We start from the raw sequence: 113534 nt of genomic DNA on the forward strand, positions 1-113534 counted from the left end.
GGGGGGGGGGGGGGCGGGTGGGGGCCCGACTATCTTTTTGTTTTTTCATTACCCTACATGGGCGCGGGGGGGGGGGCGGCCCCCCCCCCCCCGCGGGGGGGGGGGGGGGGGGCCGGGCGGGGGCCCCCCCCCCCGGACCGGTCGGTGTGCACCCTGGTGGTCGGACGGATTCCCGTCAGACCTCCTCGGTGCCACCGCTCTCCTCGTCGTCTGTCTTCTCTTCCTTGGCCGCCGCGGGCGTGGCGCCCGGCTGCGGCTCGGCGACGGCCACCCGCGCGGGGCGGATGGTGCGCTCGCCGATGCGATACCCCGGCTGGAGGATCGCCACGCAGGTCGTCTCGGTGACGTCCGGCGCGTAGCTGTGCATCAGGGCCTCGTGGATCGTCGGGTCGAAGGGCTCGCCCTCCTTGCCGAACTGCTGGAGGCCCAGCTTCGCGACGACCGTCTCCAGCGATTCGGCGACCGACTTGAAGCCGCCCACCAGCTCGCCGTGCTCCCTGGCGCGGCCGACGTCGTCGAGCACGGGCAGGAGCTCGGACAGGAGGTTCGCGACGGCGATCTCCTTGACCGTGACCCGGTCCCGCTCCACGCGGCGGCGGTAGTTCTGGTACTCGGCCTGGAGCCGCTGGAGGTCCGCGGTGCGCTCGGTGAGCGCCGTACGGACCTGGTCCAGCTGAGCGGTCAGGCCGGCGGTCTGGTCGGTGTCCCCGGCCGGGGCCGCCGCCTCCTCCTCGGAGGGGTCGGCGGCCTTCGGCTCGGCGTCATCAGGGGTGGCGCCGGAGGGGACGTCGGGCTTCTCCTCGAAGCCCGGAGTCTCCTCGGTCACGCCGCACCGCCCTTGGTGTCCTTCTCGTCGTCCACGATCTCGGCGTCGACGACATCGTCATCGGCCTTGCCCTGGGCGTCGCCCGGGGCCTCGGCGCCGGGCGCCGCACCCTCGGCCTGGGCGTTGGCGTACATCGCCTGGCCCAGCTTCTGGGAGACGGCGGCGACCTTCTCGGTGGCCGTACGAATCTCGGCGGTGTCCTCGCCCTTGAGCTTCTCCTTCAGCTCGCCGACAGCGGTCTCCACCTCCGTCTTGACGTCCGCGGGGACCTTGTCCTCGTTGTCCTTGAGGAACTTCTCCGTCTGGTAGACGAGCTGCTCGCCCTGGTTGCGCGACTCGGCGGCCTCGCGGCGGGCGTGGTCCTCCTCCGCGTACTTCTCGGCCTCTTCGCGCATCCGGTTGACCTCGTCCTTCGGCAGCGAGGAGCCGCCGGTGACGGTCATCTTCTGCTCCTTGCCGGTGCCGAGGTCCTTGGCGGCGACGTGCATGATGCCGTTGGCGTCGATGTCGAAGGCGACCTCGATCTGCGGCACACCGCGCGGGGCCGGCGGCAGACCGGTCAGCTCGAACATCCCGAGCTTCTTGTTGTACGCCGCGATCTCGCGCTCGCCCTGGTAGACCTGGATCTGGACGGACGGCTGGTTGTCCTCGGCCGTCGTGAAGATCTCGGAACGCTTGGTCGGGATCGTGGTGTTGCGCTCGATGAGCTTGGTCATGATCCCTCCCTTGGTCTCGATGCCGAGGGACAGCGGGGTGACGTCGAGGAGCAGGACGTCCTTGACCTCGCCCTTGAGGACACCGGCCTGGAGCGAGGCGCCGATGGCGACGACCTCGTCCGGGTTCACACCCTTGTTGGCGTCCTGGCCACCGGTCAGCTCCTTGACGAGCTCGGCGACGGCCGGCATACGGGTGGAGCCACCGACGAGAACGACGTGGTCGATCTCGGAGAGCTGGATGCCCGCGTCCTTGATGACGTTGTGGAACGGGGTCTTGCAGCGGTCCAGGAGGTCCGAGGTGAGCTGCTGGAACTGCGAGCGCGTGAGCTTCTCGTCCAGGTGCAGCGGGCCCTCGGCGGACGCCGTGATGTAGGGCAGGTTGATCGTGGTCTCGGTCGAGGACGAGAGCTCGATCTTCGCCTTCTCCGCGGCCTCGCGGAGACGCTGGAGAGCCATCTTGTCCTTGGACAGGTCCACGCCGTGCCCGTTGGCGAACTGCTTCACCAGGTAGTCGACGACGCGCTGGTCCCAGTCGTCACCACCGAGGTGGTTGTCACCGTTGGTGGCCTTCACCTCGACGACGCCGTCACCGATCTCCAGGAGCGACACGTCGAAGGTGCCGCCACCGAGGTCGAAGACGAGGATCGTCTGGTCGTCCTTGTCCAGGCCGTACGCCAGGGCGGCGGCGGTCGGCTCGTTGACGATGCGCAGGACGTTGAGGCCCGCGATCTCACCGGCCTCCTTGGTCGCCTGACGCTCGGAGTCGTTGAAGTACGCCGGGACGGTGATGACCGCGTCGGCCACCTTCTCGCCCAGGTAGGACTCGGCGTCGCGCTTCAGCTTCTGCAGGATGAAGGCGCTCATCTGCTGCGGGTTGAAGCCCTTGCCGTCGATCTCGATCTTCCAGTCAGTGCCCATGTGGCGCTTGACGGAGCGGATGGTCCTGTCGACGTTGGTGACCGCCTGACGCTTGGCCACCTCGCCGACCAGCACCTCGCCGTTCTTGGCGAAGGCGACGACGGACGGCGTGGTCCTGGCGCCTTCGGCGTTGGTGATGACGGTGGGCTCGCCGCCTTCGAGAACGCTGACGACGGAGTTAGTCGTGCCCAGGTCGATGCCGACCGCACGTGCCATTTCAATTCCTCCAACTGACTACTTGAGTGGATCTGACTCAAGGATGCACGACACCGGTCCCGGAGTCAACAGACCTGAGTCGACCCCACTCAACTTAGGTGCCGGTACGCGTCACCATCGCGCCGCTCCCCCGACCCACCATCCCACCGTGGGATCGTTCTGTCACAAAATGCCGCGAGACGGTCGCAAACGCCATCGATCGGCTGGCACAGGCACTCCATCAGGCACTCCATCAGGCACTCATCAGGCACTCCATCGGACTCCGAACCCCGGGCGGGCGCGATGCGGAACGCGAGACAGCGGCGCGTGCGACAGAAGAACCAGAGGAAGAGGCAGCGGCAGAGGCGGTCGGGAGAGCAGGCACAGCAGGCACAGCACGCACAGCAGGCGCAACAGGGCCGGCAGGGTCGGAGGGAACAGCCCCAGCCCCGCCCCGAAGCCATGCCCGGCCCCGGGACGCCCCCGCCACCCCCACCGCCCGCGCCCTCGATCCCGTACGCGTACGCCACCGAGCCCCCCGCCCCCCGAAAGCGCCCCCACCCCGCCCCCGGCACCGCCCGAGGCCACTTCCCCTCCCGCCCCGCCGCACACCTCGCCGGCCTCACCGACCGGGTCGGCCACCTCGCGGACCGCCTCACCCTTCGCGCGTCACCTAAAAGGGTGCTGGACCTGACCCTCGGCACCGCCCTCCTGATCACGGCCGCCCCCGCCATCACCCTCGGGGCCCTGGCCCTCGCCCTCCGCCGGGGCCCCGGCAACGTATGGGAGCGGACTCCCCGTACGGGCCTGGGCGGCCGGGTCTTCACGCTGCGCACCCTGCGCACCCGCCGGCTCCGGCTCGACCTGCTCTCCCGGCTCCCCCAGGTCGTCCGGGGCGACCTCTCCCTCGTAGGACCGGCCCCCCTGGCACCGGGCGACCCTCGCGCGGCGTGGCCGGGGGCCCGGCAGTGGCGGCACGAGCTGCGGCCGGGACTGACCGGACTGGCGCAGGTGCGCGCCCGCTCCGGCCTGCCGTGGGACGACCCCGCCCTGCTGGACCAGCACTACGCAGAGCACCATGGAGTGGTACGCGACCTGGCGATCCTGGCGGAAGCCGTACGCAACCCCCTGCGGACGGCGCTCCGGAAGGCCCGCCTCATCACGGCACAACCAAGGCACACCTGAGCGACACAGATCACCGCCCGCCCGGCTACAGCCGGGTGGACTAAGTGGATAGTGTCAGCACAGACTAATTAAGTTACTGCTTAGTAGTAGTGGGCAGTCGTAACTGGATCCCGCTCTCGCAGGCCCGAGGAGCCCCGAAATGCAACTCGCCGCGATCATCGTGTCGCTGGTGCTGACGGTCGTCGGCGTTGCGCTCATCACCCGAGCCGTCGCGCAGATCTACCGCTTCGTCCGTCTCGGACAGCCGGTACCAGCAGGCAGCCGCACCGACGACCCCAAGGCCCGCACGATCACGCTGGTCAAGGAGTTCCTCGGCCACACCCGGATGAACCGGTGGGGCATCGTCGGCTTCGCGCACTGGTTCGTCGCGATCGGCTTCCTGACGCTGCCGCCGACGCTGCTCCAGGCGTACGGACAGCTCTTCCAGGCCGACTGGGTGCTGCCGTTCATCGGCACGTTCCTGCCGTTCGAGATGTACATCGAGTTCATCGGCCTGATGACGGTCGTCGGCATCGTCGCGCTGATGGTGATCCGGCTGCTGAACCTGCCGTCCCGGGCCGGCCGCAAGTCGCGCTTCGCCGGCTCGAAGGCCTGGCAGGCGTACTTCGTCGAGTACATCATCCTGATCATCGGCCTCGCGATCCTCACGCTGCGCGGCCTTGAGGGCGCGATCCACCACGTCGACAGCTACGGCGCCGCGTACTTCGTGTCGTACCCGCTGGTCCTCGCCTTCAAGGGCCTGAGCATCAGCACGCTCCAGACGCTCATCTACTTCACCGCGATGATCAAGATCGGCACCTCGCTGATCTGGATGATCACGGTCTCGCTCAACACCAACATGGGTGTCGCCTGGCACCGCTTCCTCGGCTTCCCGAACATCTGGTTCAAGCGGAACGCCGACGGCGACGTCGCGCTCGGCGCACTCCAGCCAATGACGACCGGCGGCAAGGAGATCGACTGGGAGGACCCGGCCGAGGACGCCGTCTTCGGTGTCTCCCAGGTCGAGCAGTTCTCCTGGAAGGGCATCCTCGACTTCTCCACCTGCACCGAGTGCGGCCGCTGCCAGTCGCAGTGCCCCGCCTGGAACACCGGCAAGCCGCTCTCCCCGAAGCTCCTGATCATGTCGCTGCGCGACCACGCGCACGCCAAGGCGCCCTACCTGCTCGCCGGCGGCGGCAAGGACATGGAGGGCAACGAGAAGGCCACCGAGGAGCAGCTCAAGGACGTCCCCGCGGCCGCCCTCGCCGAGGCCGAGCGCCCGCTGATCGGCACCGCCGAGGAGAACGGCGTCATCGACCCGGACGTCCTGTGGTCCTGCACCACCTGCGGCGCCTGCGTCGAGCAGTGCCCGGTCGACATCGAGCACATCGACCACATCGTCGACATGCGCCGCTACCAGGTGATGATCGAGTCCGCGTTCCCGTCCGAGGCGGGCACGATGCTCAAGAACCTGGAGAAGAAGGGCAACCCCTGGGGGCTGGCCAAGAAGGCGCGCGTGGAGTGGACCAAGGAGGTCGACTTCGAGGTCCCGATCGTGGGCAAGGACGTCGAGGATCTCACCGAGGTCGACTACCTGTACTGGGTCGGCTGCGCCGGCGCCCTGGAGGACCGGGCCAAGAAGACCACCAAGGCCTTCGCGGAGCTGCTGCACATCGCGGGCGTCAAGTTCGCGATCATGGGCGGCGACGAGAAGTGCACGGGTGACTCCGCCCGCCGCCTGGGCAACGAGCCGCTGTTCCAGCAGCTCGGCCAGGAGAACGTCGCGATGCTGAACATGGCGTTTGGCGAGGACTCCGCCGAAGGTGAAGAAGGTGACGGGACGACGAAGAAGCCCAAGTCGTCGAAGAAGATCGTCGCGACCTGCCCGCACTGCTTCAACACGATCGCCAACGAGTACCCGCAGCTCGGCGGCGAGTACGAGGTCATCCACCACACGCAGCTTCTCCAGCACCTCATCGACGAGGGCAAGCTGATCCCGGTGACCCCGGTCGAGGGCCTGATCACGTACCACGACCCGTGCTACCTGGGCCGCCACAACAAGATCTACACCCCGCCGCGCGAGATCATCGCGAAGGTCCCGGGCCTGCGGAACGAGGAGATGCACCGCCACAAGGAACGCGGCTTCTGCTGCGGCGCCGGTGGTGCCCGGATGTGGATGGAGGAGCGGATCGGCAAGCGCGTCAACAACGAGCGCGTCGACGAGGCCCTCGCCCTCAACCCGGACATCGTCTCCACCGCCTGCCCGTTCTGCCTCGTCATGCTGACCGACTCGGTCAACGGCAAGAAGAACGACGGCCAGGCCAAGGAGTCCATCCAGGTCGTGGACGTCTCGCAGCTCCTCCTGGAGTCGGTGAAGACGCCCGTCGACCCGACCGGCGACCCGGAGCAGGTGGACGCACCGGAGCCGGAACCGGCAAAGTGACGTAACGCATCGGCGTGATGAGCGGCCGGACCTGCCTCGGGGGCAGGACCGGCCGCTTTTCCGTACCCGAGTTCTCCGTACCCGAGGCCGGCCGCCGTGTGTGAGCCCCGACATGTACGCGCGGACGTATCTGGAGCATCATGTGCCCCGGAGAACACGCCCGCACCGGCGACCGGCCGACCCCCACCACGTACGACGAACAACGAGCGACGAGCGACGAGCGACGAGCGACGAGCGACGAGCGACGAGCGACGAACGAGGGCCCGTGCGCACACGCATCACGCACCCGAAGGCAACAGCAGCAGCGGCAACGACCACCACCAAGGCCGCGGCCGCCCTCGCCGCAGGCTGCGTGGGTCTGCTGCTGGTGCTCACGGGCTGCGACAGCTCCTCGGCCGCCGACCCGTCCCCCTCCGCCGCCGACGCGAAGAACGGCGACAGCGCACCGGTCCCCGCCCTCCCCGTCCCGCGCGGCGAGGGCAGCCGTGTCCCGTACGACTTCAACGGCGACGGCCGCCCGGACCTGGTCATCAACGACCTGGTGAAGGCCCCCGAGGACCTGCACGGCGACGACGCGGGCATAGGCATCGTGTACGGCACCGAGGACAGCCCCCTGGACCCGGCCGCCCGCCAGTTGCTGAACGCCAGCGCCAACGCGGCGAAGTCCGGCGACACCGTGCCCGCCGCGTTCGACGCGGAGGCCGCCTGCGACCTGGACCGGGACGGCTTCACGGACCTGACCGTCTCCACCGACCCCCCGTACAACGGCGTCGGCGCCCCGCCCGTCCCCCTCCAGATCCTGTTCGGCGCGCCGGAGGGCCTGACCGGCAAGGCGGTCACGGTACGGATCCCGGCGCAGGCGCGGTACGGCAAGGAGTGGCCCGAGCACCCGCTCTGCGGCGACTTCGACGGCGACGGCAGCACCGACCTCGCGGTCACCGCGAGCGACGGCCGGATCTCCTTCCTGCGCGGCCCCTTCACCCGCGCCGGGGCCCCGGCCGGCGCGGAACTGCTGCCGGACGGCACCCCGTACCTCTACGCCCCCGAGCCGAAGGCCGACACCGACGGCGACGGCTACGACGACCTCGTCGCCACCGCACGCCCGCGCACGCCCGGCAAGGCGGCCAAGGGCACCCTGCTGCTGGGCTCCGCGGACGGCCCGGCACACCCGGGCGGCGCGTACACCTTCCCGGCGGAGAAGCTCCCCGAGGCCCCCCTGCGCACCAAGGGCAACAAGAGCACCGAGAGCACGAAGGACACCACCCGCACCACTCTCCTCTCGCACGGCGACTTCGACGGCGACAAGAAGGCGGACACGGTGGTACGGAGGACGTACCACCGTGGCGAACGCGAGGACCTGGTGGCGCTGTACGCGGCGGGGAACACGGACGACCCGGTCCTGACGTTCTCCACGGCCCTGTTCCTCCCCTGAACCCGGAGGAACTCCCCCTAGGGGATGTCACAGCTCGGCCGCAATGGCGCACGGGTTCCCCCGGCCCCGCTCCCCGACAGCGGGGACCAGGTACGTTCGATGGGTGGCTGGATTCAGGATCGGACGCGGCCGGGACAACCGCACCCCGCAACAACCGCAGCAGCAGCGGCAGCAGCCGTACGGAGGGCAAGCACCACAGCCGCCGTACGGAGGTCAGCCGTGGCCGACGGCAGGAGGCGCGGCGCCCCCGCAGTACGGAGGAGCGCCGCAGGGCACCCCGTACAACAACGGCGGCGGCTACGCGGGCAACGGACACGACGGCAGACACGGCGGGCACCACGGCGGCCCCGGCCAGGGCCCCAACGGGACGCGCGGCGGCCACGGCGAGCCGGAGTACTTCGGCGACCCGTACGCCGGCGACCCCGCCCCCCACGACCCGTACGCCAACAACCCGGGTCACACGCAGGCGTTCAGCATCGACGAGTCCCCGTACGGCGACGGCGACACCTACCGCGCCGGCTCCGCCCCCGCCCAGCCCGCCGGCCCGCGCCTGCCGTGGAAGGCGCTGCTGACCGGCATCGTGACGCGCCCAGGACCGACGTTCTGGCAGATGCGGGACTACGCGGTCTGGGGCCCGGCGCTGATCGTCACGTTCCTCTACGGCCTGCTCGCCCTGTTCGGCTTCGACCAGGCCCGCGAAGAAGCGATCAACGCGACGATCTCGACGGCCATCCCGTACGTCCTCTTCACCGGCGTCGGCTTCGTCATCGGCGGCCTGGTCCTCGGCGCGGTGACCAACGCCCTGGCCCGCCAGCTCGGCGGCACGGGTTCGTGGCAGCCGACGGTGGGCCTGTCGATGCTGATCATGTCGATCACGGACGCCCCGCGCCTGGTCTTCGCCCTCTTCCTGGGCGGCGAGAACTCCCTGGTCCAGATCGTGGGCTGGCTGACCTGGCTGGCGGCCGGCGCGCTGTTCACGTCGATGGTGAGCAAGTCGCACGACCTGCCGTGGCCGAAGGCGCTGGGAGCGTCGGCGATCCAGCTTCTGGCGCTGCTGTCGATCATCAAGCTGGGCACGATCTGAGGCTGGGACGGCCGTGAGAAGGCCCCCGGGCGCGTACTGCGCTCCGGGGGCCTTCTCACGTACGTACTACGTACGTAGAGGGATCACGCGTCGAGAACCTGCCCGTCCCGCCGCACGACGGGCTTCTCGACACTCCACGGGAAGTTGATCCATTGATCGGTCTTCTTCCACACGTACTCGCACTTCACGAGGGAGTGGGACTTCTCGTAGATGACGGCGCTGCGGACCTCGGCGACGTGGTCGACGCAGAAGTCATGGACGAGCTTGAGGGTCTTGCCCGTATCGGCGACATCATCGGCGATCAGAACCTTCTTGTCGGAGAAGTCGATCGCGTTGGGGACGGGCGCCAGCATGACGGGCATCTCCAGGGTGGTCCCGACCCCGGTATAGAACTCCACATTGACCAGATGGATGTTCTTGCAGTCGAGGGCGTAAGCGAGCCCGCCCGCGACGAACACCCCACCCCGCGCGATGCTCAGCACGACATCGGGCTCGTACCCGTCGTCGGCGACGGCCTGGGCCAGCTCGCGCACGGCGCGCCCGAAGCCCTCGTAGGTAAGGTTTTCCCGCACGTCACTGGCCACGATTGATCACACCTGAGTCCGATGGAAGTTCTGGAACGACCGTGAGGCCGTGGGCCCCCGCTGCCCCTGGTACCGCGACTCGTACCGCTCGGAGCCGTAGGGGAACTCGGCGGACGAGGTCAGCTTGAACAGGCACAGCTGCCCGATCTTCATGCCCGGCCAGAGCTTTATGGGGAGGGTCGCGAGGTTCGACAGCTCCAGGGTCACGTGCCCGGAGAACCCGGGGTCGATGAACCCGGCCGTCGAGTGCGTCACCAGACCGAGCCGCCCGAGCGAACTCTTCCCCTCCAGCCGCGAGGCCAGGTCGTCGGGGAGCGAGATCACCTCGTACGTGGACGCCAGCACGAACTCCCCGGGGTGCAGGATGAACGCCTCATCGCCCTCCGGCTCGACGGTCCGCGTCAGGTCGGGCTGTTCGACGGCGGGGTCGATGTGCGGGTACCGGTGGTTCTCGAACACCCGGAAGTAGCGGTCCAGCCGCACGTCGATGCTCGACGGCTGCACCATCGAAGGGTCGTACGGATCGATACGGACTCGCCCGGCGTCGATCTCGGCCCGGATGTCCTTGTCTGAGAGAAGCACGCCCCGAGGATACGCAGAAGGCACGACCCCACCCCAACCGGACCGGCGGCCCGTGCCTTCCGCCCTCGCTTCCTTACCGCTTCTCGAACCCCACAGGAACGGCCTGCCGCAACCGGGCGCACCGGGGGCAGCGGATCAACCGCCCCGGCCCGATCCGGTCGGCCCCGAGCTGCTGCATCGGGAACGACGAGGTAGCGAAAACGTGCCCTTCGGCACAGCGGACGACGGTGCGCTCCATCGACTCCATCAAGTCCCTTCCCCAACCGCATATGGACGAGACCGCCACATTAGGGGATGAACAGGACGCCACCACAACCGGCACTCCGCCCCCGCACGCTACGCCCCCAACTACCGCCCACCACAACCGCGTCCACCCCACCTGCGGCCCGGCCCCCGACGCAGTCAGGCCCCACGGCTCATCCACCGGGGGCCTGACATGGGGTACAGTGTGTGACGATGCAGCGCCGATCATCGGCACGCTTCGCGGGTGTAGTTTAATGGTAGAACATGAGCTTCCCAAGCTCAGAGCGCGAGTTCGATTCTCGTCACCCGCTCTTCCACGAACCCCCAGGTCATCGGCCTGGGGGTTCGTCGTTGTCTAGACCTCCCTAAGCGCCTTGCACCACCTACGCACCACCTGACCCCTTTTCGCGCTCCTCGCGCGCCTTGTCGCGGGCCTTGCGCACGATCCGGTCCAGCCCGCCCGCCACCTCCTTCTGACGCTCGTGGTCGGAGTGCTGATAGATCAGGGCGGCCTTCTCCGTCGACTGGCCGGCGCGCACCATCGTGTCCTTGAGTGTCGCGCCCGATCGGGTGGAGAGGGTGTGTCCGGTGTGCCGGAGGTCGTAGAAGCGGAAGTTCTCCGGGAGCCCGACCGTGGTCCGCGCCTTGCGCCACTTCCGCCCGAAGGTGGAGCGGCGGAACGGCTTGCCCTTCTCCCCGACGAACAGGAGTCCTTCCGCTCCCTTCTCCGCGTACCAGTCCATGTGGCGCTGAAGGTCTTTCCGCAGGAACTCCGGCAGGACAACCACGCGCTTCCCGGCCTCCGACTTCGTCGGCCCCTCGGCACGCTTGCCCGTCGCCAGCTCCGGGGCGGCCTTGCGAACGACGATGGTGACGTTGTCCACGTCCACGTCCTTCCGTCGCAGCTCCGCCTGTTCCTCCGGCCTCATGGGGCCGTAGGCACCGAGGTAGACCATCAAGCGCCACCGGATGCCGATGGCGTCCGCGAGTGCGTCGACCTGGGCGACGGTCGCCACCTGGCCCGACTGCGAGACCTCTTTTCCGGCACCGCGAATGCGGCAGGGGTTCCGGCGGATCAGTTCGTCGTCGGTCGCGGTCCCCAGGATGGCTTTCAGCAGCCGGTAGGACTTCGCGACGGTCGTAGCGCCCGTGGCGGTCAGGCGCTCCGCCCGCCACTCCCGTACGCGCGGCGGGGTGATCTCGTCCAGGTCGAACCCACCGAACGCAGGGACCAGATGGAGCCTGAGCAGCCGGTTGTACAGCTCCTCTGTGAGGGGCGCGACGCCCCGTTCCACCACCCACTTCGTCGCGTATTCCTCGAAGTTCACCGCGCCGGCGTCCGGGTCTCGCCACGCGTCGCGGGTCATGTCCGCTTCGACCTGCGAGAGCCAGACCTCGGCATCGGTCTTCGTCTCGAACGTCTCCGGTGCCCGGCGGCGCTCCCCGGCGGGGTCCAGATAGGAGGCGGTCCAGCGTCCGGACCGGTACTGCCTGACTGCGCCGAAGCGACGCATCGTCATCGTCTTGGCGCTCTTCTTGCGCTTGGCCATCAAGCGGCCCTCCTCATGCGGCGACGGGGCCGGATCGGTTCAACGGTGTTGGTGGCAAGGAACTCTTCGACGGCGCTCGCCGGGAAGCGCACATGGGTACCGACCTTCAGGTACCGGATGCGTCGCTCCGCTACGAGGCGGCGCGGAAACCGCTCGGTGGTCCCCAGCAGCTTGGCGAGAGCCTTGACGTTCAGGTAGGTCTCCTCCAACGGCGAACGTCTGGCGGGGGTGGGCACGGCGGTAAGCCTGCGGCTGGCGTGAGCAAGGTTGCCCATCGGGCGTGACTCCTTGGCGGTGAGGCACCGGGGGCTTCCCGCCCCCTTCTGGAGAATCCGCAACGTCCGCCACGCCGCCACATCGCAGGTCAGGGGCCTGTGTTTGTGGCGGATGGCGGTCGTGTGGCGGATAGGTGCCGCCACACGCGGTCGTGTGACGGCACCTGGTGGCGCTGGGGGTCAGCCCGCGACCGGGAGGAGCGGTGTGGCGGTTTCCGCAGGCGTGTGGCGGATGGGTGTGGCGGTATCCGCCACGGATTCACCCCCGCTGACCTGCGGTGTGGCGGACGTGGCGGACGTTGCGGATTCCTCAGGGGGCGGGGGGCAGTACCGCGTCCAGGCGTCCGTGAGGTCTTCCGCGTAATAGCCCTTAGGGGTGCCGGCGGGGGTGCGGATGCCACGCGGCTTGATGGGCTTGATAGCCGGGGTGACGTACTGCCCCAGCAGCTTGGCGAGCGTCCGGGAGTTCAGCGGCTTGTCGTCCAGGTCACCCCAGGGGGCGTCGTCCATGCGGAGCAGGATTTCGAGGATGACGGCCGTGGGCACGCGGTCCGCACCGCAGAACACCGTGTCGCGCAGGTCGGTCAGCAGCCGGACACCCAATGACGCTTCGTCGTTGTCCTGACCAGCGTTGATCAGGTCCAGGCACGCGGCCCGGGCCCGTGCGGGCCAGGTTCCGCCGGCCGCGTCCGCGACGGCGAGCAGCGGCTCCCACACGTCGGCGGGCCGGTCGGTGACCCCTTCGGGCATCTCAGGCCACGCGTTGGCGACCTGGTCGCGGACGGTGTCGGCCCACTTCGCGATCCGGTCGCGCAGGGCGTGGCCTTGCTTCTCGTGGACGCGCTGACGGTAGGACTCGACCTTCTCGTTGGGGGCCCGCTTCCGCATCCGGATGATGACCGACCGCGTCAGCACCGTGTCGGGGAGGGAACCGAGCCCCGCCATGGCGACCGCGCAGTACGAGCCGAACACCTGGGCGTTCTGGTTGGAGCCGTCCCCGACGCACCGCAGGGCCCCGCCGATACGCCGGTATCCGGCGTTCAGGAACCCGCGCAGCGCCTCGTCCGCCCCGGCCTTGGGCCCGAAGATGGTGTCGACCTCGTCGAACAGGACGGTGGGCAGTCCCTCGGCGGAGTCGACCAGCCGGTACAGAGCGTTCGCGGACGCGGACACCGTGCTCATGGGCCGGGGGGTGAGGAGTTCCACGATCTCCAGCGCCCGCGACTTCCCCGACCCCGGTTCCGGGGAGAGGAACGCAATGCGCGGGGTGGTCTCGAAGCAGTCGATCAGGTGGGCGTGCGCGTCCCACAGGGCGACCGCGACGTAGGCGGACTCGGTGGGGAACACGTTGAACCGGCGGTGGAACGCCTCCAGTTCATCGAGCAGGGCAGCACCGTCGATGGGTGCCTTGGTCTGCTGGTCGGGGTTCATGCGGCGTTCCTCCGGTGCTGCTCGGTGTGCGGGCAGTGGTCGACGCGGGCGCGGGTGGTGAGGTCGGTGACGCGGTCTCGGCCCCGGGCGCGTTCGTGGTGGCCGCAGGCGCAGAGCCAGTCGGCGGCGGGGATCTGGTTGCGGCCGAGCCCGCGCACCGCGAGACCGGGGCGGATGCCGGTCACCGTGACCGTGCGCGGGTCAGGGAGAACAGCAACGCGGATGGCCTGACGGCCGACGACCTTCGGCACGCCACCACCGGCCGGTCCTGCGGCCCGGTTGGCGACCTGCGGGCTGTTCGGGGTGACAGGCAGGCTCTTAAGGCGAGGGTTCGGGGCGGTGGTCATGCCGGCCGCCCGGGGTTGTTGGCGATGGACCAGTTCAGAGCGCTGGTCACGGCGGCGCGGCACTCGTTCTCGCGGAGTCCGGCCGCCAATCCCGCCGAATTAAGAGCCTGCTCCACCTCACTGCGGGCGAGGTCGCCGGACGGGATGAACCGCCCCAACGCCCGTGCGGCCCTCACCAGCGTCCAGTTCCGCACACCCTCCCCAGCCCCGGCCACGGCCGCCGTTTCGGCCCTGAGAGCCGCTGCGGCGTACCTGGAGGCCCGAACCGGCACAGGTGCAGCCGTCAATGCCCGGGGGGCCTGACGGAGCGTCAGGAGGGCGTGCAGCCATTCCGGGAGCGGTACAGGCTCGGTGGGGTCAACCACCTCGTACGCACCGTGCGCGAGGACGCTCCCGGCCGCGACGACGTAGCCGCCGTGGGCGCGGGTGTCGATGTGCTTGCCGAGCCTGCCCGCGCTGTTGCCGAGCCGGACCCCGTCCGGGGCGGTGAAGTACAGGTGGTGTCCACCGGACGCGGTCCGGGTCCGGTAGGTGGCGGGGACGGTCTGCCCGGCGCGCTCGCAGAGCGCTTGCAGGGAAGTCACGCCGTCAGGCGTCCCTTTCGGGTCCTTCGCCTTGACCGGGTCCAGGTCCACCACGACCAACCCGGACGGGCCCGTGGCCAGACCGACGTTGAACGCCCCCGCCGACCACGCCTTGCGGATGCGGTCGCGGTCGGTGGTGGCCCGCTGCTCCCACTTCCGGTGCCCGCTCGCGCAGTCGCCGATGCCGGGGCAGGCGGTCTCGCCGTGGAGGGCGGGCCGCTTGTCGCGGGGGCGGAGCGGGAAGACGTGCCACCCGCGCTCGGCCGCGTCCAGCGCGCCGTTCAGGAGACGGCCGTTCACGCGGCCACCCCCACCGGACGGACAGCGGTGAGCAGGGCGCGGCCGATGTGCTCGGAGAACGCCGGGGGGATGGCCTCGGTCAGTTCCTCGCGCACGTCGGTCCACGTGATGCCCATGGCGGTCTGCATCTCCGGGACGGTGGCCTTACCGCCGCCAGCGCCGTACGGGGCGACGTAGGGGCCGTCCCGGTAGACGCCGTGCCGGTAGCCGCGCACGTACCCCCTGTGCTTCGGGTGCACCGGCTGCGGCATGGTCCAGCCGCCCAGTTCGAAGTTGCGATGCCGTAGGACACCGAGTCTGAACATCTCCCCGCACAGCCACACGTCCCGCCGCACGGGCGCTTTGCCGGTGGGTTGCTCGATGACGTACGGGAGGCCGGTGGCGTCCAGCAGGGTGCGCAGTTCGGGGATGAGCTGGACGTGGTCACGTCCCCAGCCGCGCGACTTGTTGGTGCCGATGGTGAGCGCGCATCCGGCCTGGCACGGCGGGGAGGTGTGCACGGCCGCGAACCGGCCGATCTCCCCCGACGCGATCAGGGCGGCGAGGTAGTCGAGAGCATCCGCCCGGACGAACGTGAACGGATAGTTGGGGCGGTCGATGATGTCGACGCCGATGACGTCGAACCCGGCGCGGTGGTAGCCGGTTCCGGCGCCGCCGGCGCAGCAGAACAGGTCCAGTAAGAGCGGCCGGTGGCCGCGCTCTCGCCGGATGGGGGTGGGTTGGGTCATGCTGGGTGTCTCCAGTTCTGTGAGGTTCTGGCAGACGAGAGCGGCCCCACGACTTTGGCGAGACGAGGGGGCCGCTTTCGGCGTGCCGGGTAGTATCCGGAATCCCTGCCGCTGGTGCGGCAGGGAGGCTTGGGCACCCCCTGTCGGGGTGCGTGTGGAGGGGGTTTCGGGGGTCTGACCTGCGGTGCCTCCCTGACTCCCTGGCAGATCATTTGCGCTGGTCAGGGCCAGGGAGGCGGGTCAGGGAGGGGACCAGGGACTTCTCCCTGCCTCCCTGACCCGGCGGGGGGCGCCTCCCTGCTACTCGGCAGCCGAAGCGGAACCCTCGATGTCCCGGTTGGCGAGGTGGCGGGCGAGCCGCTCGCGGCCGATGACCATGCGGCCGTCGGACTTGTAGGGCTCGGCCCCGGTGCCGTCCAGGACCCGCTTCAGGTCCAGGTGCGACCACTTCCCGTACGCGTCCTCGTTGAGTGCCGCGAGGCGCTTGAGGACGTCCTGGGTGAGGACGCGAGAGGTGTCTCCGAGGACGGTCATGATGTCCGCGAGCGGGTCACGCTCCTCGCCGTGGTCGATGGCGGTCAGGGTGGTGACCCCGTCCCGCAGAGCCTTGGCCCGGTCCGCGACCACGGCGGCATCGTCGGTGCTGATGTAGTGCGTGCGCACCGTGATCGCGGCCTGCCCGGCGGGAATCTTGATTCCGTCCGAGGCGACCACGACGGTCCCCTTGTCCAGCCCCGGGCGCAGCAGGTTCGGGGCGGCCCCGCCGTCGACCGCCTTGTCCCCCAGCGCCATGCGGGCCTGCGACTCGGTGCCGAGCGCGAGGGAGGCGCGGGTGTGGGCGCCTTCGCGGACGAGCTTGGGGAGGTTCTGGTCGGTGGGGTCCTGGGTGCCCTGGTAGAGCAGCACGTCCACGGCCCGGCCCTGGTTGTGGATCTTCCGGGCGGCCATGAAGTAGCGGGCAGTGGCCTTGGACCCGCCGTAGGGGCGCTTCTCGCTGTCCACGAGCGGGCACATGAACGCGACCTGCGCTTCGTCCACGACCAGGATCAACGGCGTGAACACCGTGCCCGGTGGGGCCTGGATACGCCGCTCCATCTCCGCGACGCCGCCTTCGAGCATCTCGGTCGCTTCGATGACGTGGTCATCGGTCGGCCCCTGGATCAGCACGGTGGCCAGGCCGTCGAACATGCCCCAGTCGCCCACGCCCTTGAGGTCCGCGATCCGGAACTCCACCCGGGCGTCCAGGGCAAGCCAGAGGGCCAGGGCGCGCAGGGCGGCGGTCTTGCCCTGGTTGGACAGGCCCGTGATCAGGAAATGCCGCTGGTAGAGGCTGATCAGGGCGCCGTCCCCGCGCAGGTCCTGGCCCCAGGGGGCCCGACCCTTGGCGTAGTCGGCGGTGAGGGTGGTGTCGGTCAGGAGCGGGGACGGGCCGATCGGCTCATCCAAGGCGCCGCTGTCCGCGATCCAGAGTCGGACGGTGCGGGCGGCCTGCGGGATCGTGATGAACACCTCGTGTTCGTGGCGGGCCAGGTTCTCCGCCAACTTCCGTCGGCGCCCCTGTACTTCGTTGGTGGCGACGCCGGAGGGGAGGGTGACGTCGACTTCGACACCGCACCCGGCGATGCGGATGGGGCCGAGCATCGCGGCCCCGGCGTCGCCCATCTCCTTCACGGCCTTGCGCAGCGGGGCGATGCACAGGTCCCGGAGGGCGGTGACGACGACGGACGGGGTGATCGGTGCCCCCGCGTCCGTCGACCGGGCGGGCAGTACCCACTGCGGTGCCGCCTGCTGGTGACGGCCCACCCCCCATAGGGCCAGTAAGGCGGCCCACGGTCCCAGGGTGACCAGCGGTCCCCAGACGACCGTGATGACGACGACGATCCAGCGGACCAGTTCGATCAGGGCCAGGGTGGGGGTGGCGAGGTCAGCAAAGTTCTTGTTGGCGATGGCGAGGAAGATGCCGAGCACCAGCAGCCCACCGGCCGTAAGTCCGGCTGCTGCGGCGGCGCCCTTGGCGGCCTTGACCGGGGCGGAGAGCAGGTCCATGCGGCGCTGGTGGCGGGCGGCGCGGAAGCGGGAGAGGCGCTCTTCCCACTCGGTGGCGAGGTCGAGGTTCCCCGCGGCTTCCGCCGCCCGCAGCATCCGCTCGTACCGGGAGGCGGTACGGCCCTCCCAGGCGCGGCGGGCGACGATCCGGCCGCCGCCGACCACGTACATGCCGTGCCGGACGGTGAACCGGGCGGTGGAACGGGTCCGGTCGTGCGTGGCAATCCGGCGCGCGGCGCGGCCGGTGCGGACGATCCGCGACGCACGCAACGTGGCCTGGGTCTGCGGGGTGGTCGGGACGGTGGCCGGGTCTTTGGCCAGGCTGACCGGTTCGGCCGGCGGGGTGGGGCGGTGGTCGTCGAGGTGGTGCACGGTCCCCATTCCGGGGTCCGCGATGGCGGGTTCGGTCATGATGAACGTGCCTCTCCGGCTCGTTGCTGCTGGGTTGGGGTGAAGGAGGGGGTGGCCGGTTTCCTTGGCCGGGTCCGGCCGCCCCCGCTCAGCTCCGCTCGGCCCGCTGGACGGCCCGCTCCGCGAGGCGGACGCGCTGCTCGGCCTGCTTACGGGCCTCGCGGGCGGTCGCCTTGTCGGCGCGCGGGGCGGTGCGCTCAACGGCCTTGGCGGCGGCCAGGTCCTGGCGTGCGTCGGCCTGGACCTTGTGCAGGGCGGCCAGCTCCAGGGCGCCGCGTTCGGCGGCGGCCTGGTCGATGCGCTCGATCCGGCGGCGGATGTCCGGGTCCAGGCAATCCGCCAGGGACTGCTTGAAGCCCTTGCGGAACAGCTTGCCGCGCTCGCGGGACTCGGCTCGGGTGTAGCTGTGCACGGTGACCTCCCGTGGTGGGGCCGGACTGTCCGGCTCCCCAACCACCCCCGAGCCGTGCTGGTTTCGGGGATGGCGGGCAGCCGTCAGGCGAGCCGCAGTTCGTGGGAGTGGCACAGGACGGGTCCGATCAGCAGCCCGACCCGGTGCACGGTCCACCGGCCGTTCGTGAGCGGCCCCGGGGGAACCTCATCGACGATCCGGCCGGTACGGCCGACCGCACGCGAGTCGTCCTCACACGCAACGATCAGTACCTCTTGACCTGCCTGGAACATGCAGCATCCCTCCTTCTCAGCGGCGTTTGCGGCCGGTCGGGGTGGTCTTGCCGCCGACCGACTTCACGACGGTGACGACGCCCCAAGCGCAGACGGCGGCGACCAGGGCGAGCAGGGCGAGGTTCGCGGCGATCGCGGTGAGCACCCCGACCAGGAGGGGGCCGAAGTAGACGCCGGCGGCCACCATCCCGGCGCCCATGCCGGAGCCGAGCGCGAGACGCTGCACCGTCCGGTCCGGCGGGGCCTGGTGGACGTGGACGACCTGCGGCACGGCCGTGGACTGCTGGTAGGTGGTGGGGAGGTGGTCGGTGTAGGCGGGGGTGCCGTCCGGGAGCTGCACGACGGCAGGCGGACGGGGGGCGGGCAGGTGGGATTCCACGCGGGTCCTTCCCTAGGCGGGCTAGTGCGGGAGTGCCCCGGGCCGGAGTCGAACCGGCTGACCACCCCCGCGTTCGTCGGGTGGCCGGGGCGGTGCTGCGTCAGGCGTTCGTCGGCTGCGAGGTGCGGGCCTCGGTGGCCTCGGAGGTTGCGGCGGATACGGCGAGCTGGGCGAGGAGCTCGGCCTTGCGGAAGTCGTAGGGGGTGATGGCCTGGTAGCGGTCTCGGTCCTTGGCAAGGAGGCGTTCGGCGGCGGCGCGGTACTCGGCGGCGTTCATCAGGCGGTGTCCTTCCGGGTGGGCGGGGTGTCGTGGCAGGTGACGCACATGCCGAGCGAACGCGGGATGCAATACCCGGCGTCCGTACGGCAGTTGGGGCAGGTGCGGCGGGCGAGCATCGCCGCAGCCAGAGCAGCGGAGCGGCCCGGCGTCATGGGCCGGACGGGCTTGGCGTGCTCGATGCGGTAGAGGTAGGCGACCAGCGGGGCCTTACGGCGGCGGGGCCGGTGGACCTCGGCCACGACGTCCTGACCACCCGGCCGCAGCCCCAGCGCGCGGAGCTGGCGGCGGGTGGCCAGACCATCGGGGGCGAGGCGCCACCGGTAGACGTCGGCCATCAGGCGGCCACGACGCGCTTCCACGCGCCCCGGAGCCGGACCTCGGATGCGGAGTGGCCGGCGGCCCGGAAGCGGGTGGACATCTCGCGGTAGGAGAGGGCCGGGGTCTGGCTGTGCCGGATCTCATCCACCAACCGGTCCAGCTCCGCATCCGTGAGCGCGGGCGCACTCTCCAGCGCGGGCACGGGGTGGGTGGGGCCCCAGACGGGGAGTTCCCAGGTGGGTGTGACGCCGGGTGTGACGCGGGTCGTCACGCTGGTCAGGGCCCTGCCGGTGTCCTTCCCGGACCGGGTGCTCTCCAGCGTCGACCAGGCGCGGGCGAGGGTGGTGGCGGTCTGTGCCTGGACGCGTGCGACGCGCGCCCCGGCCTGCGTCACAGCAGCCAGCCGCGTCTCCTCCGTGCCCGCCTCGGCCCGCAGCCGGGCGCGGGCCACGGCGGCTTCGTCGCGTGCTTCCTGCTGGATGCCCTGGATCGCCTCCAGCGCGGACCCGGTCAGCGCGGTCCGCTCCCACATTCCGTGGACCAGCCACAGGGCCTTCGCGGCCAGGGGCAGCCAGGCGACGGCCAACCATGCTCCGGCGCTGGTGTAGGCGGTGGCGGCGTGGGCGACCAGGACGCCGGTGGCGACCAAGCCGAAGAACCAGCCCACGGCGGTGACGGGGGTGGAGTGGTCGCCCTGTGCGGCGAGGCGGCGTTCGTAGGCGAGGGTGGCAAGCCACCCTCCATCGATCCCCAGCCCTACCACCAGGGCGATCGGCCAGGGCATCGCCGTGCCGAGCCACATCACGACCACGGCCAGCGTGAGGACCATGGACACCGCCGTCATCGCGACGGCCGGCAGAACCGTCCTCGCGGCCGGGGCACTCATGCCGCACCGCCGGAGACCGTGAGGGTGGCGGCGCGGTTGGCGAGGTCCCGGCGGGCGGCCAGCACCCGGCGCCGGGCCCGGCGGATGCGCTGCTGGTCCAGCTCGGTCGGGGTGCGGTCGATGGTCATGATCTGCGCGTCCAGCAGGTCGACGTCCGCCAGAATCAGCGGCATCTCCGTCTCGATCGCGTCCAGCTCGGCGTTCGGCGGCTCACCGTCGAACGGGGCGGCCGTAACAACGGCCTGAAGTGCTGCGATGCTCTTCATGAGTCGTGTTCTCCCTAGCAGGATGTGCGGCTCGAACAGCGGCCCCGGTGTTCCTGCACCGGGGCCGCGCTGCGTCGTGAACGGGTTGGAGTGTCAGGCGGCGGCGCGGACGAGGTCGTCGGCGGCCTCGATCGCGGACCGGCGGTAGAAGTCGAGAAGCTCCCGGTTCTCCGCACCCCGCAGCGCGTACGTCGCATCGGCCGCAGCATGGGCAGCCACAGCGAGGTCGGGGGCCAGGATCGCCAGCGTGGTCAGCGGGGCGGTCAGGGCGGAGCGGGTGTTGTGACTGGCCGCACGGGCGGCCTGGTAGTCGGCCTCGGCCGCGCCGGAGAGTCGTAAGTCCTCGCGGACCCACATCGCCCGGCGGTGGTCGGCCAGCGCCGCCACCAGGGCGGTGACGGCCGCGATCCGGTCCCGCCGCTCCTCACGCCGGCGGACATCCGCACGGTCCGTACGGGCGGTGCGCTGCTGGAGCACGTAGGCGGTCACCGACCCCAGCAGGGTTCCCAGTACCGCGATCACGCTTCCCCACATCGTGGGCCCCTCTCGTTGGATGAAACCGGGTGTCCGGCTCCCCTCAGCCCCGCCCGTACGACACCGCCACAAGGGCGAGCCGGACGGGCGGGGGAGGCAACCGGCCGCAGCGCGAACTGCGGAAGGTGTGGCGCCATCTCTCTGCCTGGCGCTCAGCAGGGCAGCTCACTGCGGGTGGCACCGTGGCGTTCTCCAGGGCCGCAGGATCGTGCGTACCGCGCCGACGCGCCGTACCACTGCCGACGGCTCACCCGGCCGTCACGGGAGCAAGGGCTCTCACCTCACTTCAGTTCACTGTTCAGTTCTCAAAGACCGGACGCTTCCTTCAGGCCCGTTTCACGGAGCCCTCCGGACGTTCTTGCAGCTCAAACCACGGGTTGCTCGCCCCGAAGGTGTTGCCTAGGGGGGGTTGCCCAACCGCTTGATAGGTACCGTAGGCAAACCAGAAGCCCTGCGCAACCCCCTCTCGCGGTACAGTTTGAAAGCCCCCCTAGGCGAGGAGTGGAGAACCGTGGACGAGGACATGACGCGGGTCACTGAGATTGCGCAGCCCGTAGAGCGAGCTAAGGCCGCAATCGGCCTGATGGGGACCTATCAGTCGTGGGTCCTGGAGCTGTCCCGAGTGAGGCGCGAAGCCATCGAAGAGGCTCAAGCGGCCGGCATGACGCAAGCAGAGATCGCGAAAGAGCTGGGCGTGTCCCGAGGCCGAGTGGGACAGCTAGCGTCCGCCGGCCCCCCGCCGGAACGCGCCTTCTTTGGCACAGACCGGGTGACAATCTCTTTGGGAGGTAAGTACGAGGCTGGCAAGGGGCCCGATCAGAAGCCGAGCGAGGTTGTCACCAGGGAAGACCTCAACAACTTCGAGCATCTCCGAGGGATGCTCGCCGGCATGAAGCTGGATGCCGGGTACGAGGTGATCCCGCCTTCCGGCATCGTGAACTTGAATCGCGAGAACCACATCGTCGTCTGCGGGCCACGACTGTCCCCCATCGTCGCCCAGGTGCTAGAGGGGGATGACAACCTGCGCTTCGAGAAGGACACGGCCTGGCACCTGGTCGACCGGAAGGCAGGCACCGAGTACCGGTCGCCAATGGACGAGGACGGCTCAGCAGGCGACTTCGGATACCTGGGTCGGCTTCCTCGTCTCGATGGGCGGGGCACCTTCCTGTACATCGCAGGTGTCCATGCCATTGGGGCCAACGGGGTCGTCCACTACCTGCAACACAACCTGGCTGAGCTGTACCGAGAGGTTCGTACTCGCCGATTTTCGACCTTGATCTCTTGCCGCTACGACCCCAAGACCCTTGAGGTGCTCGAAAGCCGCAGGGTCACTCCGCTGTACCGACACGAGAGCTGAGCATGCGCGTATCCATTGACACACTCCCGGGCGGAGCCAACCCGAATGAAGATTGGGTGGCAGGCACACCTTCGCTGGCGATCGTCCTTGACGGGTTGAGTACCGCTGGTCTCAGCACGGGTTGCAGCCACGGAGTCCCGTGGTACGTCGCGCATCTCGGGGGGCAGTTGCTCGCGTCTCTCGCGGAACCGGACCAGTCGCTCTCCGACGGCCTGGCTGAGGCCCTAGAACGGGTCGCCCACCTCCACCCTAGGTGCGACCTCAAGAACCCGGGTACCCCGTCTGCCACCGTGGCCGTTCTACGCCGCCGGTATGAAGTGCTCGATCACCTAGTGCTAGCTGACTCTCCCATCGTGCTCGCAACGAGTGGAGACTTCACGGTGCTAACTGATCTACGCGTCGACTCCGTACTACCGGAGATGCGAGCCGAAGTAGAGCAGCACGAGACCCACACACCGGGGCACCGGGAGGCGCTGCAACGATTCGTCCTCGCCCAGCGGCAGGTCCGGAACACTACCGACGGCTACTGGGTGGCCGCCGGGGACTCACGAGCGGCAGCGCACGCCCAGACAGGGAGCACCCCGCTCAAGGAGATCCGCGATGCAGCGGTCATGTCGGACGGGGTGTCACGACTCGTCACGGAGTACCAGACAGCGAGCTGGGACGACGTCTTCACCACCCTCAGAACCAAGGGTCCTCGCCGCCTGATCCAGGACGTGCGGGAGACAGAGGCGACAGACCCCACCGGGCGGCGGTGGCCTCGGTACAAGTCGGGGGATGATGCCGCTGTGGCTTACTGCCAGTGGTGAAGAGGCTGTCGCAGTCTTAGTTGACTGACGCTTCCCGCAACCTCTGCGGGTAGACCGACCACCGGTGCTGCCCGCGCCCATCGCAGGTCAGACGCAGGCGGAGCCAGCCATCTGCAAGCCTGCTGGTGGCTAGCTCCGCGCTCTGCGGCTCGGTTTAGGGGCGGTGGGCAGGCGTTACAACTTTCTCTACCTCGTCAAGGGCTAACTAGCCTGCTATCTACAAGCCTCTCCCACGCGCTAGCAATATGCGCTTCAGTGAAGAGAAACTTTTTTCGCCTGCTCCACTCGTGAACGATCTTTGCCACTTCGCTTGGGCCGTCTGAAGCAGATAGCCCTCCAGATTTCGCTGCCCAGTGCACTGTAGCCAAGAGTTCCAACCCGTAAGCAGATTGAAAACCTTCTGTGACGTCGGTTACGAACTCACACCTGCTTCGCGTCTCCGGCGATGAAGCGAGAATCTTTTCCGCTTCATCCCTCGCTCCAGAAACTAGCTCAAGTGGGTCCAGCGCAAGGACGGAAGCCGTTCGGTCTCCGTATCCACGCAAGTAGTGACCTTCAATCGCCTGAAGAACGTGGTTAAGGTTCTCGGCATATGGCCCGTAATTCCCCTTAGAGTAGGCCAAGCGGAGAGATTCTCCAGATTCCTGCAATAGGTACATCAGCTTTTGAATCTCAAGCAGTGATGCACCATTAGGAGCCTCAGGGTCCTCAAACGTACGAGCTTCAACATAGCGCCCCACTAGGCCTAGCAGCGCAGCTCTGCCATGAGACATGTTGGGCTTCTTGGTTCCCACTCGCATGGCGCCGGCCTCCGGGGCACCCTGAGGGGGATAGAGCAGCACCCGTACGCCCTCAAGGTCGCTCAAGTGTCTATAGATCAGCGACCGAACCTCGTCCCACTGCAGCCCACCATTGCCGCACCCGAGGGCGGGGATGGCAATAGAAGTGATGTGGTAGTCACTGATTATCGACACTAGGGACTTAAGGCCGGATTCAATGTCCTGCAACCTGGAACGCGAGCGCCAGTGACCCTTGGTGGGAAAGTTGACGATATACCTTTGATCCCCAAGCCTATGCGAATCGTAGATCAGAATATCACCGAGGACGAGTTCTTTTCGATCACACGCCGCCTTATAGGCTTTGAAGTTTTCCGGGAAGGCCTGCTTAAATTGCAGCGCGACCCCCTTCCCCATGACACCTACAGTGTTAACCGTATTGACAAGTGCATCTACTTCGGCGTCGAGTAGGTTGCCGTGAGTCTCTTCAATCATGGGGACACCTCCCTGTTCGCTCGCGTATTTCACTTTCGATGCACCCTAATAATACCACTCACGCCGAACTCGCACCTCCATTGGATGCGAATGCTGAGTCAAAATATGCCGAACGCTTGCGGCCACTTCCTCATTCATGACAGCAATCCCAAGCATTGCCGAAAGCGGAGCCGTCTCGTGCATTAGGAATTCTGCCATCCTCCTCCTCTTCCTGTCGGGATCTTCCGCCGTGTCCCTCCAGATTCGAGCCTCCATGACAGCCCAATCCACCTGATCAAGCTGCGCGAGGTCGTCATAATAAGTTGTAATCCGACTAGCACAGTTGCCGTCAGTAAAGAGAAATGGAATTCCTTGAACAGCCATCTTCTGGGCGGTGGAAACCAGATAGATCAGGGGCCCCTGGCCCTCCTGGTACTCCGGAACGCGTCCACTGTTAATGCAAAGCATCATAGGGGAGCGTGGGGCGAAGTAAAAGGGCACGTAGTCGGCAGGAACTCCGCCTGGAGGTTTAGGGACGAGAAGTCCTCTCCTGCGCGACTTAACTCCCCGATCGCCAACCTCGACCCGCATCAGATTGCGCGTTTGACTATCAGCAAAGAGCGCTTTGGACTGAATTATGTTCGGGAGGTTATTAATGTGCGTGAAGTGATAGATAATCCGATCTGGCAAGACGGCATCCCTCCCAGCCACCCAGTACCCCATGGTCACGCAGTGCCTCGCCATGGGGGAGGAACCTGCATCGACACTCTCTCACGGGGCACTGACAACGACGCTTCAAGCGCGGGAGATTCAGACTTCGACGATGTTGGGCCCAGACAGCCCTCGTCGCAGGTTTCGCACTGCAGGTGGTGCCCACGTTGATCAGCAGGAGGCGTGCAGCGCGCGCCTCGCGCTCGGGGTCGTACAGTTTGCGGCTGGTCGGGGTCGTTCGGTCGCGGGCACGCACCACCTATGCACCACCTATGGTGGTCAGCCACGGTCAATCAGGGGTACGTGCACGGGCAGCAAGCGTTGCCACCGTAGGTCCATTTTTGCAGGTCAGAGTAGAGCTATGGGGCCGAGGAGCCCAGATTCCCAAGCTCAGAGCGCGAGTTCGATTCTCGTCACCCGCTCCACGACTGAGGCCCAGGTCATCGACCCGGGCCTTGTTTGTTGTCTGGACCACTTCAGGCGTCGCGTGCCCGTTCCGTGCCCGATCGCTGCTTGGCCTGCTCCTCCTGTGCCCGGAGCCGTGCGGCGCGCACGTGAGCGTCGATGCCGTCGGCCACCTCCTTCTGCCGCTCGGTGTCGGAGTGCTGGTAGATCAGCGCGGCCCGCTCGGTGGACTGGCCGGCGCGCACCATCGTGTCCTTGAGGGTCGCCCCGGAGCGGGTCGAGAGGGTGTGCCCGGTGTGCCGGAGGTCGTAGAAGCGGAAATTCTCCGGCAGGCCGACCTTGGCCCGAGCCTTGCGCCACTTCCGGCCGAAGGTGGAGCGGCGGAACGGCTTGCCCCTCTCCCCCACGAACAGCAGCCCGTCCGGCGTCTTCTCGGCGTACCAGTCGAGGTGGCGCTCCAGATCGGTCGCCATGAACGCCGGTAGCACGAGGAACCGTCGACCGGCCGCCGACTTCGTGTCCCCGGGAGCGCGACGGCCCGTGGTCAGCTCAGGTTCAGCCGTACGGACCCAGACCCCGACGTTCTGCAGGTCCACGTCCGGGCGACGCATCGCCGCCTGTTCCTCGGGCCGGGCCGGTCCGTACGCGGCGATGTAGACCATCAGCCGCCACCGCGTGCCCATCGCGTCGGCCAGGGCATCGACCTGCGGGACGGTGGCCGTGGGGCGTTCCTCCGCCGACTCCTTGCCCGCGCCCTTGATCCGGCACGGGTTGCGGCGGATGAGCTCGTCGTCCACGGCGGTCTCCATGATCGCCTTGAGGAGCCGGTACGACTTGGCCACCGTTGTCGGTGCTTCCGTCGCTTTCAGCCTCTCGGTGCGCCATGTCCGGACGGAGGGCGGCGTGATCTTGTCGAGGTCGACCCCGTCGAAGGTCGGCAGGAGGTGCAGCCGGAGCAGGCGGCGGTACAGCTCGTCCGTCGTCGCGGCGAGGTCACGCTCCTCCACCCACCGGAGGGCGTACTCACCGAAGTTCACCTTGCCGGCGTCAGGGTCGCGCCAGTCCCCTGACCGAACCTCACTCTGCCGGTCGGCAAGCCAGTCATCAGCGTCCCGCTTGGTCCGGAACGTCTCGGGCGCCGGGCGGTCGATGCCGTCCGGGCCCAGGTAGCGAGCCTGATACCGACCCGAGGGGAGCTTGCGCACGCGGCCGAACTGCCGCTTCTTGCCCGCCATTAGGCGACACCCCGCAGACGACGCGCGGGCGTGACCGTGTGGGCGGCCACGAACGCCTCCACCACGTGCTCCGCGATCCGGACGTGTCGGCCCACCTTCACGTACTCAATGCGCCTTTCCGCGATCAAACGGCGCGGGAACCGAGCGGTCGTGCCCAGCAGTTCAGCAACCTGCTCAACGGTCAGCAGCCTGTTCGTCATGATCAGCATTCCCCTGCCTCTTCGAGTTCGGCGCGGTGTTCGCGGGCGGTTTCGCGGTTGTGCTGGAGGTCGCGGTGGATGTTGGCGGCGAGCCAGGATTCGCCGGGGGTGTGGCCGTTGCCGGCGTAGGTCCAGTGCGCGAGCGTGAGCGTGGTGGCCTCCGGGTGGTCGTCGGGGTCGGGGAGGCCGAGGGCTGTGCGTTGTTCGGCGGCGCGGTAGTCGGCGCGGACCTGCCGGAGGGCCCCGAGGGTGGTGGAGTAGGCGCGGGACTTGGTGGAGAAGTGGCCCCGGAAGCCGAGCATGTGGGCCCAGTCGCGCAGCTTGCGTTCCGGGTAGGCGTGGTGCAGGTCCAGGCACGCTTCGATCAGCCGGCGCGGGTGCTCGGGCACGTCGAGGAGCACGAGCGCTTCCTTGTTGCCGACCCGGTGGTCGACGGTGCCCGTGGTCTCGGCGGCTTTGGTGGCGTATTTGGCGACGTAGGAGGCGACGGCCTGTTCGGTGAGGTCTTCGCCGTTGCCGAACGCGCCGATGGGCTGCACGTCGAGCTGCGTGCCCCACCGCAACGTCCAGCCGTCGTTGACCCCGGCTTCCGGGTTGGCCGGCACGTCGACTTCGACGCGGGCGGCGGCGGCGCGGATCGCGTCGTCCAGGAGGTCGAGGGTGGCCCAGGCCGGGGGCGGTGTGTCCGGGCCGTCGGGTCCGTCGAAGCGGATGACCGCGTGGAAGTGGACGGCCCCGCGCTTTTGGTACTCCGCGACCTTCCCGAAGGACACCTTGGACTGTTCGCGGGCGGCCTTCTGGGTGAGTCCGGCCCGGCGGGCAATTTCGCGGCGGAGGTAGATCGTGAAGTAGCGCCAGAGGTCGGATGCGTGGTTGTTCCACAGCACCGCCCCCGCGTAGTCGTACGTCTCCGGATCGAGCGGCGTACCCAGCTCCGGTGCGTCCTCCGGGTGCTGGGTGCCGCAGCGGCAGGTGCGGTTGCCGGGCCGGTTGTGGACCGGGCCGAACGACGGGGCCGTCAGCGTCGCGAAGACCCGGGGGTGGTCCCGGATCGTGGTCGGGGTGCCCTTCTCCGGATCGCCGGTGAGGCCGGCGCGGATGAGGTGGTAGGTGTCGCCGGCGTAGGTCCAGGCGCAGGCGGGGCAGCGGGAAGCGCGGCGGTTGCCGCAGGCGATCCGTAACCGGCCGCCGGGCTCGGTGTCGGTCGAGTAGTGGTGCAGCAGGGTGCCGGTGGCCCGGTCGATGGTCTTGGTGGCGCCGGTGAGGTGGATGGGTTGGGAGCAGCCGCCGGTGCGGCGGAGTTGTTCGGAGAGGCGGTCGAAGCCGGGAGACCCGACCACCCGGAGCAGATCGCCCAGGGTGGTCGGGTCCAGGCCCGCCGTGGTGGCGGTGTCGCTCACACCAACACCTCCTGCCGTGCGGTGGAGAAGGCGGTGCCGATCCAGCGGGTGTAGGCGGGCGGGATCGCCTCGGTCAGTTCCTCGTGGACATCGGTCCAGGTGATGCCCATGGCCTGCTGCATCTCCGGGACGGTGGCTTTGCCGCCGCCCTCCCCGTACGCGGCGACGTAAGGCCCGTCCCGGTAGATGCCGTGGCGGTAGCCGCGTACGTAGCCCCGGTGCCGGCGGTGGACGGGGGTGAGGGTGTTCCAGCGGCCCAGCTCGAAGTTCCGGTGCCGGATCACCCCCAGGCCGAACATCTCGCCGCACAGGGAGATGTCCTTGCGGATGGCGGCGCGGCCGTTGGGCTGCTCGATCACGTACGGCAGGCCGGTTCGTTCCAGCAGTTGGCGGGTGGGAGCCACCAGATCGCGGTGGTCACCGCCCCAGCCCTGGGAGGTGTTCGTACCGATGGTGAGGGCGCAGCCGGCCTGGCAGGGCGGCGAGGCGTGCACCAGCGTGTACCGGTCGATGTCACCCGTGGTCGTGAGGCGGTCGAGGTATTCCAGGGCGTCGCCCCGGTGGTAGGCGAAGGGGTAGTTGGGGCGGTCGGCGATGTCGCAGCCGTCGACCTGGAATCCGGCGAGGTGGTAGCCCCAACCGGCCCCGCCGGCGCAGGAGAAGAGATCCAGGACGCGGCGCATCGCGGTCACCATCCCATCCGGTCGTGAGCGGCACCGTGATTCGCCGTGTAGCCCTCGACCAGGGCCTTGACCTGGCTATCCCCGGTGGCGGTGGCCGCGGCTCCGCAGTGGCAGACGGCCGAGCCGGTGGCGGGGGCGGTCGGGGACGGCTTGCTGACGTGGAGACCGGGGCGGTCCGGGGTGGGGGTCAGGTCGGCCATGGCGCTAAGGCCCCGATCCGGGTGTGGGCGCGGGTGGGGGTGGTGTGGCCGGTGCCATGGCAGGCGGGGCAGTTCGCGGTGATGGTCTGGTGCTGCCCGTCGGGGGTGGTCTGACCGGTGGTGATGGTGACGGTGGGGAAGCCGTCGCAGTGGCCGCAGATCGGTCGGGGCGGGGTGTGCTGGGGCATGATGGGATCTCCCTTTCGGGTCCGTTGGATCTGGAAGTGGGTTGGGCGCCCGGGGCGGCGGAAACTTGGCGGTTGAGGCCGCCCCGGGGGCCGGTTAGCGGTTGTTCGGGCGGTTGAGCAGCGAGCGCAGGACCACGGCGCACACGGCGACCGAGGCGGCGGTGATCGCGGTGGCCAGGAGCATCGAGACGAGGACCGTGCCGATGATCAGGACCATGGCGGTCCCGCCGGCGGCGGCCACGAGGAGCGAGCCCGGGGTGAGCTGAACGGCCGGCCGGGCGAGCGGAGCCACGGGAGCCGGTGCCGGAGGGGTGGTGTGGCAGGTGCAGGCCGGGGGGTGCACGAGGCCGGTGAGCGGCGGGACCAACGAAGTCCTCGGGGTGGGTGCGGTGTCCGGGGGCGGGATCTTCGGCGTGAACACGGGTGGGGCCTCCTGTCAGGGGTTGCAGCGGTGGGTGCGGGCGGCGAGTTCGGCGGCGGCGCGGCCGTGGTAGTCGGCGGAGAAGTCGCAGCGGGGTGCGGTGCAGGCGGCGACGTGCTTGGTGCGACCCCGGCCGTCGTAGTAGGTGCCGACCTGAACGGGGCCGAAGCGGGCCACGTTCGTGAAGCGGTTCGGGCGCGGCATGACGTGAACCTCCTTGTGGGTTAGGTGAGTTGTGCGGTGATGGCGTCGGCGAGGGGTGCGGGGACGCCGAGGCGGGCGCGCAGGGTGGCCGCGTCGATCCGGGCACCGGTCGCGGTCTGGTGGGCGTCGGCCAGCTTCCGGGCGTGGTCGAGCAGCGCCGGCGGAACAGTCGCCGGGGCGGGAGCCGGAACAGGCAGTGGGGCGGGGTCGGCGGACGGTGCCGGCGGAAGTTCCGGAGCCGCTTCGGGAGCCCGTTCCACCGTCACGTCCGGGACCGGCTCAGCGGCCGGAGCAGCCAGCGGTGCGGCAGCCGGGACGGGGTCCGGTTCGGCGGGCGCGGTGGTGGGGGCGTGGACGAGGAGGGTGCCGCCGAGGAAGGCGAGGACGGGCCAGCCGGCGACGAGGATGCGCAGCCAGGCCGGAACGTTGTCCAGGTCGAGGAGTCCGGCGGTGGCGACGTTCGCACCGAGGGACGCGGCCAGGGCGATGACGAACCAGGCCCAGGCGGCGCGGTTGTCGGCGGTGGTGCGCATGCGCCGCCAGGCCGCGACCAGGAGCAGGTCGACGCTGACGGGGTAGGCCCAGGCTTTCCAACCGTCCTGCCCAGCCGCTTCGGCCAGGTCGTGCAGGTGCGCGAAGGACAGGGCACCGGCGATCACGGCCTGGATGAGTACAGCGTCGATACGAATGCGGGACACGGGGTTCACCTCCTTTCCGGGGCAGGGAGTGCGCCGGGCTAGGCGGTGCGGGAGATGACGACGACGGTGGCGTCGTCCCGGTAGCCGTCCTGGTCGGGCCGAGCGGCGGCGACCAGGGCGTCGGCAAGGGACTGGGGGTCCTGCGCGTGCTCGCGGACGAGTGCCACCATGTCGTCCAGGGGCATCTGGTCGTGGACGCCGTCGCTGGTGAGGATGAGGAGCTGGTCGAGGACGCCGGCGGTGTAGACGGTGCCGATGCTGGCCCGCGCCAGGCTCGTACGGAGCCAGTTGTCGTGCTCCCGGGCGATCTCCAACGAGACGCCGTTCGCGCGGAGTTGGGCTCCGACGGTGTGGTCGTCGGTGTAGAGCTCCAGTCGTGTGCCGTCCCAGCCGTAGGCGCGGGCATCGCCGGTCCAGTTGACGACGGCGACCTCGTCGTCGGGGCGTACCCGGGCGGTGACCGCGACCGCGTCGGCTTCCTCACCGTCGGCGCCCTCGTCCGCGATCAGCTCGGAGGCGGTCAGGAGCCCGGCGAGCGGACCCCGGCGCGCGGAGATGCGAGCGGCGGTCTCGGCCAGGAGAGGCGCGGTGCGCGAGGTGTGGGGGCCGTGGCCGATGCCGTCGATGACGGCGGCGCCGACCGTGCCGTCGAACAGGACGTAGACCTTGGCGGCATCGGCGTTGTCGGCCGCCGTTCCCTCACGGGTGGCGATTCCGGTGCGGATCATGAGTGCTCCTTCTGTCGTGGGCTGGAGAAGTGGTTGGTGCGGTGTGTCAGGCGTCGGGGCTGGTGCCGGTGCCGAGGCAGTTGAGGCAGATGCCGTCCTGCTGGCCGACCGGGCGGCGCTTGCGGCCGACGCGGACCGTGGCGGCGACCATCCCGGACCCGTCACACGGCGAGCACACGGCCGGAGCGGTCGGGGCGGGATCCTTCGGGGGCTTGGTGGTCCGTCGAGGTGCCATGGCGGGGGTTCCTTCCGGTTCCGGGCATGGGCGGGGTAAGGACCTGGCGCGAGGCAGTTACGCCAACTGGACTTGCAGGGAGGGGTGTTAGCCGGTTGCCGGGCGGGGCTTGAGGAGCGACGGGCCCGGGGCCGGGGCGGCGGAGACGGCCGGCCGGAAGGGTGCCAGAGCGGCAAGGTGCGGGGTGAGGTGCGCGAACTCGTGGCAGATAGCCACGGCTTGGGCGGGGGTCATGGCGGGGGTCCGGATGCGGGACCAGCCGCCGGAGGAGTCTCCGGCCACCGCGACACCGGGACGGTCCGGGGGGATGGTGGTGGCGGCGAAGACCGCTTCGGGGGCGATGTCCCCGAGGGCCATTTCGGCGGTCTGCTTGTCGTTGACCCGGTGCACCACACGCCCGGTGAGCTGGGCACGAAGGGCGGTGGCTCCCTTGCCGAGGTCGGACCCGAAGCGTTGCCCGCACACTTCCAGGAAGATCCCGACCGCGCGGGCCATCTGCGCGAGCCGGATCATCCGCATCACCATCCGGTCCCGCCGCTCCTCGTCCTTCTTCGCGGCGACGAGGAACAGCTCCGCGACCTCGTCGACCAGGACGACCAGCGGCACCAGGCGCAGCTTCGCCGGCAGGCCCCACATGTCCGGGACACCATGCGAGCTGAGGAGGTCGAAGCGCTCCTCCATCTCACCCACGAGGGCTTCCAGCAGGCCGTCCGCCTCGTCCGGGGTGATGGCCAGGGCGGAGAGGCGGGGTGCGTAGCCGCGCTGTTCGACACCCCGCTTGCAGTCGATCCCGACCAGGCCGACCGGGAGCTTCGCCAGGCCGGAGATGAGGTTGCGCTGATACATCGACTTGCCCGACTGGTTCGCACCGACCGTCAGGGCGTGCGGGACCTTCTGATAGTCCCGGACGAACGCCGTACCGTCCTCCCGCAGCGCGACGGGGACCACGAGCGGGCCGGCGGTCGTGTTGCGCGGGAGTCGGCGGGGCATCTTCACGCGGCGCAGGACGTCATAGCCGGTCATCCGCAGTTCCACGAACCCCGGCTTCACCTCCACCACGTGCACCGAGTGGACGCCCCTGGCATGGCGGAGCCGTTCCGAGGCGGCGGACACGTCGGCAGGCTCCAGACCGGCCGGGAGACGAAGCGTCGCCCTCATGCCGGTGGTGGAGTAGCGGACCCGGCGGACCTGCGGGGGAACCGGCTGAACTTCCTGGCGGGCCACGTTGCGGACCATGAACGCCCGCAGGCGGGACGGCTGGACCGTCAGCCCGCACACATCCATCGTCGCCCGATACGTCACCGAGAACCGGACCCGGGCGACCGGGGCACCGACCAGCGATCAGAACACCCGAGGAGACCGGGCCTTCGCGTAACCGAGACCGCCGGCGGCCGATAAGGCCCCCGCAACCTCGATCACCGTGGACAGGTCCGACATGATCAGGCCCCCAGCGGGGTCACAGCGACCGCGCGGAAGCTGATCCCGTGCCGGGTCTGGCCGTTGAACGTGTTCTCCCAGTCGCGGGCCTTGAGGCCGACCACCGTGACCGGGGTGCCAGGGGCCAGGCTCTCCGGGACGCCCGTGTTCGGCACGGTCACCTGGTAGAGGTTGCCCTCACCCTCGTCCGCGACCAGCAGACCCACCGTCGCGAGCGGGGCACCGGTCTCGCGGTCGATCGCGATCTCACCGGTCTGCTTGCTCACGAGCTTCGGCGTCGGAGGCGTCGCGACGAACACGACAGCGGTCGAAACATCGATCTTGAAGGACGGCATGACTTCTCCTATAGAAGAGAGGATCTCCGTCACTCATGTACATGAGTGATAGGTAGAAGAGTGCAGGAGTCCTGTACATGAGTCAACCCGCCATGAGAAAGAATCTTGTGGCGGGCTGCGGTGTTGGTGCCCCGTCAGTCTCCTGCGGGAAAGCGGTAGTCCAATACGAACTGGTCAGCGGCCATGATCGTGTCGCACACCTCGACAACGCGGCCAGACTTCGTTTCCGCACTTCGTACGAGATGAATGACGGGAGACCCTGGGCTCAGAGCAAGGGCGGACGCCTCCGGCTTGGATGCGAGTCGCGCCCGCACCGTCTCGGTGAACTCCGAGAGGGTGTGCCCACGATCTTCAAGCCGGGCGTAGATCCCTCCGCCGCCGGGGTTCTCGGCGAACATCTCAGGGATGTCCTTCACCACGTCCCAGGGAAGATACGAGGTGGCTTCCTCGGTCGGGACACCGTCCCGGAAATACCGGCGCTTGCGCGCGAGTACCTGAGTGCCGGCCGGGATGCCCAGCCGTTCCGCGATCTCCTGCGGTGCTTCAACCGGGCCGATGAAGAGGACGTTCACGGACGGCTTGCCGCCAGATTGCTCGGTCTCCGCGATGTAGGCCGCCTTGCCTGCCTTCCGGTGAGACCGGCGGAAGCGATCCGAAGACTTGCGCTGCACCGGAGGGCGAGACCGGACGAACGAGCCCCGCCCGTGATGCGTTTCGATCAGCTGAGTCGTACGCAGTTCAGCGACTGCCTTGCGTACGGTCCCCGAGGCCACGCCGTAGCGGCCCATGAGTTCCGTCTCGCTTGGCACAGCGGCCCCAGCAGCCAGAGCCCCCGACCGGATTTGCGCCGCCAGGTCGTCTGCGATCTGGAGATACTTCGCCTTGGCCGAAGAGGCCACTTCACTACTCGCCATAGTCCTTCTCAGTCTCCTATTCTCATGTACATGAGTAACAGTCGCCCCGAGACCCCGTCAACGCCACTCCACTCCGTGTCCGTAGCCGGGGTGGTGATCCGCGAGGACGGGCGAGTCCTCACGATCAGGCGAGCCGACAACGGAACGTGGGAACCGCCGGGGGGCGTGCTCGAACTGTCCGAGGCCCCGGAGGACGGGGTGCGCCGCGAGGTATACGAGGAGACCGGGATCAAGGTCCAGGTCGACAGACTGACCGGCGTCTACAAGAACACGGCCCGGGGCATCGTCGCTCTTGTCTTCCGGTGCCACGCTGAGGGCGGCCAGGAGCAGCTTTCGGAGGAGTCCACTGCGGTCGAGTGGCTGACCCCGGACGAGGTGACCAGTCGTATGGCTGAGGTCTACGCAGTCCGCGTCACCGATGCACTGCTGAACGATGCGCCCCACGTCCGAGCACACGATGGCAGGAAGCTCGCCAACCGCTGAAAACCGTCAGAGAGCGCCAGACCAGGAACGTTGGTCACGCGCCACGGCGTATACGGCTTCCACCTGCTCAGGCAGCAGGGCTCCGGCCAGGGGTGCCAGGCTGGCCAGGGCTCGTTCGTTGAGGGCTCTTACGTCGCGCAGGGAGGGCACCACGGTCAGGTCGGCCGGACGAACGAAGACGAGCACGGGGTTGACTGCGACAGGGAAGCCGCATCCTCGTTCGAGTACGTCCCTCACGATCTCAGCCTCGCGCCGACTGTTCCGGAGGTACGGGCGCCCTTTCCCGTGGTTGATGCGGACTGCGTGGTCGCCAACCCAGACCGACTTGTTGCGACGGCCCCCCGTGTTGATCGAGAAGACACCACCGGGCCCTACCAGCAGGTGATCGATATCCCAGGTCGGAGACAGCGGTACGGAGTGGAGTGCACGCCAGTTGTGGCGGGACAGCCGCGCCAGCTCTCGACTGACGACGCGTTCACCTCGAAGTCCGGCTCTCCAGGGATCGGCCTCAGTCGGGCGGCGCAGAATCCATGAGAGGTAGCGCTCTACCAGGCTCGGCGAGACTTCCTTGATCTTTTCCCGCAGTGCGTCACCGGGCCGTCTCAAGGCCAGGTCGTATTCGGGTGGAGGGGGGAGCGGCGTCGATGCGACTGCAACGGGCGTGGTCGTCGCACGGGCCATGTAGGGGGTAAGGGCGTTCAGGATTGGCAGGCGTAACGCCTCGTCCTTGATCTCGATATGCCCAGTTTGTCGATCGAACCATGCCACGGCTGTTCCATCGGGTGTGTTCACGTAGAGCCGGTCCAGGCCATGGCGCTTCCAACTAGATACCCGCAACTCAGCCATGCCCGCCCCCAGCAGCCGCTTGCCCCGTAGCCACCATCGGACCAGGAGCGGACCTTACGCCACAAGACCGCCTGTCTCGGTGGCCCAACGAGCTGTTACAGGTTTCTCTACCTCATCAAGGCGCCCGGCTGCGCTCCGCTCCGCCGGGCGCGCTTCCCGGCTCTGGCTGCGCCCGCGCTCCTGCCTTCGGCCCGCTCGGCGCTGCCGCCGCCGACGCGCGCCCGCAACTGGATAGGCCCGTGGGGCATGAGACGAGAACCAAGCCGCGGCTTCAAGACGATGCCTCCGGCGGGGGCGCTCAGACTCCGGGATGGACGGGGCACCGTTCGCGAGTGCCGGCCGGAGCGGGGCGAGCGTCGTGGGGCTCCCATCCCGACCACCTTCGCCCCAGGCAGAGCCGAGCAGTCGCGGCCCAGGGCGTCAAGGTCGTTCGTACAGTGGCGCGCTCCACCTTGACGCCCTGAACCACAACCGCTCCACGGTGTGTGGGTCGAAGGCGGACGGGATGGAAGCCGGGGTAGGTGGGGGCGAACGGTTACAGGCAGACGTAGTTGCACAGCACGCTAACGGCCCCCGAACATCGCCCGCCCTGGGCACAAGCTCCGCCGCAGGAGTCTTGAATCACCCAGGTTCGCAAGACAAGGCGTGGCATGATCGTGTATGAGCAGTCAGCTAGCATGGCAAGGTTTCCGACACGCGCATGGGGATGAATCATGACAAACGGCGATTTGCTGATCACGCCAGACGAACAAGCTGCGGCGGAACAGCAGATCGTCGAACAGTCCAAGCGCATCGACTTCTACATCACCGAGTACACCGTAGAGATTCTCGCTAGCAAGATGCGCGCCGGAGAGTACATCGTCCCCCGCTACCAGCGCGCCTTCACCTGGGAGGCCGAGCGCAAGTCGAAGTTCATCGAGTCGGTAATCATGGGGCTTCCCATTCCTTTCGTTTTCTTTTGGGAGATGCCCGATGGAAAGCTAGAAGTAGTGGACGGCTCTCAGCGGTTGCGGACCCTCGAAGAGTTCATTCTTGGAGACTTCCGCCTCGGAGACCTCGATCAGCTGTCCTACATCTCCGGCTTCAAGTTCGCCGATCTCCCTGAATCTCGTCAGCGAAAGATCAAAAATAAATCCATCCGCGGAATCGTATTGAACGAATACGCCGACGAGTCCGCCCGTCTGGACATGTTTGAACGAATCAACACCGGAAGCAAGATTGCCAATAAAGCCGAAATCCGTCGCGGCGCGCTCGCTGGCCCGTTCCTTGATCTCGTAATTGAACTTGCTGATGACCCATTGTTTAGGGAACTCGCACCCATCAGCGACAAGCTCAAGGACGAGCGCGGGTACGACGAACTCGTAACCAGGTTTTTCGCCTATGGTGACGGCCTGCAGGAGTACAAGGACCGCCCCGCAGACTTCATCTTCCAGTATGCAAAGAAAATGAACCGCGCATTCGCAACGGACGCTAGCTTGGCCATCTCTTACACCAGGCGCTTCCGTGAAACTATGCAATTCATTGATAGGGTTTTCCCTCACGGATTCAGGAAGACACCCAGCGGCAAGGCAACACCTCGAGCCCGTTACGAATCCATTGCGCTCGGATCTTACCAGGCACTGCACGATCGACCTGAGATTCGGGACTTTAGCCGGGAGCGCTTTAACGTCCTGGAATGGACTCAGGGCGATGAATTTATGGAGAAGACCGGTTCCGATGGAGCCAATGCGCGCGCCCGCCTTGAAGGGCGTATCGAATTCGTGCGAGCACGTTTGGTTAGCGCATGAGCACTTCGGATCTCATCCCGTTCTTCGAGGAACGCTCTAGTGAAGTAGAGAGCTACATCGACTTTCTAGAAAAGATCGAAGAGGCAACCCGACAGGGTGTACCTCGCATCGCCAATTCGGACTACCCGATTACAGCGAAGCAGCAAAAGATTCTCTACTCCAGCGTCTACCTACAGCTGTATAATCTCGTGGAAGCCACCATGTCGAGATGCATTTCGGAAATAACAGAGGCGGCAGCTAATTCCGGACAATGGCAGCCCCATGAGCTGAACGAAGCCCTCTTGCGAGAATGGGTACGGGCGATGGCTCGCACCCATTCAGACATGTCCGCAGAGAGCCGCCTTAAGCACGCCCTGGAAATGAGCGCTCACATCGTCCAGAAGATACCGGTATTGCCCTTCAAGATTGACGTGGGCGGCGGGGGCAACTGGGACGATGAGGTAATCTACAAGATGGCCGAACGCCTGGGGTGCACCTTGACCCTCACGCCTCCGACCCAAACCGGTGTCAAGCGCAAGAAGCGGGATGGGCTCGGGCCCCTGCAGCTCGTGAAGAACCGCAGGAACGGGCTGGCTCACGGGTCCATTTCCTTCGTCGACTGCGCTGACGGAGTGCTGGTGAGTGAGCTTCGCGAGATGTCGCAGAGCGTGGAGGCTTACCTACGTGAAGTGATTTCGTGTTTTGCAAGCTACGTTGATTCACACTACTTTCTCCGGCCCGACAGTAGGCCAAGCGGTGATACGACATGAGTAACGAGAATCCCCCCGAGATCTCTGCGGTTGACCTCTTCTGCGGCGTGGGAGGCCTTACCCACGGCCTTGTCCAAAGTGGCATCAATGTCACTGCCGGCGTCGACCTGGATCCGCACTGTCGTTTCCCCTTTGAGGCCAATAACTCTGCGCCTTTTCTTGAGCGGGACGTGAAGGACCTGACAACCGATGAACTGAAACCCTTTCTTTTCAGCGGTAAGTATTCCCTGCTCGCGGGGTGCGCGCCATGCCAGCCGTTCTCGACTTACAGCCAGAGCGGGCGCAGCAAAAAGCGAGGAATGGACTGGCGGCTTGTCCTCAATTTTGGCTCAATGGTTCGAGAGCTGCAGCCAGACCTTGTAACTATGGAGAATGTCCCACAACTGACCGATCATCAGGTATTCACAGAATTCCTGGAATCACTAGAAGGATATTCTGTTTCTTGGTCGGTTGTGGAGTGCACAAAAATTGGAATCCCGCAGTCTCGCAAGCGTCTAGTTCTTCTCGCATCGAAGCTGGGAAGTCACGGGCTTGACCTAAGCGCATATTTTACCGATAAGCCCAAGACTGTCCGCCAAGAGATCGGAAAACTTCCCGCCATTGAGGCCGGTGAGCAGCACCCGAAGGACCGGCTTCATGCAGCCTCATCTCTAAGTGAAATTAATATGCTCCGCATGAAGTCTTCTAAGCCTGGCGGAACGTGGCGGGACTGGGATCCGGAACTGGTTGCGGCTTGCCATAAAAAGACGTCAGGATCAACCTATCCGAGTGTTTACGGTCGCATGGAATGGGATGCACCTGCGCCCACAATCACAACTCAATGCTTCGGTTACGGAAATGGGCGATTTGGGCATCCGACACAGGATCGAGCGATCTCTCTACGAGAGGCCGCCATGCTGCAAACATTTCCGAGGAGCTACAAGTTTTTGAAGCGAGGAGAGCAGGTGACCTTCAGCCGCCTAGGAAGGTTGATCGGGAATGCTGTCCCAGTACGACTGGGTGAAGTCATCGGGAAATGCCTCGTTGATCACGTTAGTTCGTATGAACGTGGCGACGTTAGCCTGCCCACAGCCACTTCATGGCAAGAGCCGGCGCGCCTTTTCTAAAAGACTAGGATGCGAATCGAACACCCCCATGTCGACGCAGCCTAACGGCACTACTGGCCAAGTTGCCAAAGATGGTTGTGCGACCGTCCGCAGGGCCATCTCTGAGGCCTTTGAAGTACCGATACATCAACCACGGACGGCGGCCCCTGCCTGGAATCGCGAAGGCCGTCAGAAGCCAGGATCTTGTCAGCACACCCTAGGCATGCCTCAACCGAGTTGTGCCAGGGACGCAGAGTTCAGCACTCCACTTCATGCCCGATCCATGCCCGGAGGGGCGGTCAGCCACGGTAAATGGCGGGCGTCGAAAGCAAGCTCTGAAGGCCACCTCGATACCCGTTATTGCTGGTCAGAGGGGTGCAACCAGACGAAAGAGCCTTGATTCCCAAGCTCAGAGCGCGAGTTCGATTCTCGTCACCCGCTCCACATGAAAGCCCCTGGCCGACGGCCAGGGGCTTCTTCGTCGGGTCACCTTGGATGCGTCCGGTCGGCTTCGGCAACTTCTCCCTGGATAATCGACGTATGGCATCACAGCCCAGTCTTTCCGATCTCCGCCGTGCCAAGTTCGCCCGGCGAACGCCCGCAGCACTCTCCGAGCTTGTCGGCCCCGAGCACGGCACGGTGCGCCTGCCACTTCACCTGGCATGGTCGGGGCTGACCACGTTCGACCTCGACCAGCCACGGCTGCGGATGAGCTATTACCGCATCGTGTTGGCCGAGGGCCAGCACGACGACCTGGTCCGGTACCTCAACCGCGGCCTCCTCGTCAGCTTGTGGCCCACGCTGCGCACATTGATCAGCCGTGATGTCCGTGAAGTCTGGGAACACGCCTTCGACGAGCTGGCTCACAGCGCCCAGGCCGCTGCGTGAGCTCACCGATCTGCACCGTCGCCTGCTGGCTGATGTACTCGCCGTGGGCGGCGCCTACCCCCTGGCGCTTACCGGCGGCTACGCAGTTCAGGCACACGGCCTGGTCGACCGGCTCAGCCAGGACCTCGACGTTGCGACTGAGAACCCCGATCCCGCCGAGGGATCGCGGCGCTGAGCGTGAGGTGGTGGTACGTCGCCCGCAAGCCGTACGGGGCAAAGCAGGTGAGGCAGGTCCGCAGCGCGCTGTGCCGGCGATGAAGGGGAAGGCGGGCATCGCGCACGTGCGCTCTGTGGGTCAGGAAGCTGGTCATGGTGAGCGCGCCAGGTCCAGGGCCCGTGCCGGGGCGGTAGTGACGGAGCGGCGTATGCCGGCGGGTGTTGTTCGGCCCAGGCTCCGGCAAGGCTGGGGAAGTCCTGCATATCCCGCTCGGCGTCGGTGACGAGCCTGCGTACCTGGTCTGTCGGCAACTCGGTCACCAGGCTGACGCCCATCCCGTGGGCGTCGAGCGTCAGCCGGACGATGTCGCCGACGCGTTCGGCCATCGAGGAGGGCTCGTGGCCGAAGTGGGCGCCGCCGGTGCCGTCGAGCACGTCCGGCCGGCCCCGCCGAGTCTCCGGGCCGTTGCAGCAGCCCGGCTCGACGAGGACGGTGCCGGTGCTGGTGTCGGTCACCAGGAACCCGCCGGCGGCGAACAGGTCAGGTGTGGTGAGCAGCCTGTGCAGGAAGGTGCCGAGTGGATCGGTCGGGCACGGGCGGTGCTTCTCCTCAAGCTCGAAGTCGTCGCGGTCAGCGATCCGTATGACGGCTGTGCCGACCTCCGCCGGAGTCCGCTTCCCGTTCAGCACGAGGTAGCCGTGTGATTCGTGCTCGCCGACCGGCCAGAGTGCGAAGTCGTCGGCAGCGAAAATCTCCAGAACGGGTTGCATCACCATCACATGGGGACGATGCCGGACCCGTTGCTTCACCGCCACGGGCTTTCAGCTGCTACAGAGGACTCGGAGCGGGCTGCTGCCTGTCGGCTCATCTTCCGCCTGTGATCACCCGCTCCGTCATGGGACCTCAGGCCGATGACCTGGGGCGGACCTCCTCGGCGCGGATCCGCACGGCGCTCGATGAGTGCGCGCAGGAGGACATCCCGGCCGCGGAGCGGCCTCGGAGGGTCCGCGACGTGTTTCTGACGCCTGGTGCCTACGAAATTCGCCACCAGTTGGCCATCGTCGCACCACCGGAGATCGTGAAAGCCGCACGATCGGCGTTCGTGGTCCTGAGGGACACCCGAGACCTGCGATCACGGAGCGATGACTCGTCGGACTCCGGGGATTCACACGGATTTCCCACGCTCCCCTGACCGGGTCGGGACAGTGGCCCGGCACGCTCACCGGTATGGGACGCACACTCGATACCAGGGCGCGGGTCACGCGCCTGCTTCAGCGCGCGGGGTTCGATGCCGGTGCGGATGCGGTGGACGCCGCCGCGCGGGCCGGGTTCGACGCAACCCTCGACCGGGTGCTGGGAGAGGCGGTCGACGGCGGCATCGACGCCACACCCGCCCCTCGGCTGGGGCCGTTGCCCCCTCGCAACGCGGAGGCGCGGGAGAAGCAGAAGGGACGTGGGCAGGACCGGCCGGCCGGCAGTGCCTCCGGTCCCGCCCGACCGGCTTCAGAGGCCGGCGGAACGGCTGACGCCGCCGGTGAGTCGGACGGTGAGGGCGCGGCCGATCCCGTACGAAAGGCGTACCGCCAGGCTCTGCGTGCGCAGCGGGAGGAGCTGACGGTGTGGTGGCTGGACCGGATGGTGGCCGCCGAGCATCCGTGGCAGGAGAAGCGCACCCTGCTCTGGCACAACCACTGGGCCACCTCGATCCAGAAGGTGAAGTCCGGCGCGGCGATGCTCCAGCAGAACGAGACGCTGCGGCGCCTCGGCGGCGGTGACTTCCGGGCGCTGGCCCGTGCCATGGTCGTGGACCCCGCGTTGATGGTGTGGCTCGACGCGGGCGGCAGTACGGCGGAGGCTCCCAACGAGAACCTCGCCCGGGAGCTGATGGAGCTGTTCGTGCTGGGTGTGGGCAATTACACCGAGTCCGACGTGCGGCAGGCGGCGGCAGTTCTCACCGGGTGGACCGTGGATCGCAGTGCGAACCCCTGGAAGCCTCGCTTCCGGTCACGTCGCCATGATCCTGCCCCGCGCACCGTCGTCGGTGTGAAGGCGGGCTTCACGGCTCAGACGCTCGTGGATCATCTGGTGAGTCTTCCGGACTCGCATGCCCATGTGGCGGCGCGTATGTGGCGCGCGCTCGTGAGCGCCGAGAAAGGCCCTGACGAGGCCGCGCTCGGACGGGTCACCTCCGCCTACGGGAAGCAGCGCGACAGCACCGCGATGTTCCGGGCCCTGTTCACCGACGCCGCGTTCTCGGACGCCGACAACGTGCTGGTCAAGCAGCCGGTCGAGTACGTGGTGGGCAGTCTGCGGGCGTTGGGTGTCAGGCCGTCGAAGCTGCCGGAGAAAGTGCGGAGGCAGGTGGTGGTCCGGACACTGGGCGGGCTCGGGCAGGTGCCCTTCGCGCCCGAGAGCGTCGGCGGGTGGCCGGCCGGGGCCGCCTGGCTGACCACGGCGGCCGCGCAGGTGCGGATCGGGTTCGCGGAGGGCCTCGTACGGCAGGCCGATCTGAGTGAGGTTGAGCAGGCCTCCGTCGGTGAACGGCCCGAGCTGCTCGCCCGGAAGCTGGGCACCGGTGGCTGGGGCGACGCCACCCGCAAGGCGCTCGCCGCATCGGCGCAGGATCCGCGCAAGGTCACGGCCATCGCACTGACCGCCCCCGAACACCTCGTACTGAGCTGAAGGAGACAGCGACCGTGGACACCTGGACCCGACGGAAGTTCCTCACCACCAGCGGGGTCGCCGGAGGAGTCGCGCTCGCCGCCGGAGCGACCGCGTGGGGCGTGGACGAGCTGCTCGCGACCGGCTCCGGCGAGCCGGACTCCGACGCCTCCGTGCTCGTACTCGTCACTCTGTACGGCGGCAACGACGGGCTCAACACTCTGGTGCCGGCCGCCGATCCCCGCTACCAGGACCTGCGCGGCGACCTCGCCTACGCGGAGAAGGAGGTCCTGCCCCTCGGGGAGGGACTCGGCCTGAACCCGGGGCTCGGCGGGCTGAAGAAGCTCTGGGACGAGCGCCGGCTCGCGGTCGTCCGGGGGGTCTCGTATCCGAAGCCCGACCACAGCCACTTCCGGTCGATGGCGATCTGGCAGACCGCGTCGCCCTCGGGTCCGGTGCCCTCCGGCTGGCTGGGCCGCTGGCTGGACCACGCCGGCGACGGCGATCCGCTGAAGGGGGTTTCCGTGGGCGCCACTCTGCCGCCGTTGATGGCCGGGGAGACCACCGCGGGAGCGGCCGTACGGCTGGGAGGCCGGAAGCTGCCGGATGCCTGGCTGCGCCGCTGCACCGCGTTGTCGGACGTCGAGCGGGACGCCCACCCGCTGCTCCGGCGGGCCGGGGCCTCCTTGTCCGATCTGGTGGAGGTCTCCTCGTCCTTCGGCGGGGGTGGGGAGGAACCGCAGACCCAGGATCCCGGAGAACCCCGCGACGAGGAGGAGGGGAACGAAGGATCCTCCGCGGGCGGTCAGGGGGGCCTCGGCGCACAACTGGACGTCGTGGCGCGGGCGATCGAGGCCGGGGTGTCGACGCGCGCCTACAGCGTCAGCCTCGGCGGCTTCGACACGCACGCCAACGAGAAGGCCACCCAGTCCCGGCTGCTCGGCGGGCTCGACAAGGACCTGACCCGCTTCCTGGAACGCGTACGGAAGACGAAGGCCGGGCGGAAGGTCGTCGTCGCCGTCTACTCGGAGTTCGGCCGCCGCCCCCGGGCCAACGCCAGCCAGGGGACGGACCACGGCACCTCGGGGCCGGTGTTCGTCCTCGGCGAGCCGGTCAAGGGCGGCTTCTACGGTGACCAGCCGAGTCTGACCGACCTGACCGACGACGACCTGCGCACCACGACCGATTTCCGCGACGTGTACGCGACGCTGCTGCGCGGTGTTCTGGACACCGAACCCGACAGGGTCCTGGACGGTCATGCCGGGAGCCTGGGGTTTCTGTGAGCTGTGAGTGCCGGGAGGTCAGGTGTCTCTCGTACGTCACCCCGGTTGTTTTTCGTACGTCACCCCGGCCCGGCCTCATGCATCAAGCGCCCGGCCCCTTCCGGGGCCGGTCACGAGGGTGGTCGAGCGGCAGGGTCACCGTCACCCTCGTACCCTCGCCCGCCGCACTGGCGAGGGCGACCGTGCCGCCGTGCGCCTCCGCGATCGCCGCCACGATCGCCAACCCCAGTCCGCTGCCGTCACCGCCCGGGGCGGGGGCCGCACGGTAGAACCGCTCGAACACCTGCGGGAGCGCCTCTGCCGCGATGCCGGGACCCTCGTCGGCGACCTCGACCTCGACCTGCGCGCCCCCGGACGTGGCCGCGTCGGTGTCGTACGGCCGACGGCTCCCCGGTGGTCCCGGCTCCGTCCCGTACGTGGCACCGGCGGCGGCCGTCCGTACAGCGATCCACGCCCCCGTTCCGGCCGGGGTGTGGTTGCGGACGTTGGCCAGCAGGTTGTCCAGGACGCGCCGCAACTGCTCGGCATCGCCGACCACTTCGGTACCGTCCCGCGCCGTCACGGACAGCGGCCGGTCGGGGTCGGCTGCGCGCGCGGCCGCCACGGCTTCGTGGACGACCGCGGCCAGGTCGACCGGGCTGTGGTCTCCGGTCGGCACGGCATCCAGGCGCGCGAGCAGCAGCAGGTCGTTCACCAGGCGTCGCATGCGCAGCGCCTCCCTGGTGATGCCGTCCATCGCCCGGTCCCGCTGTTCGGGCGACGTCAAGGCGCCCTGCTGGTGCAGGTCGGCGTAGCCGAGCACGGCCGTCACCGGCGTACGCAGTTCGTGGGAGGCGTCGGCCACGAACCGGCGCAGACGGTCCTGCGTGGCCTGCTGCCGGGCCAGCATCATGTTCAGGGCCAGTCCGAGTCTGCCCACCTCGGTGCCCTCGTCGGCCGGGCCGACCTCGACGGCGGTGCGTCCGGCGGCGATGGTGTCCGCCGTGCGCGCCATCTCCTCGAGAGGACGCAGCCCTCGCCGCAGGATCCACAGTCCGGCGACCGCCAGCAGCACCAGCGCGCCTCCGGTGGCGGCCGCCTCGATGATGAGCAGGCGCCGGAGCGTGCCCTGCGTCTGGTCCAGCGGTACGGCGGCGACGAGGATGCCACGCCCCGGAACGCGCTGCGTCAGCAGGCGGTACTCCGGGCCCCCGGGCCGCGCCGGATCCACGGTGACCGGCTCCCGGCCGCCCGCCCGGGGGAGCGGGTCGGGGATCTTGGGTGCGGCGTCCGAGGGGGCGCGCAGCCCCGGTGCCAGCTCTCGCACCCTTCCGTCGGGGCGGTGCAGTTGGAGGTGGAACTCCGAGGCCCCCAGCAGCCGGACGTCGTTGCCGAGTCGCGCTTCCGCCCCGGGCTCGCTCAACTGCTGGACCACTCGCTGGCGTACGGCCCGCAGGGTGGTGTCGGTACGGTCCATGAGGTAGCCGCGCAGAGCGCCGTAGACCACCGCGTCCAGCGCGAGCAGCACGACCGCGGCGAGCGCCAGAACCGCCAGCAGCAGTCGGCCGCGCAACGAGCGGGGCGGCTGGACCAGCCGTCCGCCATGCCGCGGACTCATCGGTCGTCCGGGGCGCGCAGGGTGTAGCCGATGCCACGACGGGTCTCGATCAACGGCGGTCCCAACGAGTCGAGTTTGCGGCGGAGGTAGGAAACGTAGGTCTTGACCACACCTGGGTCTCCATCCGCGAAGTCCCATACATGCTCGCGGAGTTGTGCGTGGGTGAGCACCTTCCCCCGGTTCCTCAGCAGATGGCACAGCAACCGGTACTCGGTAGGAGACAGGTCCACCCGCTGCCCTGCCCGGCGCACCTCATAGGTGTCCGTGTCCACTTCCAGGTCGGCGCAGACGAGCACGGCGCCTGCATTCCTGTTCTCGCCCCGGCGCATCACCGCCCGCACCCGGGCCGCCACCTCCGCCAGGCGGAACGGCTTGGTGATGTAGTCGTCGGCGCCGAGATCGAGTCCGTCCACCACATCGGATCCGCTCTCCCGGGCGGTCAGGAAGACCACGGCCACGTCCGAGCCTCCCTGCCGCAGCCGCCGGACCACTTCGAAGCCGTCCAGATCCGGCAGCATGACATCGAGCAGCACGAGGTCGGGAGCGTGCTCCCGGACAGCCGCGAGCGCGGCGCGCCCCGTGGTCGCCTCGGCCACTTCGTACCCGAGGAAGCGCAGCGAGGTCGCCAGGACGTCGAGGATGGCGGGCTCGTCGTCCACGACGAGCAGCCGGCTCCCCGACGGTGCCTTCTCTGTCTTCATGGATACGCATCGTGGCACCTTCCGCCGGATGGGGTGCCGGCCGGGCCCGGGGTTCCTGCGAGCCGCTCTCCCTCGCGTTGCCTTCGCAGATCCAGATCCAGGTGCAGGTGCAGGTGCAGGTGCAGGTGCAGATGCAGAAAGGCCGACCGAACGACGTACCGCTTGGCTCGCGTCAAGGTCCACGTCCTTGAGACGAAGCTCTGCCTGGTCTTCCGGCCGCGGCGGACCGCGGGGATCCCCCTCACCCACCCACCGACCCACCGACCACCCGGAGCACGTATCTGGTCGAAGGGGTCGAAATGAGCGTGCCGGCTGATGCCCAGCTGTCCGAAGCGACGGGATACATCGCTTGGCCGTACAACCACAGGCCGCTCTCACGAATCTCCCCTCTCGTACGACTGCCTGTGGGGCGGTCATGTGTCCAAAAGGGGACTCAGTGAGCAGTGTTGGAGGATTCCGTCCGGCTGTCGCCGGCGCGGTGGTGTTCACGTTGACGGGCGGTCTCGTCGCGAGCACCATCTCGCCGGCGTCGGCGGCGGCGTGCGCGACGAACACCTACACGAGGCAGTTCTTCGCGAACACCGGTTTCTCGGGCACGCCGAAGCGCGCGGACTGTGACACAGCGGTGAGCGAGAACTGGGGCACCAAATCGCCCGGCGTCTCCGGCGTCGGCAAGGACAACTTCGGGGTCCGCTGGCAGATCACCCGCGACTTCGGCTCCGGCGGCCCTTTCACGTTCACCGCCTCAGGCCACGACGGCATCCGCGTCTACCTCGACGGCGCACGCAAGATCGACCTGTGGAAGAACGGCGCCACCACCGTCAAGAAGACGGTCAACCTCACCATCCCCAAGGGAACACACACCCTCCGCATCGACTACGCCAACTGGACCGGTAGCGCCGCCGTCAAGTTCGCCTACACCCCCCGCACCGGGACCACCGTGGACCGAGTCGCACCACTGGCGCCCACCGGGGCGAAGGTGGTGTACGACAAGCGCACCGACTCCGCAACCTTCTCCTGGGCGCGCAACAAGGAGATGGACCTCTCCTACTACCGGGTCTACCGGGAGCTCGCAGCGGGTGGCTGGGCCCCCATGGCCTTCACGGACAAGACCACGTGGACCGAGACCGGACTGCCCCGCAACGGCAGGCCCATCCGTTACTACATCAGCGTCACCGACCGCGCCGAAAACCTGTCCGAGCGCACCCCCTTCCTGACGGTCAACCCGGTCGACACCGTCACCCCGACCGCACCCGCCATCGCGGTCTCCCACATGGCCGACACCTCCAGTTCTCTCAAGGTCAGGTGGGACAAGCGGACCGAGGAGGAGATGAGCAACGGCGGCACCATCAGCATCTACCGCTCCACGGGTGACACCCTCGGCGCCGGCCCCGAACTCATCGGCACGACATCGCAGAAGTCGTCACCCATGTCGGTCTACATGTACGTCGACAAACTGCCGGCGTTCGACGGCACCACCTACACCTACGCCGCCGTGGTGACCGACGCCGCCGGCAACGCGTCCCCGATGTCCAAGCCGGATTCAGTGACCCCCGACACCGTTCCCCCGCCCGTGCTCACCGGCCTGACCGCGACTCCGCGCGCGGACGGCACCGTACTCAGCTGGGACGCCCCTGCCGAGAGCGGCCTGCGCTATGCCGCCACCCGCGTCGTACGGGGGCCGGACGGCAGCATCGGCTATGACAGCGACGGGTGCTCCGACGCCGCCGCCTGGGACAAGCTCGCCCAGCCGAACGCGATGCTGTGCGCCGGACCGGCGGACGGCCGGACGGTGACCTTCCTCGTCACGGCGTTCGACGAGTGGGGCAACCACATCGACTTCTCCCTGGCTTCCGCCGTCACTGCCACCGAACTCGACAACGGGCCCGACGATGCGCTCGGCGAGGGCTCCGGGGCGCTCACCGTCCTCAACCCCGACTACGTGCTGAGATATGGCTTCGTGGAGTGGGCCTGCACCGACGGGAGTGTCTGCTCCGACATCACCGATTACCGCGTCGAGCGTTGGAACGTCGCCACCAGGACGTACGAATGGGTCACCTCCGTCGAGGTGGCCCCGGGCCGCCGGTACCGCGCCATTGCGCGCACCGCGCTCGGCGAGACGTCGTACTTCCGGATCACCGGGACCCTCGCCGACGGCACGCCGGGCGCCGTTGTGCACCACTCGGTGGCCAGGGGCTCCTACGTGTGAGCCCGGAATCCGTGCCGACGGCTTCGCGGCGGTGGCGCGGGTTCTGACCGGAGAAGGTCAGGACAACGTACGCGGCGGCACTGATCGCTCGACGAAGGATCGTCCGTCGTGCACCGCGACGAGGGGCCGTGACCTTGAAGTCGCGTCCCCTCGTCGCACTGCCGGATGCGGGCCGGCGGGTGAGTTCCCGGCCTCGGCATTCCTCTCGCCAGGGATCGCCCGAGTCGCCGCATGCCGCACACGTGGCGAGCAGCGGCCCAGCCATCGAAGGCGGCCGGGCCGCACCCGCCGCCTGCCGCCCGCCGCCCGCCGGGACCCGTCGATCGCGGAGTCGCAGTCCGTCTTCTTCAGCGTGTTCGCGAACGTCGTGTTCGCGAACGTCGTGTTCGCGAACGTCGTGTTCGCGAACGTCGTGTTCGCGAAGAACTGCCGCTTGAAGACAAGGGAAGCGCAGTTCCCCGCCGCGGAGGCGGGTACGGCCGGCCCCCCATCGGCACTCCCATCCGGCCCACCGGTCGCACGTCAGGGCGCTGCAAGGTTCTCGCAAGGCTCAGTCCAGCCTTCCGTCCCACCTGCGGGGAATCTCCTCGGCCGGAGAGGTCCAGGACACTCGGAGAGAAATCAACAGGGGGACGCCATGTCGGCGTTGAGCACCATGGGATCAGGTGAATCCGGATCGGGTACGACCGAGGCAAGCAGGTTCTCGACGGACAGCGTCGAGGGAGACGTTCCTGAGGCACGGCAATGGCTGACTCTGGTGGGACGCAAAAAAGTCCTGGCAGTGGTCCACACCGTGACGTACGGGAAGCGGCTGCTCGAAATCCTTTCTCTGCTGGAGACCGACTTCCGGCTCCAGGTCGTCTTCACGGCGCCGCCGCACGACTTCGGCGACGACGTACCCGCCTTTCTGGCGAGGCTGGGGAGCGTGGTACTCCCGTGGGACCAGGTGCCCCGCATGGCTTTCGACCTCGCCCTCGCCGCCGGGCCGCGCGGCGTTCAGTTCATCGACGCGCCGCTGATCACGCTGCCGCACGGGGCCAACTACCTGAAGAGGGTGACCAGCGGCGCGGACGCGGGCGTGGCGGGGCTCCGCAGGCAGGACCTGCTGCCCGGCGGCCGGATGCCGGCTGCCATCGGTGTGGCGCACCGGGCCGATCTGCGCGACCTGGCGCGCGCCTGTCCCGAGGCGCTGCACCTGGCGCAGGTCGTCGGCGATCCCGTGCACGACCGGATCACCGCCAGCCTTCCGCTGCGCGCGGCCTACCGTCGCGCCCTCGGGCTCGCCGAAGGGCAGAAGCTGGTGGTGGCGGTCTCGACCTGGGGCGCCCACTCCTCGTTCGGACGGTTCGACGCTCTCCTGCCGCGGCTGATCGGCGAGTTGCCGAGGCCGCACTACCGGACGGCGCTGCTCGTCCACCCCAACGTGTGGGCCGGGCACGGCGCGTACCAGGTCAGGTCGTGGCTGGCACGGTGCGAGCAGCAGGGGATCGGGATCGTGCCGCCCGAGGCGGACTGGCGGAGCGTCCTGATCGCGGCGGACCGGATCATCGGCGATCACGGCTCGGTCACCCTCTACGGGACCCTCACCGGTGCGCCGTTGCTTCTGGCCGCCTCGCCCGCGCAGGAGATCAATCCCTCCTCCCCGGCCGCGGAACTCGCCGCCCGGGCACCGGCGTTGTCCCCCACGCATCCACTGGTGGACCAGCTCGACTACGTCGCACGGGTGTACCGGCACGAGGAGTACGCCGGGATCCGGTCGCGCATCACCTCGGAACCCGGGCGGTTCAACCGGAACATGCGCACGCTGATGTACCGGGTCCTCGGGGTGGGAGAGCCCGCGCACGAACCGTCTCCTCTTCCGCTGCCGGCCCCGCTCCCACTGGCACCGTGGGCTTCGGGGCGAGGGGAGGCGTCGGCATGAAACGTCTCGTCGTGGTCGAGGCGGGCGCCTTCCCGGAGGTGCTGCACGCCCGTTGCCTCACCTCCTCGCTCAGCGTGCGGCTGTATCCGTCGAACAGTGCCCGCAGCTCGTCGGTCATCGACGAGCACCTGGTGGTGGACGTGGACACCTGCCGGAGCGGCTCCCTGCTGGACTGCGCCGATGTGCTTCAGGGGAGCCGCGTGTACTCGCCGGTGAGCGCACGGGACCGCTTGGCCGGCCTCGTCGCGTCGCACTCGGCCTTCGGCCTCGCGGCGGTGCCCCTCGCCGATGTCGGAGGCGTACAGGGCTGGATCATGACCGACAGCACCGGACGGCCTCCGGTCCTGGTGCCGTACGCGACCCGGCAGCCCTCTCAGGTGTCCGTCGCGCAGTCGTTGCTGCCGTCGTGCGTACACGCCTGGCTGGTGGCGGGCGGCTCGTTGGGGGATTGGCCGTACGCCTGCGGTGTGCCGTCCGGCTGAGTGGCCGCCGTCCCCGCCGGGGGCCCGGACCGAGTCGCCCGGGGCGGCTCGGTCTCCCTCCGGCCGAGCCGCAGCGCGTCGGCGGTGCTGGTGGTCCTGAAAAGTGCGATGGCCCGTACGAAGAAGTCCTCGGCGGCCTCGCTCCGGCCGTGGTCCGCCGCGCTCTCCCCCAGCATCTCCAGCGTGCGCGCCTGCCAGAAGGCCGCGCCCGAAGCCGTGAACACGGCCAGGGCCTCGTTCATCCTCGCCACCCCCTTCTCATAGGCCCCCGCCCGGGTCTCGGCGTACCCCAGGAACACCAGAGCCCGCGCGGCGTCGTGCGGATCGTTCACGGCCACCAACGCGGCATGGGCCCGGGTGAAGCACTCGATCGCCTCGTCCGTGGCGTCCGTGGCGAGCGCGACCTCGCCGAGCGTGGTGCGGGCGAGGGCCGCGCCTCTCGGATATCCGCACTCCTCCCACAGGGAGACCGCCCGGTTCAGGTGGGCCACGGCATCGGCGGGACGGCCCGACTCGCGGAGGCACGCACCGAGGCCCAGCAGCGCCTGCCCCTCGTCCCGGCGGTCCCCGGCCTCGCGTGCGGCTCGAAGGGATTCCCCGTACCAGGCGGTGGCCTCCTCGGTGCGGCCGGCGGCCCCCAGGCCGATGGCCCCGGAGTTGAGCATCTGACGCTCGGCCGGTCCGTTCCCCGCCTGCCGCGCGGCCTCCAGCCCTGTCTTGTGGGCGTCGATCCACTCCGTGTAGTGGCGCAGCCGCAGGAAGAGCGGCCACAAGGCGTCGACGAGCATCCAACTGGTTTCGTGCCAACCGCTGTTCGCCGCAAGTCGCACCGCATCGAGCAGTTGGGTCCGGTGCGCGTCGAGCCAGCGCAGCGCCCCGAGGTCGTCGGCGAACGGCAGCGGAAGATCCGGTCGGTGGGCGTAGGTCCTGGGGAGGGTGAACTGCACCGGCGTGAGCCGCTCCTGCGCCTTCGTCGCGGTGTACAGGCACCAGTCGCAGAACCGGCGGAGCGCCTCTTCGCGGGCGCCCCGGAGATCGTCCTCCATGGCGCGCTCCCGCGCGTGGATCCGTAAGAGATCATGAAAGCGGTACGCTTCCGGGCCGACGTCCTCCACGAGGTTGGCCTCGACCAGCTCGTCCAGCCGGCGTTCCGCCCAGGACACCGGCTCACCGCAGGCCGCCGCGGCGATCATCGCGTCGAAGGTGCGTACCGGAAGCAGACCGAGAGTCCGGTACAGGCGGGCGGTCTCCCTGCCGAGGACGGCGTACGAAGCGTCCAGAGCCTTGCGCACCGAGATCTCCCCCTCCACCGCGAGCCCGGCGAGCCGGCCTCCGTCGGCATTCCGTGTGAGCGCGTCGGCCAGGGTCCCGACGGACTGCCGAGGCCGTGTCGCGAGCCGGGCGGACGCCAGGCACACCGCAAGCGGGAGTCCCGCGCAGAGTGCCACCAGTCGGTGGGCCGCCTGGAGTTCCTCCCTGACGCGGTCCGCGCCGATCCCCCGGCTGAGCAGTTCGACACCGGCAGCCGCACCGAGCGTGTCGAGCTGGTGGAATCCCGCCCCTTGGAGGCGGAGGCCGGTCAGCCTGTGGCGGCTGGTGACGACCACCAGGCTGCCCGTACCGCTGAGCATCAAGGGCCTGACCTGGGCCGCCGTGAACGAGTTGTCCAGCATGACGGCGATCCGCCGGCCGACGGTGAGCGACCGCCACAGAGCACCCAGTTCGTCGGCGTCCGCGGGTGGCGCGCCGACTCCGAGTGCCCGGAGAAACTGCCCAAGGGTCTCCGCGGGCCGGACCGGCTCATCCGCCGAATGCCCCCGCATATCGGCGTACAGCTGTCCGTCGGGAAATTCGTCGGTCAGCGAATGCAGCCACCTGGACACCAGAGTCGTCTTGCCGATCCCGGCCGGTCCGCTGACGATGATCAGCGGCAGTCCCTCGGAACGGAGATCGTCCAGCGAGGCGAGATCATCCTCCCGGTCCGTGAAGTTCGCCGGAACGGGCAGCAGTTGGTGCGGCGGAGCGGGCCGGAAAGTCTCCGTCGGCGCCGGGTGGAGATGAATGCCGCCGTGCACCTCACGGGCCTGAATGGTGGGACCGTACAGTCTCGCCTCGCCATTGATCTCATTCCTGTGCGGCCCATGACGAGCCGTACCCGCGTCACTCATCCATCCCCCCGGAGATCGTTTCGCATTCCCGAACTCTCTCGCGTTCTACCCCGGACCGAAGAGGAATGACCCCTTCGAATGGAACGGATCGCGCCAATGACGGCCGAGTGCGACAAGGCTGTATGGCGGAATTCCCCATGTGCTGTCATGCTCGTGGACCATCCGACGAACCGGCGGGGGCGCTGGTGGAAATCCAGATTCTCGGACCGGTGGGGCTACGGCTGAACGGGCACTGGCTGACCCTTGGATCGGACAAGGAACGGGTGCTGCTGGCCGCGCTCGCCATGGACGCGGGCCGTCCGGTGGCGATCAGCGCGTTGATGGACCGGCTCTGGGACGGTGACCCGCCCGCGCGAGCCCGGGAGAACGTACACACCTACGTCTCGCGAATTCGCCGCCGCCTGCGGGTGATGGGTACGGGGCCGGACGCACCGGCCATCGCGGGGAGGGCGCACACCTACACCCTGCGGGCCAGGCGGGGCTCCGTGGACCGGCAGCGGTTCCAGCAGTTGGTCGATGCCGCGTTCGCCGGTGACAGCGACGAGAAAGCGGTCGACCTGCTGTCCCGGGCGGAGGAGCTGTGGCAGGGGGAGGCGCTGGCCGGTCTGCCGGGCATCTGGGCGGCGACCACGCGGCGCAGGCTCGAGGAATCGCGGTTGAGCGCCGGCGCTTCGCGTATCGCCGCCGGGCTGAGACTGGGGCGCTTCGCGGAACAGGTCGGCGAGCTCACCGCGTTGGCCGAGACACATCCGGGTGACGAGACCGTGCTCGGCCAACTGATGCTCGCGTACTACGGAAGCGGACGGTACACGGACGCTCTCCGGGTCCATCAGCGGGCGCGGAAGTCCCTGATGGAGGAGTACGGCGCCCTTCCCGGCGCCGAACTGAACATGATCCACCAGGGCGTGCTGGCCCGCGCACCGGTCGGTGATCTGGTGAACGGGGGCGTCGTGGAGAGGACCGCGGGCCGGCCGGGCGGAGAGATCGCCGCTCCACCGCCGCCCTCGCCCCCGTCCCCGTCCCTGGCCCCGGCCCCGGCCCCGTCACCGCCCCCGGCAGAGCCCGAGGCCGAGGCCGCCGGGGCGCGGTCCGTTCTGCCGCCCCTCCGCAACCTTCCGCGGCATCCGTCGCTCGTCGGACGGCGTACGGAGATCCAGACCCTGACGTCGCCGACGGCGGGTCAGGGCGCGGGCACCGGACCGGCCACCGCCGTGGAGACCGTCAGCGGCATGGCGGGGGTCGGCAAGACGGCTCTGGTTCTCGCCGCGGCCGTCCTGCTCGCCGACCGGTATCCCGACGGGCAGCTCTACATCGACCTGCAGGGTCATTCCCCCAGCCAGGACCCCCTCACCGCGAGGGCGGCCCTGGCGCGACTGCTGAGGCTGCTCGGCGCGCCCGCCTCCTCCATCCCGGCGGACCTGGAAGGCCGTGCGGCCCTGTGGCGGACGATGCTGGCCACGCGCCGGCTGGTCATCGTCCTGGACGACGCCGCGGGGCCCGAGCAGGTCGGCCCGTTGCTGCCGAGCGGCTCCCCGTCCCTGACGATCATCGCCAGTCGTCGGCATCTGACGGGCCTACCGCAAGCACTGTCGGTCCCGCTCGACGCCCTGCCGGAGGAGGACGCCGTCGCTCTCTTCCGTGGATTCGCCGGGGAGGAACGCACCCGCGACCTCGCGGAGACCGCGCGGATCGTGGAGCTGTGCGGGTATCTCCCCCTCGCGATCGAGCTGGTGGCGCACCGGTTCCGAGCCCGCACGTCCTGGACGCTGGGAGTGCTGGCCGAGCGTCTCGCCCGAAGTCCCGGGCGGCTCAAGGAGATTCGCACCGCTGATCAGGAACAGGAAATGGCGCGGGCCTTCGCGCTCTCCTATCGGACTCTCACCGGACAGCAACGGTTGGCGTTCCGCCGTCTCGGACTGCACCCAGGTCCCGATTTCGGACCCGACGCTGCGGCCGCCCTGCTGGGCCTGGAGCCGGACACGACGGAGCGCTTACTCGAAGCACTGCTCTCGTGTCACCTGCTCAGGGAACCCGTGCCGGACCGCTATCGCTACCACGACCTCCTTCGCGAATATGCCCACGGCCTATCTGTTGCCGAGGACAGCGAAGAGGAACGCGGACAGGCCCTCGCCCGCCTCACGGACTTCTACGTGACCACGACGGAGCTGGCCGACCGGAAGGCATACCCCCGGCGCATTCGGGTGGACTCCCCCGCACCGGCCCTGGCCGCCCCTTCGCCCGCGCTGCCCGATGCCGCCGCCGGGCGGTCCTGGCTCGCCGCGGAGCGCGGCAACCTCCTGGCTGTCGAAAGCCATGCCCGGCGCGACGGCGCCCCCGGTACAGCCGCGCTGCTCGCCTCCGCCCTGGCGGGCTTTCTCCAGTCGGAGTGCTATTGGCAGGACGCCAAACGGCTGTTGCGGCACGCCGTCGCCCACTGGGACCGGACGGACGACAACGCACCGGCTCTCTGCCGGGCCCTGATAGATCTGTGCGCTGCGGAGGCCAGCGTCGGGGACTACGCGCAGGCCTCGTCGGCGGGCGAGCGGGCGCTGGGGCTCGCGCGTGGGACGCATGACGAACCCGCCGAGGCCGAGGCGCTCCGCGTCCTGGGCACGCTGAACTGGCATCTCGGTGAGAATCGCCGGGCTCTCGTCCTTCTTCAGAAGTCTTTTGCCATCAAGTCACTTTCGGGTGACATCTGGGACAAGGCGCGGAGCCGGAACAACATAGCGGTGACTCTGCTCTTCCTCGGCGAGCTGGATCAGGCACTGCAAAATTTCCGCAAAGCCCTCGGAGGATTCCAGGAAGCAGGCGACCGCATCGCTTCGGGCCAGACGCTCAACAACATAGGAGAATTGGAGATGAAGGCGGGCCGGATAGACTCCGCACGCCAGTCCTTCCAAAAAGCTCTGGAGCACATGGATATCGACGGCAGCCGGCACGACCGCGCGACCGTCCGCAGAAATCTGGCCGAGGTGGTCATGGAATCGGGTGAGTCCGCGGCGGCTCTCACCATGTTCGACGAAACACTTTCAGAATTCCGATCACTCGGCGACCGGAAGAGTCAGGCAGAGACCCTGATCGGCATCGGTGAGGCGTGCCGGCGCCTGGGACGGGCCGAGGAGTCCGGCAGGCATCTCCACGAGGCCGCGGCCATCGCCCAGGACATCGGGGCAGCCCACTACGAGATCCAGGCCCTGCGGCGCCTCGGACAGGTGGACTTCGCCGACGGCCGCCTGCACGTCGCCTCGGACAGGCTGCGAGCGGCGGCAACGGTAGCAGCGCGCACCCATGACGCGGGCGAGGAGACCGCCGCGCTGACCCTGCTGGCGGAAGTGCGGCTCGCCATGAAGGACCCCACTGGCGCGTGCATGACATTACGTCAGGCGTTCGCGTTGACGAGGCACCGGGACCTAGTCAACGCGCATAGAATCAGCCGCCGCCTGATCGAAATCGAACGGTCATTTGATAAAATGACGGACGCGCACCCGTAAATCGCCTGGTCGCCGACTTAATATCGAACTGGCATATGCAATTAGGTATATGTTCGATGCCTTGGTAGCCTTCCCGCCCCACAGATCGACAAGATCCATCAGGAAGGGAAGGCGCACGTGCGCAACAACCCGGCGGTCTCCACCCTCATCGTCTTGACCGCCTTGGTGACAGTGACGATGGCGGGTGTCGCAGTGGCTCATCCGAACATCGCCCGAACGAACGGCTGCATCATGATATGAAGCGAGTCGTCCCGCTGATATAGAGCGGGTCGTCCGGTCAGGGAGGCGCGTCGCCCCGTTCCGACGTCGCCTCCAGCAGCTCCCCCAGGTCCTTGAGCCGGTCCAGGCCCTTCACCGCGCGGGACGTGCGGTGGTTGGCGGCGAGGCGGGTGCGGTGGCGGTGGAGGAAGGACCAGTAGCCGGCGGTGTACGGGCAGGCCTCCTCGCCGGTGCGGTGGTCGGGGCGGTAGGCGCAGGGAGCGCAGAAGTCGCTCATCTTGTGGATGTAGGCGCCGCCCGAGGTGTACGGCTTGGTCGTCATCATCCCGCCGTCGGCGTACTGGGACATGCCGACCACGTTCGGGAGCATCACCCAGTCGTAGCCGTCCACGAAGCAGCGGTGGAACCAGTCGGTGACGGCCGCCGGGTCCCAGCCGTCCTGGAGAGCGCGGCTGCCGAGCACCATCAGGCGGGGGATGTGGTGGGTCCAGCCGGTGTCCCGTACCTGGGCGAGGACCGTGGACAGGCAGTTCGCGGTGACCGCGTCGGCGTCCAGGTCCAGGAACCAGTCCGGCAGCGGGGTGGTGTGGCGCAGGGCGTTCCGGTGGCGGTAGTCCTCCCCGAAGTGCCAGTACAGGTGCCAGACGTACTCGCGCCAGCCCGCGATCTGCCGGACGAAGCCCTCGACGCTGTTGAGGGGCGCGTCGCCCGAGCGGTACGCCTGCTCGGCGAGCTCCACACACTCCGCCGGGTCCAGGAGGCCGAGGTTCAGGGGTACGGAGAGGAGGCTGTGGCTCATCACCGGGTCGGCGGCCAGCATCGCGTCCTCGTGGCGGCCGAAGCCGGTCAGGCGGTGGGCGACGAAGTGGCGGAGCGCGGTACGGGCCTCACGACGGGTGGCGGGGAAGCGGCGCGGGCCGTCCCGGCCGACGAAGGAGACGTCGCCGTCGCGCTCCCAGCGGTCCAGGTCGCGGCGGACCTCGTCGTCGATCTCGTCCTCGCTCGGCCGCCAGGGGCCCCGGACGTCGAGGGTGTCCTGTCCTCGGGGCGGGGGTTCGCGGTTGTCGTGGTCCAGGTTCCACCGTCCGCCGGCCGGGTGGTCGCCGTCCATCAGCAGGTCGTGCCGCTCGCGCACCCAGTGGTAGAAGCCCTCCAGCCGGAGGGACTGCCCACTGCCCTTGCCGCTGCCGCCGCCCTTCTCCTTGTCCCCTCTCCCCTTGTCCCCCTTCTCCTTGTCCCCCTTCCCCTGGTTCCTTCCCGCCCACTCCGCGAAGTCGTCGTGGCTCACCAGGAAACCCTTCGCGGGGAGGATCTCCACGCCCTCCAGGCCGCCCACGAAGTCCAGCGCCCGGCGTGAGGTGGGGTGGCGGACGGTCAGGGGGCCCGATGCCCGGCGTCCGCGTACCTGCTCCAGGCCCTCCATGTAGGTCTCGGCCCGGACATAGGTGACCCGGTCGCCCAGCTCGGCGGCTCGGTGCCGCATCGCCGAGAGGACCAGGTGCGCCTTCGCCCGGTGGAAGCGGCGGCGGCGCAGCACCGAACGCGCCTCGATCATGACCACCGGGGCCTTCTCGTCCGGGCCGCCGTGGCGCGGGTCGAGGAAGTGCGGGCCGAGCTGGTCCCCGAACAGCCAGTGGGGGCGTGGTGCCATGGGAGGGGCCGCCTCTCGCGTCCGGTGTCTCGGCCCCGTCGATGCTGGCAGCCTCCGCCCGTATGCGTACGGCGACACTCCGTGGCGTACGGCGACACTCCGTCGCGGGCCCGTCGCGTCGTTCCGCCCGGCCGCCGCCGTAGGGTCGAGGCCGTGAACCGGCCCCCCGAACAGCCCGAGCAGCAGGCGCTCTTCGGCTGGGAGGACACCGTGCCCGCCGACCCGCCGGACCGTGGCGGCGGGTTCCGGGACAGTCCGGCGGGCCGGCGGATGCTGAACGTACGGGAGATCTACGCGGAGCCCGCCGCGCTCGCCTCCCCGCGCGGCCGGCAGATCCTGGCGAGGCTGCCGGGCGTCCCCGTCACCGAGGTGGCCGGGCACTGGCGCATCCCCTCCCTCCACGGCAACGACGGCAACATCGCCCGCTGGACCCGGATCAAGTCGGAGGTCCTCGTCCTGGGCGTCCGGCAGTCCCTCACCACCCGGCCCAACGGCAGGTCGGCCGACTGGATCGCCCCCGGTGCCTCCAACGGCTGCGCCATGGCGTGCGCGTACTGCTACGTCCCGCGCCGCAAGGGGTACGCCAACCCGATCACGCTCTTCACCAACATCGAGGCGATCACCGCGCATGTACGGCGGCATGTACGGGCCCAGGGGCCGAAGCGCGAGCCCAATCAGTGCGACCCGCACGCCTGGGTGTACGACATCGGCGAGAACGGCGACTGCTCGGTCGATGCCCTGATCTGCGACAACACGGCCGACCTCATCGCCGCGTTCCGCGAACTGCCGTCCGCGAAAGCCTCGTTCGCCACCAAGTTCGTCAATCCGGATCTGCTCGCGCTGGATCCGCGGGGCCGCACCCGGGTGCGCTTCTCGGTGATGCCCGCGGACGACTCCCGCCTGCTGGACCTCCGTACCAGCCCGGTCGCGGAGCGCATCGCGGCCGCCGCCGACTTCCTGGACGCGGGGTACGAGGTCCACTTCAACCTCTCGCCCGTGGTGCTGCGGCCCGGCTGGCAGCGGGACTGGGCCGGGCTGCTGGACCACCTGGACGATGTCCTGCCCGGCCGGGTGAAGGCGCAGGCGGCCGCCGAGATCATCATGCTGACCCACAACCAGCAGCTCCACGAGGTCAACCTGGGCTGGCACCCCCGGGCGGAGGACGTCCTGTGGCAGCCGGCCGCGCAGGAGACGAAGCGCTCGGAGAACGGCGCCCTCAACGTCCGCTACGCCCGCGACATCAAGCGCGACGCCCTCGCCCGGCTGCGGGAGCTGATCGCGGAGCACGCGCCGTGGCTGCGCGTCCGGTACTCCTTCTGAAGCCTGGCCGGGCACCATCCCCGTCCCTGGCGCCTAGCGGTCCTTGTCCTCGGCGAGGGTGTGGGCGACCAGGGCGTTGGCGTGGCCGTGGCCCAGGGCGTGTTCGGTCTTGAGCCAGGTGACCAGTTCGCCGTGCTTGGTGAGCGGGGAGGAGCGGATGAGGCCCTTCCACTCGGCGACCGGGCGGCCGTACTTCTTCTCGATCGAGGGGAAGTAGCTGGCAGGGCCCTTCACGGCGTCGGTCATGGGGTGTCCCGTCTGTCGGGTCGGGGGATGTTGTTGTTGTCGCTGTGCTGCCCTTATGACGGGCGGCGGGCCGCGGAATCATCGGAGTGGGCCGGATCCGCCCCTGTGGAGCGCGTCACACGCCCTGGAGCAGCGACACGATCGCCGGGCCGAAGGCCGCGCCGAGCAGGTGGCAGAGGTTGAACAGCCCGATCGGGTGACGGTTCCGGTGGTGGTGGAGAGGTCCCGGGCGATGTCGTCCAGGACCAGCGCGGGCCCGGCGATGCCGAACGAGAGGGGGCCGGCCATGAGGCGACCTCGGCTGAACTCGGAAAACCGTAAGGCCGTGGCCGGTCCGGGGATCAACTCCCGTACCGGCCACGGCCTCGGCGTTGGCGCAGCGCGTTACCGCCCTGCCGCCACCGTCGCCACTACGGGATGAGCCGGAGCAGCTTGTTCGGGGAGCCGGACCCGATGCCGGTGAGGACGTTGTTCGTCGCACCGTTCACCAGGGCGGTGCCCACGGCGGCCGGGGAGGCGCCGGGGTGGCTGGTCAGGTAGACCGCGGCCGCCCCGGCGACATGCGGCGCCGCGAAGGAGGTGCCGTTGCCGGTGTAGGTGGCGGTGTCCGAGGTGGCCCAGCCGGCCGTGATGTCGGAGCCCGGGGCGAAGAGGTCCACGCGGGGGCCGTAGTTGGAGTAGCTCGCCCGTGCGTCGGTCCGGGTCGTGGCGCCGACGGTGAGGGCGGTGTCCACCCGGGCGGGCGAGTAGGCGGACGCGAGGGCGTTGGAGTTGCCCGCCGCGATCGCGTACGTGACCCCGGCCGCGATCGACCGGCGTACCGCGTCGTCCAGGGTGGTGCTGGCCCCGCCGCCGAGCGAGACGTTGGCGACGGAGGAGGAGGTGCGGTTGGCGGTGATCCAGTCGACGCCCGCGATGACCCCGGCGGTGGTGCCGGAGCCGCTGTTGTTGAGGACCCGCACGGCGACGATCTTCGCCTTCTTGGCCACGCCGTAGGTGGTGCCGGCGGCGGTCGTGGCGACGTGCGTGCCGTGGCCGTTGCCGTCCTGGGCGGTGGCGTCGTTGTCGACGAAGTCCCAGCCGTACGAGGCCCGGCCGGCGATGTCCTGGTGGGTGATGCGGACGCCGGTGTCCAGGACGAAGACGGTGGTGTTGCCGCCGCCGGAGTCCGGGTAGGTGAACGTGCGGTTCAGCGGCAGGTTCGGCTGGTCGATCCGGTCGAGGCCCCAGGGCGCGTCGGTCTGGGTGGCGGTCGAGTGGATCTTCTGGTCCTGCTCGACCGAGGCGACCGCCGGGTCGGCGGCGAGCCGCTTGGCCTCGGTGCTGCTGAGCTTCGCGGCGTAGCCGTTCAGCGCGGAGGTGTAGGTGCGCGTGATCTGCCCCCCGTACCCCGCTATCAGCTTCCTTCCCTGCGCCGCGGACGCGCCGAATCCGGCCGTCTCCTTCAGCGTGACGATGTAGCTCCCGGGGACCGCGCCGGCCGCCCCGGCGTGCAGGACTCTGCCCTCGGGCGCGGGGGCGGGGGCCGCCTGCGCCGGTAAGGCCGCTCCGGCTCCGACGGCGAGCGCGAGTGTCGTGGCCGCGGCGATCGCTCCGGCGATCCTTCGCTTGGTGGTGCGCACTGCTGCCATGAAGAAGTCTCCTCGAATCGAACGGTGGCGCGCCGGGGGTTCACGCGCCGGGGGATGCGGCGTACGGGGTTTCGTCCGCCGCATCCGACGATGGCGGGGCGTGTTCGGGCGGGGCAAGGACGCCCCGGGAGATGTCATGGCCGCGCCATAAACGTGACTGTGCGTCAACTCTGTTTACACACAAGGCAATACGGCCGTCGCGTGCCGTGCATGAACGGCCGTCGGGCTGCCCTCGTTCACCGGTCGGCCCCCACCCGCCCGGCCGCTCTCGATACGATCTTCAGCCCCCGAGCATTGGAGTGCCCCCATGAGCGAACGCCCCGTCCACACGGTGGAAGTGCCCCTGGGCGACGGCAGCGACGAGACCGTACGGGTCCAGATCCGCGAGGTGGACGAGGCCCTCGTCCGCGTCGGACGGGGCGGCCGCACGGTGGCGCAGGCCGAGCGGACGCTCGGGCAGATGCTGGACACCGTACGGCCCGTGGCGGAGAGCTTCGTCGGGCGGTTCTCCGGCATGGCCCAGGCGCCGGACGAGATCACCCTGGAATTCGGGGTGTCCCTGTCGGCCGAGGCGGACGTCGTCATCGCCAGCACCGCGACGGCGGCCAATTTCTCGGTCAGCCTGACCTGGAACAAGCGCGACACCCCGGCCGCCGACGCCGATACTGGGACCGTACAGGGCAGTTGATACGGGTGGGGGCCCAGTGACAGACATACCGCAGGGCAGGGGCGGAGCCGGCCGGCCGCGGACTTCCAGGCCCTCGCAGGATCCCGGTCCCCCGTACGGCCCCGAAGCCGCCCTCGCCGCCGCCGTCGTCCGCGTCAAGGGCCCGGACGGCGTCATCGCGGGCGCCGGCTTCCTGGTCGCCGACGATCTCGTCCTCACCTGCGCCCATGTCGTCTCCGACGCCCTTGACCGGCCCCGGGAGGAGGCCGTGGAGCCCGGGGCCGAGGTCGCCGTGGATCTGCCGCTGGCCGGGAACGCGGGTGGCGCGTACGACGGTGGTGCGTACGACGGTGGTGACCGGGCCGCCGAAGTGCGCCGCTGGATCCGCGTCGAGCCCGACCGGACCGGCGACATGGCCCTCCTGCGGCTGCCGGAACCGATCCCCGGCGCCCGCCCGCTTCCCCTGGTCGACCCGCCGCAGGGCGTCTGGCACCACGCCGCCCGGGCCGTGGGGTTCACCGACGACCACCCCGGCGGCATCTGGCACAGCGGTACGTTCCGGGGGCCGACCGGGGAGGGGTGGATCCAGCTGTCCCGGTCGGACGGCGAGGGTGGTCACGTCACGCGGGGCTTCAGCGGCAGCCCCGTCTGGGACGACGAACTCGGCGCGGTCGTCGGGCTGATGGTGGCCGCCGAACCCGTGCGCGGGGCCCAGCAGGCGTTCGCCCTGCGGACCGGCACGCTGCTGGCCGCCCTGCCCGAGCTCGTCCCCCTGGTCGCTCCGCCCACCCCCTTCCGCGGGCTGGAAACCTTTCAGGAGTCCGACGCCTCGGTCTTCTTCGGACGGGGCGCCGACATCGACCGGGTGGCCGCCGCCGTGGCACGCGACAGCCCGGTCACCGTGTACGGCCCTTCCGGCTGCGGCAAGTCCTCGCTGGTGCTCGCGGGCGTGGTACCGAGACTGCGGGAGGACGGGTACGCGGTTCTGGTCGTCAACGCCGGGCACCTCGCGTCCCTACGCCACGCGCTCGCCACCGAGCTGTACGACCTGCACCTGAAGGCGCGCGCGGAGAACACCCGGCACATCGCGCCGGTCGAGAGCCCGAAGGCCGTGGCGTCCCTGCTCGGCGAGCAAGGGCTGGCCGACACACTCCACGACACCCTCGGCCCCCGGGCCACCCGGGTCCTCGTCGTCGTCGACCAGGCCGAGGCGCTCCTGGGCCGGTCCGAGGCCGAGGTGACGGAGGCCGAGGCCCTGCTCCTTGGGAAGCGGCAGCCGAAGGGCATCCGCGTCCTGCTCACCCTCCGCTCCGACTTCATGGACGCGGCGCTCAACCACCCCGTCCTCGGGACGGCGTTGGACGGCGGGGCCACCATCCCGCTCACCCCGATGTCCCAGGCCCAACTGGAGGAGGTGATCCGCGAGCCGGTCAGGTCCCTGCCGGCCGTGGCGTACGACCCCGGGCTGGCGGAGCGCATCCTGAACGACGCCGGAGGCGCTCCCGGCATCCTGCCCCTGCTCGGCTTCGTCCTCACCCAGCTCTGGGACCGGCGGGACGGTGGACGGCTGCGCCTGGAGACGTACGTCGAGCTCGGCGGGGTCTCCGGGGCCTTGGCGCGCTACGCCGAGAAGGCCTGGCGGGAGTGCGTGGACCCGGCGGACGAGGCCGACGCGCTGCGGCTGCTCACCGGGCTCGTCCGGGTGGTGCCCGGCGGTGAGGCTCCGCTGCGCCGGATGATCACCAGCAAGGAGGCGGGCGAGGCACGGTGGCGGATCGCCACGGCGCTGGCCGGACGCCGCCTGCTCGTCCTGCACGGCGACCGGGGTGCGGCGCAGACCGCCGAACTCGCCCACGAGACCCTGATCACCGCTTGGCCGACGCTGGCCGCGCAGGTGAGGACCGACAGCGACCTACTGGCGGCCCGCGCGGAGCTGCGCCACGACCTCGACCGCTGGGAGAGGGCGGGACGTTCACCCGACCTGCTGCCCGGGCCCCGTCAGCTGGGCTCCCTGAGGAGCCGGTTGTCAGCCCGCGAGGAGGAACTCCCGTTCGAGGAAAGGGAGTTCATGGTCCTGGCCCGTCGACGCCTCCGACTGCGGCGCGGCCGCGCACGGGCGGCATGGGTCGCCGCCGCGCTCGTCCTCGCGCTGATCGTCGGGCTCGGCACCTTCCTGGTCCAGCAGTCGCGGTTCGGCGCGGAACGGGAGGCGGAGGGGCGGTCGCGGTCGCTGGCGAGCCTCTCCGACGAGTTGGCGAAGCGGGACCCCGGCGGAGCGGCCCTGATCGCCATGGCTGCCCACGACCTCGCCCCCACTCAGGAGGCGAACAACGCGCTGCTGCGCCGCTACGACCAGTTCGATCAGGAACGTTGGGCTCTGACCCTGGGTGAGACGGTGGTGGACCAGGTGGCGACGAGCATGGACGGCCGGGTGGTGCTGGTGACGACCACACTCGGAGGGAGTTCGGGCTCGAAGGGCAGTGCGGTGCTCTTCGTACGGGGCGCCGGCGAGCGGATCGTGCGCGTCCGGCTCCCTCTTGCCGAGCGCGCCTTCTTTCCGCTGGTCAGCCGGAACGGCCGCAGGGTCGCCTACCTGTCGGGGAAGGATGGCGGCACCCTTGTCTGGCACGACGTGAACCGCACGGGTGACGACGCATCGGCGGTGCTGGGCCGGGGAGGCGACATCCGGGGAACGGAGTTCGGTGATGAGGGGTCGCCTTTCCCCCAGCTCCTCGGCCTGGCGGACCTCTCCCCGGACGGCAGCGAGGTGGTCACGTCGGCCGGTGGTCGCGTGACCATCCGGGAGCTGGCGACTGGGCGGAAGCGGACGTTGCCCCGCCGGATGCCCGCGATGGACGGGGTGTGGTTCGGACCGGACAAGGACACACTCGTGGGGCAGCGGCAGCCCCGCACCGGGCAGAAGGCAGCGCAGGCGCCGCCCCTGGTGGCGATCGATACGGGGACCGGCGAGCCACGTGAGCTGATGGAAGGCGTCCCGACGACGTCGCCCCATCTCGCTCTCTCCGGTGACGGCGCGGTGCTGGTGGCCTGCCGGAGGGGACGGCCGGGAACGAACGTCACGTACACGGCCGTCCGGGTCGCGGACGGCCGGGTGCTGACGCGCTACCGGGCCCGGGAGGCCGCCGACTGCGACGGCCTGGCGATCGACGCGACCGGGGCACAATTCGCCGTGCGCGAACTGCAGCGCGCCTGGGCCCTGGTCGGGACGCGGCCGGGCGGCGAGGTCCGGAAGGTCGAAGGGCCCGGCAGGCTGCACGAGAACGTCGACGACCTGTCCATCGTGGGCGATCCGGCGAACCCCGTTCTGATCATCCCGGACGAGACGTCGGTGACCGGACGCCCCCTGGGCATGGTCCCGATCAACGCCGACGGCCCGCCGGCACTGGTCGGCGACACGCCCTGGGGTGAGAAGGGGGACATGCTGGTCCGGTCGGGCGACCGAGCCGACACGCTGGGCCTCGTACGGATGGACCCGGACGGGACGGCGACCGTCCTCAAGACGGTGAAGCGCCCTCCGAGGGAGGATCCCGCGCTGTTCGTCCACATTGCTCCGGACATCGAGGTCAACCAGGAAGGAACACTGGCAGCCGACCTCGTCGGCTGGAACAAGGTCCGGATCTGGGAACTTCCCTCGCTGAGGACCGTCACCGACATCACCGTCCGTATGCCTCCCCCCGAGGGCGCTCCCAACGGAGCGAGGGAGGGTGTGGGGATCCACTTCGGCCCCCGTGACGAGCTGCTGACCGTCTCGGGCTCCACGATCGAGCACTGGAACGCCCGGGACGGCCGCCGGCTGTCCCGGGCGCTGGGCGTCCGCGACCTGGGCCCCACGGGGACGGACCGACCGGAATTCACCGCCTCGTTCCACCCGGAACCGGGGCATGTACAGCTCGCCATCGCCGACGACGGGTTTCTCCGCGCCTTTTCTCTGCGCACCGGCCGGGAGAACGAAGAACTCCGCATCAGGCTGCGGCCGGAGGCGGACTCTGCCGTTCTCGACCGGACCGGTCGCTTCGCCACCGTGCGGACCAAGGGGTCGATGATGGAGCTATGGTCGGTGGGGCGGACAGGGAAGCCGCCGCAGAGGGTGCTCGGCCCGATGGGACCGCTGCAAACCTTCACGTTCCGGCACGGCTTCCGGACCGGCAGTTCGGTGTACTTCCTGGCCGGCGGGAACTCCGTACGGTTTCAGGACGCGGCCGACCCCGAGGACCGCGGCGAGTCCTACGGGTTCGCGGAGGAACAGACGTTCCTGGCGGCCTCCGGTGACGGCAGGACCCTGCTCCGCACCATCGACGACTACACCGTGGGCATCTTCCACCTTGATCCGGAGCTGTGGAAGAAGGAGCTGTGCGCCACCCTCGGCCGCGACCTCTCCGAGGACGAACGCCGGGGTCTGCCGGTCTGGCTGCCCGACCGGATCTGCCCGCCCGGCGGCCGCTAGGAGGTGCCCTGCCCATCAGCCTTCCCCCGCGGTACGAGCCCCGCCCGTACCGCCTCCTCCGGGTCCAGCCGCGCGCCCTTCTCGTACGCCTCCGAGAAGGCCGCCTCCCCCAGCGCGACCCGGGCCGCAGCGGTGACGCGGTCGACGTCGGCGCGTTCGGCGGGCGGCAGCGGGGCTCCGGCGCGGTGGCGGGCGGCCGCTGCCGCGCCCAGGAGGGCGGCCGCGCGGGTGGCGGCGGCAGCGTCGCCGGGGAGGGCGGCCGCGCCGGCGAGGCCCTCCAGGGAGAGGGCCAGGGCGCGGGGCTCGGCGAGGGCGCGGGCGATCTCCAGGCCCGCCAGGTGGTGGGCCGCCGCCGCGTGCGCGTCGCCGCGCAGCTCGGCGACGAAGCCGAGTTCGGCCAGGAGCAGGTGGTCGCCCGCCGGGGAGGAGACGCCGGCGTAGCCGTCGCGGATGTGGAGGAGATGTGCCTCGGCGCCGTCGAGGTCGCCCGAGCGGCGGGCCCCGAGGGCGAGGCCCATCCGGGAGTGGATCTCGCCGTACTTGTAGCCCTGTTCGGCGGCGATCCGGCGCGCCTGTTCGTGCAGATCGCGGGCGCGGGCCCAGTCCCGGGCCAGCAGCGCGAGCCGCCCGAGCCCGGAGAGCCGGGCCGACACCTCCGCCCTCAGCCCCAACTCCCGCGCCAACTCCAGCCCTTCGTGCTGTCGAAGCTCGGCCTCCTCGTACGCGCCCTTGATCTCGGCCAGCGCGGCGAGCGGGGAGACGGTCTGCAACTCGCCCCATCGGTCGCCTAGTTCGCGGAATATCAGGGCGCTGCGCGTGCCGTCCCGGCCGAGGCCGGTGAGGTCGCCGCCGACCAGGGCGAGCGTCGCGCGCAGGCCCAGTGCGGCGGCGGTGCCCCACCGGTCCTCGGCGGTGGCGAACAGGGTGAGGGCGCGGGTGTTCAGCGCGCCGCTGCCGGTCACGTCGCCCGCGCTGAACAGGCCGTACGCGCAGAGCCAGAGCGCGCGGGCCCGGCGTACGGGGTCGGGGATGGCCTCGGAGGCGAGGGCGAGGGCGGGGCCGTGGCCGTGGCCGTGGCCGTCCGCCGTGGTAGTGGCTGCTGCTGCGGCCGGATCTCCCGTGAGGAGGGCGAACGCGGAGTGGAGGAGCGCCAGTTCAGGGGGGTCGTGCGTCACCGTCAGCACCGCGCCCAGGCTCCGGCGGGCCTCGGCGAGGCGGCCGCGCAGCAGCCACCACCAGGCGAGGGCGGTGGCCAGCCGGACCGCCTCCTCCGCGCCCACCCGGCGCACCGCCTCGTCCAGGGCCGTCCGCAGGTTGCCCGCCTCCGCGTCCAGCCGGGCCAGCCAGGGCCGCTGCCCGGCGCCGCGCAACTGGGGCTCGGCGTGCTCGGCCAGGGCCCGGTAATGGAGGAGGTGCCGGTCCCGTACGGCGGTGAGGTCCTCCATCTCGTTGAGCCGCTCGGTCGCGTACGCGGCGACGGACTCCAGGAGCCGGTAGCGGGGGCCGGTGGGCCCGGCCGCCACGACCACCAACGACCGGTCGACCAGCCGGGTGACCAGGTCCAGCACCTCGTCCCGGGCCACGCCGTCCCCCGCGCAGACCGCTTCGGCGGCGGCCAGGTCGCAGCCGTCGGTGTGGGCGGCGAGGCGGCGCAGGACGATGCGTTCGGGTGCGCCGAGCAGCTCCCAGCTCCAGTCGATCACCGCGCGCAGCGTCTGCTGGCGGGCCGGGGCGCCGCGCTGCCCGAGGGTCAGGATCCGGAAGCGGTCGTTGAGCCGTACCGCCAACTCCTTCACTCCCAGAACCCGTACGCGGGTGGCGGCGAGTTCCAGCGCGAGCGGGATGCCGTCCAGGCGGCGGCAGATCTCGGCGATCGCCCGGCGCTCCGGCTCGTCCGGCGCCTCCGGGTCGCGCGGGAAGCCGGGGGTGGCCGCGGCGGCCCGTTCCATGAACAGCCGTGCCGCGTCGCGGGGTTGCAGCGGTTCGACCAGGAACATCGCCTCGCCCGCCAGGCCGAGCGGCTCCTGCCCGGTCGCGAGGACCCGCAGGCCGGGGGCGGTGCGCAGGAGGAGGTCGGTGAGCTCGGCGGCGGCGTCCACGACGTGCTCGCAGTTGTCCAGGACGAGCAGGGTACGGCGGTCGCGCAGCGCGGCGGCGAGGCGGTGCGGCAGGGAGGGCGTTGCGGTGCCGGTGCCGGTGCCGGGCAGTGAGCGGGGGGCGTCGTCCCGGATGCCGAGGGTGGCGGCGACCACCTGGGCGAGGTCTGCGGGGGTGCCGGAGCGGAGACCGGCGAACTCCACCAGCCAGGCCCCGTCCGCCAGTTCGCCGGACTGCACTCTGTCCCTCTCGGCGGTGGCCGCCGCGACGGCGAGCCGGGTCTTGCCGACGCCACCAGGGCCGGTGAGGGTCACCAGCCTTGTGTGCGCCAGGAGTTGGGAGAGGTCGGCGAGCGCTGGGCGGCGGCCTACGAGGGGGGTGAGGGGGACGGGGAGGTTGGAGGGGGAGGAGGGGGAGGGCGGGGCTGTGGTGGGTGCGGTGTCTGCCGCGGGGGTGGTGGGTGTGGTGTTCAACGCGGGGGTCGCGGTGGTAGTAGGCGCGGTGTCTGCTTGAGCCGACGTGCCGTACCCGTACCCGTACCCGTACCCGTACCCGTATCCGTACGCCCCCGCGCTCAGCCCCGGCTCCTGTCGCAGCACCGCCCCGTGCAGCGCGGCCAGTTCGGGGCTCGGGTCGACCCCCAGTTCCCGCGCCAGCCGGGCGCGCAGGTCCTCGTGCGACGTGAGCGCCTCACTCTGGCGGCCCGTCGCGTACAGGGCCCTCATCCGGACGCCGACCAGGCGCTCCCGCAGCGGGTGGAGCGCCACGAGGTCGGCGAGCTCCCCGGCGAGGAGCGCGTGGTCCCCCGCCTCCAGGCGCGCCTGGGCCTGGTCCTCCAGCACCGAGAGCCGCTGCTCCGCGAGGCGCTGGGCGGCCGCCCGTACGAAGGGGGCGTCGGCGAAGTCCGCGTACGCCGGTCCGCGCCACAGCTCCAGGGCCTCGGTGAGCAGCGCGGCCCGGGCGCGCGGGTCCTGGACGGGGCGGGCCCGCGTCACCAGGGCCCGGAAGCGTACGGCGTCCAACGCGTCGTCGGTCTCGTCGGCGTCGTCGAACCGCAGCCGGTAGCCGGGGGGTTGGCGTACCACCCGGTCCCGGCCGATGGCCCGGCGCAACTGGGAGACCTTGGCCTGGAGGGCGCCCGTGGGTCTGCCCGGGGGCGCGTCGGCCCACAGGTCGTGGATGAGTCGGTCGGCGGAGACCGGTCCCCCGTCGTGGGCGAGCAGAGCCGCCAGCAGGGCCCGGACCTTGGCCTCGGGGACCCTGACTTCCCGTCCCTCGCCGTCCCACACCGCCAGTGGCCCGAGCACCCCAAACCGCATGGGCGCCACCGTACAGGTGCCGGGAACCGTCCCCCCGGGGCTCCGAGCACCGCCGCTCCGGCCGACGGCCGATGGCCGATGGCCGATGGCCGATGGCCGATGGCCGTCGGCCGGACCGCAGGCTCCCCGAAGGTTTCCCGAAGCTTCCCCGAAGCGGCCGGGCGCAGTGTCGTTCCTGCGGGTGGCTCGCCAGGAAGGCCGCCCTCGCCGGGGATCGAGGCGCCTGGCTCCGGCGCCGTACCCCTGCCTCCGCCCCGCAGTTCCTCCTCCGCCCCGCAGTTCCTCCTCCCTCCCTCCCTCCGGAAACCTGGAGCACAGTCCATGAGCACCGCACCCGACCTCAAGAGCGGGGGTGAGGAACAGCAGAAGCTTCCGCTCCCCGCCCTGCTCGCCCTCGCCACCGCCGTCTTCATCACCTGCCTCACCGAGACCCTCCCCGCCGGTCTGCTGCCCGCGATGAGCGGGGACCTGCGGGTGAGCCAGTCCGCGACCGGCCAGACGGTCACGGTCTACGCGATCGGCACCGCCCTGACCGCGATCCCGCTCACCGCGGCCACCACGGGCTGGCGGCGCAGGAAGCTGCTGCTCACGGCGATGGCCGGGTTCGCCCTCGCCAACACCGTGACGGCCCTGTCGTCCGTCTACGAGCTGACGATGGTGGCGCGGTTCGTCGCCGGAGTTGCGGCCGGTCTCGCCTGGGCCCTGCTCGCCGGGTACGCCCGCCGCCTGGCCCCCGTAAACCTCCAGGGCAAGGCGATGGCCATCGCCATGGCCGGTATCCCCGTCGCGCTCTCCCTCGGGGTGCCCGCCGGTACCTTCCTCGGCGACTGGCTCGGCTGGCGCGTGGCGTTCCTGTCGATGACCGTGCTCACGGTCGTGCTGTTGGTGTGGATCTTCGTGGGCGTACCCGACTTCCCCGGCCAGGAACGCGGCGAGCGGCCGAAGCTGCTGCGCACCCTGACCATTCCGGGGGTCTCCCCCGTCCTCTTCGTCACGCTGGTCTTCGTCCTGGCGCACACCATCCTGTACGCGTACATCGCGACGTTCCTGAAGGACCTGGGCCTGGGCGGCTCCACCGGCCTGATCCTGCTGGTCTTCGGCGCGGCCTCGCTGGCGAGCATCTGGATCGTCGGGGCGCAGATCAACCGCCGGCTGCGCGGCCTCACGGTCGGCGGCGCCCTGCTGGTCGCCGTCGCCTCGCTGCTCCTGGCCGTCCTCTCCGACACCACCGCCCTCGTCCATGTGGCCGCCGCGCTGTGGGGTCTGGGCTGGGGAGGTGTGCCCACCCTGCTGCAGACCGCCGTGGGCGACGCGGGTGGCGAGTCCGCCGACGCGGCGCAGGCGATGCTCGTCACGCTCTGGAACGTCGCGATGGCGGGTGGCGGCATCGCCGGCGGCATCCTGCTCGACACGCTCGGCAGTGCGTCCTTCCCCTGGACGGTCCTGCTGCTCCTGCTACCGGTGCTCGCGGTCGTGCTCTACGCCCGGAGGGCCGGGTTTCCCGTGCACCGGCCGGTGGCGGAGGCCGGGGCTGAGGCCGAGGCCGGGGAGGGGTCAGGCTCCGGAGCCGGAGCCGGAGCCGGAGCCGGAGCCCAGGAGGCCTCGGCCCACACGCCCGCCACCAGGGCATGAACATCTCGTGCAGCAGGGCCGGTTGACCTGTCCAGTCAGGTTCCCGCGCAGGCACGCTCTGTGAGCCACCCCCCCCCATTCCCCCAACCCACCCCTGGAGGAGACCGCATCGTGCCCGCCACCACCACCACCAAGAGGCAGGTGCATCTCGCAGCGCAACTGCCCGGCATCCACAACGTGACCGTCTGGTCGGACCCGCGCTCCGAGAGCCAGATATCCATCGACTCCTTCATCCGGCTCGCGCAGACCGTCGAACGCGGCAAGTTCGACTTCTTCTTCCTCGCCGAAGGGCTACGGCTGCGCGAGCACAAGGGGCACGTCTACGACCTGGACATCGCGGGCCGCCCGGAGAACCTGACCGTGCTGAGCGCCCTGGCCGCCGTCACCACGCACCTGGGCCTCGCCGCCACGGTCAACGCCACGTTCAACGAGCCGTACGAGGTGGCGCGCCGGTTCGCCACCCTGGACCGGCTCAGCGGCGGGCGGGCCGCCTGGAACGTGGTCACCAGCTACGACGCCTTCACCGGCGAGAACTTCCGCCGGGGCGGCTTCCTCCCGGAGGCCGACCGCTACACCCGGGCCGCTGAGTTCCTCACCACCGCACGGGAGTTGTGGGACAGCTGGCCGGACGGGGACCTGAAGGCCGACGCGGCGACGGGGGCGTTCATCGCCGCCGGGACCGGCCGCTTCGCCCACCGGGGGCAGCACTTCGACATCTCCGGCCGGTTCACCACCCCGCCAGGACCGCAGGGCCACCCGGTGATCATCCAGTCCGGGGAGTCCGACGCGGGCCGGGAGTTCGCCGCGTCCGACGCCGAGGTCATCTTCAGCAAGCACAACCGGATCGACGTGGCCCGTGAGTTCTACCGGGATGTGAAGCGGCGCCTGGCCGCGTACGGCCGGAGCCCTGATGACCTGCTGATCCTTCCCACCGCCAACGCGGTCGTCGCGGACACCGACGAGGAGGCCGCCGCGTACGCGGAGGAGATCAGCCGCGAACTGGTCGGCCCGCAGACCGCGATCGCCCACCTGGAGGCGGTCTGGGGCCGCGACCTGTCCGCGTACGACCCGGACGGGCCGCTGCCCGGTATCGAGCCCGAGGACGACGCCCACTTCCTGAAGGGGCACTCCGTCTTCCGCAAGGGCCGGGCGGAGACGGCCCGGCAGTGGCGCAAGCTCGCCGAGGAGCGGAACTTCTCCATCCGGGAGCTGGTCATCGAGGTCGGCGGGCGGCAGACCTTCGTCGGCAGCCCGCGGACGGTCGCCGACGCGATCGACGACTACGTCCAGAGCGAGGGCTCCGACGGCTTCGTCCTCGTCCCGCATCTGACCCCCGGAGGCCTGGACGACTTCGTGGACCGGGTGGTGCCGATCCTCCAGGAGAAGGGCGTCCACCGCGACGACTACACCGGCACCACGCTCCGCGACCACCTGGGCCTGTCCGCCGCACCCCGCCCGGCCGGCTGGGGCGGCCCCGGACAGCCCCTGCGCACCGGGCACGACCACGACTACGACCAGGAGACCTCCGCATGACCGGCGCCCCCGGAACCACCGGCACCCCAGCCGCCCCCGCCACCCCCCTCCACCTGGCCGTCGCGCTCGACGGCGCGGGCTGGCACCCGGCCGCCTGGCGCGAGGAGGGCGCCCGGCCCGGCGAGCTGCTCGACGCCGCCTACTGGGCCGACCTCGTCACCGAGGCCGAACGCGGCCTGCTCGACTTCGTCACCTTCGAGGACGCCCTCGGCCTCCAGTCCGCCGCCTTCCACCTCCCCGACGACCGCACCGACCAGGTCAGGGGCAGCATCGACGCCGTCCTGCTCGCCGCCCACCTCGCCCCCCTCACCACGCACATCGGCCTGGTCCCGACCACCAACGTCACCCACACCGAACCGTTCCACCTCGCCATCGGCATCGCCACGCTCGACCACGCGAGCCGGGGCCGGGCCGGCTGGCGCCCGCAGATCGCCTCCCGCGCGGCCGACGCCGCCCACTTCGGCCGCCGCACCACACCCCAGCTCACCGCGGACGACGTCACCGACTCGGAGCGGATCTCCCAGCCGCTGCGCGCGCTCTTCACCGAGGGCGCCGAGGTGGTGGAGGCAGCCCGGCAGCTCTGGGACAGCTGGGAGGACGGAGCGGAGATACGGGACGTGGCGACGGGCCGCTTCCTGGACCGCGACAAGGTCCACCCCATCGACTTCCGGGGCACGAACTTCAGCGTGAAGGGCCCGTCGATCACCCCGCGCAGCCCTCAGGGCCAGCCGCCGGTGGTGAGCCTGGCGCACGCCACCACCCCGTACGAGTTCGCCGCTCTCAGCTCCGACGTCGTCGCCGTCACGCCGCACGACCGGGCGGGCACCGCGTCGGTCCTCGCCCAGGTCGCCGAGGCGGTGGAGCGCACCGGCCGGGACCTGACGGACCGGCCACTGCGCACCTTCGCGGACTTCATCGTCTTCCTGGACGACGAACCGGGCGCCGCAGCCCACCGCAAGGCCCGCCTGGACGAGGCGGCCGGAGCCGAACTCGCCTCGGACGCCGAGATCTTCACCGGCACCCCCACCGAACTGGCCGACCTCCTCGTCGACCGGCGCTCCACCGGCCTGGACGGCTTCCGCCTCCGCCCGGGCGCCCTGCCGCACGACCTCACGGGGATCACCCGGGGCCTGGTACCGGAGTTGCAGCGGCGCGGAGTGTTCCGTACGGAGTACGCGTCCACCACGCTGCGCGGCCACCTCGGCCTGGCCCGCCCCACCAGCCGCTACGCGAAGGCGGGTTGACGCACGGCGGAAGAGAGGTCCCGGGGTCCCGGCCGCCCGTGGTCAGGCCCCCGCGGTCAGGTCCTGTCCTCGGGCCCCTGCGGTCAGGCCCCCGTCGTCGACCCCGGACGAACGATCATCAGCACGACGACCGTCGCCCAGAGCAGGTTGAATATCCCGGTGGTCATGGCGAGCCGAGCCGCCGCCGACCGCCGCTCGGCCACCGTGAGAGCGCCCGCGGCCGAGGGAGCGCCCGCACCCGCCTCCGTACCGACGACGACCGGGTCCTGTCCCGCCCCCTCCTCCAGCAGCTCGCGCTGCCCCGGCAGGACCATGGCCATCAGGAGGCCGGCGGCGATCGACGTCAGCACGATCGACGCCACCAGCCAGGCATCGCCCAGCACCCCCATCTGCGCCCCGGTGGCGAAGCCGAGGACGGGCACGGCGATGCCGACCACCGCGTACGCCCGGCAGAGCTTGTGCAGGAAGGCGGCCGTACGGAGGTCATGGTCGTGCGGCCCCTCGCCACCGGGCGCGGGCGGCTTGGCGTAGCGGGGAAACATCGAGGCGGCGACCGTGATCGGCCCGACCGCCAGGATCGACGCCAGAACGTGCAGCGAGAGCAGCAGCTTGGTCACGGAGGGGTCCTTTCGGGTTCGCTCGGCGGGAGGCTGAGATCACCTGCCCGTGCATTGGCTGCCAACTTATGGATGGCCGCCCCAGGAATAGCACGAATCGGGCCCACATAGGTAGGCCGTCTACGTATGCAATCGAATCGCCGGCCTCGCTGGCCTTCCCGTCCCCCTATCTGTAGTCTGCCTACGCATGAGGCAGGATGCGGTACGCGGACATCTGGACGGTCTCCTCCTGGCGGTTCTCGAACCGGCCCCGCTGCACGGATACGCGATCATCACCGCGGTCCAGCAGCGCAGCGGCGGCGCGCTCGAACTGCGGACCGGCACCATCTACCCGGCACTGAACCGGCTGGAGCGGCTCGGCCTGCTGCGCAGCACCTGGGAGTCGGAGGGAGGGCGCAAGCGGCGCTGTTACGCGCTGACGGAGGCGGGCGCACGCTTCCTCGCCGACGAGCGCACGGCCTGGCAGGACTTCACCACCGCGATCGGCTCGGTCCTCAACCCGATCACCCCGCAGTCGCACCCGTACCCGCACCAACACCTGCACGGACAGGGCGCATGACGACCGGCAGCCCGTCGTGCGACGGCCGGGACGGCGATCTCGTAGCGGCGTACGTCACCGAGCTGGACGGCCTCCTGCGCGGACCCGCCCAGGCCAAGTCCCGCCTCGTCGAAGAGGCGCGCGACGGGCTCACCGAGACCGTGGCGGCCCGCACCCGCGCAGGCGAACCGTACGAGCGGGCGGTCCGCCAGGCGGTGGTGGAGTTCGGCTCGGCCCGGGAGCTGGCCGAGAGCTTCCAGCGCGAACTGACCATCGCCCAGGCCCGGCACACCGCCCGCGCCGTCGCCCTGAGCGCCCCTTTCCTTCTCGCGTGCTGGTTGCTGGTGCAGCGGGTCGGCGGCCCGCAGGACGCGGCCGTGCCCCGCACCGCGCACCTGCTCGCGACCAACCTGGCCACGGTCGCCGGCGTGGCGGTCCTCCTGGCCGCCGTCCTCCTGGCCGCCACCGGCAGGCTGGCCCGGCACCTCCCCGTCCCGCACCGGCTGCCGCTCACCGTCGCCTGGACCGGCACCACCGCGAGCGTCTCCATGGCCGTCGCCACCCTGGCCCTCGCCACCGCGTCGGTCCTCGCCGACAACTGGCCGCTGACGGCGGCGGCCTGCGCGCTGGCCGCCGTCTCCCACGCCGTCGTCGCCGGCTCGGCCCGCGCCTGCCGCCGGTGCGCACGGCTCCCGTCGGGAGAGCCCGTCACGCTGTAGAGGAAGCGGCCTGCCCGCGACCGGAGCCGGAGGGAATCAGCCGGTCGCGGCGCTCCGGTGCAGGCCGTCCAGCAGCTCCAGCTCGTCCTCGGAGAGCCGCAGGGCTCCGGCGGCCACGTTGGCGGTGAGGTGGCCGAGGTCGCCGGTGCCGGGGATGGCCAGCACATGCGGGCCCTGGTGCAGGGTCCACGCCAGCCGGACCTCCGCCGGGCTGATCCCGCGCGCCTGCGCCACCGCCAGCACCTCGGCGGGCTCGGCCCCGGTCGCGCCGCCCTCCCGGCCGGCCGCGGCTATCGCGTAGAAGGGCACGAACGCGATCCCCTGCGCCCCGCACTCCTGGACGAACGCGTCGTCCTCGGGCCGCACGCCGATCCCGTACCGGTTCTGGACGCAGACCACCGGGGCGATGGCCTGGGCCTCGGCGAGGTGGGCGGGGGTGACGTTGGAGAGGCCGAGGTGGCGGATGAGCCCGGCCTGGCGCAGCTCGGCCAGAGCACCGAAGCGCTCGGCTATCGAGTCCGGACCGGCGACCCTCAGGTTCACCACGTCGAGGTGGTCGCGGCCGAGCTGGCGGAGGTTCTCCTCGACCTGGCCGCGCAGCGCCTCCGGGGTGCGGGCGTGGGCCGCCCACCGCCCCGTGAGATCCCGGGCCGGGCCGACCTTGGTGGTGATCACGAGGTCGTCCGCGTACGGAGCGAGGGCGCTGTTGATCAGCTCGTTGGCCGAGCGCATCGGGGAGAAGTAGAAGGCGGCGGTGTCGATGTGGTTCACCCCGAGCTCGACGGCCCGGCGCAGGACGGCGAGGGCGGCCCCGCGGTCGCGGGGGACGGCGTCGGGCACGAGCGCCCCGCCGGTCTGCGGCAACCGCATCGCGCCGAAGCCGATGCGGTTGACCGGCAGATCGCCGAGGGTCCAGCGGCCGGACGCGACCGCGGTGATCGGGCCCGTGGTGATCGGGCCCGTGGTGATCGGGGCCGCGGTGATCGGGGCCGCGGTGCTGCTCGTGGAGGTCATGGAGGTCATATCCGAATGATCTCCGCCCGGCGTGGATCCGGGCCATGGGGTTGTCCCGCCGATCGGCCCTGAGGCCCGCCCTACCTGATCACTCCGCTCGCTCCACTCACTCCGCTCACTCCGTGGCCGTGAGCGGACCGTACGCGTCCGGGCGGCGGGTGGTCAGGAACGGGAACAGCTCCAGCCAGTCGCGGCGGGCGTCGAGGTCGAGGTCCGCAACCAGGACGGCGGGCTCGTCGCGCGGGGCCTGGGCCAGGACGCGGCCGTACGGGTCCACGATGAAGGAGCTGCCGTAGAAGGTGAGGCCGTTCTCGGCGCCGATCCGGTTGGGGACGACCATGAAGGTGGCGTTGGCGATGGCGTTGCCGGTGATCACCTTCTGCCAGAGCGGCTGGGAGTCGAAGCCGGGGAAGCCGGGCTCGGAGCCGATGGCGGTCGGGTAGACGAGGACGTCGGCCCCGGCGAGCGAGTAGGCGCGCGCCAGCTCCGGGAACCACTGGTCCCAGCAGGTCGGCAGGCCGAACCGGGCCTCGTCCACCGTGACCAGCGGGAACGCGTCGTCGCCCGCCGGGCCCGCCCGGAACCAGTCGTCCTCGTAGTACCCCTCCGTGACCGGAATGTGCGTCTTACGGGTGCGCTGGGCGAGGGTGCCGTCGGGGGCGACGAGGATCGCGGTGTTGTAGCCGAGGCCGTCGTCCTGGCCGCCGGGCGCCGGGGCCTTCTCGTACAGGGAGGCGTGGACGTACACGCCGTACGCGCGGGCGGCCTCGGCGGCGAAGGTGAAGGTGGGGCCGGTCAGCAGCTCCTCCGGCGCGGCGGGCGCGGGGTGGTCGGCGCGGCGGACGACCGCGAAGTACGGCGAGAGCGTCAGCTCCTGGAGGCACACCACCCGCGCCCCCTCGGCGGCGGCGAGGCGGATGCCCTCGCGCAGGGCGGCGCGGTGCTGGGCGGGGTCGCGGTGCCACCGCTGCTGGACGGCCGCGACGCGCAGGGGGGCGCGCTCGGCGGGACGGGTCCGTGTCGGGGAGGCGGGCGGGTTGTACGCGGTGATCAGACGCATGACCAGTTCCAGGGGACGGGGAGGCGGGGTAGGGAGAGATGCGGAGCAGGGAAGGGAGGGGAGGGGAGGGGAGGGGAGGGGAGGAGAAGGCTGCCGGAACGTTCCGGCACCCGCCGAATCTAACCCTGCCGGAACGTTCCGGCAACCCTCCACCTCGTACGATCGCCACCGTCTAGACTTCACCCCCGTGACCTCCCGGACCGTGACCCTGCTCGACGTAGCCCGCACCGCCGGGGTCTCCAAGAGCACCGCGTCCGACGCCCTCCAGGGCTCGGGCCGCGTCGCGGAGGCGACCCGGGACCGGGTCCGCGCGGTGGCGGAGGAGCTCGGCTACCAGCCCAACAGCGCGGCGCGGCGGCTCCGCCGCTCCAGCACCGGAGCGATCGGACTGCATCTGCCGCAGACGGCGACCCGGCTGGACTACTACATGAACCTGGCCTTCGGGGCCGTGGCGCGCGCCCAGGAGGAAGGCCTCGATGTCGTCCTGCTCGCCCCGGAAGGAGCGGCCGCCGGACGGGTCGCCTCGCGGGTCGACGGGCTGCTGGTGATCGACCCCGAGGTGGACGACAGCGCGGTCCCGGGCCTGCTGGACGCGGGCGTTCCGGTGGTCACCGGCGAGCGCTACCTCGGCCCCACCGCCACCCCCACCGGCGCCGTGATCTGCGACAACGCCGCCTCCCTCACCGCACTCCTGGACCACGTCACCGAACGCGGCGCCCGCCGCCCCGCCGTCCTGGCCCCCGCCGGCACCTCCGCCTGGGCCACCGCCCTCCGGGCCACCGCCGCCTCCTGGGGGCAGGAGCACGGGGTGGACGTGGCGCTGCGGACCGTGCCGTTCGCCGCCACCCCGGGCGAGGCCGAGGAGACGACGCTGGCCCTGCTGCGGGCGGACCCGGCGGTGGACGCGGTGATCTGCGCCCCGGACGGCGCGGCCCCGGGCGTCCTGCGGGCGGCGGCGACGCTGGGCCGTACGGTGGGGACCGCTTCGGGGCGTACGGTCGGGTCTCCGGCCCGTACGGTCGGCGGGACGGGTGCTCGTCAGGCCGCAGGCACCGGCCCCCACAGAGCCACCGGCCCCCGCACCCCCCTCCTCGTCGCCTCCTGCGTCGACGGCACCGCCACCCGCTCCGCCGAGCCGCCCGTCACCGCCGTCGACCTGCGCCCCGCCGCGTACGGGCGCGCCTGCGCCGAGCTGCTCTGCGACATCCTGGCGGGCCGCACCGCCCCCGACACCGTCCGCCGCCACGCCTGGGCGCTGGAGACGCGGACCTCCACCACGACCGAGCCCGCCTGAGCAGCACCACTCAACTCACCACCCCGCCAAGCCCATTGCGGTATACATGCATACGGCACACTCTTCCGGGCGCATCCGGACGCGGACCCCGGGAGGGCGCATCAGGCCTACCGCCTGGTGCGCGACGCGTTCCCCCTCTTCCGGCACGAGGCGTCTTCACCCGCGGGCCGAAGACCCTGCCGCTCCGCTTCACCCCCGCGTCCCCCTGACGGACGACTGCCACCCCCACCGGCGTCGTATGCGACGGCACCCAGGACCGCACGGCGTCGCCCACCCCCAACACCCCACCCCATGAAGGGAATCCGGCCGGAACGTCCTCCTCCACGTCTCCGCAATGTGAACGTTCTGCGTCGAGTGGCAACTGGCCTGGCGAGCTTGACATTTCGTCGTGCGGCCGATGATAAGATCATCTTACTTCCAGTGGGCTGATGGCGTATGGGGGCATTCCGGGAGGGATGAATTCCTCGGCCCCACCTTCGGAGGGGCACCTCCCGAAGCGGCGCACGGTCGTGGCGAACGAGCCCTGGCTGCGTGCCGCCTGACGGGGTGTCAAGCCGTTTCCAGCCATGGCACTTGAAGTGAGTCTCATGACATTTCCACAGGGCCCCGTCATCTGGGCGCTGGTTGTCGTAGCACTGGTCGCCGTGGGTGCCGTTCTGCGGGCTCGCGCGACCAACATCAAACTGCGCAGAGGCAACGCCGAGCTGAGCGCGGAGCGCGACACGCTGCTGCGCCAGCGGGACGAGCTCCACGTCGTCCACAACGGGCTCCTCCAGCGGCAGGCCTCCGAGCTGGCCGAGGTCCGCAAGGACGCCGAGGAGGAGACCAAGGCGGTCCTCAAGGCCGCCGTCCGCACCCTCCAGGGCCTCGCCGACGAGCAGCAGGTCGTGATCGAGAAGGCCCAGCGCAAGTACGGCGACGACCCCGGGATCCTCGCCGACCTGATGGCCGTGGACCACGCCAACAGCCAGTTCGGGCGGCGTGCCCAGGGCATCGCGGTGCTCTGCGGCGGCTGGCTCGGCCGGCGCGAGACCGTGGCCTCCGTCTTCGACGTGGCCCGCAGCGCCCAGGGCCGGATCCGCCACTTCGACCGGGTCCGGGTCAACGGCCAGGTGAACTTCTCGGTCGTCAGCCGGGCCGTCGAACCGGTCGCGGTGGTCCTCGCCGAGCTGCTCGCCAACGCCACCAACTACTCCGCCCCCGGCACCCCGGTGGAGATCAACATCCAGGCCGTGCCGACGGGCGTCTGCCTCATCGTCGACGACGCCGGTCTCGGCATGGGCCAGGAAGAGAAGGACCGCGCGGCGGCCCTCCTGACCCCCCAGGCGGCGATCAGCGTCTCCAGCCTGGGCATCCCGCCGCAGTTCGGGTTCGCCGTCTCCGGGATGCTCGCCGCCCGCTACGGGTTCCGGGTCTCGGTGGACTCCGTTTCCCCCTATGGAGGCGTACGCGCGGTGGTACTGATCCCCGACGAGCTGCTCACCACGGAGGTGCCGCAGTCCGCCGCACCCACCGAGGCCCCGGAGGCGTACGACCCCTACGGGACCCAGCAGCAGCCGCAGGCCGCCCCGCAGCCCGACCAGTGGCAGCAGGCCCCCGCGCCCACCCCGCTCTTCCCGCCGACGGACCGGCGCCAGGACACCGCGACCCAGCAGCTCGCCCAGATCACCACCACCTCCGGCGGGCTGCCCAAGCGTCGTCGCAAGAGCCCGGTCTCCGCCGTGCCCCCGGCCGAGCCCCAGCCGCTGCGCAGCAACGAGGAGACCGCCTCCCGCCTGGGTGCGTTCCAGCGCGGCACCCGCTCCGGGCGGGACACGACGACGACCACGGAAGGATCCGAGATCCAGTGAACCCCGATCTGTCCTGGGTACTCAACGATGTGCTCCAGGTACCCGGAGCCCGGCACGCGATCCTCGTATCCGCCGACGGCCTGCTGCTCGCCAACTCCAGCGAGATCGGCCGGGACGACGCGGAGACCGTAGCCGCCGCCATGAGCTCCATGCAGTCCCTCAGCCGGGCCGTCGCCCCCTTCATCGGCACCCGCAGCCCGGGCCGCTGGCGGCAGACGCTCCTGGAGTACGAGGACGGCTGGATCTTCCTCATCGCCGCCGGCACCGGCGCCTACCTCGCCGCCACCGCCGCCGCCGATGTGGACATGGAGGCGATGTCCTTCCGGATGCAGCAGCAGGTCACCGCGCTGGGGAAGGCGATGACCACACCGCCCCGCCGACACGCGGACAGCGAGATATGAGCGCGCCGGGCGAGGAGTCCAGCGTCAGCAGCGGGTTCGTCCGGTCCTACGTCATCACCGGAGGACGGGGGCTGCCGGACGCGGACGAGCTCTCCCTCGTCACGCTCGTCACCCTCGCTCCCGACCGGCAGCCGCCGCCCAACCCGAGCCCCGAGGTCAAGGCGATCTGGGAGCTGTGTTCCGGCGGCTACCTCTCGGTCGCCGAGGTCGCCGGCCACCTGGGCCTGCCGGTCGGCGTGGCCCGGCTGCTGCTCCAGGACTTAAACCAGCAGGGACACCTGCTGCGCCGCAAGGCGCCGCCACCGGCCGAGCTCGTCGACAGAAAGATCCTCGAAGAGGTGTTGCATGGACTCCAAGTCCGGTTCGGCTGAGAGCATCTATGTGCCGGACGCGGTCCAGCGCGCGGCGAAGATCCTCGTCGTCGGGCACTTCGCCGTGGGCAAGACCACCCTGATCGGCACGCTCTCCGAGATCACCCCGCTGCGCACCGAGGAGCGGATGACCCAGGCCGCCGCCCAGGTCGACGACCTGCGCGGGGCGCCCGACAAGAAGACGACCACGGTCGCCCTGGACTTCGGGCGGCTGACCCTCAGCGACGAGCTGGTGCTCTACCTGTTCGGTACGCCGGGTCAGCAGCGGTTCGTGGAGCTGTGGGAGGACATGGCGCGCGGGTCGCTGGGCGCGCTCCTCCTGGTCGACCCGGCGCGGCTGGCCGACACCTTCCCGGTGATCGACCTGGTCGAGACGTACGGGCTGGAGTACGCGGTCGCCGTCAACAGCTTCGACCCGTACTCGCAGCACGCCGAGGACGAACTGCGCGAGGCGCTCGACCTGCTGCCGTCCACCCCGGTCGTCCACTGCGACGCCCGGGACCAGAAGTCCTCCGCGCAGGCCCTGATCACGCTCGTACGTCACCTCCTCGCGCACGCGGCCTGAGCCCGCGCCGCCCCACCACCCCCGCCACCCCTCCCGTATCCCGCAGCCGGGGCCGACCGGGCCCCGCGATCACACCGAGGAAGCCGAACATGGACCCGTCGCCGGGAGCCACCCCGTACAGCGCCCCCGCCGGGTGCCCCATGAGCCAGCAGCAGACCTCGCTGTACGGGCCGGAGTTCGCCGCCGACCCGCACCGCGTGTACGACGCGTTCCGGGCGCACGGCCCCGCCGCCCCGATCGAGCTGGCGCCCGGGGTGGACGCCACGCTGATCGTGCAGCACGAGGCGGCGCTGCGGGTGCTCCAGAACCCGGCGCTGTTCGCCCGGGACTCCCGGCGCTGGGCGGCGCTGCGCGAGGGCGCGATCCCGATGGACAGCCCGGTGCTGCCGATGATGATGTACCGGCCCAACTGCCTGTTCACCGACGGCGCCGAGCACCTGCGGCTGCGCAAGGCGGTCACCGAGTCGCTGGCCCGGCTCAACAGCAGCCGGCTCAGCCGGGACGTCGAGCGGATCGCCGACTACCTGATCGACCAGTTCATCGAGCGCGGCACCGCCGACCTGCTCAACGAGTACGCCAAGCTCCTGCCGCTGCTGCTGTTCAACCAGCTCTTCGGCTGCCCCGGCGACATCGGCGACCGGCTGACCCGGTCGATGTCCGCCATCTTCGACGGCGAGGACGTGCTGCGCGCCAACGGGGAGCTGACCGAGTGCCTGATGGAGCTGGTCGCGCTGAAGCGGCGCCAGCCCGGTGAGGACATCACCTCCTGGCTGATCCAGCACCCGGCAGGGCTGCGCGACGAGGAGCTGAAGGACCAGCTCGTGATGCTGATGGGCGCCGGGGTGGAGCCGGAGCGCAACCTCATCGCCAACGCGCTGCTGCTGATGCTCGCCGGTGACCAGCCGGGCGGGCCCGAGCGGCGCGGTTCGGGGATGCTCGTCGAGGACGCGCTGGACGACGTCCTGTGGAACAACCCGCCGATCGCCAACTACGCCACGCACTACCCGGTACGGGACATCGAGCTGGACGGCGTGGTGCTGAAGGCGGAGACCCCGGTCCTCATCAGCTTCGCCGCCGCGAACAGCGACCCCTCCCTCACCGACGCCCGCCAGACCCTGAGCAAGGGCGCCCACCTGGCCTGGGGCGCGGGCCCGCACGTCTGCCCCGCCAAGTCGCCCGCCACCCTCATCGCGCTGACCGCGATCGAGAAGATCCTCAACACCGTGCCCGACCTCTCCCTGGCCGTCCCCGCCTCCGGCGTCGCCTGGCGCCCCGGCCCCTTCCACCGGGCCCTGGTCGCCCTGCCCGTACGGTTCACCCCGACCGCCGCCCGCCGCACCGCCACCGGCACCCAGCCGCCGGCGCCGACGTCGACCTCGGCGCAGTTGCCCGACCCGTACCGGAACGCGGCGCCCCAGCCGGCTCCCGCCGGTCGTCACGCTGCGGAGCCGGCCAAGAAGCCGAAGGGTTGGTGGAGCTCGTTCCTGGACGTCTTCCGCGTCTGACGGACCGTCGTCCGCGTATCACTCACGGACCGACAATTCGCAGAGGACAACGGGCATTTGTGACGATTGCATGTGACGGGGGCAACAAACAACGATGCTTGGCGCAGCTATCCGGAAGGGTAGGTTCTGGTCGGTAACCATGGGCCTAGGTCAAGGAACTCTGCGTGAGCATCACGGGCGGTACAACCAGGACCCCGGACGGACGGCGCGCGGTCATCGGTCTGCTCCGCAGACTCAGTTCACCCGAGGGACAGGCCGATCCGTACGGAATACTCGCGGAGCTGCGGACGATGGGTGACGTCGTCCGCGCTCCCTGGAACGGTTACTTCGTCACCGGCTTCGACACCTGCAGCCAGGTGCTGCGCGGCCGCACCTGGCTCGCCCCCGACTTCGCCTGGCAGGAGCGGCAGGACGACTCCAAGCAGTGGGACGCGATCGCGACCCGGGAGATGACCGGCACGCTCGCCCGGCTGAACGCCCCCGAGCACACCTGCCAGCGCCGCTCCTTCGGCAACCTCTTCGACCGCTCCACCATCGAACGCCTCACCCCCGACGTCGAGCGCGACGCCGACCGGCTCCTGGACGAGCTGGCCGACAAGCTCCGCTGGGGTGAGGCGGACTTCGTCTCCACGGTCAGCGAGCAGTTGCCGATCCACACGGTCGGCCCCTGGCTGGGGCTGCCGCCCGAGGACTACCCCCACATCCTGGAGATCACCCACAACCAGGTGTTCGCCCAGGAGTTGCTGCCCACCAAGAGCCAGTTGGCGATCTCCGCCGAGGCGACCGCGCAGTTGCGCGCGTACTTCACCGCTCTGGTCGCCCGCCGCCGGGCCGAGCCCCGCCACGACGTGCTGACCGGGTGGATCCACACCTGGGACGCGATGGAGCCGGACCGGGAGCGGGCGGACGAGATCCTCTACCGGCTCACCATGTTCGTCACCATCGCCTCGCTGGAGACCACGGCGACGCTGCTGACGTCGATGACCTCGCTCCTGCTGGCCGAGCCCGGCCGCTGGGCGTGGCTGCGGTCCTACCCGGAGCACATCGACGCGGCCGTCGACGAGGTGCTGCGCTACGACCCGCCCATCCACATCAACACCCGGATCGCCGCCGAGGACACCGTCCTGGCCGGCGTCCCGATCACGAAGGACAGCATGGTCCACGTCCTGTACGGCGCCGCCAACCACGACCCCCGGCGCAACCCCGACCCCGGCGCCTTCGACATCCTGCGCGGCGGCAGCCACCTCACCTTCGGCGGCGGGGTGCACTACTGCCTGGGCGCGGCGCTGGCCAAACTGGAGGCGCGGACGCTGCTGGCCCGCATGCTGGATCGTTTCCCCACTCTGCGGACCGCCTCCCCACCGGTGTACGCGCCCCGGATGGTCTTCAGACGCATCACCTCCATGGGCGTGGCGCTGTGAAGCTCTCGCTGCCCGACTTCCTGACCCCCTCCTCCCCCCAGGCTCCGGCGACGGTACGCACCCGGCGCGAGGGCCCCGTCCTGCACGTGGAGCTGTACGCCCCCGAGACCGGCAACGCGGTCACCGAGACGATGCTGGACGAGCTGCTGGAGGCCGTCACCGCACCCGATCCCGAGGTGCGGGTGCTGGTGCTCAGCGGCGCCGGGGCCGACTTCTGCCTGGGCGGCGACCGTGCCGAGTTCGCCGACTGGCTGGAGGAGGACCCGACCGGCCGGGGCATCCGGGTCGCCGGGGAGAAGGCCCGCCGGGTCTGCGAGGCGATCTCCGGCAACCGGGCCGTCACCATCGCCCGGGTCCAGGGCAAGGCCATCGGCGCGGGCCTCGCGCTCGCCCTCGCCTGCGATCTGCGGGTCGGCGCGGACACCGCCTCCTTCCGGCTGCCGGAGCTGGCGCTCGGGCTGCCGACGGCCTGGGGCGGGCTGCTGCCCCGGCTGATCCATGAGGTCGGCGCGGCCCGGGTCCGAGAACTGATCCTGACCGGACGGGCGTTCGACGCCGCCGAGGCGCAAGCGCTCTCCGTCCTCCAGCGGGTCGTTCCGGAGAACGAATTGGATCAGGCTGTCGAGGCCTGGGCGAAGCCCGTCGTACGCCGCCCCGAAGCGGCCCTGCGGGTGACGAAAGCCCTGCTCAACTCCTATGCGGCCGCCACCCGGATGGCCGATCCCTCGTTCCTCGACGCGGAGCTGATGGCCTCGGTCGCGGCAGCCGGTCGGCGCACACCCCCTCGCACTCCTGGGCCCGACCCGTCACACTCGTAACAATCAACAGGGGAGGTCCCGGGCGTGGATGTACCGTTCTGGCTCTGGGCAGCGTTCGCCGTAACGGTGGTCGTCTCGCTCGCAGTCGACCTGCTGGCCCACCGCAACGCGCATGTCATCGGGTTCAAGGAAGCGGCCTGGTGGAGTGCGCTCTGGGTGAGTCTCGCGCTCATCTTCGGCGTGGTCGTCTTCTTCGTACTCGGCACGACAGCGGGTACGGAATACACAACGGCATGGCTGCTGGAGAAGAGCCTGTCCGTCGACAACTTGTTCGTCTTCGCGCTGATTTTCGCCTATTTCAAGGTTCCGCGCGAATATCAGCACCGCGTGCTGTTCTACGGCGTCATCGGCGCTCTGGTGTTCCGCGCGATTTTCCTGACAGCCGGCGTCGCGGTGGTGAACCGCTTCACCTTCGTCCTCTTCCTCTTCGCCGCGATCCTTTTCTGGAGCGCCTGGAAGATCCTCAAGGACGAGGAGGACAGCTTCGATCCGGGGCAGAGTTTCGCGGTGCGCATGCTGCGGAAGATCATGCCGGTCCGGGACGAGTACGCGGGGACGCACTTCATCGTCAAGGAGGAGGGGAAGCGGGTCGCCACACCGCTGCTCGCGGTGGTCGCCGCGATCGAGGCGGCCGACCTGCTCTTCGCCGTCGACAGCGTGCCCGCCGTGCTGGCGGTCAGCGACGACGCGTTCATCGTCTACACCAGCAACGCGTTCGCCATCCTCGGACTGCGCGCGCTCTACTTCCTGCTGGCGGGACTCCTGGACCGCTTCCACTACCTGAGCACGGGCCTCGCGATCATTCTGGCCTTCATCGCGGTCAAGCTCGTCCTCCAGGCATCGCACAAGATGATCAGCACCTCCATTCCGGAGATTCCCTCGCCGATCAGCCTGGCGGTGATCGTGGTCATCCTGACGGCTTCGGTCATTCTCAGCATCCGACGCCCACCCCCGGACAAGGACTCCGGGGAGAACGCGGTGAAGTCATCCGACGATAAGCCGTCGGAGTAACCCACCGGGTAATGGCCGGGCAAAGCGAAGGGAAAAGGTTTCCCTCTCGCGATGCCCGGCCATTCGTCGTAAACGGCCCACAAAGAGCGTGAGACCCGGCACCGGGTCCGCCGGTGACCCTTCCGCCGAACCGGCGAAGGCCCGGCTCAGCCCGCGGCGAGGCGGGCGGTGAGGCGGGCCTTCGCGGCCGGCCACTCGTCGGCGAGCAGCGAGAAGTAGACGCTGTCCCGCCAGCTCCCGTCCGGCCGCAGCCGGTGCCGCCGGAGCACCCCCTCCCGGCGGGCGCCGAGGCGCGCGATGGCCGCCTGGGAACGCTCGTTGAGGTGGTCGGTCTTCAGCTGCACACGCCCCATGCCCAGTTCCTCGAAGGCGTGGCCGAGCAGCAGCAGCTTCGTCTCGGTGTTGACCGCCGAGCGCCAGTACGCCCGGCCGTACCAGGTCCAGCCGATCTCCAGCCGCTCGTCCCGCACCGAGACGTCCAGGTACGTGGTCCAGCCGACGGCCCGCCCGCTCGCCCGGTGGATCACCGCGAACGGGACGTACGTGCCACGCTCGGCGTCGGCGAGCACGCCGGCCAGCCGGGTCAGCAGCTCCTGACGGGTCCGGGGCGCCGGACCGCCCTGCCAGCGCCACACCTCCTCGTCCCTCCCGCCCGCCTCGAACAGGTCGTCGAGGTGGCCGGTGGTCAGCGGGACGAGGGTCACGTACTGCCCGGTCAGGGTCACGGGCCGAGGCGGAAGCGCAGGCATGACGGGACCCTAACCCCTTTACGTACTAGCGCACAATAATTACGTACTAGTACAGAGCACGGCCCTGCTTCTCCCGGCGCGCGGACCCGGGGACGGCTGGCTAGCGTTGCTGGTGAAGGACTCCCGGGCGTAGGGATGCGGAGAGACCAGGACCGGAAGAGGGGCAGTGCCATGGCTGTACGACCCGAAGGCACCCCGTGTTGGGCGGACGCCTCGTTCGCCGACCTGGAGGGCGCCAAGAGCTTCTACGGTGATGTGCTCGGCTGGACGTTCGGCGAGAGTTCGCCGGAGTTCGGCAACTACACGACGGCGTACGCGGACGGCAGGCGGGCGGCCGCCGTGGTCCCGCCGATGCCGGGCAACGACGACGGCCCGTCCGCGTGGTGCCTCTACCTGGCCTCGGAGGACGCCGCCACCACCGGCGGGAAGGTCCGCGCGGCCGGCGGCGAGGTGCTCATGGAGCCCATGCAGGTCGGCGAGTTCGGCACGATGGCGCTGGCCCGCGACCCCGGCGGCGCGGTCTTCGGCGTGTGGCAGGCCGACACCCATGACGGGTTCGAGGCGGAGATGGGCGTGCCCGGCGGGTACTGCTGGAGCGAGGTCTTCACCCGGGACCCGAAGGCGGCGGACACGTTCTTCCCCGCCGTGTTCCCGTACGCGGTCCGGAAGCTCGAAGACCCGTCGATGGACTTCGGGATGTACGACGTCCAGGGGCAGTCGGTGCTCGGCCGGATGGGGATGGGCGAGGACTTCCCGCCCGACATGGGCTCCTTCGTGATGGTGTACTTCGCCGTCCCGGACTGCGACGCGGCGGTGTCGAAGGCGACCGGGCGGGGCGCGCGGTTGCAGTTCGGCCCGATGGACAGCCCGTTCGGCCGGTTCGCGGCCATCACCGACCCGCAGGGCGCCACGTTCTCCGTGATCGACGTGACGAGGACCGAGGGCGAGATGCCGACGACGCGGCTGATGTCCTGAGGCGTCGAGGACCCGGGCTCCCAGGACTCCGTGCGAATCTCCGAGAAGCTCGCATCTGCGATGGACAATCGTCCGGAGAATGGTAAATGCAAGCCCGATTGGCCTAGCGTGTCGCGCATGCAGTCCTACACAATCGGTCAGGCAGCACGCCTTCTCGGAGTCAGCCCCGACACCGCCCGACGCTGGGCGGACGCCGGCCGGGTCGCGACCCATCGCGACGAGACCGGCCGCCGGCTGATCGACGGCCGTGCGCTGGCCGCCTTCTCGATCGAGGTCGGCCAGGGCACCGCGGGCGAGGAGGAGACCCCGTACACCTCGGCGCGCAACGCCTTCCCGGGCATCGTCACCGCGGTGAAGCTCGGCGATGTCGCGGCCCAGGTCGAGATCCAGGCCGGCCCGCACCGGCTCGTCTCCCTCCTGACCCGGGAGGCGGTCGAGGAGCTGGGCCTGGAAGTCGGCATGCAGGCGACCGCCCGCGTGAAGTCGACCAGCGTGCACATCGACCGCACCTGAAGCCCGGCCGGAGCGACCGGCGGCCGGGCACCGAGTGCTGCCCGCACCACCCCTCTCCGCGCCCCGCGCGAACACGTCCCCGCCCGGACGGCACCTGGCCGACCGGGCTCGCAGCCAAGGAGTCCCGCCCTCATGTCCCTCCTGCTCACCCGCCGCCGCGCCGCGGCCGCCGTCCTGACGACCGCCCTCCTCGTCCCGCTCGCCGCCTGCGGCAACGACGACTCGGGCACGGACAAGGCCAAGGACAGCGGCAGCAGCGCCACACCCTCCGACGCCGCGTCGGGCGCCCCGAAGGCCGATCTGACCGTGCTGGCCGCCTCCTCGCTGACCGACGTCTTCAAGGAGGCGGGAGCGGCGTACGAGAAGGAGAACCCGGGCACGAAGGTCACGTTCTCCTTCGCGGGCTCCCAGGAGCTGGCCGCCCAGGTCAAGCAGGGCGCCCCCGCCGACGCCCTGGTCACCGCCGACACCAAGACGATGGACGGCCTCTCCGGCGAGACCGGCAGCCCGACCGTCATCGCCAAGAACCGCCTGGTCATCGCCGTCGGCGAGGGCAACCCGGAGAAGGTCGAGAACCTGAAGGACCTTTCCGACACCAAGCTGAAGGTCGTCCTGGCCGCCCCCGAGGTGCCGGTGGGCCGCTACAGCGAGCAGATCCTCGACGCGCAGAAGATCGCGGTGAAGCCGGTCTCCCAGGAGCCCAACGTCCGCGCGGTCCTCAGCAAGGTCGAGCTGGGCGAGGCGGACGCCGGGCTCGTCTACAAGACGGACGCCGAGACCGCGCCCGACAAGGTCGACGCGATCGACATCCCGGACGCGGAGAACGCCGTCGCCTCCTACCCGGCCGCCACACTGAAGGGGTCGAAGCACAGCGAGGCCGCCGCCGCGTTCGTCGCCTGGCTCTCGACGCCCGCCGCGCAGAAGATCCTCCAGGGCGCGGGCTTCCAGCAGCCGTAACCGCCGCACACCGCGGGGCCCGTACCGTCCTACGGGCCCCGCACCTCCAGCCAGCCGCCCGACGAGGTCACCATGAAACGACCGGCACTCCGCCGTACGCCGGGGGCGCGCGCCCCCCTCCTGCTGACGGTGCCCGCGCTGCTGGCCGTGGCGTTCCTGATGCTGCCGCTCGTCGGCATCCTGGCCCGTACCTCCTGGGGCGAACTCTCCACGCACCTCACCGCCGAGCCCACCACCCAGGCGCTCCGGCTCTCCCTCCTCGTCTCGCTCTGGTCGCTGGGCCTCTCGCTGCTGTTCGGGGTGCCGCTGGCCTGGCTGCTGGCCCGGGTGCCCTTCCCCGGCAAGGCGTTCGTGCGCTCGCTGGTGCTGCTGCCGATGGTGCTGCCGCCGACGGTCGGCGGGGTCGCGCTGCTGCTGGCGTTCGGGCGGCGCGGGCTGCTCGGGCCGTGGCTGGAGGACACCTTCGGCATCACGCTGCCCTTCCACACCTCGGGGGCGGTGCTGGCGGCGACGTTCGTCGCGATGCCGTTCCTGGTCATCTCGCTGGAGGGCGCGCTCGGTGGTCTGCGCCCCCGGTACGAGGAGACCGCCGCGTCGCTGGGAGCCTCGCCGGTACGGGTGTTCCTCACCGTGACCCTGCCGATGGTCGCCCCCGGGCTGATCGCCGGAGCGGCCCTCACCTGGGCGCGGGCGCTCGGCGAGTTCGGCGCCACCATCACCTTCGCCGGGAACCTCCCCGGCACCACGCAGACCCTGCCGCTCCAGGTCTATCTGCTGCTCCAGGAGTCCCCGGAGGCCGCCACCTCGGTCTCGCTGCTGCTCCTGGCCATCGCCATGATCGTGCTCATCGCGCTGCGCGGGCGGTGGACGGGCACGCCCGGGGACCACGACCGCGAGCGGTCCGCGCGGCGCCCTGAGGAGCCGACGGGCACCACGCCGGACGTCCTGCCCGAACCGCCCGCGTACGTACGGGAGAAGGCCGCCGAGCACGTCCTGGCGAAGGCCCCCCGGGAACGCTGGCCCCTGCACGCCGACGTCACCGGCTTCACCCGCCTCACCCTGGACGCGGCCCCCGGCACCACCCTCGCGGTCGTCGGCCCCAACGGCGCCGGCAAGACCACCCTCCTGCGCGCCCTCCTCGGCCTCACCCCCCGCGCCCACGCGCGACTGCGCCTGGGCGACAGCGATGTGACGGCTCTCCCCCCGCACCGCCGGGGCGTCGCCTGGGTCCCCCAGGACGGCGCGCTCTTCCCGCACCTGAGCGCCCTCACGAACACGGCGTACGGGCTCCGCACCCGTGGCGTCCCCCGCGCGGAGGCCCGGCGCGAGGCGCAGTCCTGGCTGGACCGGCTCGGCGTCGGCCACCTGGCCCACCGCAAGCCCGGCCAGCTCTCCGGCGGCCAGGCCCAACGGGTCGCCCTGGCCCGCGCGTTGGCGGCCCGCCCGCGCCTCCTGCTGCTGGACGAACCGCTCGCCGCCCTCGACCAGACGACCCGGGCCCACGTCCGGCACACCCTGCGCAGGCACCTCGCCGACTTCGGCGGGGTCTGCCTGATCGTCACGCACGACCCGGTCGAGGCGGTCTCCCTGGCCGACCGGGTCCTCGTCCTGGACGACGGCCGGGTCCTCCAGGACGAGCCGCCCGCCGAGGTGACCCGCCACCCGCGCTCGCCCTGGGTGGCCCGGATGCTCGGCCGCAACGCCTGGCCCGGCACCGCCACCGCCGACGGCCTGGACCTGGCGGGCGGCGGCCACCTGGTGGTCGCCGAACCCCTCGCCCCGGGCACCGAGGCCCTCGCGGTCATCGCCCCCGAAGCCGTCTCCGTACACCGCGAGAAGCCCACCGGCTCCCCCCGCAACGTCTGGCCCGGAACGGTCCGCGAGATCACCTCGGGCGGCAGCCGGCTCCGCCTCCTCATCACCTCCGACCGGGCGCCGGACCTGGTCGCGGAGATCACCCCGCAGGCGGCGGCCGAACTGCGCATCGCGGACGGCACGGAGGTCTGGACGGGCGTGAAGGCCACCGAGGTGACGGTGGTCCCCCTCTGAGTCGGCCAGGTCATCCGAAAGCGTGGCGCGGGCCCCACCGGGAACCAGACAACTGCCGTACGCGTACTCATGTACGACAGATCCAAGAGATCCAAGAGATCCAAGAGATCCGAAAGACGGGGCACCCATGGCACTGTTCGGCAACGCGCACACCATCAACCCGGCCACCGCCCAGCAGGACTACGAACGCCTCCTCGGCCAGGGCGAGCAGGTGCACGCCGCGTTCCTGCTGATCCGCGACACGATCCTGTTCACGGACCGCCGGCTGATCCTCGTCGACAAGCAGGGCATCACCGGCAAGAAGACCGAGTACCACTCCGTGCCGTACCGCAGCATCACGCACTTCGCGGTGGAGACGGCCGGGACGTTCGACCTGGACGCGGAGCTGAAGATCTGGATCTCGGGCAACCCCACCCCGCTCCAGAAGACGTTCACGAAGGGCGTCGACATCTACGAGGTGCAGGCGATACTGACGCAGTTCGTGGCGCGCTAAACCGGCGACGTCGGTTCAGAAGCGACGTTGGTTCAGAAGCGACGTCGGTTCAGAAGTGACGTCGGTTCAGAAGTACGGTCGCAGCCTCGGCGCCGCCGCGCTGCCCGGGGCGGTGTCCCGCAGCCGGGCCACACGCTCGCGCAGCTCCGGCAGCAGCCCGTACAGCACGTCGCCCGGGCAGCGGGTCTCGTAGCTGTCGCGGTGGCCGGAGATGACGTTCAGCCGGGCCACCTGGCCCTCGTCGAAGCGGCTCTCGGCGTTCGTCGAGACCAGCTCGACCGTGGCGAGCGGGTCGACGCCGGGCCCCAGCTTCCAGGCGGCCAGCTCCACCAGGGCGTCCATCATCGGCTCCGGCACCTCCGCGCCCGCCCCGAAGTCGCCGATGGCCGCGATGCCGACGGTGTCCGCGTTGAACCCCTTGGTGTGGGCTCCGAGCACCGACCGGGCGATGCCGCCCGCCCGGCCCTCGTAGATGGTGCCGCAGCGGTCGACGAGGAAGTTGTAGCCGATGTCGTCCCAGCCGTCCTTCTCCACGTGGTCGCTCTGGACGGCCTGGATCAGCTCGGGAGCGTCCGCGCAGGCGTAGTCGTTGGGGTTGCCGGTGTGGTGGACGAAGACCGCCTTCGCCGCGCCCGTGTACTGCGGGCCCTCCCGGACCAGGTCCTCGTCCGCGTGCCACTCCTGGCGGCTGACGACGGCCGGCTGCGGGAGCCCGCGCGGCGGCCTCGGCCCGGTGGCCGTCTCCCGCCGCTGCTCGTGGGAGGCCGGGCCGTCCTGGAACACCAGGAGGACCATCAGCGGCAGCAGGGTGCCCAGGACGATTCGGCGGGACCACATGGACTCCACCCTGCGCCCTGACCTGGGAGGTGTACGCCGGGAGCGGGCCAACCGGGTGACCACCGCCCAGCGAGGGCCTTCCGTCCGGAATGCGCATGGATGAGTGTGTTCCTACGATGAGATCCGGATCACCCGCCGCGCCCTGCGGCGAGCCCGGCCGGATCGAGGAACCATGGCCCACGACGCTGTGCAGGACGGGGAAGGCGGTCGGGGGGACAGCCGGCGGAGCGACGGGCGGGCCGATCACGGCGGACGGGGGAACGACGCACGGGGGAACGGCGCACGGGGGAACGGCGGGCGGGGCGACGGCTCGGCGGTCAGCCTGAAGCCGAACGCCATCGGCTTCGTCGACGCCCTCGTCATCGGCCTCAACGCGACCTCCCCCGCCTACTCGCTGGCCGCCGTGATCGGCCCGATCGTGGCCCTGGTCGGCATCTACGCCCCGGGCGTCATGTTCGCCTCCTTCGTCCCGATGCTGCTGATCGCCTCGGCGTTCTACTACCTCAACAAGGTCGACCAGGACTGCGGTACGACGTTCTCCTGGGTGACCCGGGCGATGGGCCCGTGGGCCGGGTGGCTCGGCGGCTGGGCGATCACCATGACCGGCGTGCTGGTGGTCGGTTCGCTGGCCGACGTGGCGGTGAGCTTCACCCTGCTGGCGGTGGGCCTGGACGGCTGGGTCGAGAACGACTTCGCGCGCCAGTTCCTCACCGTGCTGCTGATCATCGTGATGACCGGCCTCTGCGTCATCGGCACCGAGCTGTCGGCGAAGGTGCAGAACGTCCTGATCCTCCTCCAGATCGCGTTCCTGCTGGTCTTCGTCGTGGTGGCGCTCTACCGGGTGTACGCGGGCACCACCGGCTTCGACTCCATCGAGCCGTCCATGAGCTGGCTCGACCCGTTCGGCGCCGGGGGCGCCGCGCTGACCGGCGGGCTGCTGCTCGGGGTGTTCATCTACTGGGGCTGGGAGTCCGCGGTCAACCTCACCGAGGAGACCGAGGACTCGGCGAGCGCCCCGGGCAGGGCGGGCCTGTGGTCCACGGTGGTGCTCCTGGTGACCTACCTGTCGGTCGCCTTCGCGGTCGTCGCCTTCGCGGGGACGGCGTTCCTCGCGGAGAACGCGGGCGAGGAGGAGTTCATCTTCGCCCAGCTCGCCGGGGACGTGCTGGGCGGCTGGGACTGGATCCTGCTGCTGGCCGTCGCCACCTCCGCGATCGCCTCCACCCAGACCACGATCATCCCGGCGTCCCGGACCGCCCTGTCGATGGCCCGCCGTCAGGCGCTGCCGCGGCACTTCGGGCACATCAGCCCCCGGTTCCGTACCCCGGACGTCAGTACGTGGTGGGTCGCCGGGATCGCCATCGCCTGGTACCTGGTGGTCAACCAGATCTCCACCAACGCCCTCTTCGACTCGCTCACCGCCCTCTCCCTCCTGATCGCCTTCTACTACGCGCTCACCGGGGTGGCCTGCGCCGTCTACTACCGGCGCCATCTCACCGAGAGTGTGCGCAACTTCATCCTCATCGGCCTCGGCCCGGTGGTCGGTGCCGGACTGCTGGCCTGGCTGCTGGTCCGGTCGGTGAGAGACATGTCCGACCCGGCCAACTCCTACAGCGGCACCTCCTGGTTCGGGCTGGGCCCACCGCTCGTCATCGGCATCGCGATCTCGCTCATCGGCGTGGTCCTCATGGTGGTGTGGCGGCTGCGCGACGCGGTGTTCTGGCAGGAACGGCCCGGGGTCGCCGATCCGGACCTGGTACACGCCAGGCCCGCGAAACCCAGCGACGGGAAGTCCACCGACGGGAAGGAGCGCTGAGATGTCGGTCGTCCTCGGTTACGACGAGTCCCCCGGCGCCGCCCGCGCCCTGCGCATCGCGATCGAGGTGGCGGCCGCGTACGGCGAGGAGCTGGTCCTCGTCTACGGCGCCGCCGCCCCGGGCCTGCGCGACGGGGCCGAGTACCGCAGCCACTACGACGCCATCCGGCAGGCCGGCCGCACCGGCCTGGAGCACGCGCTGACGGCCGCCGAGGAGGCCGGCGTACCGGCGCGGGTGGAGGTGCTGGACGAGAGCCCCCCGCAGGCGCTCCTGGAGGCGGCCGACCGGCACGGGGCCCGGGTCATCGTGGTCGGCACCTGGGGCGAGAGCCCGATGCGCGGGGCCCTGCTCGGCTCGACCCCGCACAAGCTGCTGCACATGTCCAAGGTCCCCGTGCTGTGCGTCCCGACGGAGGACGGCGCGCCCTAGAAGGCGCGGGCCCTGGACAGGCCGGGCTCCTCACCAACGCCCCGAGGCCTGCCCTCACCACTCCCCCGGCCAGCCCTCACCACGCCTCCCCGCTCTCCGCCACCCGGCTCGGCGCGTCCCGTCCCGCATCCCCCTCCCCCTTCCCCAGCTGCCGGAACGCCAGCAGCGGGAACGTCAGCACCGACACCATCGCCGCGGCCACCAGCGCGGCGGCCTCCCCCGCGCCGATCACCTTCTCGTCCAGCCCGATCGCGGTGATCGCCACCACCAGCGGCAGACACGTGGCGGAGAACAGCGCGAGCGCGGACCGGGGAGCGCGCCCGGTGAGGTCGCGCGGCGCCAGCAGATACGCCGGTACGCCCCGCACCAGCAGGAACAGCAGCAGGAAGACGGGCAGGAGCAGCAGCGGACGGCCGCCGTCCAGGAGCGCCCGGAGGTCGAAGTCGATACCCGTGACGACGTAGAAGAACGGGACCAGGAAGCCGAACCCGATGGCCTCGATCCTGCCCAGGATCTCCCCGCTGCGCTCCGGCACCGCCCCCTGGAGGACCAGCCGGGTCAGCATCCCGGCGGCGAACGCGCCGAGCAGCGTGTCCAGGCCGAAGACGTGGGCCAGCCCCAGCATCCCGGCGAGCAGCAGCATCACGAAGCGGATCGCGAACTGGCCGCTGCTGTGCAGGGTCATCGCGATGATCCGCGCGAACCACGGCGGCCTCGGCCGCATCGCCCAGAACACCGCGCCCACCGTGATGACCGCGAACACCGCCAGCACCGCGCTCGCCGCCCCCGGACTCCGCCCGCTGAACAGCAGGGCCATCGCCACGATCGGCCCGAACTCCCCGACCGCCCCGAACGCCATCACCACCGACCCGAACCTCCCCTCCAACCGCCCCGAGTCCCGCAGGATCGGCAGCACCGCCCCCAGCGCCGTGCTGGTGAGCGCGGTGCCGATCACCAGGCTCTTCGCCACATCCGCGCCACTGAGCAGCAGGGCGATCCCGAGCCCGGCGGCGAACGAGAGGACCCACGCCGCGCCGGCCCGGCGCAGGGTGGAGCCACGGACCTCGGCGAACCGGATCTCGTACCCCGCCAGGAAGATCAGCATCGAGAGCCCGAGGTCGGACAGGGTGTCGATGACCTGGTCGTGGTGGGCCCAGCCGAGCACATCGGGCCCCACCAGGATGCCGAGCACGATCTCGAAGATGACGACGGGGACCGACAGCCACCGCCCGGTCGCGTAGCCGAGCAGCGGGGCGAGAACCGCCAGGGCCATGATCAGGACGAGGGTCCCGGGGTGCTCCATCGCTCGTGTATAGCAAGGAACGCCCCGGAATCAGCCGCTATGACACCCCGTCACCGACGCCCCATTCACCCCCCTCACCGGCACCCCTCACCGGCACCCGGTCAGTTCGGGCAGTGGGTGTCCCGGGCGGGCCGCTCGCCGGTCACCAGGAAGTCGCTGACCATCCGGTCCCCGCAGGCGTTGCCGTTGCCCAGATACATCCCGTGCCCGCCCTGCTCGACGGTCACCATCCTGGCCCGCTCCCCGAGCGCCGCCCGCATCTTCCGGGCCCCGGCCGGCGGGGTGGCCGGGTCGCGCAGGCTCTGGATCATCAGGACGTCGGACGGGCCGTCGTCGGTTATCCGGGTGGGCCGCGGCTCCTCGTCGTACGTCCAGAAGGCGCACGGGGTGATGTTCACCGGCATCCCGGCCGTCAGCGGATACCGCGCCCGGTCGGCGGCGACCCGGCCCGCGTACCCGGTGGCCGGTCCCGGCCAGCGCACGTCGTTGCAGACCACCGCCATGGTCAGCGCCGCGTCCTCGTCCGGCAGCGCGCCCGCGAGCTCCGGCGGCAGCACCGGACGGCCCTGCGGGTCCTGAGCCGCCTTCACCAGCCGGGCCAGCGGCGCGAAACCCGCATCGCTGTACAGCGCGTTCTGGAGCGCCTGCCGCAGCAGGTTCCCGGTGAGCGGCGTGGACGGGACGTCCGAGGCCTTCGGGTGCCGGTCCAACTCCTCCGCGAGAGAGAGGAACAGCGGCTGCACGTCTCCGGGGCGCCGGGCCAGCCGCAGCCCCTCGGCCTCCCGGGCCGGGTCCGCCGCCCAGGCCGCGAAGTCGGGGAAGCGCTCGGCGGCGCCCGGGGCCATGTTCGCCAGCCAGCCGTACGCCACCCGGCCCGGGTCCGGGTCGCCGGTGCCGTCCAGGACCAGCCGGCCGACCCGGTCCGGATGGACCTGCGCGTACACGGCGCCGACGTAACTCCCGTACGAGGAGCCCCAGATCGACACCTTCCGCTCGCCCAGCGCCTGGCGCAGCCGGTCGAGGTCGCGGACCTGGTTCGCCGTGGTGAAGGACCGCAGCACCGGGCCCCCGTTGCGGGCGCAGAGCTCGGCGGTGCGGCGGGCGCGGTCGGTGTTCGCCGTGATCGTGCCGTCCGGCGCGGGCCAGGACCGCAGGGTCACCAGGTGCCGGTCCGCCTCGGGGAGCCGGCAGCTCGCCCGGACGGAGGAGCCGACCCCGCGCGGGTCGAGGCTGACCAGGTCGTACGCCCCCTCGGTCGCCGCCCGCAGCGCCCCGCCCTTCTGCGCCAGGCGCTGCACCCCGGAGGAGCCGGGGCCGCCGGGGATCACGAACAGCGTGCCGCGCCGGGCGTCGGGCCGGTCGGCGCGCAGCCGGCTGACGGCCACCTCGACCGTGCGGCCCCCGGGGTCGGCGTAGTCCAGCGGAACGCGCAGCTCGGCACACTCCTGCCCGGCTGGGACCGGTGCCCCGGCGACCGGCCCGCAGGGGTGCCAGGCGAGCGCGGGCGCGGCACGGTCCGCCGGGCGGCTGTGCGCCACGGGCGCGCCGGCGGCGGCCAGCGTGCCGGCCGCCGCGGCGGCGGAGACGGTGAGGAGTAAGGCTTTACGGGTCCAGTTCTTCATGACTCAAGCCTGGTCGGCCGGGGGCTCGCCGCCCATCCGGAAGGCCGGTGGACTCCTGGTGGGGCCACCCCCCGCACCACCCCTGCGGCACGCACCCGTCACCCGTTCCCCCGCGCCGGGGCGCGAGGGCGCCCGTTGAATGCGAAAACAGAAACAGGGCAGCCCAGAGCCCTTCCGGAACGGGCCGGTACAGACAACTGGCCGGTACAGACAACGGCCCAGTACAGACAGGGAGCCGCATGCCGTCGTCACCGGCCTCACCGTCGTCACCGGCCTCACCGGCCCGCCCCGGTCGGGCGGCCACCCCGCACCGCCGGGGCGCGCTGCGCCGCACCGGCGAGTGGTGCGCCCGGCACTTCGTGACCGTCCTCGTGCTGTGGGTCGCCGCGCTCGCCGGGCTCCAGGTCCTCCAGCACGCCTACGGTGGCGACTACTCCGACGACTTCTCGCTCCCCGGCACCCAGTCGCAGGAGGGCCTCGACGTCCTGAAGGCGCACGCGCCACAGGCCGGCGGCTACAGCGCCCAAGTGGTCCTGCACGACGCCGACAAGCCGCTCACCTCGGTCTCCGACCAGGTCGCCACAGCGGTCGCCGACCTCCAGAAGCTGCCCGACGTGCTCTCCGCGCAGAACCCGCTGCCGTCCTCCGGTTCCACCCCGCCCCCGCCGCCCGACCCCAACACCGGTCCGCTCTCCACCGACCAGAAGACCGCCTACATCACCGTCCGCTTCAGCGTGCAGCCCTCCACACTGGACCCCTCCTACCTGAACGGGGTCGACGCGGCGGTCCAGCCGCTGCGGTCGGCCGGGGTGGACGTGGAGTACGGCGGTCCGCTCGGCGAACTGGCCCGGCCCGAGCCGAGCGACCGCACCAGCGAGGCGATCGGCTTCGGGGTGGCGATCATCGTCCTGCTGATCGGCTTCGGCAGCCTGCTCGCCGCCGTGCTGCCGCTGGTCACCGCGCTGATCTGCGCGCTGTGCGGGCTCGCGCTGCTCGGTCTGCTGGCCGCCGCCGCGACCTTCGCGACCGTCTCCCCCACCCTCGCCACGATGATCGGCATCGGCGTCGGCATCGACTACGCGCTCTTCCTGGTCACCCGCCACCGGCAGAACCTGATCGACGGCCAGAACCCGGTGACCGCCGCCGGGAACGCCGCCGCCACCAGCGGCCACGCGGTGCTGCTCTCCGGCTGCACGGTGATCATCGCGCTGTCGGGGCTGTGGGTCTCCGGCATCGGGTTCATCGGCAAGCTGGGCCTGGCCGCCGCGGTCACCGTGGTCACGGCGGTGCTCGGCGCCCTCACCCTCGTACCGGCGATCCTCGGTCTCATCGGCCGCCGTATCGACCGGGTACGCGTACGGAAACCGGTGGCCGAGACCGTACCGGCCCCGGAGGACACGTCGCGGAACGGGACGGAGCCCGGCGGCTGGCACCGGTACGCGCAGCGCGTCGAGCGGCGGCCGTGGTGGTTCCTGGCCGGCGGGGTGGTGCTGCTGGCCGTGCTGTCCTTCCCCGTCTTCTTCATCCAGCTCGGCCATATCGGCGACGGCGCCGACCCGAAGTCGTTCACCGACCGGCGCGCCTTCGACCTGATGTCGAGCGCCTTCGGCCCCGGCTCCAACGGCCCGCTGACCCTCGTCATCGACCAGACCAAGGTGGACTCCTCCGACCGCTCCGCCCTCGCCGACCAGGCGCAGAAGGCCCTCACCGACGTCCCGGACACGGCCGTGATCACCCCGCTCACCGCCACATCCGACGGCGACGTGCTGACCGCCACCGCCTACTCGGTGGCCGCCCCGCAGGACGAGCGGACCACCTCCCTGACGAACCGGCTCACCGACGACGTCCTGCCGCAGGCCGTCTCCGGCACCGCCGCCGACACCTATGTCACCGGCACGACCGCCGCACAGGTCGACTTCCTGGACATCGTCTCCAGCAGGCTGCCCCTGATCATCGCGGTCGTCGTGGCCCTGGCCTTCCTGGTGATCCTGGCCGTCTTCCGGGGCCTGCTCGTCGCGGTGAAGGCCGCCGTGCTCAACGTCCTGTCGATCGCCGCCTCGTACGGGGTCGTGGTGGCCGTCTTCCAGTGGGGCTGGGGCGGCCCGGCGCTCGGCGTGTCGGGGAAGGTGCCGATCGAGAGCTACGTCCCGATGATGATGTTCGCCATCGTCTTCGGGCTGAGCATGGACTACGAGATCTTCCTGCTCTCCCGCATCCACGAGGCCTGGGTGCGCACCGGGGACGCGCGGGCGAGCGTGGCGCACGCGCTGGAGATCACCGCCCGGGTCATCACCTGCGCGGCCCTGATCATGGTGAGCGTCTTCGCCGCGTTCATCATCAGCGACAACATCGTGGTCAAGATGCTGGGCCTGGGGCTCGCCGCCAGCGTGCTCATCGACGCCACCGTCGTACGGCTGCTGCTGGTTCCGGCGGTGATGACCCTGCTGGGCCGGTCCGCCTGGTGGATCCCGGGCCCGCTGGACCGGATCCTTCCGCACCTGGACGCGGAGGGAGGCGCGCAGGAGTCCGAACGGTCACCGGCGCTCAGGAGTCCGAACGGTCACCGGAAGGGGTGACCGAGGACATGACGGGCGGAGGGAGCCGCTCCTAGGGTGTCAGGATGCCTTCCCCCCTCACCTCCGAGCAGCCGCGCCCCACCGCCGCCGCCGGAACCATGGACTCCGGCAAGCCGCCCGACGACCGCCGGGACCACTTCTTCGACAACGCGAAGTACCTGGCGATCGTGCTGGTGGCGGTCGGGCACGCGTGGGAGCCGCTGCCGAGCGGGCGGCTGGTGGAAGCCGCGTACACGCTGATCTACACCTTCCACATGCCGGTGTTCATCCTGATCGCGGGCTACTTCTCGCGCGGTTTCGAGCTGCGGCCGGACCGGGTGTGGAAGCTGATCACCAGCCTGCTGGTGCCGTATCTGATCTTCGAGCTCCTCTACACGGCCTTCCACCGCCTCACCCGCGACCCGGAGCTCCCGCTATCGCTGCTGGAGCCCTACTGGCTGCTGTGGTTCCTGCCCGCCCTGTTCTTCTGGCGGCTCTCCACCCCCGTCTGGCAGGCGGTCCGCGCCCCGGTGCTGGTCTCGCTCGCCGTCGCCGCCGTGGCCACCGTGTCACCCGCCGCCGACGGGGCCCTGCCCCTCCAGCGCATCCTGCAGTTCATGCCGTTCTACGTGCTGGGGCTGCGGCTGGGCCCGGAGCACTTCGCGGCGCTGCGGCGTACGTGGGTACGCGTCGTCTCCGTACCCGTCTTCGCGCTCGGGCTGCTGATCGCGTACTGGCTGGTGCCCCGGACCTCGACCTCGTGGTTCTTCCGGAAGAACAGCGCCCAGGAGATGGACACCGTGGGGTGGGCCGGGCCGCCGGCCACGCTCCTGCTGTTCGCGGCGGCCGTCGTGCTGGGCGCTTGCTTCCTGGCCTGGGTGCCCCGGGGGCGCAGTTGGATGACGGCGCTCGGGACCTGCACGCTGTACGGGTACCTGCTGCACGGCTTCGTCGTCCGGAGCCTGCGCCACGGGGGCTTCTACGAGCAGCCGTTCTTCGACACCACGCTGGGCACGGTCACCGTCACCGCCGGCGCGGCCGTCGTGGTGACCGCGCTGTGCACCCCGTACGTACGGAGCCTGCTGCGGCCACTGCTGGAGCCCCGCCTGGAGTGGGCGAGGCAGAAGCCGCCGGTTGCTCGGGCGCCTTGACGGGCCGAGGGCGGGCGGCAAAGGGCCGAGGGGCACGGGCGGCGAAGCGGGTCACTGATCCATGATGACGGTCCGGCCGATGACCGTGACGTGCTCCAGGACATCCTCCAGCGGATCGTCGATCTGGCCTGTCGCGATCAGGGCCACCTGCGGGCCGTTGTGGGAGTCCGTGTGCGTCTCGTCGGCGTGAGCGGTGGCGGCGGGCAGTACAGCCGCCACCACCGTCACGCCTAACGCGGTCAGCTTCCTCTTCATGCTGTTGATCTTCGTCCGCTCCGGGCGCCTCGGCGAGGACCGACGCCGGGCGCCCGGCCACTTGTTACAGAGAGTCGCCTGAGCGCTCCTCGGTGGCCGCCGGGGTCCCCAGCAGCGCCGACGCCGTCTCCAGCGGGGTGGGAGCGGCGGCCGGGGCGGCGGCAGCGGCCGTCTCGGCGGTACGGCAGGTGAAGCCGAGCTTGGAGAGCGCCCGGACGACCTCGGCGGAGGAGAAGTCACGCCGGTCCTGCCGGGTGATCACCTCGCCGACCTGCTTGACCGGGTAGACCCGGCGGCTGATGACCACCGCGTCACCGGTGACGGGTTCGGGCTTGATGCCCTTCATCGAGTTCTCCACCTCGTCCTTGTACAGGTCGAAGGGGAAGCGGGCGATGACACAGCGCATGGGTCCTCAACAGGGGTCGAGTGGCTCGGAGGGCCGCACGGCGGAGCCGTACGGGGAGGGCGGCGGCGCGCGTACGCCGCCGCCCCGCGCGGGCTACGCGGCGCGGTTGGCCCGGCGCTGCGAGGCGGCCGCACGCGCCTCCGGCGTCGGCACACCCGGACGGCCGCGACGGGCCGGGGCCCCGCCGCCGCGCTTGGTGCCGCGCCCCATGAACGCGCCGCCACCGCCGCGGCCGGAGCGCTCCTTGGGCGGGGAGGTGATGACCACCGGGACGCCCGAGGGCGCCTGCGCACCGGTGATACGGCTCAGCTCGGCCTCGCCGGAGCGGACCTGGGCGACCTGCGGGGTGATCCCGGCGTCCATCATCAGGCGGGTCATCTCGCGGCGCTGGTTCGGCAGCACGAGCGTGACGACGCTGCCGGACTCCCCGGCCCTGGCGGTACGGCCGCCGCGGTGCAGGTAGTCCTTGTGGTCGCTCGGCGGGTCCACGTTGACGACGAGGTCCAGGTTGTCGACGTGGATGCCGCGCGCGGCGACGTTCGTGGCGACGAGGACCGTGACGTGCCCGGTCTTGAACCGCTCCAGGGTGCGGGTGCGCTGCGGCTGGGACTTGCCGCCGTGCAGCGCGGCCGCCCGGACCCCGCTGTGCAGCAGGTGGTCGGTGAGCTTGTCCACCGCGTGCTTGGTGTCCAGGAACATGATCACGCGCCCGTCGCGGGCGGCGATCTCCGTGGTGGTGGCGTACTTGTCGGCGCCCTGGACGTAGAGCACGTGGTGCTCCATCGTCGTGACGGCACCGGCGGCCGGGTCGACGGAGTGGACGACCGGGTCGTTGAGGTAGCGCTTGACGAGCAGGTCGACGTTGCGGTCGAGCGTCGCGGAGAAGAGCATCCGCTGCCCTTCCGGGTTCACCTGGTCGAGCAGCTCGGTGACCTGCGGCATGAAGCCCATGTCGGCCATCTGGTCGGCCTCGTCGAGGACGGTGATGGTGACCCGGTCCAGCTTGCAGTCGCCGCGCTCGATGAGGTCCTTGAGCCGGCCCGGCGTCGCGACGACGACTTCGGCGCCGCCGCGCAGCGCGCTCGCCTGACGGCCGATGGACATGCCGCCGACGACGGTGGCGATGCGCAGCTTGAGCGACCGGGCGTACGGGGTGAGCGCGTCGGTGACCTGCTGCGCCAGCTCACGCGTGGGGACGAGCACCAGGGCGAGCGGACGCCTGGCGTCGGCACGGCGGCCCTCGGTACGGGCCAGCAGGGCGAGGCCGAAGGCGAGGGTCTTGCCCGAGCCGGTGCGGCCACGGCCCAGGACGTCACGGCCGGCCAGCGAGTTCGGCAGGGTGGCCGCCTGGATCGGGAACGGGACGGTCATGCCCTCGGCGACGAGCGCCGCCTTGAGCGTGGCGGGCATCTCCAGCTCGTCGAAGGTCTCGGCGGCGGGCAGTGCCGGGGTGATGGTCACCGGCAGGGCGAACTCGCCCTTCAGCGCGGAGCCGCGACGGCCGGAGCCACCGGAGCGCTTCGGGCCGCCACCGAACCCGGCGGCGCGGCGCTCGCCACCGCCGGAGTAGCGGGGGGCGCCACCGCTGCGGGCGCCGGAGGGGGAGCCGGAGCGGGTGCGGGCGAATCGGTCGTTCGAGCGGGGGGTGCGTTCGCGGTTCATGCAGAACCTTTCCTCGATGGGGCACGTTGGCACGTATCGAGGGATTCTTTTTCGGGAAGCGGCCGTGAACGGCACCCAGAATCGCAAGAACGAGCCGATGAAATGACAAAGAAGAGCGAAGCCCGGCCGCCGGGAATCAGTGCACCGGACGCGGCTTCGTCAGGGGGCGCGCTCGGCGGGCCCCGGAAACAGCAACGAGCTGGGGCCCGCACCCCAAGGTGCGGGCCCCAGCTGCGCAGAACTGCCTGAGTGATCAGGCGGGGGTGATGTTCTCGGCCTGCGGGCCCTTCTGGCCCTGCGTGACGTCGAAGTTCACCTTCTGGCCCTCCTGCAGCTCACGGAAGCCGGAGGCGGCGATGTTCGAGTAGTGGGCGAAGACGTCAGCGCCGCCGCCGTCCTGCTCGATGAAGCCGAAGCCCTTTTCCGCGTTGAACCACTTCACGGTGCCAGTAGCCATGTCATATCTCCTTAGGGGAGGGGCAGTGCCCGCGGGCCCACACTGTGCGGACCCCACGTCGCCGCGATGATTACCCCGTCCGGAAGAACACCGGAAATACAAAAGCGCACCTACCGACATCGAGTCGGCTGATGCACTTGAAGTTTTTGGGAACCACAACTGCAACTGAGATCAACAGTAGCACGGCAGCACCGGAAGAGGCTGAACGGAATATCACACGGCATGGCGGAACAAAATCGCGGAAGAAAAAGCCTCATCGCGCATTGCGTGAAATTCTGTGCTGGCGAATGCAGATATGTGCCGGGCGCCGGGCACGGGTGACCCCGGGCCGCCCTCAGCGGGCCGTGCCGCCGCGCAGCTCCTCGTTGAGGCGGAGCGCCTCTTCGAGCTGGTCCTCCAGGATGACGATGCGGCAGGCGGCCTCGACGGGCGTACCGGCGTCGACCAGCTCCCGGGCACGGGCGGCGATGCGCAACTGGTAGCGGGAGTAACGGCGGTGGCCACCTTCGGACCGCAGCGGCGTGATCAGCCGGGCCTCACCGATCGCCCGCAGGAAACCCGGCGTCGCCCCGATCATCTCGGCGGCGCGCCCCATGGTGTAGGCGGGGTAGTCGTCGTCGTCGAGCCGGTCGATGGCGTGCGATGGGGTCTCCGGGGGCATCTGCACCTCTTCTGTCACGCATGACCGAGGGCCCGGGGGCGCCGTACGCCTGCGGGGTGCCCCTCTGCTGCGTACCGCTGTTTCACCTGACTGCACAAGAAACCCTAATCGCCCGGGAAGGACATGTCTATCGCGGCGGGAACAGGTTTCGGCCGGCGGCGGCGGGGCGATGGCCAGGACGCCGATGGAACTGACCGACTGGTCAGTTGTCGTCGGGCGGACCGCGGGGCCATAATGCAGGCGTAGCCCTTCACGCATCCCCCGTCGTGAAGGGCTACACCCCTGTACGGAGACGGTTCCGGGGCCACCCGGAGCGGCTTCGGCGGGTCTTCGGCGCGTCGTTCGTCACGGGCAAGGGACTCCCCTCGTGGTCCCCTGCCCGTGTTTTTTCGAGTTAACAGTGACGTAGAGTGTTTGCGCAAGCTCAGTTCCGACTCCGAGGTGAGCATGGAGGCCCGGATGACCACGGTCGACGGTGACGAACCCGGTACGGAACGGAACGAACCGCCCGGTCCGTCTGAGCCGTCACAGCCGTCCGGGCCGCCCCCACTGGACTCGCTGCGGGAAAAAGTCGAGTACATGGTCGAGAAGACCTTCCCAGGCCAGAAGATCTCGGGCCGGGTCTTCGCGGAGCTGGTGCGGGAGCGCGGGGGATCCCTCTCGCACAGCTACTTCTCCAACATCCTCGCCGGCAAGGTCACCCAGCCCTCGGAGGAGATCCTCAAGGCCCTCGGGCTGGGATTCGGCGTCGACTGGCGCTTCTTCAGGGAGGAGTCCGAGGTCGTCGACGACGTCGTGGCGGGGCTCCAGTTCCTGGCCAAGCGGCGGACCGGGGAGATCAGCGGGGTGGCGGGCCGGGGGCTGGACGACGAGGGGCTCCCGCCGGAGCTGCTCCGGTTCGCCCTGTCGCTGCTGGAGGACGCCGCGCGGGACAGCCGGTACGAGAGCCCGCATGACAGCCGAGGGGGAGCGGGGGAGAGCTCGGGGGAGGGGTCGCGGAACCGCCCGCCGGGCACGTAGCGTCGGTGTCATGTCCCTGCGGAAGCTGCGCAAAGAGTGCGAGGCACAGCTCGCCGATCTGCCCATCCCGGCGCCGTTCTCGCTGAGCGGTCTGGTCGCCAACATGGAGGCGGCGCGCGGCCGCACCATCCGGCTGCACGAGATGCCCGACCGGCTCGCCCGCGTGAACGCCGCCTGCGGGCTCCGCCTGAAGGCCGGGGACACCAGCCTCGTCCTCTACCGCCGCAGGCCGACCGCGTACCAGACCGAGCACGTCATCCTGCACGAGCTCTGCCACGAGTGGTTCGACCACGGGACGACCCTCGACGCCGGGCAACTGCGCGCGCTGCTCCCGGTCTTCGACACCTCACTGATCGCCCGGATGGTCTCCCCCGAGGCCGCCGCCTCCTTCGCCGCCGGCGGGTCCACCGTGCAGGCCCGCGCGCAGTACGCCACCCACGACGAACGCATGGCCGAATTCGGTGCCTCCCTGATCCCCCGAATGGCGCGCGGCCTCACCACCGATGACATGGTGGGGCGGCTGACCGACTCCCTGTCCCGCCCGGTGGCCCACCGCCGACGCGGACCGTTCCCCTGGAGACGGACCGGCGGGTCCTGACAGGTTCCACCCCGACCCCACACCGAGGACGAAACCCGCTGTGACCCCCCTCGATCTCGCCGGCTACCTGATAGCCGGTCTGATGACAGCCGTTGCCCTGTGGCGTATGCCCGCTGCCCTGTGGGGAGATGAGGAGGACCGCAGGCGGCGGGCCCTGTGGGGCTGCTACGCCGGATTCGCGATCGCCCTGTGGACGAAGACCGAGGCGGTGCGCACCGGGCTCAACAACAGCGCGGTCACCGACCTCGCCGTCCTCATCAAGCACTACACCGCGACCGTGGCGATTCTGGCCATCCTCAGCTACATCGTCGCCATCTACGGCAGCTACCCCGAGGCGGGCGCCGCACCCCGCCACGTACGGTTCGCCCGGCTCGTCCAGCAGGTCGCGGCGAAGGCCTCCGTGGCGACGCTGATCCTGCTGACCGTCCTCTTCTTCACCGTGGTGGACCGCTCGGTCCCCTCGGACCGCTTCGTCTCCGACCACGCCGGCGAGTGGGGCGCCACGCTCTACATGAGCGTCTTCTACCTCTACCTCGGCGCCGCCTCCGCCGTCTGCGCCTTCCAGTGGGCGCTGGCCACCGCCGACGCGCACCGCCGCCATCTGCGCATCGGGCTCGGGATGATGACGTTCGCGATGTTCATCGGCGTCGGCTACACCGTGAGCCGGACCCTGTTCCTCTGGGTCAGCGTGGTGGACGAGCCCAGCGAGGCGTTCGCGCTCCGCTTCGACCAGGTGACCGAGGCGGCGCAGCTCGTCCTCTTCGCGTTCTTCGCCCTCGGCGCGTCCGTCCCCGCCTTCAGCACCGGCGCACGCCGGGTGCGGCTGTGGCGGGCCCAGGTCCGGCTGCACGCCCTCTGGTACGAGCTGATGGCGTCCTTCCCCGACCAGCCCTTCGACCCGCCCGCCTCCCTGCCCCGGGAGCTCACCCGGTTCGGCGCCCCGGCCGACCTGCGGATCGACCGGTGGGCCGCCGACATCGCGGACGCGGTGGAGAAGCTGCGCCATTACGTCCCCGACGAGCTGGTGGCCGCGTCCGAGGAGGCCGCCGCCCGGGAGGCGGGCGATGCCCACCGGGCCGGGGCGCTCGGCGACGCGTACTGGATCCGGGCCGCCCTGCTGGCCAAGGAGTCCGGCGCGCCGGCCGGCCCCGCCGCTGCGGTGGCCGCCCAGCAGGCCGCCGACCAGGACGGCGAGGTGGCCCGGCTGGAGCGGGTCGCCGCCGCGTACCGGACCGTCACGGTGGAGCGCGCCCGCGAGGTGCTCGGGGCGGCGACCACCCGTACGTCGGAGACCGCCCGTACGTCGGAGACCACGGAGCAGACCTCATGAACACCACGACCACCGCTACCGCTGCCGGTGCCGAGGACACCACGCGCACCACCCTCGCGCGAGCCGTCACCGACATCCTCCAGCCCCGCAACGCCCTGCTGGCCGGGATGCTCGGCATCGGGCTCGCCGCCGCCGGCGACTGGACCGGGCTGCTCTGGGGGTTCCTCGGGGCGCTCTGCGCCGGGCTGATCCCGGCCGGGTACATCGAGTGGGAGCGCGGGCGCGGCACCTGGGGCGACCGCCATGTCGTGGACCGTACGAAGCGGGCGCCGATCTTCTTCGTCATCCTCGGCTCCATCGGGGCGGGGTCGGTGGTGATGGTCCTCGGGAACGCGCCGGGCGGCATCCTCGTCGCGATGCTCGCGCTCTGGGTGATGACGATCGGGCTGCTGGCCGTCAACACGGTGTGGAAGATCTCGGTCGACTCGGCGGTGGCCTCGGCGGTCGTGGCCCTGCTCGCGGTCGTGCACTCCCCGTGGTGGCTGGCCGGGTACGCGCTGACGGTCGCCGTCTGCTGGTCGCGGGTGGCGCTGGGCTATCACACGGTCGCGCAGACGGTGGCGGGTGCGGCGCTGGGGGCGGCGACGACGGTGGCGTACGCGTTCGCCTGAGCGTTCCCCTCCCGTACGCGTTCCCCTGCCGTACGCGGTCGGCTGCCGTACGCGTTCGCCTGAGCGTTCCCCTCCCGTACGCGCGGCCGTGTTCCCGGCCTCCCCGTACGCCCCGGCGCGCGGCAGTCCTTACGGTCCCGTGACACGGGTGCGCCGCGCACCGCCCGGCGGCCGCCGCGCCCCTAGCGTGGCCGCCATGCGCGTACTGGTCACCGGCGGAGCCGGGTTCATCGGGTCACATGTCGTCGCCGCACTCGCCGCGGCCGGGCACGAGAGCGTGGTGCTGGACGCCCTGCTCCCCTCGGCCCACCCCGGCGCCACGCCCCCAGAGGTCCCCGGGGCCCGGCTGGTCGTCGGGGATGTCCGGGACCGGGAGGCGGTGGCGGGGGCGCTCGCCGGGGTCGACGCGGTCTGTCACCAGGCGGCGATGGTGGGCCTGGGCAAGGACTTCACGGACGCGCCGCTGTACGTGGGGTGCAACGACCTGGGTACGGCGGTGCTGCTGGCGGAGATGGCCGCCGCCGGGGTGCGGGATCTCGTCCTGGCCGGGTCGATGGTGGTCTACGGCGAGGGCCGCTACGACTGCCCGCGCCACGGTGCGGTCCGCCCCGGGCCGCGCCCGGAGGCCGGGCTGCGGGCGGGGAGCTTCGAGCCCCACTGCCCGGAGTGCGGTACGGAGTTGGTGCCGGGCCTGGTCTCCGAGGACGCGCCCGCCGACCCGCGCAACGTGTACGCCGCCACCAAGCTCGCCCAGGAGCACCTGGCCGCCGCGTGGGCCCGGGCGACGGGGGGCCGGGCGGTGTCGCTTCGCTACCACAACGTGTACGGGCCGGGGATGCCGCGCGACACCCCGTACGCCGGGGTCGCCTCGTTCTTCCGCTCGGCCCTGGCGCGCGGCGAGGCGCCCCGGGTCTACGAGGACGGCCGCCAGCGCCGCGACTTCGTCCACGTCCACGATGTCGCGGCGGCCAACGCGGTGGCCCTGGAAGCGGTCCGCGAGCGCCGGCCCGCCTCCTTCTCCGCGTACAACTGCGGCAGCGGCGACCCGCACACGATCGGTGAGATGGCCACCGCCCTGGCCGCCGCGCACGACGGTCCTGAGCCGGTGGTGACCGGGGAGTACCGCCTCGGCGACGTACGCCATGTCACGGCGGATTCGCGGCGGCTGCGCGAGGAGCTGGGGTGGCGGCCGGAGGTCGGCTTCGCGGCGGGGATGGCGGAGTTCGCGCGGGCGGGCCTGCGGGGAGCCGGAACGGCGGCGCCCCAGCCGGTAGGGGCTGAGGCACCGTAGGAGCAGGCCGTGTGAGCCTCGGCCGGCGCGGGCTCACACCCCGGCGTGCGGAAAGGCGTCGCGCGGGCTCACACTCCGGCGTGTGGGAGGGTGACGCCCCGGCTCACACCCCGGCGCACTGCCCTGTGCGGGGGCCGTGGACCTCGTTGGCCCGCTGCGTGTTGTCCGGCGCCGGCACGTTGCCGGAGCACGCCACGGGACCGGTGACCTTGTTGGCGGCGAGCAGGACTCCCCCGGTGTTGCCGGTCAGGACGACGGCCCCGGTCACCGCGTTCGCGGTGCAGCCCGCGCCGCCCAACCGGACGGGTCCGGTCGTACGGCTGACGGCCAGGGGTCCGGTGACGCTCGATCCGCACACGTGGACGGCGGCGGCGCGGTCGGACTGGAGCGGGCCCTGGAGCGTGGAGCCGGTCAGGACGAGGGCGGCGCCGGCGCGCACGGTGACCGGGCCACGCAGGTCGGCGCGCTCGGCGCAGGTGACGCCGCTCGTGACGGTCAGCGGGCCGTTGCGCACGCCGGTGATCGTGGTGGTGCACGCCGGCGCGCGCACCACCCGGGCCTTGTAGTCCAGTGCCTCGGCGAGCTTTCCCGGCTTGGCGTCCGTCAGGGGCTTGCTCAGCTTGGCGAACTCCCCGCCCGTCTCCTTCTTGCCGCCGTTCCACTCCGCGATCCGGCCGAGCTGGGCGGCGGTCTTCCCGTCGTCGACCACGGCGTCCGGGGCGAGCGCGGCCATGGACTTCGAGGCGCTCTTGACCAGGTCGAGGTACGGGCCGGGGGAGGTGAGGTCGTACGCGGCCGTGTCGTGCTTCCCGCGCAGCCAGGAGCCCCACGAGAACTCCAGGAACTCCGTCGCCCCGTCCGGGACTTCGTAGCCGATGTCCCGCGTGAAGTAGACGAGGCTGCGGTACGGGTCGTCGCGGAAGTGGGTGATCCCGAGGCGGTCCGGCAACTGGTCCACGGCCAGGGGCTTGTTGTTCTCGTCGCGCAGCCAGACCTTCTTCTCGGCGGTCATCCGCTGCCAGAAGGCGGTGGTGGAGAGAGAGCTGAAGTTGTCGGTGACGCGGAGCCGGATGGGCAGCCGGGTGGAGCCGTCCGGGCCTTCCAGGAAGGACGTCAGCGTGTGGTGCCCGTCGGTGAGGTACAGCTTCCCGCCGGGTCCGATCACGGCCGTCTTCATCGGGGCGACCGACTGCGGCGTCTCCTGGCCGAGCGGCACCGTGCAGGAGAAGCTCGCCGGATCGTCCAGCCGGGCCCCGGGGTGCACCGAGGCCGCCTCGCCCTGGCCGTTGGTCTCGCACCAGTCGTCGAAGCGCTTGTTGAAGCCGCCCGCCGCCTCGTCCCGGTCGCTGCCGTACCGGCCGAGCTTGTAGAAGACCTGGTCGAAGCCGAGGACGGCCTGGGTCGGGTGGAGTTCGCCGAGGGTGACGTCGATCAGATCGCCCGGCTGGGCGCAGGCGC

103 protein-coding genes, 1 tRNA gene and 2 pseudogenes (1 of these 106 running past the window's edge) are annotated in these 113534 nt (G+C 70.4%); 49 read left to right on the top strand and 57 right to left on the bottom strand.

Translation table 11 applies throughout. The features are described 5' to 3' along the window. Window positions 1-175: 175 nt before the first annotated feature. On the bottom strand, window positions 176-826 hold the full coding sequence (gene grpE / locus ACFWRT_RS17535) for a nucleotide exchange factor GrpE (protein WP_380949747.1): 651 nt from the start codon (window positions 824-826) through the stop codon (window positions 176-178). After that, window positions 823-2676: a molecular chaperone DnaK gene (gene dnaK / locus ACFWRT_RS17540; RefSeq protein ID WP_380949746.1), complete on the bottom strand. Its 1854-nt coding sequence runs from the start codon at window positions 2674-2676 to the stop codon at window positions 823-825. Before dnaK ends, grpE begins: the two co-directional genes overlap by 4 nt. Window positions 2677-3117: 441 nt before the next feature. Here dnaK and ACFWRT_RS17545 point away from each other — a divergent pair. From ACFWRT_RS17545 to ACFWRT_RS17560, 4 genes and pseudogenes are all read left to right on the top strand, one after another. Next, window positions 3118-3884 (top strand): annotated as a pseudogene (locus ACFWRT_RS17545) (sugar transferase). 95 nt (window positions 3885-3979) lie between these two features. Continuing rightward, window positions 3980-6262 carry a heterodisulfide reductase-related iron-sulfur binding cluster gene (locus ACFWRT_RS17550; protein ID WP_380949745.1) on the top strand — a complete coding sequence of 761 codons (2283 nt, stop codon included), beginning with the start codon at window positions 3980-3982 and terminating at the stop codon, window positions 6260-6262. 265 nt (window positions 6263-6527) lie between these two features. Next, on the top strand, window positions 6528-7694 hold the full coding sequence (locus ACFWRT_RS17555) for an FG-GAP repeat domain-containing protein (RefSeq protein ID WP_380949744.1): 1167 nt from the start codon (window positions 6528-6530) through the stop codon (window positions 7692-7694). A gap of 103 nt (window positions 7695-7797) precedes the next feature. Then, window positions 7798-8778: a Yip1 family protein gene (locus ACFWRT_RS17560; protein ID WP_380949743.1), complete on the top strand. Its 981-nt coding sequence runs from the start codon at window positions 7798-7800 to the stop codon at window positions 8776-8778. 83 nt (window positions 8779-8861) lie between these two features. On the opposite strand, the gene ACFWRT_RS17565 is transcribed toward ACFWRT_RS17560, so the two are convergent. Next, complete coding sequence (locus tag ACFWRT_RS17565) at window positions 8862-9362, bottom strand: phosphoribosyltransferase (RefSeq protein ID WP_018514097.1); 501 nt, start codon at window positions 9360-9362, stop codon at window positions 8862-8864. Between the two features lie 6 nt (window positions 9363-9368). Continuing rightward, a complete protein-coding gene (gene dcd, locus ACFWRT_RS17570) occupies window positions 9369-9944 on the bottom strand; it encodes a dCTP deaminase (RefSeq protein WP_003967584.1) in 576 nt (191 codons plus the stop codon). Window positions 9945-10427: 483 nt separating this feature from the next. Between dcd and ACFWRT_RS17575 the strand changes: the two genes are divergently transcribed. Continuing rightward, window positions 10428-10498, top strand: a tRNA-Gly gene (locus ACFWRT_RS17575). A gap of 72 nt (window positions 10499-10570) precedes the next feature. Here the strand turns inward: ACFWRT_RS17575 and ACFWRT_RS17580 are convergent. The 15 genes from ACFWRT_RS17580 to ACFWRT_RS17650 all read right to left on the bottom strand — a co-directional run bounded on the left by ACFWRT_RS17580 (window position 10571) and on the right by ACFWRT_RS17650 (window position 21206). After that, complete coding sequence (locus ACFWRT_RS17580; protein ID WP_380949742.1) at window positions 10571-11737, bottom strand: tyrosine-type recombinase/integrase; 1167 nt, start codon at window positions 11735-11737, stop codon at window positions 10571-10573. Beyond that, window positions 11737-11946 carry an excisionase family DNA-binding protein gene (locus ACFWRT_RS17585; protein ID WP_073776313.1) on the bottom strand — a complete coding sequence of 70 codons (210 nt, stop codon included), beginning with the start codon at window positions 11944-11946 and terminating at the stop codon, window positions 11737-11739. Before ACFWRT_RS17585 ends, ACFWRT_RS17580 begins: the two co-directional genes overlap by 1 nt. A gap of 246 nt (window positions 11947-12192) precedes the next feature. Next, window positions 12193-13443, bottom strand: a complete 1251-nt coding sequence (locus ACFWRT_RS17590; protein WP_380949741.1) for a DUF3631 domain-containing protein — start codon at window positions 13441-13443, stop codon at window positions 12193-12195. Continuing rightward, the gene (locus ACFWRT_RS17595) at window positions 13440-13790 is read right to left on the bottom strand and encodes a hypothetical protein (protein WP_380949740.1); all 351 of its coding nucleotides are present in this window, start codon (window positions 13788-13790) and stop codon (window positions 13440-13442) included. The genes ACFWRT_RS17590 and ACFWRT_RS17595 overlap by 4 nt, the downstream gene beginning before the upstream one ends. Continuing rightward, the gene (locus ACFWRT_RS17600; protein ID WP_380949739.1) at window positions 13787-14674 is read right to left on the bottom strand and encodes a bifunctional DNA primase/polymerase; all 888 of its coding nucleotides are present in this window, start codon (window positions 14672-14674) and stop codon (window positions 13787-13789) included. The genes ACFWRT_RS17595 and ACFWRT_RS17600 overlap by 4 nt, the downstream gene beginning before the upstream one ends. Then, window positions 14671-15402, bottom strand: coding sequence for a DNA cytosine methyltransferase (locus ACFWRT_RS17605; protein ID WP_380949738.1), 732 nt, complete (start codon window positions 15400-15402; stop codon window positions 14671-14673). Before ACFWRT_RS17605 ends, ACFWRT_RS17600 begins: the two co-directional genes overlap by 4 nt. Before the next feature lie 300 nt (window positions 15403-15702). Then, window positions 15703-17859 (bottom strand): ATP-binding protein, encoded by a 2157-nt coding sequence (locus tag ACFWRT_RS17610; protein ID WP_380949737.1) that lies wholly within the window; start codon window positions 17857-17859, stop codon window positions 15703-15705. A gap of 88 nt (window positions 17860-17947) precedes the next feature. Beyond that, the gene (locus ACFWRT_RS17615; protein ID WP_380949736.1) at window positions 17948-18271 is read right to left on the bottom strand and encodes a hypothetical protein; all 324 of its coding nucleotides are present in this window, start codon (window positions 18269-18271) and stop codon (window positions 17948-17950) included. 83 nt (window positions 18272-18354) lie between these two features. Beyond that, complete coding sequence (locus ACFWRT_RS17620; protein ID WP_365549132.1) at window positions 18355-18543, bottom strand: hypothetical protein; 189 nt, start codon at window positions 18541-18543, stop codon at window positions 18355-18357. A 16-nt stretch (window positions 18544-18559) separates the two neighbouring features. Continuing rightward, on the bottom strand, window positions 18560-18922 hold the full coding sequence (locus tag ACFWRT_RS17625; protein ID WP_380949735.1) for a DUF6251 family protein: 363 nt from the start codon (window positions 18920-18922) through the stop codon (window positions 18560-18562). Between the two features lie 100 nt (window positions 18923-19022). After that, window positions 19023-19199, bottom strand: coding sequence for a hypothetical protein (locus ACFWRT_RS17630; RefSeq protein ID WP_380949734.1), 177 nt, complete (start codon window positions 19197-19199; stop codon window positions 19023-19025). After that, entirely contained in the window at window positions 19199-19537 is a 339-nt protein-coding gene (locus ACFWRT_RS17635; RefSeq protein ID WP_380949783.1) for an RRQRL motif-containing zinc-binding protein, read from the bottom strand. The genes ACFWRT_RS17630 and ACFWRT_RS17635 overlap by 1 nt, the downstream gene beginning before the upstream one ends. Then, entirely contained in the window at window positions 19537-20406 is an 870-nt protein-coding gene (locus ACFWRT_RS17640; RefSeq protein WP_380949733.1) for a protein spdB, read from the bottom strand. The genes ACFWRT_RS17635 and ACFWRT_RS17640 overlap by 1 nt, the downstream gene beginning before the upstream one ends. Further along, window positions 20403-20672, bottom strand: a complete 270-nt coding sequence (locus ACFWRT_RS17645; protein WP_380949732.1) for a DUF6284 family protein — start codon at window positions 20670-20672, stop codon at window positions 20403-20405. Before ACFWRT_RS17645 ends, ACFWRT_RS17640 begins: the two co-directional genes overlap by 4 nt. Window positions 20673-20765: 93 nt before the next feature. After that, a complete protein-coding gene (locus ACFWRT_RS17650; RefSeq protein WP_380949731.1) occupies window positions 20766-21206 on the bottom strand; it encodes a protein kilB in 441 nt (146 codons plus the stop codon). Window positions 21207-21717: 511 nt separating this feature from the next. Between ACFWRT_RS17650 and ACFWRT_RS17655 the strand changes: the two genes are divergently transcribed. After that, window positions 21718-22563 (top strand): sigma factor-like helix-turn-helix DNA-binding protein, encoded by an 846-nt coding sequence (locus tag ACFWRT_RS17655; protein WP_380949730.1) that lies wholly within the window; start codon window positions 21718-21720, stop codon window positions 22561-22563. A gap of 56 nt (window positions 22564-22619) precedes the next feature. Beyond that, entirely contained in the window at window positions 22620-23372 is a 753-nt protein-coding gene (locus ACFWRT_RS17660) for a protein phosphatase 2C domain-containing protein (protein ID WP_380949729.1), read from the top strand. A gap of 194 nt (window positions 23373-23566) precedes the next feature. On the opposite strand, the gene darG is transcribed toward ACFWRT_RS17660, so the two are convergent. From darG to ACFWRT_RS17740, 16 genes are all read right to left on the bottom strand, one after another. Continuing rightward, window positions 23567-24643 carry a type II toxin-antitoxin system antitoxin DNA ADP-ribosyl glycohydrolase DarG gene (darG, locus tag ACFWRT_RS17665; RefSeq protein WP_380949728.1) on the bottom strand — a complete coding sequence of 359 codons (1077 nt, stop codon included), beginning with the start codon at window positions 24641-24643 and terminating at the stop codon, window positions 23567-23569. 45 nt (window positions 24644-24688) lie between these two features. Then, a complete protein-coding gene (gene darT, locus ACFWRT_RS17670; protein WP_381121313.1) occupies window positions 24689-25366 on the bottom strand; it encodes a type II toxin-antitoxin system toxin DNA ADP-ribosyl transferase DarT in 678 nt (225 codons plus the stop codon). Window positions 25367-25809: 443 nt separating this feature from the next. Beyond that, window positions 25810-26973 (bottom strand): tyrosine-type recombinase/integrase, encoded by a 1164-nt coding sequence (locus ACFWRT_RS17675; protein ID WP_380949727.1) that lies wholly within the window; start codon window positions 26971-26973, stop codon window positions 25810-25812. Next, the gene (locus ACFWRT_RS17680) at window positions 26973-27173 is read right to left on the bottom strand and encodes an excisionase family DNA-binding protein (protein WP_030701141.1); all 201 of its coding nucleotides are present in this window, start codon (window positions 27171-27173) and stop codon (window positions 26973-26975) included. The genes ACFWRT_RS17675 and ACFWRT_RS17680 overlap by 1 nt, the downstream gene beginning before the upstream one ends. Before the next feature lie 2 nt (window positions 27174-27175). Next, a complete protein-coding gene (gene repSA / locus ACFWRT_RS17685; protein ID WP_380949726.1) occupies window positions 27176-28573 on the bottom strand; it encodes a replication initiator protein RepSA in 1398 nt (465 codons plus the stop codon). Next, on the bottom strand, window positions 28570-29256 hold the full coding sequence (locus ACFWRT_RS17690) for a DNA cytosine methyltransferase (protein WP_380949725.1): 687 nt from the start codon (window positions 29254-29256) through the stop codon (window positions 28570-28572). Before ACFWRT_RS17690 ends, repSA begins: the two co-directional genes overlap by 4 nt. Before the next feature lie 5 nt (window positions 29257-29261). Next, window positions 29262-29456 (bottom strand): hypothetical protein, encoded by a 195-nt coding sequence (locus tag ACFWRT_RS17695; protein WP_380949724.1) that lies wholly within the window; start codon window positions 29454-29456, stop codon window positions 29262-29264. Further along, a complete protein-coding gene (locus ACFWRT_RS17700; protein ID WP_380949723.1) occupies window positions 29444-29644 on the bottom strand; it encodes a hypothetical protein in 201 nt (66 codons plus the stop codon). The genes ACFWRT_RS17695 and ACFWRT_RS17700 overlap by 13 nt, the downstream gene beginning before the upstream one ends. 94 nt (window positions 29645-29738) lie before the next feature. Then, window positions 29739-30065: a SpdD protein gene (locus tag ACFWRT_RS17705; protein WP_380949722.1), complete on the bottom strand. Its 327-nt coding sequence runs from the start codon at window positions 30063-30065 to the stop codon at window positions 29739-29741. 15 nt (window positions 30066-30080) lie between these two features. Beyond that, the gene (locus ACFWRT_RS17710) at window positions 30081-30269 is read right to left on the bottom strand and encodes a mobile element transfer protein (RefSeq protein ID WP_097892716.1); all 189 of its coding nucleotides are present in this window, start codon (window positions 30267-30269) and stop codon (window positions 30081-30083) included. Between the two features lie 20 nt (window positions 30270-30289). Then, on the bottom strand, window positions 30290-30967 hold the full coding sequence (locus tag ACFWRT_RS17715) for a DUF2637 domain-containing protein (protein WP_380949721.1): 678 nt from the start codon (window positions 30965-30967) through the stop codon (window positions 30290-30292). Between the two features lie 38 nt (window positions 30968-31005). Next, window positions 31006-31695 (bottom strand): SpoIIE family protein phosphatase, encoded by a 690-nt coding sequence (locus ACFWRT_RS17720; RefSeq protein WP_380949720.1) that lies wholly within the window; start codon window positions 31693-31695, stop codon window positions 31006-31008. 46 nt (window positions 31696-31741) lie between these two features. Continuing rightward, a complete protein-coding gene (locus ACFWRT_RS17725) occupies window positions 31742-31930 on the bottom strand; it encodes a hypothetical protein (RefSeq protein ID WP_380949719.1) in 189 nt (62 codons plus the stop codon). Window positions 31931-32017: 87 nt separating this feature from the next. Further along, window positions 32018-33268 carry an FtsK/SpoIIIE domain-containing protein gene (locus tag ACFWRT_RS17730; protein ID WP_380949781.1) on the bottom strand — a complete coding sequence of 417 codons (1251 nt, stop codon included), beginning with the start codon at window positions 33266-33268 and terminating at the stop codon, window positions 32018-32020. Between the two features lie 101 nt (window positions 33269-33369). Further along, window positions 33370-33702, bottom strand: coding sequence for an SCO3933 family regulatory protein (locus ACFWRT_RS17735; RefSeq protein WP_097892702.1), 333 nt, complete (start codon window positions 33700-33702; stop codon window positions 33370-33372). Window positions 33703-33836: 134 nt separating this feature from the next. Beyond that, window positions 33837-34616, bottom strand: a complete 780-nt coding sequence (locus ACFWRT_RS17740) for a GntR family transcriptional regulator (protein ID WP_380949718.1) — start codon at window positions 34614-34616, stop codon at window positions 33837-33839. Between the two features lie 18 nt (window positions 34617-34634). Here ACFWRT_RS17740 and ACFWRT_RS17745 point away from each other — a divergent pair, with 18 nt between their 5' ends. Next, window positions 34635-35099, top strand: a complete 465-nt coding sequence (locus ACFWRT_RS17745; protein ID WP_078859442.1) for an NUDIX hydrolase — start codon at window positions 34635-34637, stop codon at window positions 35097-35099. 6 nt (window positions 35100-35105) lie between these two features. On the opposite strand, the gene ACFWRT_RS17750 is transcribed toward ACFWRT_RS17745, so the two are convergent. Next, on the bottom strand, window positions 35106-35945 hold the full coding sequence (locus ACFWRT_RS17750; RefSeq protein ID WP_380949717.1) for an NERD domain-containing protein: 840 nt from the start codon (window positions 35943-35945) through the stop codon (window positions 35106-35108). A 713-nt stretch (window positions 35946-36658) separates the two neighbouring features. On the opposite strand from ACFWRT_RS17750, the gene ACFWRT_RS17755 reads away from it, so the two are divergent. From ACFWRT_RS17755 to ACFWRT_RS17770, 4 genes are all read left to right on the top strand, one after another. Next, window positions 36659-37732, top strand: a complete 1074-nt coding sequence (locus tag ACFWRT_RS17755) for a DUF262 domain-containing protein (RefSeq protein ID WP_380949716.1) — start codon at window positions 36659-36661, stop codon at window positions 37730-37732. Further along, the gene (locus tag ACFWRT_RS17760) at window positions 37729-38481 is read left to right on the top strand and encodes an MAE_28990/MAE_18760 family HEPN-like nuclease (RefSeq protein ID WP_380949715.1); all 753 of its coding nucleotides are present in this window, start codon (window positions 37729-37731) and stop codon (window positions 38479-38481) included. The genes ACFWRT_RS17755 and ACFWRT_RS17760 overlap by 4 nt, the downstream gene beginning before the upstream one ends. Further along, the gene (locus ACFWRT_RS17765; protein WP_380949714.1) at window positions 38478-39587 is read left to right on the top strand and encodes a DNA cytosine methyltransferase; all 1110 of its coding nucleotides are present in this window, start codon (window positions 38478-38480) and stop codon (window positions 39585-39587) included. The genes ACFWRT_RS17760 and ACFWRT_RS17765 overlap by 4 nt, the downstream gene beginning before the upstream one ends. Before the next feature lie 519 nt (window positions 39588-40106). Beyond that, on the top strand, window positions 40107-40454 hold the full coding sequence (locus ACFWRT_RS17770) for a transcriptional regulator (RefSeq protein WP_380949713.1): 348 nt from the start codon (window positions 40107-40109) through the stop codon (window positions 40452-40454). A gap of 87 nt (window positions 40455-40541) precedes the next feature. Here ACFWRT_RS17770 and ACFWRT_RS17775 read toward each other — a convergent pair whose 3' ends face one another. Next, window positions 40542-41426, bottom strand: coding sequence for a hypothetical protein (locus ACFWRT_RS17775; protein ID WP_380949785.1), 885 nt, complete (start codon window positions 41424-41426; stop codon window positions 40542-40544). Between the two features lie 412 nt (window positions 41427-41838). Between ACFWRT_RS17775 and ACFWRT_RS17780 the strand changes: the two genes are divergently transcribed. Both ACFWRT_RS17780 and ACFWRT_RS17785 read left to right on the top strand, forming a co-directional pair. After that, entirely contained in the window at window positions 41839-43293 is a 1455-nt protein-coding gene (locus tag ACFWRT_RS17780) for a DUF1800 domain-containing protein (protein WP_380949712.1), read from the top strand. Between the two features lie 14 nt (window positions 43294-43307). After that, complete coding sequence (locus ACFWRT_RS17785) at window positions 43308-44555, top strand: DUF1501 domain-containing protein (protein WP_380949711.1); 1248 nt, start codon at window positions 43308-43310, stop codon at window positions 44553-44555. A gap of 82 nt (window positions 44556-44637) precedes the next feature. Here the strand turns inward: ACFWRT_RS17785 and ACFWRT_RS17790 are convergent, their stop codons facing one another. Further along, complete coding sequence (locus ACFWRT_RS17790; RefSeq protein WP_380949710.1) at window positions 44638-46152, bottom strand: sensor histidine kinase; 1515 nt, start codon at window positions 46150-46152, stop codon at window positions 44638-44640. Further along, a complete protein-coding gene (locus ACFWRT_RS17795) occupies window positions 46149-46853 on the bottom strand; it encodes a response regulator transcription factor (protein WP_380949709.1) in 705 nt (234 codons plus the stop codon). The genes ACFWRT_RS17790 and ACFWRT_RS17795 overlap by 4 nt, the downstream gene beginning before the upstream one ends. A gap of 436 nt (window positions 46854-47289) precedes the next feature. Here ACFWRT_RS17795 and ACFWRT_RS17800 point away from each other — a divergent pair, with 436 nt between their 5' ends. From ACFWRT_RS17800 to ACFWRT_RS17810, 3 genes are all read left to right on the top strand, one after another. Further along, window positions 47290-49062, top strand: coding sequence for a PA14 domain-containing protein (locus ACFWRT_RS17800; RefSeq protein WP_380949708.1), 1773 nt, complete (start codon window positions 47290-47292; stop codon window positions 49060-49062). Between the two features lie 757 nt (window positions 49063-49819). Continuing rightward, window positions 49820-50983: a hypothetical protein gene (locus tag ACFWRT_RS17805; protein ID WP_380949707.1), complete on the top strand. Its 1164-nt coding sequence runs from the start codon at window positions 49820-49822 to the stop codon at window positions 50981-50983. Then, window positions 50980-51465 carry a hypothetical protein gene (locus ACFWRT_RS17810; RefSeq protein ID WP_380949706.1) on the top strand — a complete coding sequence of 162 codons (486 nt, stop codon included), beginning with the start codon at window positions 50980-50982 and terminating at the stop codon, window positions 51463-51465. The genes ACFWRT_RS17805 and ACFWRT_RS17810 overlap by 4 nt, the downstream gene beginning before the upstream one ends. On the opposite strand, the gene ACFWRT_RS17815 is transcribed toward ACFWRT_RS17810, so the two are convergent. Beyond that, a complete protein-coding gene (locus tag ACFWRT_RS17815) occupies window positions 51357-53633 on the bottom strand; it encodes a tetratricopeptide repeat protein (RefSeq protein WP_380949705.1) in 2277 nt (758 codons plus the stop codon). The two genes, ACFWRT_RS17810 and ACFWRT_RS17815, sit on opposite strands and share 109 nt — an antisense overlap. Window positions 53634-53818: 185 nt before the next feature. On the opposite strand from ACFWRT_RS17815, the gene ACFWRT_RS17820 reads away from it, so the two are divergent. After that, window positions 53819-57127: an AfsR/SARP family transcriptional regulator gene (locus ACFWRT_RS17820; protein ID WP_380949704.1), complete on the top strand. Its 3309-nt coding sequence runs from the start codon at window positions 53819-53821 to the stop codon at window positions 57125-57127. A gap of 277 nt (window positions 57128-57404) precedes the next feature. On the opposite strand, the gene ACFWRT_RS17825 is transcribed toward ACFWRT_RS17820, so the two are convergent. Next, a complete protein-coding gene (locus tag ACFWRT_RS17825; RefSeq protein WP_380949703.1) occupies window positions 57405-58997 on the bottom strand; it encodes a cryptochrome/photolyase family protein in 1593 nt (530 codons plus the stop codon). 153 nt (window positions 58998-59150) lie between these two features. Between ACFWRT_RS17825 and ACFWRT_RS17830 the strand changes: the two genes are divergently transcribed. After that, window positions 59151-60317 (top strand): spore photoproduct lyase family protein, encoded by a 1167-nt coding sequence (locus tag ACFWRT_RS17830; RefSeq protein WP_380949702.1) that lies wholly within the window; start codon window positions 59151-59153, stop codon window positions 60315-60317. A 33-nt stretch (window positions 60318-60350) separates the two neighbouring features. Here ACFWRT_RS17830 and ACFWRT_RS17835 read toward each other — a convergent pair whose 3' ends face one another. Both ACFWRT_RS17835 and ACFWRT_RS17840 read right to left on the bottom strand, forming a co-directional pair. Beyond that, on the bottom strand, window positions 60351-60563 hold the full coding sequence (locus tag ACFWRT_RS17835) for a DUF4287 domain-containing protein (RefSeq protein WP_380949701.1): 213 nt from the start codon (window positions 60561-60563) through the stop codon (window positions 60351-60353). A gap of 410 nt (window positions 60564-60973) precedes the next feature. Beyond that, the gene (locus ACFWRT_RS17840) at window positions 60974-62194 is read right to left on the bottom strand and encodes a S8 family peptidase (protein WP_380949700.1); all 1221 of its coding nucleotides are present in this window, start codon (window positions 62192-62194) and stop codon (window positions 60974-60976) included. A 307-nt stretch (window positions 62195-62501) separates the two neighbouring features. Here ACFWRT_RS17840 and ACFWRT_RS17845 point away from each other — a divergent pair, with 307 nt between their 5' ends. Next, a complete protein-coding gene (locus tag ACFWRT_RS17845) occupies window positions 62502-62882 on the top strand; it encodes a CU044_2847 family protein (protein WP_380949699.1) in 381 nt (126 codons plus the stop codon). 16 nt (window positions 62883-62898) lie between these two features. After that, window positions 62899-67326, top strand: coding sequence for an nSTAND1 domain-containing NTPase (locus tag ACFWRT_RS17850; RefSeq protein ID WP_380949698.1), 4428 nt, complete (start codon window positions 62899-62901; stop codon window positions 67324-67326). Here the strand turns inward: ACFWRT_RS17850 and ACFWRT_RS17855 are convergent. Then, window positions 67323-70742, bottom strand: coding sequence for an AfsR/SARP family transcriptional regulator (locus ACFWRT_RS17855; RefSeq protein ID WP_380949697.1), 3420 nt, complete (start codon window positions 70740-70742; stop codon window positions 67323-67325). The genes ACFWRT_RS17850 and ACFWRT_RS17855 overlap by 4 nt on opposite strands. 321 nt (window positions 70743-71063) lie before the next feature. Here ACFWRT_RS17855 and ACFWRT_RS17860 point away from each other — a divergent pair, with 321 nt between their 5' ends. The 3 genes from ACFWRT_RS17860 to ACFWRT_RS17870 all read left to right on the top strand — a co-directional run bounded on the left by ACFWRT_RS17860 (window position 71064) and on the right by ACFWRT_RS17870 (window position 75151). After that, window positions 71064-72374 (top strand): MFS transporter, encoded by a 1311-nt coding sequence (locus tag ACFWRT_RS17860; RefSeq protein ID WP_380949696.1) that lies wholly within the window; start codon window positions 71064-71066, stop codon window positions 72372-72374. A gap of 111 nt (window positions 72375-72485) precedes the next feature. Then, the gene (locus ACFWRT_RS17865) at window positions 72486-73907 is read left to right on the top strand and encodes an NtaA/DmoA family FMN-dependent monooxygenase (protein ID WP_380949695.1); all 1422 of its coding nucleotides are present in this window, start codon (window positions 72486-72488) and stop codon (window positions 73905-73907) included. Beyond that, window positions 73904-75151 carry an LLM class flavin-dependent oxidoreductase gene (locus tag ACFWRT_RS17870; RefSeq protein WP_380949694.1) on the top strand — a complete coding sequence of 416 codons (1248 nt, stop codon included), beginning with the start codon at window positions 73904-73906 and terminating at the stop codon, window positions 75149-75151. Before ACFWRT_RS17865 ends, ACFWRT_RS17870 begins: the two co-directional genes overlap by 4 nt. Window positions 75152-75234: 83 nt before the next feature. Here the strand turns inward: ACFWRT_RS17870 and ACFWRT_RS17875 are convergent, their stop codons facing one another. Next, a complete protein-coding gene (locus ACFWRT_RS17875) occupies window positions 75235-75768 on the bottom strand; it encodes a hypothetical protein (RefSeq protein WP_380949693.1) in 534 nt (177 codons plus the stop codon). Window positions 75769-75955: 187 nt separating this feature from the next. Here ACFWRT_RS17875 and ACFWRT_RS17880 point away from each other — a divergent pair, with 187 nt between their 5' ends. Then, window positions 75956-76327, top strand: coding sequence for a PadR family transcriptional regulator (locus ACFWRT_RS17880; RefSeq protein ID WP_380949692.1), 372 nt, complete (start codon window positions 75956-75958; stop codon window positions 76325-76327). Beyond that, on the top strand, window positions 76324-77025 hold the full coding sequence (locus tag ACFWRT_RS17885) for a permease prefix domain 1-containing protein (protein WP_380949691.1): 702 nt from the start codon (window positions 76324-76326) through the stop codon (window positions 77023-77025). Before ACFWRT_RS17880 ends, ACFWRT_RS17885 begins: the two co-directional genes overlap by 4 nt. A 36-nt stretch (window positions 77026-77061) precedes the next feature. Here ACFWRT_RS17885 and ACFWRT_RS17890 read toward each other — a convergent pair whose 3' ends face one another. Beyond that, window positions 77062-78039 (bottom strand): oxidoreductase, encoded by a 978-nt coding sequence (locus ACFWRT_RS17890; protein ID WP_380949780.1) that lies wholly within the window; start codon window positions 78037-78039, stop codon window positions 77062-77064. A gap of 115 nt (window positions 78040-78154) precedes the next feature. Then, on the bottom strand, window positions 78155-79099 hold the full coding sequence (locus ACFWRT_RS17895; RefSeq protein ID WP_380949690.1) for a carbon-nitrogen hydrolase: 945 nt from the start codon (window positions 79097-79099) through the stop codon (window positions 78155-78157). Window positions 79100-79286: 187 nt separating this feature from the next. Here ACFWRT_RS17895 and ACFWRT_RS17900 point away from each other — a divergent pair, with 187 nt between their 5' ends. From ACFWRT_RS17900 to ACFWRT_RS17940, 9 genes and pseudogenes are all read left to right on the top strand, one after another. Further along, a complete protein-coding gene (locus ACFWRT_RS17900) occupies window positions 79287-80393 on the top strand; it encodes a LacI family DNA-binding transcriptional regulator (RefSeq protein WP_380949689.1) in 1107 nt (368 codons plus the stop codon). 587 nt (window positions 80394-80980) lie between these two features. After that, window positions 80981-82243, top strand: a complete 1263-nt coding sequence (locus tag ACFWRT_RS17905; protein WP_380949688.1) for an ATP-binding protein — start codon at window positions 80981-80983, stop codon at window positions 82241-82243. Next, window positions 82240-82644, top strand: coding sequence for a roadblock/LC7 domain-containing protein (locus ACFWRT_RS17910; protein WP_365091802.1), 405 nt, complete (start codon window positions 82240-82242; stop codon window positions 82642-82644). The genes ACFWRT_RS17905 and ACFWRT_RS17910 overlap by 4 nt, the downstream gene beginning before the upstream one ends. Further along, entirely contained in the window at window positions 82641-83015 is a 375-nt protein-coding gene (locus tag ACFWRT_RS17915) for a DUF742 domain-containing protein (RefSeq protein WP_380949687.1), read from the top strand. Before ACFWRT_RS17910 ends, ACFWRT_RS17915 begins: the two co-directional genes overlap by 4 nt. Continuing rightward, entirely contained in the window at window positions 82990-83580 is a 591-nt protein-coding gene (locus ACFWRT_RS17920) for a GTP-binding protein (RefSeq protein ID WP_380949686.1), read from the top strand. Before ACFWRT_RS17915 ends, ACFWRT_RS17920 begins: the two co-directional genes overlap by 26 nt. 89 nt (window positions 83581-83669) lie before the next feature. Continuing rightward, entirely contained in the window at window positions 83670-85085 is a 1416-nt protein-coding gene (locus ACFWRT_RS17925) for a cytochrome P450 family protein (protein ID WP_380949685.1), read from the top strand. Between the two features lie 290 nt (window positions 85086-85375). Then, window positions 85376-86506 (top strand): cytochrome P450, encoded by a 1131-nt coding sequence (locus tag ACFWRT_RS17930; RefSeq protein ID WP_380949779.1) that lies wholly within the window; start codon window positions 85376-85378, stop codon window positions 86504-86506. Continuing rightward, window positions 86503-87324, top strand: coding sequence for an enoyl-CoA hydratase/isomerase family protein (locus tag ACFWRT_RS17935; RefSeq protein WP_380949684.1), 822 nt, complete (start codon window positions 86503-86505; stop codon window positions 87322-87324). Before ACFWRT_RS17930 ends, ACFWRT_RS17935 begins: the two co-directional genes overlap by 4 nt. Before the next feature lie 24 nt (window positions 87325-87348). Further along, window positions 87349-88335 (top strand): annotated as a pseudogene (locus ACFWRT_RS17940) (TerC family protein); the annotation flags it as partial. A gap of 146 nt (window positions 88336-88481) precedes the next feature. On the opposite strand, the gene ACFWRT_RS17945 reads toward ACFWRT_RS17940, so the two are convergent. Continuing rightward, on the bottom strand, window positions 88482-89084 hold the full coding sequence (locus ACFWRT_RS17945) for a GNAT family N-acetyltransferase (protein ID WP_380949683.1): 603 nt from the start codon (window positions 89082-89084) through the stop codon (window positions 88482-88484). A gap of 171 nt (window positions 89085-89255) precedes the next feature. Here ACFWRT_RS17945 and ACFWRT_RS17950 point away from each other — a divergent pair, with 171 nt between their 5' ends. The 5 genes from ACFWRT_RS17950 (at window position 89256) to ACFWRT_RS17970 (ending at window position 94071) form a co-directional block, all read left to right on the top strand. Then, window positions 89256-90059 carry a VOC family protein gene (locus ACFWRT_RS17950; RefSeq protein WP_380949682.1) on the top strand — a complete coding sequence of 268 codons (804 nt, stop codon included), beginning with the start codon at window positions 89256-89258 and terminating at the stop codon, window positions 90057-90059. Window positions 90060-90176: 117 nt separating this feature from the next. Further along, complete coding sequence (locus ACFWRT_RS17955) at window positions 90177-90572, top strand: TOBE domain-containing protein (protein WP_356364204.1); 396 nt, start codon at window positions 90177-90179, stop codon at window positions 90570-90572. Window positions 90573-90704: 132 nt separating this feature from the next. Next, window positions 90705-91529: a molybdate ABC transporter substrate-binding protein gene (gene modA, locus ACFWRT_RS17960; protein ID WP_380949681.1), complete on the top strand. Its 825-nt coding sequence runs from the start codon at window positions 90705-90707 to the stop codon at window positions 91527-91529. Window positions 91530-91601: 72 nt separating this feature from the next. After that, complete coding sequence (locus tag ACFWRT_RS17965; RefSeq protein ID WP_380949680.1) at window positions 91602-93578, top strand: ABC transporter permease; 1977 nt, start codon at window positions 91602-91604, stop codon at window positions 93576-93578. Between the two features lie 127 nt (window positions 93579-93705). Continuing rightward, a complete protein-coding gene (locus ACFWRT_RS17970) occupies window positions 93706-94071 on the top strand; it encodes a PH domain-containing protein (RefSeq protein WP_018514034.1) in 366 nt (121 codons plus the stop codon). A 66-nt stretch (window positions 94072-94137) separates the two neighbouring features. On the opposite strand, the gene ACFWRT_RS17975 is transcribed toward ACFWRT_RS17970, so the two are convergent. Next, window positions 94138-94908, bottom strand: a complete 771-nt coding sequence (locus ACFWRT_RS17975; RefSeq protein WP_380949679.1) for a peptidoglycan recognition protein family protein — start codon at window positions 94906-94908, stop codon at window positions 94138-94140. A gap of 172 nt (window positions 94909-95080) precedes the next feature. Here ACFWRT_RS17975 and ACFWRT_RS17980 point away from each other — a divergent pair, with 172 nt between their 5' ends. Continuing rightward, window positions 95081-96724: an APC family permease gene (locus ACFWRT_RS17980; RefSeq protein WP_380949678.1), complete on the top strand. Its 1644-nt coding sequence runs from the start codon at window positions 95081-95083 to the stop codon at window positions 96722-96724. Between the two features lies 1 nt (window position 96725). Continuing rightward, the gene (locus tag ACFWRT_RS17985; protein WP_380949677.1) at window positions 96726-97154 is read left to right on the top strand and encodes a universal stress protein; all 429 of its coding nucleotides are present in this window, start codon (window positions 96726-96728) and stop codon (window positions 97152-97154) included. Window positions 97155-97230: 76 nt separating this feature from the next. Here the strand turns inward: ACFWRT_RS17985 and ACFWRT_RS17990 are convergent, their stop codons facing one another. Continuing rightward, the gene (locus ACFWRT_RS17990) at window positions 97231-98457 is read right to left on the bottom strand and encodes a cation:proton antiporter (protein WP_380949676.1); all 1227 of its coding nucleotides are present in this window, start codon (window positions 98455-98457) and stop codon (window positions 97231-97233) included. A 101-nt stretch (window positions 98458-98558) separates the two neighbouring features. Continuing rightward, window positions 98559-100079, bottom strand: coding sequence for an alpha/beta hydrolase (locus tag ACFWRT_RS17995; RefSeq protein ID WP_380949675.1), 1521 nt, complete (start codon window positions 100077-100079; stop codon window positions 98559-98561). A gap of 239 nt (window positions 100080-100318) precedes the next feature. Between ACFWRT_RS17995 and ACFWRT_RS18000 the strand changes: the two genes are divergently transcribed. Together ACFWRT_RS18000 and ACFWRT_RS18005 are read left to right on the top strand one after the other, a co-directional pair. Beyond that, window positions 100319-102655, top strand: coding sequence for an MMPL family transporter (locus ACFWRT_RS18000; protein ID WP_380949674.1), 2337 nt, complete (start codon window positions 100319-100321; stop codon window positions 102653-102655). A gap of 44 nt (window positions 102656-102699) precedes the next feature. After that, complete coding sequence (locus ACFWRT_RS18005; protein WP_380949673.1) at window positions 102700-103785, top strand: acyltransferase family protein; 1086 nt, start codon at window positions 102700-102702, stop codon at window positions 103783-103785. A 51-nt stretch (window positions 103786-103836) separates the two neighbouring features. Here the strand turns inward: ACFWRT_RS18005 and ACFWRT_RS18010 are convergent, their stop codons facing one another. The 5 genes from ACFWRT_RS18010 to ACFWRT_RS18030 all read right to left on the bottom strand — a co-directional run bounded on the left by ACFWRT_RS18010 (window position 103837) and on the right by ACFWRT_RS18030 (window position 107226). Next, entirely contained in the window at window positions 103837-104040 is a 204-nt protein-coding gene (locus ACFWRT_RS18010; protein ID WP_380949672.1) for a hypothetical protein, read from the bottom strand. 64 nt (window positions 104041-104104) lie between these two features. Next, complete coding sequence (locus tag ACFWRT_RS18015) at window positions 104105-104446, bottom strand: SCO5918 family protein (RefSeq protein ID WP_380949671.1); 342 nt, start codon at window positions 104444-104446, stop codon at window positions 104105-104107. 93 nt (window positions 104447-104539) lie between these two features. Beyond that, window positions 104540-106108, bottom strand: a complete 1569-nt coding sequence (locus tag ACFWRT_RS18020) for a DEAD/DEAH box helicase (RefSeq protein WP_380949670.1) — start codon at window positions 106106-106108, stop codon at window positions 104540-104542. Window positions 106109-106361: 253 nt separating this feature from the next. After that, entirely contained in the window at window positions 106362-106565 is a 204-nt protein-coding gene (locus ACFWRT_RS18025; RefSeq protein ID WP_015609674.1) for a cold-shock protein, read from the bottom strand. Window positions 106566-106899: 334 nt separating this feature from the next. Continuing rightward, the gene (locus ACFWRT_RS18030) at window positions 106900-107226 is read right to left on the bottom strand and encodes a MerR family transcriptional regulator (protein WP_380949669.1); all 327 of its coding nucleotides are present in this window, start codon (window positions 107224-107226) and stop codon (window positions 106900-106902) included. Window positions 107227-107640: 414 nt separating this feature from the next. Between ACFWRT_RS18030 and ACFWRT_RS18035 the strand changes: the two genes are divergently transcribed. From ACFWRT_RS18035 to ACFWRT_RS18055, 5 genes are all read left to right on the top strand, one after another. Then, complete coding sequence (locus ACFWRT_RS18035; RefSeq protein WP_380949668.1) at window positions 107641-108246, top strand: hypothetical protein; 606 nt, start codon at window positions 107641-107643, stop codon at window positions 108244-108246. 10 nt (window positions 108247-108256) lie between these two features. Beyond that, window positions 108257-108844 carry a toxin gene (locus ACFWRT_RS18040; protein WP_380949667.1) on the top strand — a complete coding sequence of 196 codons (588 nt, stop codon included), beginning with the start codon at window positions 108257-108259 and terminating at the stop codon, window positions 108842-108844. A gap of 40 nt (window positions 108845-108884) precedes the next feature. Then, window positions 108885-110174: an MAB_1171c family putative transporter gene (locus ACFWRT_RS18045; protein ID WP_380949666.1), complete on the top strand. Its 1290-nt coding sequence runs from the start codon at window positions 108885-108887 to the stop codon at window positions 110172-110174. Then, the gene (locus ACFWRT_RS18050) at window positions 110171-110785 is read left to right on the top strand and encodes a hypothetical protein (RefSeq protein ID WP_380949665.1); all 615 of its coding nucleotides are present in this window, start codon (window positions 110171-110173) and stop codon (window positions 110783-110785) included. Before ACFWRT_RS18045 ends, ACFWRT_RS18050 begins: the two co-directional genes overlap by 4 nt. Window positions 110786-110981: 196 nt before the next feature. Beyond that, entirely contained in the window at window positions 110982-112076 is a 1095-nt protein-coding gene (locus ACFWRT_RS18055) for an NAD-dependent epimerase/dehydratase family protein (protein ID WP_380949664.1), read from the top strand. A gap of 103 nt (window positions 112077-112179) precedes the next feature. Here the strand turns inward: ACFWRT_RS18055 and ACFWRT_RS18060 are convergent, their stop codons facing one another. Then, window positions 112180-113534: the 3' portion of a ParB/Srx family N-terminal domain-containing protein gene (locus ACFWRT_RS18060; RefSeq protein WP_380949663.1), read on the bottom strand. The gene runs 172 nt beyond the window's last position; only the last 1355 of its 1527 coding nucleotides appear in the window; its start codon lies off the right edge, out of view; its stop codon occupies window positions 112180-112182.

This window comes from Streptomyces cyaneofuscatus, assembly GCF_042718795.1.
GTDB classification, from domain to species: Bacteria; Actinomycetota; Actinomycetes; order Streptomycetales; family Streptomycetaceae; genus Streptomyces; species Streptomyces cyaneofuscatus_A.

Bases quoted from the DNA above. Each gene is read 5' to 3' on its own strand.
- ACFWRT_RS18040 (WP_380949667.1), top strand. From the start codon at position 108,257: ATGTCCCTGCGGAAGCTGCGCAAAGAGTGCGAGGCACAGCTCGCCGAT.
- ACFWRT_RS17735 (WP_097892702.1), bottom strand. From the start codon at position 33,702: ATGCCGTCCTTCAAGATCGATGTTTCGACCGCTGTCGTGTTCGTCGCG.
- ACFWRT_RS17605 (WP_380949738.1), bottom strand. From the start codon at position 15,402: ATGACCCAACCCACCCCCATCCGGCGAGAGCGCGGCCACCGGCCGCTC.
- ACFWRT_RS17550 (WP_380949745.1), top strand. From the start codon at position 3,980: ATGCAACTCGCCGCGATCATCGTGTCGCTGGTGCTGACGGTCGTCGGC.
- ACFWRT_RS18010 (WP_380949672.1), bottom strand. From the start codon at position 104,040: ATGAAGAGGAAGCTGACCGCGTTAGGCGTGACGGTGGTGGCGGCTGTA.
- ACFWRT_RS17595 (WP_380949740.1), bottom strand. From the start codon at position 13,790: ATGACCACCGCCCCGAACCCTCGCCTTAAGAGCCTGCCTGTCACCCCG.
- ACFWRT_RS17995 (WP_380949675.1), bottom strand. From the start codon at position 100,079: ATGAAGAACTGGACCCGTAAAGCCTTACTCCTCACCGTCTCCGCCGCC.
- ACFWRT_RS17640 (WP_380949733.1), bottom strand. From the start codon at position 20,406: ATGAGTGCCCCGGCCGCGAGGACGGTTCTGCCGGCCGTCGCGATGACG.
- modA (WP_380949681.1), top strand. From the start codon at position 90,705: ATGTCCCTCCTGCTCACCCGCCGCCGCGCCGCGGCCGCCGTCCTGACG.
- ACFWRT_RS17965 (WP_380949680.1), top strand. From the start codon at position 91,602: ATGAAACGACCGGCACTCCGCCGTACGCCGGGGGCGCGCGCCCCCCTC.
- ACFWRT_RS17835 (WP_380949701.1), bottom strand. From the start codon at position 60,563: ATGACCGACGCCGTGAAGGGCCCTGCCAGCTACTTCCCCTCGATCGAG.
- ACFWRT_RS17955 (WP_356364204.1), top strand. From the start codon at position 90,177: ATGCAGTCCTACACAATCGGTCAGGCAGCACGCCTTCTCGGAGTCAGC.
- ACFWRT_RS18020 (WP_380949670.1), bottom strand. From the start codon at position 106,108: ATGAACCGCGAACGCACCCCCCGCTCGAACGACCGATTCGCCCGCACC.
- ACFWRT_RS17750 (WP_380949717.1), bottom strand. From the start codon at position 35,945: ATGGCTGAGTTGCGGGTATCTAGTTGGAAGCGCCATGGCCTGGACCGG.
- ACFWRT_RS17580 (WP_380949742.1), bottom strand. From the start codon at position 11,737: ATGGCCAAGCGCAAGAAGAGCGCCAAGACGATGACGATGCGTCGCTTC.
- darT (WP_381121313.1), bottom strand. From the start codon at position 25,366: ATGGCGAGGCACTGCGTGACCATGGGGTACTGGGTGGCTGGGAGGGAT.
- ACFWRT_RS17970 (WP_018514034.1), top strand. From the start codon at position 93,706: ATGGCACTGTTCGGCAACGCGCACACCATCAACCCGGCCACCGCCCAG.
- ACFWRT_RS17975 (WP_380949679.1), bottom strand. From the start codon at position 94,908: ATGTGGTCCCGCCGAATCGTCCTGGGCACCCTGCTGCCGCTGATGGTC.
- ACFWRT_RS17990 (WP_380949676.1), bottom strand. From the start codon at position 98,457: ATGGAGCACCCCGGGACCCTCGTCCTGATCATGGCCCTGGCGGTTCTC.
- ACFWRT_RS17590 (WP_380949741.1), bottom strand. From the start codon at position 13,443: ATGAACCCCGACCAGCAGACCAAGGCACCCATCGACGGTGCTGCCCTG.
- ACFWRT_RS17765 (WP_380949714.1), top strand. From the start codon at position 38,478: ATGAGTAACGAGAATCCCCCCGAGATCTCTGCGGTTGACCTCTTCTGC.
- ACFWRT_RS17700 (WP_380949723.1), bottom strand. From the start codon at position 29,644: ATGCCCCAGCACACCCCGCCCCGACCGATCTGCGGCCACTGCGACGGC.
- ACFWRT_RS17620 (WP_365549132.1), bottom strand. From the start codon at position 18,543: ATGTTCCAGGCAGGTCAAGAGGTACTGATCGTTGCGTGTGAGGACGAC.
- ACFWRT_RS17945 (WP_380949683.1), bottom strand. From the start codon at position 89,084: ATGCCTGCGCTTCCGCCTCGGCCCGTGACCCTGACCGGGCAGTACGTG.
- ACFWRT_RS18005 (WP_380949673.1), top strand. From the start codon at position 102,700: ATGCCTTCCCCCCTCACCTCCGAGCAGCCGCGCCCCACCGCCGCCGCC.
- ACFWRT_RS17860 (WP_380949696.1), top strand. From the start codon at position 71,064: ATGAGCACCGCACCCGACCTCAAGAGCGGGGGTGAGGAACAGCAGAAG.
- ACFWRT_RS17890 (WP_380949780.1), bottom strand. From the start codon at position 78,039: ATGACCTCCACGAGCAGCACCGCGGCCCCGATCACCGCGGCCCCGATC.
- ACFWRT_RS17795 (WP_380949709.1), bottom strand. From the start codon at position 46,853: ATGAAGACAGAGAAGGCACCGTCGGGGAGCCGGCTGCTCGTCGTGGAC.
- ACFWRT_RS17690 (WP_380949725.1), bottom strand. From the start codon at position 29,256: ATGCGCCGCGTCCTGGATCTCTTCTCCTGCGCCGGCGGGGCCGGTTGG.
- ACFWRT_RS17950 (WP_380949682.1), top strand. From the start codon at position 89,256: ATGGCTGTACGACCCGAAGGCACCCCGTGTTGGGCGGACGCCTCGTTC.
- darG (WP_380949728.1), bottom strand. From the start codon at position 24,643: ATGATTGAAGAGACTCACGGCAACCTACTCGACGCCGAAGTAGATGCA.
- ACFWRT_RS17925 (WP_380949685.1), top strand. From the start codon at position 83,670: ATGGACCCGTCGCCGGGAGCCACCCCGTACAGCGCCCCCGCCGGGTGC.
- ACFWRT_RS17650 (WP_380949731.1), bottom strand. From the start codon at position 21,206: ATGTGGGGAAGCGTGATCGCGGTACTGGGAACCCTGCTGGGGTCGGTG.
- ACFWRT_RS17815 (WP_380949705.1), bottom strand. From the start codon at position 53,633: ATGAGTGACGCGGGTACGGCTCGTCATGGGCCGCACAGGAATGAGATC.
- ACFWRT_RS17610 (WP_380949737.1), bottom strand. From the start codon at position 17,859: ATGACCGAACCCGCCATCGCGGACCCCGGAATGGGGACCGTGCACCAC.
- ACFWRT_RS17645 (WP_380949732.1), bottom strand. From the start codon at position 20,672: ATGAAGAGCATCGCAGCACTTCAGGCCGTTGTTACGGCCGCCCCGTTC.
- ACFWRT_RS17740 (WP_380949718.1), bottom strand. From the start codon at position 34,616: ATGGCGAGTAGTGAAGTGGCCTCTTCGGCCAAGGCGAAGTATCTCCAG.
- ACFWRT_RS17630 (WP_380949734.1), bottom strand. From the start codon at position 19,199: ATGAACGCCGCCGAGTACCGCGCCGCCGCCGAACGCCTCCTTGCCAAG.
- ACFWRT_RS17760 (WP_380949715.1), top strand. From the start codon at position 37,729: ATGAGCACTTCGGATCTCATCCCGTTCTTCGAGGAACGCTCTAGTGAA.
- ACFWRT_RS18015 (WP_380949671.1), bottom strand. From the start codon at position 104,446: ATGCGCTGTGTCATCGCCCGCTTCCCCTTCGACCTGTACAAGGACGAG.
- ACFWRT_RS17680 (WP_030701141.1), bottom strand. From the start codon at position 27,173: ATGACGAACAGGCTGCTGACCGTTGAGCAGGTTGCTGAACTGCTGGGC.
- ACFWRT_RS18000 (WP_380949674.1), top strand. From the start codon at position 100,319: ATGCCGTCGTCACCGGCCTCACCGTCGTCACCGGCCTCACCGGCCCGC.
- ACFWRT_RS17915 (WP_380949687.1), top strand. From the start codon at position 82,641: ATGAGCGCGCCGGGCGAGGAGTCCAGCGTCAGCAGCGGGTTCGTCCGG.
- ACFWRT_RS17855 (WP_380949697.1), bottom strand. From the start codon at position 70,742: ATGCGGTTTGGGGTGCTCGGGCCACTGGCGGTGTGGGACGGCGAGGGA.
- ACFWRT_RS17825 (WP_380949703.1), bottom strand. From the start codon at position 58,997: ATGGCACCACGCCCCCACTGGCTGTTCGGGGACCAGCTCGGCCCGCAC.
- ACFWRT_RS17635 (WP_380949783.1), bottom strand. From the start codon at position 19,537: ATGGCCGACGTCTACCGGTGGCGCCTCGCCCCCGATGGTCTGGCCACC.
- ACFWRT_RS18030 (WP_380949669.1), bottom strand. From the start codon at position 107,226: ATGCCCCCGGAGACCCCATCGCACGCCATCGACCGGCTCGACGACGAC.
- ACFWRT_RS17985 (WP_380949677.1), top strand. From the start codon at position 96,726: ATGTCGGTCGTCCTCGGTTACGACGAGTCCCCCGGCGCCGCCCGCGCC.
- ACFWRT_RS17920 (WP_380949686.1), top strand. From the start codon at position 82,990: ATGGACTCCAAGTCCGGTTCGGCTGAGAGCATCTATGTGCCGGACGCG.
- ACFWRT_RS18055 (WP_380949664.1), top strand. From the start codon at position 110,982: ATGCGCGTACTGGTCACCGGCGGAGCCGGGTTCATCGGGTCACATGTC.
- ACFWRT_RS18050 (WP_380949665.1), top strand. From the start codon at position 110,171: ATGAACACCACGACCACCGCTACCGCTGCCGGTGCCGAGGACACCACG.
- ACFWRT_RS17905 (WP_380949688.1), top strand. From the start codon at position 80,981: ATGACATTTCCACAGGGCCCCGTCATCTGGGCGCTGGTTGTCGTAGCA.
- ACFWRT_RS17880 (WP_380949692.1), top strand. From the start codon at position 75,956: ATGAGGCAGGATGCGGTACGCGGACATCTGGACGGTCTCCTCCTGGCG.
- ACFWRT_RS17870 (WP_380949694.1), top strand. From the start codon at position 73,904: ATGACCGGCGCCCCCGGAACCACCGGCACCCCAGCCGCCCCCGCCACC.
- dnaK (WP_380949746.1), bottom strand. From the start codon at position 2,676: ATGGCACGTGCGGTCGGCATCGACCTGGGCACGACTAACTCCGTCGTC.
- ACFWRT_RS17790 (WP_380949710.1), bottom strand. From the start codon at position 46,152: ATGAGTCCGCGGCATGGCGGACGGCTGGTCCAGCCGCCCCGCTCGTTG.
- ACFWRT_RS17885 (WP_380949691.1), top strand. From the start codon at position 76,324: ATGACGACCGGCAGCCCGTCGTGCGACGGCCGGGACGGCGATCTCGTA.
- ACFWRT_RS17895 (WP_380949690.1), bottom strand. From the start codon at position 79,099: ATGCGTCTGATCACCGCGTACAACCCGCCCGCCTCCCCGACACGGACC.
- ACFWRT_RS17980 (WP_380949678.1), top strand. From the start codon at position 95,081: ATGGCCCACGACGCTGTGCAGGACGGGGAAGGCGGTCGGGGGGACAGC.
- ACFWRT_RS17720 (WP_380949720.1), bottom strand. From the start codon at position 31,695: ATGATCCGCACCGGAATCGCCACCCGTGAGGGAACGGCGGCCGACAAC.
- ACFWRT_RS17845 (WP_380949699.1), top strand. From the start codon at position 62,502: ATGAGCGAACGCCCCGTCCACACGGTGGAAGTGCCCCTGGGCGACGGC.
- ACFWRT_RS17810 (WP_380949706.1), top strand. From the start codon at position 50,980: ATGAAACGTCTCGTCGTGGTCGAGGCGGGCGCCTTCCCGGAGGTGCTG.
- ACFWRT_RS17675 (WP_380949727.1), bottom strand. From the start codon at position 26,973: ATGGCGGGCAAGAAGCGGCAGTTCGGCCGCGTGCGCAAGCTCCCCTCG.
- ACFWRT_RS17840 (WP_380949700.1), bottom strand. From the start codon at position 62,194: ATGGCAGCAGTGCGCACCACCAAGCGAAGGATCGCCGGAGCGATCGCC.
- ACFWRT_RS17780 (WP_380949712.1), top strand. From the start codon at position 41,839: ATGGGACGCACACTCGATACCAGGGCGCGGGTCACGCGCCTGCTTCAG.
- ACFWRT_RS17725 (WP_380949719.1), bottom strand. From the start codon at position 31,930: ATGGCACCTCGACGGACCACCAAGCCCCCGAAGGATCCCGCCCCGACC.
- ACFWRT_RS17770 (WP_380949713.1), top strand. From the start codon at position 40,107: ATGGCATCACAGCCCAGTCTTTCCGATCTCCGCCGTGCCAAGTTCGCC.
- ACFWRT_RS17930 (WP_380949779.1), top strand. From the start codon at position 85,376: ATGGGTGACGTCGTCCGCGCTCCCTGGAACGGTTACTTCGTCACCGGC.
- ACFWRT_RS17695 (WP_380949724.1), bottom strand. From the start codon at position 29,456: ATGGCCGACCTGACCCCCACCCCGGACCGCCCCGGTCTCCACGTCAGC.
- ACFWRT_RS17710 (WP_097892716.1), bottom strand. From the start codon at position 30,269: ATGCCGCGCCCGAACCGCTTCACGAACGTGGCCCGCTTCGGCCCCGTT.
- ACFWRT_RS18025 (WP_015609674.1), bottom strand. From the start codon at position 106,565: ATGGCTACTGGCACCGTGAAGTGGTTCAACGCGGAAAAGGGCTTCGGC.
- ACFWRT_RS17755 (WP_380949716.1), top strand. From the start codon at position 36,659: ATGACAAACGGCGATTTGCTGATCACGCCAGACGAACAAGCTGCGGCG.